At 59.6% G+C, this 101,858-nt stretch carries 73 protein-coding genes; 59 read left to right on the forward strand and 14 right to left on the reverse strand.

Annotation, left to right across the window (positions count from 1 at the left end):
- Positions 1 to 13: 13 nt before the first annotated feature.
- Entirely contained in the window at positions 14 to 895 is an 882-nt protein-coding gene (locus ACFFT4_RS35005) for an ABC transporter substrate-binding protein (protein ID WP_378054517.1), read from the reverse strand.
- 174 nt (positions 896 to 1,069) lie between these two features.
- Between ACFFT4_RS35005 and ACFFT4_RS35010 the strand changes: the two genes are divergently transcribed.
- From ACFFT4_RS35010 to ACFFT4_RS35035, 6 genes are all read left to right on the forward strand, one after another.
- A complete protein-coding gene (locus tag ACFFT4_RS35010) occupies positions 1,070 to 2,095 on the forward strand; it encodes a LacI family DNA-binding transcriptional regulator (protein WP_378054519.1) in 1,026 nt (341 codons plus the stop codon).
- Between the two features lie 250 nt (positions 2,096 to 2,345).
- A complete protein-coding gene (locus tag ACFFT4_RS35015) occupies positions 2,346 to 3,446 on the forward strand; it encodes a Gfo/Idh/MocA family protein (RefSeq protein ID WP_378054521.1) in 1,101 nt (366 codons plus the stop codon).
- A 23-nt stretch (positions 3,447 to 3,469) separates the two neighbouring features.
- Positions 3,470 to 4,363, forward strand: a complete 894-nt coding sequence (locus ACFFT4_RS35020) for a carbohydrate ABC transporter permease (RefSeq protein ID WP_378054523.1) — start codon at positions 3,470 to 3,472, stop codon at positions 4,361 to 4,363.
- A gap of 4 nt (positions 4,364 to 4,367) precedes the next feature.
- On the forward strand, positions 4,368 to 5,192 hold the full coding sequence (locus ACFFT4_RS35025; RefSeq protein ID WP_378054525.1) for a carbohydrate ABC transporter permease: 825 nt from the start codon (positions 4,368 to 4,370) through the stop codon (positions 5,190 to 5,192).
- Between the two features lie 89 nt (positions 5,193 to 5,281).
- Entirely contained in the window at positions 5,282 to 6,679 is a 1,398-nt protein-coding gene (locus ACFFT4_RS35030; protein WP_378054527.1) for an ABC transporter substrate-binding protein, read from the forward strand.
- A gap of 318 nt (positions 6,680 to 6,997) precedes the next feature.
- Positions 6,998 to 11,572, forward strand: coding sequence for a DUF4832 domain-containing protein (locus ACFFT4_RS35035; protein ID WP_378054529.1), 4,575 nt, complete (start codon positions 6,998 to 7,000; stop codon positions 11,570 to 11,572).
- A 143-nt stretch (positions 11,573 to 11,715) separates the two neighbouring features.
- On the opposite strand, the gene ACFFT4_RS35040 is transcribed toward ACFFT4_RS35035, so the two are convergent.
- Entirely contained in the window at positions 11,716 to 12,627 is a 912-nt protein-coding gene (locus tag ACFFT4_RS35040) for a helix-turn-helix transcriptional regulator (RefSeq protein ID WP_378054531.1), read from the reverse strand.
- A gap of 91 nt (positions 12,628 to 12,718) precedes the next feature.
- Here ACFFT4_RS35040 and ACFFT4_RS35045 point away from each other — a divergent pair, with 91 nt between their 5' ends.
- The 5 genes from ACFFT4_RS35045 (at position 12,719) to ACFFT4_RS35065 (ending at position 17,774) form a co-directional block, all read left to right on the forward strand.
- Positions 12,719 to 13,183 (forward strand): VOC family protein, encoded by a 465-nt coding sequence (locus tag ACFFT4_RS35045; protein WP_378054533.1) that lies wholly within the window; start codon positions 12,719 to 12,721, stop codon positions 13,181 to 13,183.
- Between the two features lie 673 nt (positions 13,184 to 13,856).
- Positions 13,857 to 14,426 (forward strand): YdeI/OmpD-associated family protein, encoded by a 570-nt coding sequence (locus ACFFT4_RS35050; RefSeq protein WP_378054535.1) that lies wholly within the window; start codon positions 13,857 to 13,859, stop codon positions 14,424 to 14,426.
- Between the two features lie 96 nt (positions 14,427 to 14,522).
- Positions 14,523 to 15,476, forward strand: a complete 954-nt coding sequence (corA, locus tag ACFFT4_RS35055; protein WP_378054537.1) for a magnesium/cobalt transporter CorA — start codon at positions 14,523 to 14,525, stop codon at positions 15,474 to 15,476.
- Between the two features lie 14 nt (positions 15,477 to 15,490).
- Positions 15,491 to 15,817 (forward strand): ArsR/SmtB family transcription factor, encoded by a 327-nt coding sequence (locus ACFFT4_RS35060; RefSeq protein ID WP_378054539.1) that lies wholly within the window; start codon positions 15,491 to 15,493, stop codon positions 15,815 to 15,817.
- A gap of 172 nt (positions 15,818 to 15,989) precedes the next feature.
- Positions 15,990 to 17,774 (forward strand): SulP family inorganic anion transporter, encoded by a 1,785-nt coding sequence (locus ACFFT4_RS35065; RefSeq protein WP_378054541.1) that lies wholly within the window; start codon positions 15,990 to 15,992, stop codon positions 17,772 to 17,774.
- A gap of 95 nt (positions 17,775 to 17,869) precedes the next feature.
- Here the strand turns inward: ACFFT4_RS35065 and ACFFT4_RS35070 are convergent, their stop codons facing one another.
- Positions 17,870 to 19,360: an IQM protein middle domain-containing protein gene (locus ACFFT4_RS35070; RefSeq protein WP_378054543.1), complete on the reverse strand. Its 1,491-nt coding sequence runs from the start codon at positions 19,358 to 19,360 to the stop codon at positions 17,870 to 17,872.
- A gap of 196 nt (positions 19,361 to 19,556) precedes the next feature.
- Between ACFFT4_RS35070 and rfbF the strand changes: the two genes are divergently transcribed.
- Entirely contained in the window at positions 19,557 to 20,336 is a 780-nt protein-coding gene (gene rfbF / locus ACFFT4_RS35075) for a glucose-1-phosphate cytidylyltransferase (RefSeq protein ID WP_378054545.1), read from the forward strand.
- Positions 20,333 to 22,120, forward strand: coding sequence for a thiamine pyrophosphate-binding protein (locus ACFFT4_RS35080; RefSeq protein ID WP_378054547.1), 1,788 nt, complete (start codon positions 20,333 to 20,335; stop codon positions 22,118 to 22,120). The genes rfbF and ACFFT4_RS35080 overlap by 4 nt, the downstream gene beginning before the upstream one ends.
- Before the next feature lie 13 nt (positions 22,121 to 22,133).
- Here ACFFT4_RS35080 and ACFFT4_RS35085 read toward each other — a convergent pair whose 3' ends face one another.
- Positions 22,134 to 22,322 (reverse strand): hypothetical protein, encoded by a 189-nt coding sequence (locus ACFFT4_RS35085; RefSeq protein WP_378054549.1) that lies wholly within the window; start codon positions 22,320 to 22,322, stop codon positions 22,134 to 22,136.
- 131 nt (positions 22,323 to 22,453) lie between these two features.
- Here ACFFT4_RS35085 and ACFFT4_RS35090 point away from each other — a divergent pair, with 131 nt between their 5' ends.
- The 6 genes from ACFFT4_RS35090 to ACFFT4_RS35115 all read left to right on the forward strand — a co-directional run bounded on the left by ACFFT4_RS35090 (position 22,454) and on the right by ACFFT4_RS35115 (position 29,703).
- Positions 22,454 to 23,542 carry a GntR family transcriptional regulator gene (locus ACFFT4_RS35090; RefSeq protein WP_378054551.1) on the forward strand — a complete coding sequence of 363 codons (1,089 nt, stop codon included), beginning with the start codon at positions 22,454 to 22,456 and terminating at the stop codon, positions 23,540 to 23,542.
- Positions 23,543 to 23,650: 108 nt separating this feature from the next.
- Positions 23,651 to 24,355 (forward strand): L-ribulose-5-phosphate 4-epimerase, encoded by a 705-nt coding sequence (araD, locus tag ACFFT4_RS35095; RefSeq protein ID WP_378054553.1) that lies wholly within the window; start codon positions 23,651 to 23,653, stop codon positions 24,353 to 24,355.
- 32 nt (positions 24,356 to 24,387) lie between these two features.
- Positions 24,388 to 26,061, forward strand: coding sequence for a ribulokinase (locus tag ACFFT4_RS35100; RefSeq protein WP_378054556.1), 1,674 nt, complete (start codon positions 24,388 to 24,390; stop codon positions 26,059 to 26,061).
- Between the two features lie 211 nt (positions 26,062 to 26,272).
- On the forward strand, positions 26,273 to 28,720 hold the full coding sequence (locus ACFFT4_RS35105) for a glycoside hydrolase family 38 N-terminal domain-containing protein (RefSeq protein WP_378054558.1): 2,448 nt from the start codon (positions 26,273 to 26,275) through the stop codon (positions 28,718 to 28,720).
- A 129-nt stretch (positions 28,721 to 28,849) separates the two neighbouring features.
- Entirely contained in the window at positions 28,850 to 29,356 is a 507-nt protein-coding gene (locus tag ACFFT4_RS35110) for a hypothetical protein (RefSeq protein ID WP_378054560.1), read from the forward strand.
- On the forward strand, positions 29,356 to 29,703 hold the full coding sequence (locus tag ACFFT4_RS35115) for an Ig-like domain-containing domain (protein ID WP_378054562.1): 348 nt from the start codon (positions 29,356 to 29,358) through the stop codon (positions 29,701 to 29,703). Before ACFFT4_RS35110 ends, ACFFT4_RS35115 begins: the two co-directional genes overlap by 1 nt.
- A gap of 58 nt (positions 29,704 to 29,761) precedes the next feature.
- Here ACFFT4_RS35115 and ACFFT4_RS35120 read toward each other — a convergent pair whose 3' ends face one another.
- Positions 29,762 to 30,556 carry a hypothetical protein gene (locus tag ACFFT4_RS35120; protein ID WP_378054564.1) on the reverse strand — a complete coding sequence of 265 codons (795 nt, stop codon included), beginning with the start codon at positions 30,554 to 30,556 and terminating at the stop codon, positions 29,762 to 29,764.
- Positions 30,549 to 31,124 carry an RNA polymerase sigma factor gene (locus ACFFT4_RS35125; RefSeq protein ID WP_378054566.1) on the reverse strand — a complete coding sequence of 192 codons (576 nt, stop codon included), beginning with the start codon at positions 31,122 to 31,124 and terminating at the stop codon, positions 30,549 to 30,551. Before ACFFT4_RS35125 ends, ACFFT4_RS35120 begins: the two co-directional genes overlap by 8 nt.
- A gap of 130 nt (positions 31,125 to 31,254) precedes the next feature.
- On the opposite strand from ACFFT4_RS35125, the gene ACFFT4_RS35130 reads away from it, so the two are divergent.
- Positions 31,255 to 31,944 carry a TVP38/TMEM64 family protein gene (locus tag ACFFT4_RS35130; RefSeq protein ID WP_378054568.1) on the forward strand — a complete coding sequence of 230 codons (690 nt, stop codon included), beginning with the start codon at positions 31,255 to 31,257 and terminating at the stop codon, positions 31,942 to 31,944.
- Here ACFFT4_RS35130 and ACFFT4_RS35135 read toward each other — a convergent pair.
- On the reverse strand, positions 31,908 to 32,891 hold the full coding sequence (locus ACFFT4_RS35135; protein ID WP_378054570.1) for a hypothetical protein: 984 nt from the start codon (positions 32,889 to 32,891) through the stop codon (positions 31,908 to 31,910). The genes ACFFT4_RS35130 and ACFFT4_RS35135 overlap by 37 nt on opposite strands.
- A 405-nt stretch (positions 32,892 to 33,296) precedes the next feature.
- Between ACFFT4_RS35135 and ACFFT4_RS35140 the strand changes: the two genes are divergently transcribed.
- The 9 genes from ACFFT4_RS35140 to ACFFT4_RS35180 all read left to right on the forward strand — a co-directional run bounded on the left by ACFFT4_RS35140 (position 33,297) and on the right by ACFFT4_RS35180 (position 45,892).
- A complete protein-coding gene (locus tag ACFFT4_RS35140) occupies positions 33,297 to 34,334 on the forward strand; it encodes a LacI family DNA-binding transcriptional regulator (RefSeq protein ID WP_378054572.1) in 1,038 nt (345 codons plus the stop codon).
- A gap of 143 nt (positions 34,335 to 34,477) precedes the next feature.
- Entirely contained in the window at positions 34,478 to 35,836 is a 1,359-nt protein-coding gene (locus ACFFT4_RS35145) for an ABC transporter substrate-binding protein (RefSeq protein ID WP_378054574.1), read from the forward strand.
- 113 nt (positions 35,837 to 35,949) lie between these two features.
- Positions 35,950 to 36,858 carry a carbohydrate ABC transporter permease gene (locus tag ACFFT4_RS35150; protein ID WP_378054576.1) on the forward strand — a complete coding sequence of 303 codons (909 nt, stop codon included), beginning with the start codon at positions 35,950 to 35,952 and terminating at the stop codon, positions 36,856 to 36,858.
- Positions 36,848 to 37,672 carry a carbohydrate ABC transporter permease gene (locus ACFFT4_RS35155; RefSeq protein ID WP_378054578.1) on the forward strand — a complete coding sequence of 275 codons (825 nt, stop codon included), beginning with the start codon at positions 36,848 to 36,850 and terminating at the stop codon, positions 37,670 to 37,672. Before ACFFT4_RS35150 ends, ACFFT4_RS35155 begins: the two co-directional genes overlap by 11 nt.
- Before the next feature lie 3 nt (positions 37,673 to 37,675).
- Positions 37,676 to 41,227: a glycoside hydrolase family 31 protein gene (locus ACFFT4_RS35160; RefSeq protein ID WP_378054580.1), complete on the forward strand. Its 3,552-nt coding sequence runs from the start codon at positions 37,676 to 37,678 to the stop codon at positions 41,225 to 41,227.
- A gap of 149 nt (positions 41,228 to 41,376) precedes the next feature.
- Complete coding sequence (locus ACFFT4_RS35165) at positions 41,377 to 41,934, forward strand: RNA polymerase sigma factor (RefSeq protein ID WP_378054583.1); 558 nt, start codon at positions 41,377 to 41,379, stop codon at positions 41,932 to 41,934.
- Positions 41,931 to 43,475, forward strand: a complete 1,545-nt coding sequence (locus ACFFT4_RS35170) for an ABC transporter substrate-binding protein (RefSeq protein WP_378054585.1) — start codon at positions 41,931 to 41,933, stop codon at positions 43,473 to 43,475. The genes ACFFT4_RS35165 and ACFFT4_RS35170 overlap by 4 nt, the downstream gene beginning before the upstream one ends.
- A complete protein-coding gene (locus ACFFT4_RS35175) occupies positions 43,472 to 44,848 on the forward strand; it encodes an ABC transporter substrate-binding protein (protein WP_378054587.1) in 1,377 nt (458 codons plus the stop codon). The genes ACFFT4_RS35170 and ACFFT4_RS35175 overlap by 4 nt, the downstream gene beginning before the upstream one ends.
- Positions 44,849 to 44,977: 129 nt before the next feature.
- Positions 44,978 to 45,892, forward strand: a complete 915-nt coding sequence (locus tag ACFFT4_RS35180) for an alpha/beta hydrolase (protein ID WP_378054589.1) — start codon at positions 44,978 to 44,980, stop codon at positions 45,890 to 45,892.
- 97 nt (positions 45,893 to 45,989) lie between these two features.
- Here the strand turns inward: ACFFT4_RS35180 and ACFFT4_RS35185 are convergent, their stop codons facing one another.
- The gene (locus ACFFT4_RS35185) at positions 45,990 to 46,679 is read right to left on the reverse strand and encodes a GntR family transcriptional regulator (protein WP_378054591.1); all 690 of its coding nucleotides are present in this window, start codon (positions 46,677 to 46,679) and stop codon (positions 45,990 to 45,992) included.
- 167 nt (positions 46,680 to 46,846) lie between these two features.
- On the opposite strand from ACFFT4_RS35185, the gene ACFFT4_RS35190 reads away from it, so the two are divergent.
- The 8 genes from ACFFT4_RS35190 to ACFFT4_RS35225 are packed head-to-tail and all read left to right on the forward strand — an operon-like array spanning position 46,847 to position 55,978.
- Positions 46,847 to 47,962, forward strand: a complete 1,116-nt coding sequence (locus tag ACFFT4_RS35190) for a mandelate racemase/muconate lactonizing enzyme family protein (protein ID WP_378054593.1) — start codon at positions 46,847 to 46,849, stop codon at positions 47,960 to 47,962.
- Positions 47,963 to 47,980: 18 nt separating this feature from the next.
- Complete coding sequence (locus ACFFT4_RS35195; protein WP_378054595.1) at positions 47,981 to 48,922, forward strand: carbohydrate ABC transporter permease; 942 nt, start codon at positions 47,981 to 47,983, stop codon at positions 48,920 to 48,922.
- Entirely contained in the window at positions 48,919 to 49,794 is an 876-nt protein-coding gene (locus ACFFT4_RS35200) for a carbohydrate ABC transporter permease (protein ID WP_378054597.1), read from the forward strand. Before ACFFT4_RS35195 ends, ACFFT4_RS35200 begins: the two co-directional genes overlap by 4 nt.
- A 27-nt stretch (positions 49,795 to 49,821) precedes the next feature.
- A complete protein-coding gene (locus tag ACFFT4_RS35205; protein WP_378054599.1) occupies positions 49,822 to 51,123 on the forward strand; it encodes an ABC transporter substrate-binding protein in 1,302 nt (433 codons plus the stop codon).
- 37 nt (positions 51,124 to 51,160) lie between these two features.
- The gene (locus tag ACFFT4_RS35210; RefSeq protein WP_378054601.1) at positions 51,161 to 53,140 is read left to right on the forward strand and encodes an alpha-galactosidase; all 1,980 of its coding nucleotides are present in this window, start codon (positions 51,161 to 51,163) and stop codon (positions 53,138 to 53,140) included.
- The gene (locus ACFFT4_RS35215; RefSeq protein ID WP_378054603.1) at positions 53,137 to 54,180 is read left to right on the forward strand and encodes a zinc-dependent alcohol dehydrogenase; all 1,044 of its coding nucleotides are present in this window, start codon (positions 53,137 to 53,139) and stop codon (positions 54,178 to 54,180) included. Before ACFFT4_RS35210 ends, ACFFT4_RS35215 begins: the two co-directional genes overlap by 4 nt.
- Positions 54,177 to 55,199 carry a DUF5107 domain-containing protein gene (locus tag ACFFT4_RS35220; protein WP_378054605.1) on the forward strand — a complete coding sequence of 341 codons (1,023 nt, stop codon included), beginning with the start codon at positions 54,177 to 54,179 and terminating at the stop codon, positions 55,197 to 55,199. The genes ACFFT4_RS35215 and ACFFT4_RS35220 overlap by 4 nt, the downstream gene beginning before the upstream one ends.
- Entirely contained in the window at positions 55,196 to 55,978 is a 783-nt protein-coding gene (locus ACFFT4_RS35225; protein ID WP_378054607.1) for an SDR family NAD(P)-dependent oxidoreductase, read from the forward strand. The genes ACFFT4_RS35220 and ACFFT4_RS35225 overlap by 4 nt, the downstream gene beginning before the upstream one ends.
- Here the strand turns inward: ACFFT4_RS35225 and ACFFT4_RS35230 are convergent.
- From ACFFT4_RS35230 to ACFFT4_RS35240, 3 genes are all read right to left on the reverse strand, one after another.
- Entirely contained in the window at positions 55,924 to 56,847 is a 924-nt protein-coding gene (locus ACFFT4_RS35230; protein ID WP_378054609.1) for a helix-turn-helix domain-containing protein, read from the reverse strand. The two genes, ACFFT4_RS35225 and ACFFT4_RS35230, sit on opposite strands and share 55 nt — an antisense overlap.
- The gene (locus ACFFT4_RS35235; RefSeq protein ID WP_378054611.1) at positions 56,844 to 57,644 is read right to left on the reverse strand and encodes a phytanoyl-CoA dioxygenase family protein; all 801 of its coding nucleotides are present in this window, start codon (positions 57,642 to 57,644) and stop codon (positions 56,844 to 56,846) included. The genes ACFFT4_RS35230 and ACFFT4_RS35235 overlap by 4 nt, the downstream gene beginning before the upstream one ends.
- Positions 57,645 to 57,967: 323 nt before the next feature.
- Positions 57,968 to 59,506 (reverse strand): sulfatase family protein, encoded by a 1,539-nt coding sequence (locus ACFFT4_RS35240; RefSeq protein ID WP_378054613.1) that lies wholly within the window; start codon positions 59,504 to 59,506, stop codon positions 57,968 to 57,970.
- Positions 59,507 to 59,629: 123 nt separating this feature from the next.
- Between ACFFT4_RS35240 and ACFFT4_RS35245 the strand changes: the two genes are divergently transcribed.
- The 9 genes from ACFFT4_RS35245 (at position 59,630) to ACFFT4_RS35285 (ending at position 73,754) form a co-directional block, all read left to right on the forward strand.
- Positions 59,630 to 60,481 carry an AraC family transcriptional regulator gene (locus ACFFT4_RS35245; protein WP_378054615.1) on the forward strand — a complete coding sequence of 284 codons (852 nt, stop codon included), beginning with the start codon at positions 59,630 to 59,632 and terminating at the stop codon, positions 60,479 to 60,481.
- Between the two features lie 49 nt (positions 60,482 to 60,530).
- Positions 60,531 to 62,330 carry a sensor histidine kinase gene (locus tag ACFFT4_RS35250; RefSeq protein WP_378054617.1) on the forward strand — a complete coding sequence of 600 codons (1,800 nt, stop codon included), beginning with the start codon at positions 60,531 to 60,533 and terminating at the stop codon, positions 62,328 to 62,330.
- 3 nt (positions 62,331 to 62,333) lie between these two features.
- A complete protein-coding gene (locus ACFFT4_RS35255; RefSeq protein ID WP_378054619.1) occupies positions 62,334 to 63,902 on the forward strand; it encodes a response regulator in 1,569 nt (522 codons plus the stop codon).
- 139 nt (positions 63,903 to 64,041) lie between these two features.
- Entirely contained in the window at positions 64,042 to 65,625 is a 1,584-nt protein-coding gene (locus ACFFT4_RS35260) for an extracellular solute-binding protein (RefSeq protein WP_378054621.1), read from the forward strand.
- Between the two features lie 138 nt (positions 65,626 to 65,763).
- On the forward strand, positions 65,764 to 66,726 hold the full coding sequence (locus tag ACFFT4_RS35265; RefSeq protein WP_378054665.1) for an ABC transporter permease: 963 nt from the start codon (positions 65,764 to 65,766) through the stop codon (positions 66,724 to 66,726).
- A gap of 16 nt (positions 66,727 to 66,742) precedes the next feature.
- Positions 66,743 to 67,636, forward strand: coding sequence for a carbohydrate ABC transporter permease (locus tag ACFFT4_RS35270; RefSeq protein WP_378054624.1), 894 nt, complete (start codon positions 66,743 to 66,745; stop codon positions 67,634 to 67,636).
- Between the two features lie 47 nt (positions 67,637 to 67,683).
- The gene (locus ACFFT4_RS35275; RefSeq protein ID WP_378054626.1) at positions 67,684 to 69,711 is read left to right on the forward strand and encodes an alpha-L-arabinofuranosidase family protein; all 2,028 of its coding nucleotides are present in this window, start codon (positions 67,684 to 67,686) and stop codon (positions 69,709 to 69,711) included.
- A gap of 1 nt (position 69,712) precedes the next feature.
- Positions 69,713 to 71,473, forward strand: coding sequence for a glycoside hydrolase family 2 protein (locus tag ACFFT4_RS35280; protein ID WP_378054628.1), 1,761 nt, complete (start codon positions 69,713 to 69,715; stop codon positions 71,471 to 71,473).
- 502 nt (positions 71,474 to 71,975) lie between these two features.
- The gene (locus tag ACFFT4_RS35285; protein WP_378054630.1) at positions 71,976 to 73,754 is read left to right on the forward strand and encodes a glycoside hydrolase family 2 protein; all 1,779 of its coding nucleotides are present in this window, start codon (positions 71,976 to 71,978) and stop codon (positions 73,752 to 73,754) included.
- Between the two features lie 118 nt (positions 73,755 to 73,872).
- On the opposite strand, the gene ACFFT4_RS35290 is transcribed toward ACFFT4_RS35285, so the two are convergent.
- On the reverse strand, positions 73,873 to 75,492 hold the full coding sequence (locus ACFFT4_RS35290) for a hypothetical protein (protein WP_378054632.1): 1,620 nt from the start codon (positions 75,490 to 75,492) through the stop codon (positions 73,873 to 73,875).
- A 435-nt stretch (positions 75,493 to 75,927) separates the two neighbouring features.
- On the opposite strand from ACFFT4_RS35290, the gene ACFFT4_RS35295 reads away from it, so the two are divergent.
- From ACFFT4_RS35295 to ACFFT4_RS35320, 6 genes are all read left to right on the forward strand, one after another.
- Positions 75,928 to 77,721 carry a cache domain-containing sensor histidine kinase gene (locus ACFFT4_RS35295; protein WP_378054634.1) on the forward strand — a complete coding sequence of 598 codons (1,794 nt, stop codon included), beginning with the start codon at positions 75,928 to 75,930 and terminating at the stop codon, positions 77,719 to 77,721.
- A 2-nt stretch (positions 77,722 to 77,723) separates the two neighbouring features.
- Positions 77,724 to 79,352, forward strand: a complete 1,629-nt coding sequence (locus ACFFT4_RS35300; RefSeq protein WP_378054636.1) for a response regulator — start codon at positions 77,724 to 77,726, stop codon at positions 79,350 to 79,352.
- 97 nt (positions 79,353 to 79,449) lie between these two features.
- The gene (locus ACFFT4_RS35305) at positions 79,450 to 80,796 is read left to right on the forward strand and encodes an ABC transporter substrate-binding protein (RefSeq protein WP_378054639.1); all 1,347 of its coding nucleotides are present in this window, start codon (positions 79,450 to 79,452) and stop codon (positions 80,794 to 80,796) included.
- A 174-nt stretch (positions 80,797 to 80,970) separates the two neighbouring features.
- Positions 80,971 to 81,864: a carbohydrate ABC transporter permease gene (locus tag ACFFT4_RS35310; protein ID WP_378054641.1), complete on the forward strand. Its 894-nt coding sequence runs from the start codon at positions 80,971 to 80,973 to the stop codon at positions 81,862 to 81,864.
- 33 nt (positions 81,865 to 81,897) lie between these two features.
- Positions 81,898 to 82,737, forward strand: a complete 840-nt coding sequence (locus tag ACFFT4_RS35315) for a carbohydrate ABC transporter permease (protein WP_378054643.1) — start codon at positions 81,898 to 81,900, stop codon at positions 82,735 to 82,737.
- Entirely contained in the window at positions 82,734 to 84,962 is a 2,229-nt protein-coding gene (locus tag ACFFT4_RS35320) for a hypothetical protein (RefSeq protein WP_378054645.1), read from the forward strand. Before ACFFT4_RS35315 ends, ACFFT4_RS35320 begins: the two co-directional genes overlap by 4 nt.
- 200 nt (positions 84,963 to 85,162) lie before the next feature.
- On the opposite strand, the gene ACFFT4_RS35325 is transcribed toward ACFFT4_RS35320, so the two are convergent.
- Positions 85,163 to 86,683 (reverse strand): GGDEF domain-containing protein, encoded by a 1,521-nt coding sequence (locus ACFFT4_RS35325; RefSeq protein ID WP_378054647.1) that lies wholly within the window; start codon positions 86,681 to 86,683, stop codon positions 85,163 to 85,165.
- A gap of 143 nt (positions 86,684 to 86,826) precedes the next feature.
- On the opposite strand from ACFFT4_RS35325, the gene ACFFT4_RS35330 reads away from it, so the two are divergent.
- Together ACFFT4_RS35330 and ACFFT4_RS35335 are read left to right on the forward strand one after the other, a co-directional pair.
- Positions 86,827 to 91,215 carry a histidine kinase gene (locus ACFFT4_RS35330; RefSeq protein WP_378054649.1) on the forward strand — a complete coding sequence of 1,463 codons (4,389 nt, stop codon included), beginning with the start codon at positions 86,827 to 86,829 and terminating at the stop codon, positions 91,213 to 91,215.
- Positions 91,216 to 91,265: 50 nt separating this feature from the next.
- On the forward strand, positions 91,266 to 91,964 hold the full coding sequence (locus ACFFT4_RS35335; RefSeq protein ID WP_378054651.1) for a response regulator: 699 nt from the start codon (positions 91,266 to 91,268) through the stop codon (positions 91,962 to 91,964).
- A 190-nt stretch (positions 91,965 to 92,154) separates the two neighbouring features.
- Here the strand turns inward: ACFFT4_RS35335 and ACFFT4_RS35340 are convergent, their stop codons facing one another.
- Positions 92,155 to 93,294, reverse strand: a complete 1,140-nt coding sequence (locus ACFFT4_RS35340; protein ID WP_378054653.1) for a virulence factor — start codon at positions 93,292 to 93,294, stop codon at positions 92,155 to 92,157.
- A gap of 283 nt (positions 93,295 to 93,577) precedes the next feature.
- Here ACFFT4_RS35340 and ACFFT4_RS35345 point away from each other — a divergent pair, with 283 nt between their 5' ends.
- From ACFFT4_RS35345 to ACFFT4_RS35365, 5 genes are all read left to right on the forward strand, one after another.
- Positions 93,578 to 95,908, forward strand: coding sequence for a PepSY domain-containing protein (locus ACFFT4_RS35345; protein ID WP_378054655.1), 2,331 nt, complete (start codon positions 93,578 to 93,580; stop codon positions 95,906 to 95,908).
- A gap of 135 nt (positions 95,909 to 96,043) precedes the next feature.
- Positions 96,044 to 96,991, forward strand: coding sequence for an MBL fold metallo-hydrolase (locus ACFFT4_RS35350; protein WP_378054657.1), 948 nt, complete (start codon positions 96,044 to 96,046; stop codon positions 96,989 to 96,991).
- 20 nt (positions 96,992 to 97,011) lie between these two features.
- Complete coding sequence (locus ACFFT4_RS35355; protein WP_378054659.1) at positions 97,012 to 98,643, forward strand: ABC-F family ATP-binding cassette domain-containing protein; 1,632 nt, start codon at positions 97,012 to 97,014, stop codon at positions 98,641 to 98,643.
- A gap of 175 nt (positions 98,644 to 98,818) precedes the next feature.
- Positions 98,819 to 99,694: a cation diffusion facilitator family transporter gene (locus tag ACFFT4_RS35360; protein WP_378054661.1), complete on the forward strand. Its 876-nt coding sequence runs from the start codon at positions 98,819 to 98,821 to the stop codon at positions 99,692 to 99,694.
- A 356-nt stretch (positions 99,695 to 100,050) separates the two neighbouring features.
- On the forward strand, positions 100,051 to 101,058 hold the full coding sequence (locus ACFFT4_RS35365; RefSeq protein ID WP_378054663.1) for a C40 family peptidase: 1,008 nt from the start codon (positions 100,051 to 100,053) through the stop codon (positions 101,056 to 101,058).
- Positions 101,059 to 101,858: the final 800 nt, after the last annotated feature.

A 101,858-nucleotide genomic window follows, 5' to 3' on the forward strand; every position in this document is an offset into this window, starting at 1 on the left:
GCTTTGGAGAGGCTTAAACGAGCTGCATACGGTACTCAAGCACCGTCGATATACCTCGTTTTAGCCCCTCCCATTTATTGGATTCACTGTGGGTCAAGCATAGCTGGTTGAGCTGGTTTCCGTTCGTGTATAAATAGCCGTCCTTGAGCGCTTTGTCGGCCATCTCCGCGGCTTTGACCCACGAGGCGGAATTGGCCGTCATCCGCATGCCGGATACGTTAAAATAGCTCAGTCCGAGCGATCCGCCGATCTGCCTGGCGAGATCGTTCAAATCACCCGCGTAGTCGGGCTTCAAGCCGTAGACGCGCTCGTCCGGCTGTCCGTCGGTCGGGAAGCGGGAGGCCAGCTGCAGAAGGCTTTCCCAGCTCATGCGGTCCTCGGGCAGCGGGACGCCGTATTCCTCGAACAGGTCCTTGTTGTAATATACGGCTCTGCTGTAGAAGGAAGGCGCCATTCCGTACAGTCTGCCGTCGCTTAACTCCTTTATGTAGGCCAGAATGCCCGGCACGATGCCGGACAAGTCGAACTTGTCCTTCGCCGCTCTCGTCTCCAGATCGAGCAGTCTGCCCTCGCCGGCCAGCTGCTTGTATTGACCTGCGCTTAACATCAGCACGTCCGGCTGCCGCTCCCGGATGAACCTGGTCGTCGCTTCGTTGATCGATTCTCCTTCCTCCCGCTTGAGACCGTTCGTCGAGACGACCTCCAGCTCGATGTCCGGGTACAAGGCGGAGAAGAGCATGCCGTATTGATAATAGAACCCGTCCTCGGAATAGTACATCACCTTTAACGTCGTTTTCTCCTGCGTCGCCGTTTGGGGCCCCGCGCTGCATCCGGCCAGCAGAGCGGCGGTCAGCAGCAGGCTCAGCATTGGCGCGGTCGCCGTTTTTTTGCTCATCGACTCATTCTCCCGTCATGGTTTCGTTTTTTCCGAGTGTAACGGGCAGAGCTAAAGGACATCTATGCATTTCCTTAAATTCTTCTTAACGTTTGTTGTGAACGGGCGGTCTTTTCGATATAATGTTAGCGAATTATCTTTTTGGCGCAAAATAAGGCAAAAGGAGCAATCGCATTGGGTACCCTTAAGGAAGTTGCGCAGCATGCGGGCGTATCGATATCCACGGTTTCCCGTGTCGTCAATAACGATACGAGCCGCTCGGTCAGCTCCGAGACGAGGCAGAGAATTTGGGAAGCCGTCACCGCGGTCGGTTATCAGCCCAACAGAGCCGGGAAGGAAACCGGCAGACGCGGTCCGTCCAAGCCGCCGACCGGCGTTCGGACGGGCTGCATTGTCGCCGTCAATCAGAATAAATACAATCACCCTTATTTTTCGCCGATATTGGAAGGCATCGAGCGCGGAATTCAGGAGCACGGGGGATCTCTGGCGTTCATTCATACGAGCGAGGATATCAAAACCCCCGAGCTGCTGCACAAGATCGTGCAGGACAGCGGCATCGAAGGCATGATCCTGCTGGAGAGCATCGACCCCGCGTCCTACGAGTACATCAAACGCCACGTTCCGTATATCGTCGGAATCGACATTTCGGACCCGGCCGTCTCCAGGGTGGGGTACGATCGGCTTATGGCGGCCAAGCTCGCGGTCAACCATCTGATTTCGCGCGGCCACCGGCAGATCGGCTTCATAGGCGGCTCCGGACGGTCCCAGAACATCATGAAGGAAAAGCGGTTCCGCGGCTATAAAGAAGCGATGGACGAGGCCGGGCTCGCGATCCGCAAGGAATGGATCGTGGATGCGGAATGGAACGTGGACAAAAGCTACAGCCTGGTGAAAAATATCGTGGAGAAGCCCGCAGAGATGCCTACGGCTTTTTTTGCCGCAAGCGATATGATGGCGATATCGGCCATGCGGGCCGCATTCGAGCAGCAGCTGCGCATCCCGCAGGATGTCGCCTTCGTGTCGATCGACGATATCGAGTTTGCCCAATACAGCTCGCCGCCGCTGAGCACGATTCATATTCCGAAATTCGAGATCGGCTGGGTCGCGGCCAAAACGTTGGTGGACACCGTCCGCAATCCCTATCCGCTGCCCGTGAAAATTACGCTACCTTTTGAATTGATGATCAGACAAACCTCATAACGTCCGGCGCTTTGTTAACGTTCCGCTTCCTGATTAGCGGAGCGTTTTTTTGCGTTCTCGCGATTATGCTTGTGAAAATTTCAATAAAATTTGGCGCAAAAACTATCCAAAAATGTGAAAACAGTATTGACAAAGATAAGGCCGATCTAATACTATTTATCCAGTGGTATCAGTAAGGAAAAGTTTGGCCCAAACAATTTGGGGAATAGCGCCGAAAATCAAAAGGCCGAAGTTTGGAGGATTGTCGACCATGAACAAAATTCGAGTGGCTTTGATAGGCGTGGGGGATATGGGGACGGGGCATGCGATGGGATTCGATCAAATTCCGCATTGCGAGATCGCGTGGATCGCCGATTCGAATCCGGCGAACGTCGAGCGGGCGCTGCGATACGTCCGGAATAACGAGCCTCGAATCGCGGCGGACTACCGGGAGCTGCTGGACCAAGCCGACACATTCGACGCGGCGGTCATTTCCGTGCCGAATTACATGCATCACGAGACGGCCGTGGCGTTCATCGGGCGCGGGAAGCACGTTTTCCTGGAAAAGCCGGTTGCCCCGACGCTCGCGGAATGCGACGACATCATTCGCCGGGCCCGCGAAGCCGGAGTGGTCCTGCAGATCGGGCTTACGTACCGGTATTCCGCGATTTACCGGCGCATGCATCAGGAGCTGCAGGCCGATCGGCTGGGGGCGGTCACGATGATGTGGTGCAAGGAGTTCCGCGATCCTTTTCCGCCGGTGGACTGGTTTTACGACGAGAAGAAGTCGGGGGGCGCGCTTGTCGAGAAGGATTGCCACCACTTCGATATTTTCAACTGGATGATCGGGGCGAAGCCGGTCAGAGTATTCGCCACGGGCGGGCAGCACGTCATCAAGGACGGCGAAGCGAACGTCATCACCAATTCGTACACCCACTACGACACGAAGGTGATTCGTTCCACCTCGATCGTCGACCATGCCTGGGTCATCGTGGAATACGAGAACGGCAGCAAGGCCAATCTGGGGCTGTGCATGTACTTGAAGCCGAGGAACAGAATGGAGGAGGGGCTCGAGATCGGGCTGCTCGGAAGCAACGGCGGGCAGATGATCGCCAAGCGGGACCGGACGATCGATATTTTCGCTCCGGAGGATCTGAGCAAGGACCGCATCGATTTCGAGCAGGCGACCGATTCCGTGAACGGCGGACACACCGGCAGCCAGCGCCAGCGCTACGAATTCCTTCATTCGGTGGAAAGCGGAGACCAGCCGTACGCGAGCGGGGAGGTCGGACGCCAATCGCTGCTGGTGGCGCTGGCCGCGGAGAGGTCGATGAAGGAAGGCCGGTACGTGTACGTGGATGAATGGCAATAAAGGACAGTGCGGGAGGTACGGTCATGGGTTCAAGATGGAAAGAGGAATTCAGGTTTTATATGTTTATCCTGCCATGGATCGTCGGGTTTCTCGTGTTTTTCGTCGGGCCTGCCGGGATGAGCCTGATTTACAGCTTTGCGGATTACAATTCGGTGACGCCGCCGAAGTGGATCGGGTTCGAAAATTACCGCAGCCTGTGGGAAGACCAGATTTATTTGAAAAGCTTCGCGAACACGCTGTTTTTCGTCTTCGTCGCGGTTCCCGTTACGGTGGTTTTTCAGATTTTGGTGTCCGTCGTGCTGAATATCGAAGTGAAAGGGATTCGCTTCTTCCGCACGCTGTACTATCTTCCCTATCTGGTTCCGCCGGTTGCAACCGTTATCATCTGGCTGCTGCTGTTCGGAACCGACGGCGGCTTCGTGAATCAGATTTTGGACGCGGTCGGCCTCCCGAAGGTGGACTGGTACGGAACCGAGTCGCTTAGCAAACCGCTGATCGTGACGATCGGGATCTGGAGCTCCGGAGGAACCGTGCTGATCTTCCTGGCGGCGTTAAAGGGCGTGCCGGCGCAATTGTACGAGGCGGCCAAAATCGACGGCGCGGGGAAGCTGCGGCAATTTTTCCAGATTACGTTCCCGATGATTTCGCCGACGATTCTGTTCTCCCTGGTGCTGCAGATGATCTATTACTTTCAGATGTTTACGGAATCCAAGCTTCTGAACAACGGCGGACCGAACTACTCCTCTACGACCTACATGCTCAACACCTACAACACGGCTTTTCGGGACCTGAAATTCGGATATGCCATGGCGCAGTCCTGGATTCTGTTCGTGATGATTCTCGTTCTGACCTGGGTTGTCATGAAAACCTCCAATCGCTGGGTCTATTATGAAGCGGAAAAAGGAAGCGGGGCATAAAGGAATGACACGTACTCCCGGAATAATCGCTCGGTATGCGTTTCTGATTGCGGGTTTGGCCGTATTCGCGGGGCCGCTGTTCTGGCTGCTGTCGACGATGTTGAAGTCGCAGGCGCAGACGTTCCAGTATCCGCCGAAGTTTCTCCCGGCTCCCGTTACGTTCGGCGCCTTTACCCGCCTGTTCGATTCGATGCCGCTGATGGGCCGCTGGATCGCCAATTCGTTCTCCATCTCCAGTCTGGTCGGATTGGGCACGATCGTGTTCTCATCGCTGATCGCGTTCGGATTCGCGAGAACGAAAGCCAGATCCCGCAAATATCTGTTCGGCATCGTGCTGGCTACGCTCATGATTCCGGCGCAGGTGACGTTGATTCCCTTGTATTTGCTGTACCGGGACATCGGTTGGTACAATACGTGGCTTCCGCTGACCGTGCCCCAGATGCTGGCCAATCCTTACTTTATCTTTTTGTTCCGGCAATTTTTCCTGACGATTCCGCACGAGCTGGACGAGGCGACCCATGTGGACGGCGGCGGATATTGGGTCATTTACCGCAAGGTGGTCATGCCGCTGTCCGGACCGATCGTCGCGACCGCCTTTATTTTCTCCTTCGTCTTCTCGTGGACGGATTTCTTTACGCCGCTTATTTTCATCCAGTCGGAGAAGCTGCAGACGCTAAGCGTCGGCCTGCAAATGATTCTCGGGCAAACCTCGCACGACTTTCCCGTGCTTGCCGCGGGATCGTTCCTGGCGCTGCTTCCCATCGGCTGCATCTATTTCTTCGCGCAGCGGTATTTCATCGAGGGGGTGGTCATGACCGGGATCAAGTAGCTTCGAGGCGGCACAGGGGGTTCGCCGGCAAGTGCGCATCCGAAATTCCAACGGGCTTTAACCATTCACAAGGAGGGTATCAGTCGAACATGAAAAATCGTTTATCGAGTGTGGCGGTTCTGCTGTTAATCGGCGCGTTGATGCTGTCTGCATGCGGCAATGGCAATAACAAGAGCAATTCGGAGGCTTCGCAATCGCCGTCTCCTTCGCCGTCCGCCTCCTCCGCGGAGCCGTCCGGTTCCCCGGAGCCGGAAGCGACGCCGGAGGAGATTTCCGGCAAGGTGACTTACGGGCAGTGGGGCACGAACGTGGAAACGGAACAGACGAAAGAGCTGCTGAAGGCTTTTAACGAGAAGTATCCGAAGATCGAAGTCGAAGTCATCAGCAAGGACTGGGGAACGTACTGGACCTCGCTGACGGCGCAGGCGGCTTCCAAGGACCTGCCGGACGTGTACAAGATGAGCTTCGCCTACGTGGATAAGTATGCGCAGCTTGGCGCAATGAAGGATTTGACCGACCTTATCTCTTCCACCTCCTTCGATCTGGGCAATTTCGAGCCGGGCGTATTGGCCGCCCACCAGGTCGACGGCAAGCAGGTATCGCTGCCGCGCGACGCCAATACGATCGTCATGTTCTACAACAAAGGGCTGTTCTCCGACAGCAAGACGAATCCGGCCGGAGCGGCGCTGCCCGGCGCCGAGATGACCTGGGACGAGGCGCTCGACATCGCCAAGAAAATGACGCTCGACAAGAACGGCAAAACCGCGGCCGACCCCGATTTCGATTCGAACAATATCGTGCAATGGGGATTAACGGTTGACGCCGCGGGTTCGGCAGATTCCGTGCTCGAGCCGCAAGTTCTCTCCAACGGGGGCAAGCTGGTAAACGACGACCGGTCGCTGGCGATGGATTCTCCGGAAACCAAGCAGGTGCTGGAATTCTACCGCGATCTCGTTGCGAAATACCATGTTACGCCAACCGTCACCCAGAGCCAGTCTCTGGCCCAGGAACCGTTCCTGACGCTGACGACCGGCAAGGTCGCGATGAGCTTCGCAGGCTCCTGGTCGGCCAGCGAGTTCAAGAACGCGAACATCGAATTCGATACGGTGCTGCCTCCTAAATTCAAGGAGACGAAAACCGTCGTGCAGGTGGCGGGCAACGCCATGAGCCCGTTCTCGAAGAACGAACCGGCGGCATGGGCGCTGCTCAGCTGGCTGGCCGGCCCGGACGGCCAGACCGCTCTGGCCCGGCAAGGCCAGTCGATTCCGGCCAACAAGGCCGCGGCCGAGACGTACCTGGCCATCGACGAAGGCTACAACAAGCAAACCTTCATCGATTCGCAGAAATACGCGATTCCGGTGCCGTTCTTCGACGGGAAGGATAAGCTGCTGTGGGAGATTCTGCCTCAGAAGCTGGCGCAGCCGCTGTCGGGCAAGGGCGACCTCGACAAGGCGATATCCGAAATCGGATCGCTGTACGGCAAGTAATTTCGCGGCACCAAGAACGTCTGCGGCTGAATCGCGGACATAAGGACAACGGGAGTCGATATTCTTTGACGCTGTCAAAGACGGTTAGGGCGTGTATGCATACTCCGAGGAAAGCAGATGTTGCCGAATTTTCGTTCCATGCAAGGAACTTTTGTGAAGGCGTACCGGGGGTACGTCAAGCAAAAGTGACGCAGCAGGGGGCGAAAAGGCGGTGAAAGATGCACCCCTGAGCGGGTTTGCATACACGCCCTAGCTCCCGTTGTCTTTTTTGCACCCTTTATAGCCTGTATCAAGCGGGGAAAAAGGAGGAGAAAGAACATGAGAGGAGTTTCAGCCTGCATAAGAAGAGTAACCGGATTGGCGCTGACGGTCTCCCTGGTCGCGGCGACGCTCGCGTCCGGAGCGGTCGGCGCCGCGTATGCGGAGGACGCGCCGACGCGATTTACCGGCGAGCCGTCCGAATGGGCGGCGGTTCCGCACAATTCGGCCTCCAGCGCGGGCGCGCTGCTAGAGCTGAAGGCCGTTCAGCGCGACGGCAAGCTGTATTTGCTGGTCCGGGGGACCCAGGTCAGCGCGGACGGCACGTTCTACATCGATGCGGACAACGACGGGACGACCGGCGACAGCGTTCCGTTCTGGAGCGATTCCGCGGGGATCGACTATCGGATCGTCGGCGGGCAATTGTATCAATATTCGGGGGAGACGTGGACGAGCGCCGGCACGGCGGACTACGGCAGCTCCGGAACGATCGCGGAGACGGCGGTGGACTTGACGGATCTTGGCCTGGACGGCACCACCCCGGTGAAGGTGTCTTACCGGCAGGCTGCGGGCAATTCGTTCCTGCCGGACCCGGGCCGGACGATGCTGAACGCGGAGGCGCAGACCGACGCTTACGGTCCGGACCCGGACCTCGCGATAGACGCCGATCCGTCGGACTGGTCGGGGCTGGAGCCGTTGGCGCAATCGGCCGACGGACTTACCCGACTGTACGCGGCGATGAACAATGAGACGTTGTCGATTCTGGTGACCGGCAAGACGGGGGAATGGAACGACATCTTCATCGATATCGACAACGATAAGGACACCGGCTTTAACGCGAACTGGCTGTGGGCGGATTCCGGGTTCGATTATTTGCTGGAAAACGGAGACTTCTTCGAAAATGTGGACGGCGCCTTCTCGTGGAACCCGTTAAGCTCTGACGGCATCCAATACGCGGAGAGCGGTCCGAGCGAGAACAGGGTACTTGAAATGTCGGTCCCGCTGTCGCGGCTGGGCTTGTCCTCGCCGACCGCCCTCCATTTGGGATTCGGCGCAGGAGACCAGTATGCGCCGGCCGCTTCGGCCGAGGCGGCCAAGGCGCTGCCGTCTCTCCCCAGGGTGACGGTGGACGGCAGCGACGCCGACTGGGCGGGCATCGCGCCTCTGGCGGAGGGCACGGGCGACCTGCAGGATTTGTCCGCCTTCGTCAAGGGAACGACGCTGTACGTGCTCGCTCGCGGAACCGACCTGTCGGGCGAGAAAAACCTGTTCGTCAACAGCGACAGCGATCCGGCTACCGGGCATCTCGGATGGCAGTACGAACGCACCGGAGCGGACTATTTGGTGCAGAACGGATTGGTATTCGAGAGTACCGGGCCGGGGTGGAGCTGGAACGAGATCGGCGTCGCCGAGACCGTCGTTTCTTCCGTATATGCGCCTGCCGGCGGAAGCATTCTGGAGATGGCGGTAGATATGGACGGTTGGGCCAACTTGTCGTCCACGATCCGGGTTGCGCTGGGCGTCGGCGAAGCTTATGCCCCACCTGTGCAGGCGGCGGAATATCCGGCGGCGCTGTCCGCGAACGGGGCCGCCATTGTCGTCGACGGCCAGGCCGAGGATTGGTCGGCCGTGGACAATAAAGCGGTGTCGAGCGGCGGCATGCTGACGCTTCGGGCGGTCAGGGACGAAGAGAAGCTGTTCCTGCTCGCGGAGGGGACGAATCTGAACGCGCAGAACGAGTTCTTTATCGACAGCGACGGGGATGCCGCAACCGGATGGCATGATTCCGGATGGGCGGACAGCGGAATCGATTATAAAATTTCGCGCAATTCCTTGTACCGGTATGACGGGGGAGACGTGTGGACCCGGGTCGGCTCCGTGTACAATCGGCCGAATGCCGATTCCGATCTCGTCTACTTGTATCTCAGTCAGATCGAAGCGACGTCCTCCGGTCCGATGAAGGCGGCGTACATGTCCAAAAACGCGATGGCGCTGCCGGCCGACGGCGCGGCCATGCTGACGGTCGACGCGAGCGTGCGGCAGCTTCGCGAACCCGGCGTTTATTATCCGCGGGAAAGCTTCGAGGTGCTGAACAATCCGTACATGGGCTGGGCCGCCTGGTCCAGGGACGTGCCCGACAAGCCGCTTGGCGAGCCTTACGCGCAGCCTCACAGCCTGGTATACGCAGGCATCGCATGGAGAGAGCTGGAGCCCGCGAAAGGCGAATTCGACTGGGCCGGAATCGAAAGCAAATACCAGTTCGACTACTGGGCAAGCCAGGGGAAGAAAATCAATCTTCGCGTCGTGCTGGATTTGCCGACGAGCGACCCGCTGCATAAGGACATTCCCGACTGGCTGTACGACGAGCTGGTCGACGCGGAAACAGCGAGCGGGGCGGGGAAATGGTACGAGACGACGGAGGTCGGCTCCGGGTTTGCGCCCAACTATAACAGTCCGACGCTCCTGGCGGAGCATGAACGCCTCATACGGGCTTTGGCGGAGCGATACGACGAAGATCCCCGGATCGCCTTCATCCAGATCGGTTCGCTCGGACATTGGGGCGAGTTTCACAACTATCCCGAAGGTCCGTCCGGCAAATTCCCGAATGTCCGCGTATCGGATCAATATGTGCAGCATTACCTGGACCATTTTCAACATAAGCTGATCGGAATGCGCAAGCCGTTCCCGATTGCCGCCGAACATCAACTGGGCTTGTTTAACGACGTATTCGGCGACAAAGGCTCGACCCAATCCTGGCTGACGTGGGCCCGCGACGGTTGGTCCGATATCGGCCTGTATCTCGATCCGGATCAGAACGCCGCGCAGATGCAGGCGGCCTCGCAAATGCCGGACTTCTGGAAAAGCAATTATTCCGGCGGGGAATTTACGAGCGGCAATCCGCTGCTGTCGCTTAACGATCATGCGTTCATGGAGTCGCTGTCGCAAGCGCGCGCGTCCCATACGTCGTGGCTCGGGCCCTCGTCGCCGGCGGATTATCGGGTAGGCGTGAACGGGGTAACCCGGGACGTGCAGGAAAATATGGATACGCTGCTGAAGACGATGGGCTACAGATTCGTGCTGGAATCGGCGAAGCATGTCGCGACCGCGACGAGAGGGACCGGCCTGTCCGTGACGACGCATTGGAACAACAAAGGCGTGGCGCCGTTCTATATGGATTGGCCGGTTGCCGTCGCGCTGGCGGATGCCGGAGGGCAACTGGTGCCGTCCACGATCTCCGTTTCGCCGGCTACGGATATTCGCGGCTGGCTGCCGGGCGGCAGCGACACGACGCTTCCGCTGCGGATTCCCGCGAATTTGGCTCCGGGCACCTACACGCTGCTGATCGCGATACTGGACCCGGACACCGACGAGCCCGGCATCCGGCTGGCGATCGAAGGCAAGAGACCGGACGGCTGGTACGCGCTGGACTCCATTCGCGTTGCCGCGTCTTCGTCGGGTTCGTCGTCTCCGTCGACGGGGCCGGGCAATGAAAGCCCGAACGGGGCTCCGGACGACGCTGTCCAGACGATCGAGAAGCTGCCCGCCGCGGACGCGGGAGAAGTCCAAGTCGAGCTGCAAGCCTCCGGGCAGGAGGTGCGGATGCCGGCGGACCAGCTCTTCGCAAGCGGGGGCTCGCTCGAATTGTCGCATGAGCGTTTCAGCGTAACTGTACCGGCGGGAACGCTGGAGCAGCTGGCGGCATTAACGCGGCAGAACGGGCTGGACGAAGCCGCCTTCTACATGAAATGGCAGGCGGTCGATCCGGCGAGGCTGGTTTCCTCGCTTCAAGCTGCGGCGCATGCGCCCAACAGCCGCTACGAATCGGCCGGACAGTCGCTGGTCTTTGAGATCGGCCTGCGAGGGAAAGACGGCGCAACGATCCCGCTGACCTCGTTTGGCGAGCCGTTGATCTTAAGGTTAAAGCTGGCTGCCGGTGCGGATAAGAAGCTCGCGGGCCTCTACTTCATCCCGGACGAGGGAGAACCGGTCTATATCGGCGGAGCGGCGGCGGATGACGTCATGACGGCGCGCGTGTCCCGCAGCGGCGATTATGCTGTGCTGACGCTCGACCGCCGGTTCGAGGATGTGGCGAGCGGTCATTGGGCAAGCCGCGAGATTCAGGTTCTGGCGGCCAAGCATGCGCTCGAAGACGCGAGGAACGATCGTTTCGAGCCGGGACGACGCGCCACGAGAGCGGAATTTGCCTTGATGCTGGCCAGAGTGATGGGCCTGGAGGAGAAGGGCGGCGAGCCGGCGTTCGCGGACGTTCCGTCCGACTCTGCTTACGCGTCGGCGATTCAAGCCGTGGCGGAGAAGGGGATTATCGCGGGCAAAGACAAGGAGCGGTTTGCGCCTCGCGATGTCGTCACCAGACAAGAGGCGGCCGCCATGCTGTTCCGCGCCTATCGCGCCGTCCGACCGGACGCGCGGACGGACAGCTCGGGCGATGCGCTGACGAAGTTCGAGGATCGCTCGTTGGCGGCAGGCTGGGCGATCGATCCGCTGCAATTTCTGGCCGAGCGCGGCATGCTGCAGGGCACGTCGCCGACGGTTCTGGACCCTCGCGGAGAGCCAACCCGGGCGCAGGCCGCCGCGCTTCTGTCCCGGTGGCTGGATTTGCCCGGCGGCTTCTGACGCCGACATAGATGCGCTCTTGCGAATCGCGTTCAGCGATCGCATGGCCCGATCCGAAGGATGCGGTCCTGGTACAAATCCGGGCCGCATCCTTTTGCGGAGCCGAGACCCGCCTCGCGGGCTTGCGCCAGGGCAGCAGCCTCTCACGAATAATTCTCCACCATTGCAAGTAAAAAATCCCGAAATTCCGCAGCATAAGCTTGAGGCTCTACAATCTTCAAGTTTGTGCCGAAGCCTGCCAGAAATTGAAAGCCAATAGGGTTCCAAGGTACGTAAATCGTGGCCAAGAAGTATTCGGAGCTGTAGCTTTCAATGCTCTTTCGGCCGTACCTTTCAATGAATTGATCCTTGATGCCGGGCGAGATCAACGCTTTTACGGCGACCAGCTCCGGTTGATAGCTTGTTTCATCTCCCTGCTTCAGTAAGTCATCTCTGGGGGAGAACGTTATTTCGTCGATGTTCAGATTGTCGATCCGGGATAGTTTAAATGTTCGGTATCTCTTGCGATGCAAACAGAATCCCTTCAAATACCAACTCGTCTCGCTAAAATGAAGCTGGCAAGGCTCGACCGACCGATTCGTACTCAAGCCGTTTTTATCCGTATAATCAAAGGAAATCAGCCTTCGCGCCAATATCGCTTCCTGACACTTCTTCAAGGTTTGGCGAATTTCGGACCGACCCTCCCAATCGTAAAAAGACATTCGGATCGAACCTTTAGGAGACAATGGGCTGACCATTGCTTCTATTTTTTTGATCGTCACCTCGATTTCTTCGCTAACGAGAATTTGTTCCAATCCGCCGAGCGCCGTCAAGATATTCTCCAAATCGGCGCTGCTCAAAAGACGTTTATCAACCTTAAACTCCTCCATAATCCCGTAGCCGCCATGCGCTCCGTTGACGGAATAGACGGGGATGTTGGATAAGCTCAGCGTCTCCATATCGCGAAGAATCGTTCTTTTGGCAACGTTAAACAATTGCGCGAATTCTTTGGCCGACACAACATCCTTTTTCAGCAGGATCATGATGATGGAGATTAGTCGCTCAACCTTTTCCATAGGTTCTCCTTCTTTATTTATGAATGATGACATGTAGCTGTCACCTATTGTTCATTATACTGTATTCATCACAAGAAGGAGGTTTTTCTTTATGCCGGCTATTGTCTATTTAAATTTTGACGGAGACGCGGAGCAAGCGATTGATTTTTATTCCGAGGCTTTGCATGCGAAAGAGGTTAAAAAAGTAAAATTCAAGGATTTCCCGCAAGATCCCAACTACCCGCTGCTGGAAAATGAGCTGAACATGATCATGGAGTCTTCGATAGAATTTGCCGGCGGGAAAATCATGATGTCGGACATACTGCCCTCGATGAAGAGCGTAACGGGCGAGTTTGTTAAAGGCAACAATATCCTGATCAGTATCGTGAACGAGGACAAACCAACATTGGAAAATTATTTTTCCAAATTGGCCGCAGGCGGTTATGTGATCATGCCGTTATCCTCTATGCCTTGGTCTTCGTGCTTCGGAATGCTGGTCGACAAGTTCGGAGTCACTTGGAAGTTGAATGGCGACGCGGACCGCTTTCTCGATCAAACCCTTTCCAACAAAGCGTAACTCATCCCCGAAAAATGGTCTTGCAACTGGAGGCCATTTTTTTACGTCCGGAACGTATATAAGCCGCGCGAAAAGCCTGTTGTCGGGGCGGGATGCGGGTCGAGATGTTCTAAGGAATCGGTTATCCTCGAGCGAAAAACCAGTTTTCGGGCCGGGATGTTCTAAAGAATCGGTTATCTCCGCGCGAAAAGCCAGTTTCCGGGCTGAGATGTTCTAAAGAATCGGTTATCCCCATGCGAAAAGCCCGTTGTCGGGCTGAGATGTTCTAAGGAATCGGTTATCTCCGCGCAAAAAGCCCGTTGTCAGGCTGGGATGTTCTAAAGAATCGGTTATCCCCGAGCGAAAAGCTCGTTTCCGGGCTGGGATGTTCTAAGAAATCGGTTATCTCCGTGCGAAAAGCCCGTTTCCGGGCCGGGATGTTCTAAAGAATCGGTTATCCCCGAGCGAAAAACCAGTTTTCGGGCCGGGATGTTCTAAAGAATCGGTTACGGAGGCACGCCCGGCTGATACGCGAAATGTCATACATTGGCTCGATGGGGTGGGGCTCGGGAAAAGAGTGAAGTTAGAAAATTGCGCGACGGCGCTCCAATGTGACATGATGGTTAACAGCGGAGATTCCTGAAGCCACGTACACCAAGTTCTCCAATAGCTCTTTTTAGAAAGGGAAATGGCGATGGGAATCGAAAATAAAATTCCGGTGAAAACGAGGGAAGAATTGAGGATTTGGCTGCAGGAAAACGGGAAGGTTGAAAGGTTCTGCTGGGTGTCGGTTAGCATGAAGCCCGCCTCCGGCAGGCTGCTGTATTTGGACGCAGTGGAGGAAGCGCTGTGCTTTGGATGGATTGACGGGGTCAAAAAGAAAGTATCCGCAACGGAGCTGGCTCAAAGGCTGTCCCCCAGAAGCAAAAAAAGCTCATGGACCGAATTAAACAAGGAAAGGGTGCGCCGTCTGGAAAAGCTGGGGTTAATGAGAGACGAGGGGAGGCAGGTTCTTCCCGATATGAACCCGGAATCTTTTCGCGTAGACAAGGCAATAGAGCAGAGGCTGAAAGAGGACAAGCAAATCTACGAGAATTTCATGGCCTTTCCCGAGCTGTATAGAAGAATTCGGATCGACACCATCCAAAGCTATAAAAATCAGCCGGAATTATTCGCGGGCAGATTAGACAAATTCCTGACAAACACGAGAGAAAACAAAATGTACGGCCAATGGAACGATAATGGGCGTCTGCTCGATTATTAAGATAAATGCGGCCGCGGAAGTTTAGGGCCGACCGGAACGGGCAAGTTGCCAATCTCCTCCTTCGCAAGGCATAATGGACGTTAAGAGGTGAGGCGAGTGCTGCGGATTATGGCCGCTACGGACGATGGGCAATGCCGGGAGGACGTCCCCCTGGAACGGCTGACGGATGACGACGTCAACTGGTTCTGGGTCGACTTCGATTGCCCGAAGCCGGGGGAGATCGACCTGTTGGACAGCTATTTTCAATTTCATCCGCTTGCGATCGAGGATTGCTTGCAGCGGCTGCAGCGGCCGAAGGTGGATCATTACGAGGAGACGCATTTTTTCGTGCTTCACGCGCTGCATCCGCAGACGCTCAAGGCGGAGGAAGTGAACGTCTTTCTCGGGCCGCGGGGAATCGTCACGTTCCATCTTGCGCCGACGCAGGAGATCGAGGAAGCCTGGAGGCGGATGCTCGATCCCGATTTTCGCCGCGGGAGGGACCACAATTACGTCGCCTATCTGCTGATGGACAAACTCGTCGACAACTATTTTCCGACGTTGTACAAAATAGAGGATCAGCTGAACGAAATCGAGGATCAGGGCGAAAACAGGGTCGACCTGCAGCGGATGACGGAGCAAATCTACGATATTCGCGGCGAGCTGCTGCGCATTCGCCGGACGGTGCTGCCGATGCGAGACCTGCTGTACCGGCTGCTCAATTCGGATAAAATTCCGGGCGTCAAGGAGCAGCACGCTTATTTTACCGATATCTACGACCACCTGCTGAAGCTGACGGAGATGATCGAATCGAACCGCGAGATGACGGCCGATCTCAGAGACAGCTACGATTCGCTGCGCTCGAACCGGATGAATTCGATTATGAAGACGCTCACGGTGATGACGACCATCTTCATGCCGCTCACTTTTATCGCCGGCGTATACGGGATGAATTTCGTGAACATGCCCGAGCTCGAGTGGCAGGCGGGGTATTACATCGTCCTCGGGGTTATGCTCGCGCTTGGTCTCGGCATGTACGTCTGGTTCAAGAACAAGGGCTGGTTCGATTGAAAGGGGGAAAGGCCGTGAGCCGCGAATTGCAGCAATTCAAGGCGGAGTTCTTCAAGGCGCTCGCGCATCCGCTCCGCATTCGGATTTTGGAGGTGCTGTGCGAGGGGGAGAAAAACGTCAACGAAATCCAGGCGGTGCTCGGGCTGGAAGGCTCGGCGGTATCGCAGCAGCTGGCCGTGCTCCGCGCCAAAAACGTCGTCAGCGGCGTGAAGGACGGGACAAACGTGATCTATTCGCTGCGCGACCCGTTGATCCGGGAGCTGCTGGAGGTCGCCAAACGTATTTTCGACAACCATCTTGTCGACGCCATATCGCTGCTGGAGACGATCCGGAGCGAGTAAAGAAGGGCAAACGAGGCTAATTCGCCGATCGGCGTACGTGGCCTCGTTTTTTATGCGCCGCATCGCGTTAAACCCGCAAATAACGGGGGAAATCCATTTTGACTTTCCCGACGCTTGCTCTTATATTCTATATATTCAAATAATCAAATATTCAAAAATAAGAAGGGGTAAAATGAAGCAGGGTTGGTTGGGGAGATTTGCAGATTACAATGTCGGTTCCTTGCGCCGCGACCTGGTATCGGGTTTGATCGTGGGCATCGTGGCCATTCCGCTCGGGATGGCTTTCGCGATCGCGTCGGGCGTGAGTCCCCAATATGGATTGTATACGACGATTGTGGCCGGTGTGCTGATCTCGCTGCTCGGGGGCTCGAGGTTCCAGATCGGAGGGCCGACGGGGGCGTTCGTGCCGGTGCTGCTCATGATCGTGCTGCAGTACGGATACGAGAATTTGCTGCTGGCCGGCATTATGGCCGGCGTCATGCTGCTGTTGATGGGATTGTTCCGGCTGGGCGCGCTGATTCGCTTTATTCCCCGGCCGGTAACGCTCGGATTTACGGCGGGCATTGCGGTTATTATTTTCACGGGACAAATTCCCGGGTTTCTCGGGATGGACGGGCTGGACAAACACGAGCGCTTTCTGGCCAACATGAAGGAGATCGCGGCGAATACGAAGCTGATCGACGGATACAGCGTCGCGACGGCGCTCGTCAGCTTGACGGTTATCGTGCTCGTGTCGCGTTATGCGCCGAAGCTGCCGGCGCTGCTCGTCGGATTGCTGGCGGCGACGCTGACCGCGAGTCTGCTGTTCGACGGCAGCGTGGCGACGATCGGCTCCGCCTACGGCGCGATCCCGAGCGAGCTGCCGGCGTTTCATCTGCCGGAAATCACGCTGGACCGCGTCGAACGGCTGCTGTATCCGGCCTTCGTCATCGCGATGCTGGGCAGCATCGAATCGCTGCTGTCGGCCGTCGTCGCCGACGAGATGACCGGAACGCGGCACGACAGCAACCGCGAGCTGATCGGACAGGGCGTCGCCAATATGGTTGCCCCGCTGTTCGGCGGCATTCCGGCGACGGGCGCGATCGCCCGAACGGCCACCAATATTAAGTCGGGAGCGGTCAGTCCCGTGTCGGGCATCGTTCACGGCGTCGTCGTGCTCGCCGTGCTGCTGCTCTTCGCTCCGCTCGCCTCCCGCATTCCGCTGGCCGGCATGGCTCCGGTGCTGATGGTTGTCGCGTGGAAGATGAGCGAGTATCGCAATTTCGCGAAGCTGCTGCGAACGAAGACGGGCGATTCGCTCGTGTTGGTCGCGACATTCCTGCTTACGGTGTTCATGGATTTGACGGCCGCCGTTACGGCCGGGCTGGTGCTGGCGGTCGTGCTGTTCGTGAAGCGGATGGGCGGGATGATCAAGGTGGATAAGGTGCTGCCCGATCCGCTGGCTCGCCATGGCAAGGTGGTGCCGGGGGCGGTGACGGAGAAGCGGGATTGTCCGCAAATCCGCATCGCGACGGTGGAGGGCGCGCTGTTCTTCGGCGCGGCGGAGCCGTTCGGCCGGGCGTTAAACGAAGTGGTCGGCCGGTCCCATCGCGTGCTGCTGATCCGGATGGCGAAGGTTCCGATGATCGATATGACGGGAGAAGCCAATCTGGCCTTGTTGGTGCGGGAATTTCTCGGCGCGGGCGGCGTTGTGCTCGTGTCCGGCATTCAGGGGCAGCCGCGCGAAGTGCTGGAACGGACGGGATTGGCGGAGGCGATCGGCCGGGACCGGTTTTTCGCCCATACGGGCGAGGCGATCGGCTACGCGCTGGGCTGCCTGGATAAGGCCCGGTGTGCCGGCTGCCGGCATTTCGCCTTCCGGGAATGCGCCGAGCTGTCGCAGGAACGAACGCTGTGCGCGGCAGGAGTTCCGGGGACGGCGGGTGCGACGGCAGGCGCTTCGGGAGCGGCTATCTAGGGCGAGCTTTCGTCGGCTTCTGCCCTCCTCTTCGCCACGCAAAATCGGCCGGAAATTTCTCCCGGCCGATCGATTGCGAAGCCGTCAGCCTCGCTCTATCTTCTTCTCCAGCGGCTTGGTTGAGGGTTGTCGGAGGGACGCACCTCGTCCTTTTTCTTGGATTTGCCCGCCAATCCGAGCAGCTCGGACAAAAAGCGGTTTTTCTTGGCGTGGTTCGCCCGCATCTCCGTCTCGGCGTTCTCGGGATTGCGATGGTTGGCGTAGCCCAGCAGCTCCAGTGCCGACGCCTGCATGTTGGTTTCCTTGATCGTATCTCCGCTCTCGTCCATACTCGCATAGCCGTCCGCGTCCAGAGCCGCATTTCCTTTGCCGATGAACTCGACGCCCATTCTCTCGACCGGCACCTTTTTCCGTTCCAGCTCCTGCACGGTTTGCAGCATCTGCTTGGAGCCCGGGCGATAGTGGCCGCTTGCGTCGGAGACGAGCTCGATCTGGCCGTCGCGCACCTGCATCTCCCCGGCTCCGGCAACGGCTTGTCCCGCCAGAAAGCTGGAGTGGTGGAACCGTTCCTGATAAGGTACCTGGGGACCGGTCTCTTCCTCTTCCTGCTCGACTTCCGACCCGTAATAGGTAGAAGCGTCGTCGTGCTCCTGCGCTTCGTAGTAATGGTCCGGGCTGTCGGGCGGGGAATCGAGATATTGCCCGTCGGAGCTTCGCGGCTCCTGCTCCCCCATGTATTGGGGAACGTAGCCGTCGGACTCGCTTTCCGCAGATTCGTCCTGGATCTCGATATAGTTGTTGTCGGGGGCAGACGGCGCTACCTGCGAGTAGCCGTAGCCGTCGGACTCGCTTTCCGCGGATTCGTCCTGGATCTCGATATAGTTGTTGTCGGAGGTCGACGGCGCCACCTGCGAGTAGCCGTAGCCACTCCCGCTCTCTTCCGACTCTTCCTGGATCTCGACGTAGTTGGGCTCCGGGCCGCCCCCCTCGCCTTCGTAATAGGAGGACACCGGCGCCGGAGCTTCCTGGCCGCCGGGCTCCGCCAGATTAAACCTCGCCTGGGCTTCCCTTCCGCGCTTGGTCGTCTCGTGAATGGCGTCGGCCGTATAGAAATTGCCGCCTCCGTCCATCGTAAAAATATGACGGTCGGGCTTGGAGCCTTGGACCGGGGCGCTCAATGCGCCAATCGTGCTCAAATGTTCTCCGTCCGATTGATTGGAGATCGTTCCGTCCTCGTTGAACTTGCGGGCGTAGGGCGCTCTCTTCTCCTCCGTATCCGCGTAAAACGTCTTGGAGGGCAGGACCGTATGCATTCTGGAGTGGGGCTGGGGGAACCACTCGTCGAACTTGTCCATGCCGTTGACCATCGGTTTCATCTCGAACGGCTCCTGCTGCATGCCCTGGAGCCTGTCCTGATTGCCGAGGGACGGCTGCTCCGGCTGCTCCTCCCGGCGCTGCCTGTGCGAGCCGATCAGCGGCGCGTTTCCCTGCCGTCTGTGCGACCCGATGGCGATCGAGCCGTTAGAGCCGCGGTTTCCGAGCACGGGCGGGCGGCCCGACACGGCGTTGCTGCGATTACGCGTCATGGAAATCGTCTCCAATATTTGATGTTGCCTTCATCGTACTTTTTTTCGCGATACTTCGCAATCCTTTTCATCGGGAAAGCTGCCGTAAATTCCGGTTATCCGCCCTCTTGTCCACACCCCTGCGAGCGCTCCGGCATAAGTAGTAGGAGATTGTCGTCGGAGCTTCGTCCGCAAGGACGGGAGAGGGGGAGGTCCCTTGAAGGTCGTCATTCTCGCCGGGGGCTACGGCACGAGAATCAGCGAAGAAACGGCCGTTCGGCCCAAGCCGCTGATCGAGATCGGGGACAAACCGATTTTATGGCACATCATGAAAATTTATTCGCATTACGGGTTTCACGAGTTCGTTATTCCGCTCGGCTATAAAGGCGTTCTGATCAAGGAATATTTCGCCCATTACGATCTGCACGAATCGGATGTGACGTACGACTTCTCGAACGGGGGGAGAAGGGCGATTCACCAGCGGCTGACCGATCCGTGGAAGGTGACGCTGGTCGACACCGGCAAAGATACGTCGACGGGAGGGCGGATCGCGCGGATCGGCGCCTATTTGGCCAACGGTCCGTTCATGCTGACCTACGGGGACGGGGTAAGCGACGTCGATCTGGCCGAGCTGGTCAAGTTCCATCGCGCCCACGGCAAGTGGGCGACCGTTACCGCCGTGCAGCCCGGGGGAAGGTTCGGCGCGCTTCAGCTCGGCGAAGAAGGCGGCGTGCGCGGCTTTCGGGAGAAGCCGAAGGGCGACGGAGGCTGGATGAACGGGGGCTTCTTCGTGTTCGAGCCGGAGGCGCTGGCTTACATGGGCGGAGACGGCACGATGCTGGAGAAGGAGCCGCTGGAGAGTCTGGCGCGCCTGAATCAACTGATGGCGTTCCGGCACGAGGGCTTCTGGCATCCGATGGACACCTTGCGGGACAAAATGTCGCTGGAGACGCTGTGGAAAACGGGCAGCGCTCCGTGGAAGGTATGGCGGTCATGAAGGCGGCTCGGTACGTGGCGGAATATTTGGTCCGGCAGGGGGTTACGCACGTCTTCGAGATGGCGGGCGGAGCGATCGCGCATCTGCTTGACGCGCTGGCCGAGCGCGAGGATATCGCGGCCGTATCGATGCATCACGAGCAGGCGGCGGCGTTCGCGGCGGAGGGCTACGCGCGGGCGAGCGGCAAGGTCGGCGTGGCGATGGCGACGAGCGGGCCGGGGGCGCTGAACCTGGTGACGGGGATCGGCAGCTGTTATTTCGATTCGGTCCCCTGCGTGTTCCTGACCGGCCAGGTGAACACCTACGAGTTCAAGTTCGACGATCCGGTGCGGCAGAACGGCTTTCAGGAGACCGATATCGTCAGCGTCGTCCGGCCGCTGACGAAATACGCGGCCATGGTCGCGGACGCGAGCCGGCTGCGCTTCGAGCTGGAGAAGGCGTGGGCGATCGCGCAATCGGGAAGGCCCGGTCCGGTGCTGCTCGATATTCCGATGAATGTGCAGCGCGCGGAGATCGATCCGGAGCGGATGGAAGGATTTTCGGAAGCGGAGGAAGCGGAGGCGGTTCTGCCGACGGTCCCGGAGGACGAGGTCGGGCGGGCGGCGGCGATGCTGCGAGAGGCAGCGCGGCCGATGGTGCTGGTCGGAGGAGGCGTGCGCCAGGCCGGGGCGACGGAGGAGCTGCGCGCTTGGCTGGCGCGGGCGGGCATACCGGCAGTCTGTTCGTTGATGGGACTGGACGCCGTCGAGACGGACTACGAATGGAATCTGGGATTGATCGGATCGTACGGCCATCGTTACGCGAATTTGGCGCTGGCCAATTGCGACTGCCTGCTTGTGCTCGGCTCCCGGCTCGATACGCGGCAGACGGGCACCCGTCCGGAGACGTTCGCGCGCGAGGCGAGCGTTATTCACGTGGATATCGACGAAGCGGAATTGGGCAGGAAGGTCCAAGCGGATATGGCGATTCGCGGGCATTTGAAGCCTTTTCTGAGCCGATTGGCCGCGGAATGGGAACGGCGTCCGCAGCTCGGCGGAGGGTCGGCATGGAAGAACTGGCTTGCGCTTTGTCGGCGGAAATATCCGACGGGAGCGGCAGCCGCAGTCGGAATACGAGGGGCGAAGGAAGAACAGGGCGAGATCGACCCGAACCGCCTGATGGAGCGGCTCGGAGAGGCGATCGGCGCGGATGCGATCGTCTGTCTGGACGTCGGACAGCATCAGATGTGGGCGAGCCAGTCGCTGCCCGTCCGGGGCGAAGCGCGGCTGCTGAACGCCGGGGGCATGGGGGCGATGGGATTCGGCCTTCCGGCTGCGATCGGCGCGGCGTTCGCCGTGCCCGGCAGGCGGATCGCACTCGTCGCGGGGGACGGCGGCATGCAGGTGAACATCCAGGAGCTGCAGACGATCGTCCATTGGCGGCTTCCGATCGCCGTCTTCGTGCTGAACAATCGTTCCCTGGGCATGGTGCGGCAGTTTCAGGATTTGTACTTCGGCGGCCGGCAGGCTTCCACGGTGTCCGGCTACAGCTGTCCCGACTTCGCGAAGGTCGCCGAAGCGTACGGCATCGCCGGGCTTCGGGCGGCATCCTGGAGCGAGCTGGAGGAGCTGCTGAAGTCGTTGTCCGCGGCCGAAGGTCCCGTCGTCGCGGAGATCGCCATCTCTGCCGGCGCAGCCGTGCATCCGAAGCTGGGCGTAGGGCGTCCGATCGAGGATATGGAACCGCTGCTGGACAGGGAGGAGCTGCGCCGGAGCATGATTGTGCCGCTTCTCGAGGAGCCCTGAACTTCTCCGCGCCTCACGACAAAGCCGATCCGGCCTCCTGCAGGGCGGCGATAATTCGCTCCAGCTCCTCCCGTTCTTCGATCACGATAGAAACGTAACGTTGACGGTAGCCGCTGCTCGACAGCTCGATTCGTACGAGCCGCTTGTCGCTGTCGGCGCTGATATCGATTTCTTCCGTCGAATAGATCATTCGGTTTGCCATGGAAACGACCTCCGGAGTCATAATACGAAATTCCAACCCGCTCCGCCTGAAAGGACAGGCGGAGAATAGGTACGTACAAGTGAAAACGTATGCTATAATGGCACTATGCTTAATGAGGAGGACCCGAGACCGTGCAATCTCCGAAATATATACGGCTTAAAGAAGAGGTGCTGTCCTGGATCGCGTCCGGACGTTACCGCCCGGGGGACAAGCTGCCGTCGGAAAACGAGCTGGCCGAGCAATTCGCGCTCAGCCGCCAGACGGTCCGGCAGTCGCTCGGGGAACTGGTCCGGGAAGGCTGGCTGGCCCGCGAGCAGGGCAAGGGGACGTTCGTCGGCAGACAATCCCCGGAACGCCGCGCCTCGTCGGGCAATCGGACGGTCGGTATCATTACGACTTCGATCTCGGACTACATTTTTCCTTCCATCGTTCGCGGGGTCGAGTCGGCGCTCAAGGATAAAGGCTACCGCCTGCTGCTGTCCAGCACCGATCACCGCAAGGACAGGGAGCGTGAATGTCTGGAAATGATGCTGGGCCACTCGGTGTGCGCGCTGATCGTGGAGCCGACCAAGAGCGCGGAAGGCAACCCGAATTTCGACAATTACCTGGCCGTCGAGGATCACGGCATTCCGATGCTGATGATCAACGAGCGGTATCCGGACATGGACTGCCCGAGCGTCAGAGTCGACGACGACGCGGGAGGTTATATGGCCGCGGACTACTTGCTTGAGCGCGGACATCGGAGAATCGCCGGATTTTTCAAGACGGACGACCTGCAGGGCGTGCGGCGGATGAAGGGATTTATCCGCGCCTGCCGCGACCGCAAGCTGCCGCCGGACGCGAGCACGATCGTCCGGTATTCGACGGAGGACCGGGAGGAGCGGCCGCAGCGTCTGCTGCGGGAGATGCTGTTGTCCGAACAGAGGCCGACGGCGATCGTCTGCTACAACGATCAATTGGCCGTATCGCTGCTCGATACGATAAGAGAGCTGGGCTTGCGGATTCCCGACGATCTGTCCATGATCGGCTACGACGATTCGTTCCTGGCGACGGCGACGGAAATCAAGCTGACGACGATCGAGCATCCGAAGTCCGCGCTGGGCGAGCGGGCGGCGAATCTGCTCGTCTCTTTGCTGGAAAACGGCGAGCGCCCGCCGGACAAAGACGTGCTGTACGCGCCCAAGCTGGTCGAGCGGCAATCCGTAGCGGAAAAACGTTAGCGGAGCATCTCGACATAGATGTACGTACAAGTGTATAATCGACCTAGCAGAGTAAAAGGGAGAGCTGCGCGCAGAGCTTTTTCTTACTGGGGAAGGAAGTGTTTTCACTTGTTAGATCAACTTAAGGAACAGGTGTGCCGGGCCAATGCGGAGCTGCCGAAGTACGGCCTGGTCACCTTCACATGGGGCAATGTAAGCGGATACGACAGAGCCTCGGATTTGATGGTGATCAAGCCGAGCGGGGTGCCCTACGAGGAGCTGAAGCCGGAGCACATGGTCGTCGTCGACGCGAACGGCCGCGTCGTCGAGGGCGATATGCGGCCATCCTCGGATACGCCGACGCATCTCGTGCTGTACCGCGCTTTTCCCAATGTGGGAGGCATCGTGCATACGCACTCTCCCTGGGCGACGATCTGGTCGCAGGCGGGGCAGGGAATACCGGCGCTCGGAACGACTCAGGCCGATTATTTCTATGGCACGATTCCTTGCACGCGGCAGATGACGGACGAGGAAATTCGCGGGGAATACGAGGCGGAGACGGGCAACGTAATCGTCGAGACGTTCCGCGGGATCGATCCGGACCGCGTTCCGGGCGTGCTCGTGAACAGCCACGCGCCGTTCGCTTGGGGCAAGGACGCCATGAGCGCCCTGCATAACGCCGTCGTTCTCGAGGAAGTGGCGAAGATGGCCTACCATACGAGACAGCTGAACGCGGGAGTCGGTCCGATGAACCAGGCGCTGCTCGACAAGCATTACCTTCGCAAACACGGAGCGAACGCCTATTACGGTCAACCCGAAGATTCGCGCCATTAAGCCATTATTCTATCGATAACAGGAGGTTACCCATGAGCCAGAAATACGCAATCGGCGTCGATTACGGCACGCAATCCGGCCGTGCCGTGCTTGTCGACTTGTCCAACGGCAATGAAATCGCGGACCACGTCACTCCATATCCTCACGGCGTGATCGACGAGAAGCTGCCGGTTTCCGGCCGCGAGCTGGAGCACGATTGGGCCTTGCAGCATCCGGACGACTATTTGGAGGTGCTTCGCCGCTCCGTTCCGGAGGTGCTTCGGCAGTCCGGCGTTTCGCCGGACGACATCATCGGGCTTGGCATCGATTTTACGGCCTGCACGATGCTGCCCGTCGACGAGCAAGGCGTGCCGCTGTGCCTGAAGCCGGAGTGGAAGGACCATCCCCACGGCTGGATAAAGCTGTGGAAGCACCACGCCGCGCAGGACGAGGCGGACCGTCTCAACGCGATCGCCGCCGAGCGCGGAGAGAAGTTTCTGCCCCGCTACGGAGGCAAAATCTCCTCCGAATGGATGATCGCGAAAATCTGGCAGATCGTCAACGAAGCGCCTGAAGTGTACGAGGCGACGGATCTGTTCACGGAAGCGACGGACTGGGTCGTCTCGCAGCTGACGGGACAATTCGTACGCAACAGCTGCACGGCCGGCTACAAGGCGATCTGGCACAAGCAGGACGGCTATCCGGGCAACGACTTCTTCAAGGCGCTCGATCCCCGTCTGGACAAGCTGACGGAGACGAAGCTTCGCGGCGAGATCAAGCCGCTGGGCTCGAAAGCGGGCGAGCTGACGGAGGAGATGGCGAGGCTGATCGGCCTGAACGCGGGCACGGCGATCGCCGTCGGCAACGTCGACGCGCACGCGGCTGTGCCGGCCGTCGGCGTCGTTACGCCGGGCAAGCTCGTCATGGCGATGGGAACGTCGATCTGCCATATGCTGCTCGGCACGGAGGAAGTTGCGGTAGAAGGCATGTGCGGCGTCGTCGAGGACGGAATCATTCCGGGCTACATGGGCTATGAGGCCGGGCAGTCCGCGGTCGGCGACATCTTCGAATGGTTCGTGGAGGAAGCCGTTCCGGCTTACGCGAAGGAAGCGGCGGGGAAGGAAGGCGTTGGCGTTCACCAGTGGCTGACGGAGCGGGCGTCCGCCTATAAGCCCGGGGAAACGGGCTTGCTCGCGCTCGATTGGTGGAACGGCAATCGCTCCGTGCTCGTGGATACGAACCTGACCGGCGTCATTGTCGGCTACAGTCTGCTGACGAAGCCGGAGGAAGTGTATCGCGCGCTGCTCGAAGCGACGGCATACGGCACGCGCAAAATTATCGACGCCTTCCACAGCAACGGAGTTCCGGTGGAAGAGGTGTACGCTTGCGGCGGGCTGCCGCAGCGCAACGCGCTGCTCATGCAGATCTACGCGGACGTGACCAACCGCGAGATTAAAGTCGCCGATTCCAAGCAGACGCCGGCGGTCGGCGCGGCCATGTTCGGCGCGGTCGCCGCCGGAAGCGCCAGAGGCGGCTACGACAGCGTCGTCGACGCGGCGAAGGCGATGGCGCGGGTGCGCGAGGAGTCGTTTAAGCCGATTCCGGAAAATGTGGCCGTCTACGAGAAGCTGTACCGGGAGTACAGCGAGCTGCACGACTATTTCGGACGCGGCGCCAACGACGTGATGAAGCGTTTGAAGGCGCTGAAGGACAAAGCTTCCAAGTAAGGACGAACAGCAGACAAGCCCTCGGGGCTGTCCCGCAAGCAAGAGCCGTTTGGCTGGCTTGCGGGACAGCCTTTTTTTGGCATGTGCGCCAGGCTCCGAAATTCCCGAATGTCCGCATCGCACAAAAACATGACGCTTCTTTACAAATACTCGGCCGGATTCGAGCGCTAAAATGGAGGTGGACGAAACAACAAAAGGAGAGATTAAGCTCATGAACTCCCTGAAGCGCAAGTGGAAAATCTATGCCATCCAGCATTCCCACACGGACATCGGCTATACGGAAAGACAAGAGAGGATCGAGCAATACCAGATAGATTTCATCAGACAAGCCGTGGCCATCAGCAACGCCTCCCATTCGGGCGCCCGTCCGGAATGGGAAGGGTTCAAATGGACCTGCGAAACGTTCTGGGCGGTCGAGAAATTTCTGGAGCAGGCAACCGCGGAAGAAAAAGAAAAGTTTGTCTCCGCCTTGCGGAGAGGCGATATCGAATTGTCCGGCAGCTATCTCAATATGACGGAATTGGTCAATTACGAGCTGCTGAGCGTCATGCTTGCGAAAGCCGGGAAGTTTGCGGAGCCTCTCGGACTGCAGGTGAGATCGGCGATGACCGCGGACATCAACGGCTACAGCTGGGGGTATGCGCAGGCGTTGGCGGATGCCGGCATTGAACATCTGCTGTCGTGCATTCATACGCATCACGGCATGTTCGCCCTCGGTCGCAAGCAGTATCCGTTTTACTGGGAGACGCCCAAGGGCAATCGGATTCTCGTCTGGAACGGCGAGCATTACATGGTGGGGAACGAGCTCGGCCTCAACCCCGACGCCACGCTGTCTTATACGATAAAGGACGAATGGTCCGTATGGGGCATAGCGGAAGATCATTGGACGCTGGCGGAAGCCCGAATCTCCCGTTATCTGGGGCAGCTTGAACAAGAGGCGTATCCGTACGATTTTACGCTCGTGAACGTAATGGGATTGCTAACGGACAATGCGGCGCCTAGCGGCAAGGTAATGAGCTTTATCAAGGAATGGAACCGGAAGCACGGGGACCGGGTCGAGATCGAGATGACGACGCTCGACCGCTATTTCGACTTGCTGAAGCAGCAGCCGGAGACGATTCCCGTCTATCGCGGAGATTGGCCGGACTGGTGGTCCGACGGCGTTGCCTCGACCGCGATGCACACGCAGATTTTCAGAAACGCGCAGCGGACTTTAAATATGGTCAACCGTCTGGACGCGGATCGCAGTGTGGTCGACCCGGACAGAATCGAGCAGGCGGAGCGGCAATTGATGATGTATGCCGAGCACACTTGGGGGTACCATTCCTCGATCTCCGAGCCGTGGCATATGATGGTGCAGGAGCTTGGCGTGAGGAAGGAAGCCTATGCGGGCAATGCAAGCAGATTGGTCCATACCGCTCTGGACGACATTCTGAAGCAGCGGGGAGACGCGTTGTTAAGGCCGGATCGGGCTTTCGCCTATAAAGCGATCAATTCGCACGATTTTCCCGTCGAGGATTTGGCGTTTTTCTATCTGGAAGGACAATGGGAAGCCGACTGCTTCAGAGAGGGATTCGAGGTTGTCGATGAACAGACGGGCGCGGTTGTCCCGCATCAGCAGGAGAGAGTCAGCAGAGGGTACCAAATTGCCGTTCAAGTCCGGCTTGCGGCCAAGGAAGAGAAGAGATTCTCGCTTCGCAGCGCCTCGAACGTGAAAAAGAGTACGACGAGCAGCACCCGGCTGAGCGGAGCCGACGGAATGTACGATATGGCCGACTTGATTTCCCTCGAGCAAAAGGAGCCTCTCCAACTGACCGTTGCGGAAAACCGCATTGAATCTCCGTTCGTGCGGATCGCGTGGAAGACGGGGGAGGGGATTGTGTCCTGGATCGACAAGCAAACGGGCAAGGAATGGATCGATCGCGCTCAAGCCTGCGGAGCGTTCACTCCCGTCTATGAGATCACCCGCGGGGCGAACGGCGATCAGATGAACGTTCGGAGAACGATGGGACGAAATCGCAAAGGGATCGATGTCGAACGTTCGATCGGGGTATTGTCCGGCGTTAAGCAAATTACGAACGGTCCGCTTTACGGCATTGTGGAATTGAAATATCGCGTTCAAGGAATGAGTCATTATTCCCTGTTTCTTAAAGTTTACAGAGAGCAGCCCCGCGTCGACGTATCGGTTCGCATTCATAAGGATAGCGTCTGGGACCCGGAGAACGTCTATGTGTCCCTGCCCTTCAACAAAGCGGACAACGGGGAGCTGTGGTTCGAAAAAGCGGGAGCTTATGTCAGGCCGGGCAAGGATCAGATCCCGGGGACGTGTACGGACTTTTACTGCATTCAGGAAGGACTGGCCTTGATCGCGCCCGACAACGGGCTGCTGATTGCGACTCCGGATACGCCGTTAATGCAGACCGGGCCGCTCGAATACGGACAACGGCTTGTTCACGGCCAGCAGCAGGAGGACCGCCAACGCTCCTTGTATGCCTGGGTGCTTACGAACTATTGGGAGACAAACTTCAAAGCGACCCTCGGAGGCTTTTACGAGTTCCGCTACATGCTGCAATGGGGAAGCTCGATCGATACGGCGGAGAGAGCGATTCAAATTTGTCATGGCCTAAACACGGGGACGGTCGCGTATCGGACAATATAAAACAGTCGTCGTCACCGGCAACTGCAAACGTGAAGAAAAAAATAAAAAAATGTCGAAACATGCTGCAACCTTTTTGTCTCGCGATTGTGTATATAGTGAACACCAATGAGACAAGAGAGGTTGATGACGATGAGAAAAAACAAAATGATGAAAGCAATGCAGGGGTTACTGGCGACGGCTCTCGTTGCCGTCATCGCATTCGGGTCGTCTGGAAATGCCGTTCGGGCCGCAGAGGTCCAAGCGTCGGAAGCAACGTCCGGAGCAGTCGCGCTGACGGCGGCGCCTCCTATCGAACTGTTCAGCGTGTTTAATCCGAACCATCTCTACTTGGAAAACGGAGTCAGCACGATTACGCCGACCAAAGGCAAAGTAACTGTCTCGGCTACGACTGTCGCCACCAGGACGGTCGACTCGATCGGGCTCATCTTCTACGTTCAGAAATGGACCGGAAGCTCTTGGGATACTGTCGGCGCGGGCTCTACGGTAGGCACGAACAACGATTCCGTCTATCACAATACATTCGAAAAAACGGTAGAAGCTGGTTATTACTATCGGGCCCGGACGATCCATTGGGTCATCCATAACGGTGTATACGAGGAAGGGGAAACGATTACCAGTTCAGTTCTGGGAGTATAATGGGCACTATCGAAGAATGGATCAAGGAAACTCACCCCCAGCCTAACGCGGTAGGAGTTCCGGAAGATACGCTGATCGCGATTTCTTTCCGGCAAGATATCAACCGAAATACGCTAAACACGAGAAATATTCTCGTGCTGGACGGCAATCATGGAGGTCGACTCATTTCCAGCCGTTTTTTGTACCGTTACGAGTCGGACAAGCGGAGGCTGTTGATTTACTTAAAGGAAGAGGCCGAGAGGCTCGGGGCGGGCAATACGATTGAGATTATTCTGACAGGAAGAATCGCGAATGTTCGCAACAGCAGGATGGAGATTCCGTATCATTTGCGTTTTACGACGAAGTGAGGGACGGCGCCGCATAGTCTGCGACAGACTTGCGGCATCGTCCCTTGTTCGTGTTAGATCACCACTTCAGGCCGTCATAAACCCGGATGAGCGTTTCGCCGGGGAATGGACCGCTGATGGAGAAGTGAATATCGTTCCGGATCGTTTCCAAGGTGCTGCTCTTATCGCTCGCCGTCAGGAGAATGGCGGGCCCTCCGCTAAGCTGCAAGCTTCGGGCGGACACCCCATCGAGAGAATTTTTGGCGCTTAATCCGACGTTAGGATCGACCCTCTGCATGACAATAGTAAGTTTTTCCGCCTGATCGGAGGCGAATCTGAAGATTGCGTAGTCCGATTTGTTCCTGTCGTCTTTAAAGTATAGAAGAGCATTGTTGAATGAGAGGTTGGCTGGAACGTAATCGAATGTCGGAGGCCGGAAGGAAAGCAAATTAACCGCTTGGGCTTCCGTTACGGTCGCCGCGAGCGTCGATTCGTTGATTTTCTGGACCTGCAGCCCCTCCAGATGAGCCGGGGGAGGCGAGGTTTTCGCCGTGGAGGAGTCCGTCTCGTCGGTTCGCCCGAAAATCAGATTCACAAGCCCCGAAGGATATTCCTTGATCGTCGCGTAGATCGGTTGGATCGCCTTGACGACACGGTCGTTGCCGAAGAGGAGCGCCCCCAAAGTAAGGGAAGCCGCGACGATCGCCAGCTTGGACAGCGCGGAGCGCATGCTCTTCCTGCGGCGCCGGGCGTTCAGGCGACGCTGCACCTGCTTCCAGGAAGCTTGGTGGTCAACGATGAGATGGTCTTCATCCGATTCGTGGGCCGCATCGAACGCGGCGTCGAACAGCCGTTCCAGCTGCGCGTTATTCATCCCGGCTCCCCCATTCCTTGGATAATTTGCGTTTAAGGTAGCTTCGGGCCCGGTGGAGCTTGTGCTTAACCGCAACTTCCGTATCCTGAACCTCCAACGCGATTTCCTTGTAGGATAACCCCTTTTTCCACTTCAACTCGATCAGAGTCCGCTGCTCGGGCTTCATTCCCATCAAATGGCGGGAGATTTGCTCTTCCAGCGATTTCGCTTCGACCTCTTGCTCGACCGACCCGGCCGCCGCATACGTGTACGGTCCTCCGTCCCAGGTCAGCTCGAGGCTGATATCGTTTTTCGATTTTTTTCTTTTGCGTATGTAATTAATCGTCAAGTTTTTGGCAACGACTTTAATCCAGCCCTTCATATGCTCCTCGTTCTCGGCCGCCGGACATTTGGCGAGCGTCGTCATAAACGCCTCCTGAATGATATCCTCGGCAGAAGAGTGATCGCTGATCATATACATGATAGGCTTATATAGAAAATGATAAAATTCCCGATAGATTTCTTCTTGCAGCGCTGCGCTCAGCGTGTGGAATCCCGGCCCGAGCAGGAGGAGCAAATTTCGTTGCATACGAAGCTTCACCCTATTCCAACGTCATATGAATATCGGCAAACTTTTCCTCTCTTAAGTGTAGTCGAAATAGCGGGGCTAGAGAAGCTAATTTATTAGGCAAATCGTCGCGGAAAAGGGGTTATGAGGAATGCGTGGGTCCATATGGTGGAAAATCGTCGGCATTGCCGCGATCGCGGGGGCGCTGCTCTGGTTCGATTTCAAGGTGCTCAAGGTCAGTCCGGAGATGATTCGGGAGTGGGTGCTCATCTTCGGATGGATTGCTCCCGTATTGTATATCGGTCTATACATAGCCCGTCCGTTCGTATTGTTCCCGGCTTCGGTCCTGTCCATGGCCGGCGGACTTGCATTCGGGACGTGGATGGGGATGCTGTATACGCTTGTCGGCGCGGTAACGGGGGCGGTCTTGTCCTTCCTGCTGGCAAGAAAAATCGGCAAAGGCTTCTTCAAGGGGAAGGACGATCCGAGGCTGGAGAAAATAGAGCGTTCGATGGAGAGAAAAGGGTTTATGATGGTGCTTCTTCTGAGAATTGCGCCGTTCGTGCCTTTTGATCTGGTCAGCTACTCGGCCGGGGCGGCCAGAGTCAGGCTGCGGGCGTTTCTGCCCGCAACCGTTATCGGTACGCTTCCCGGCACGTTCGCTTACAATTTTCTCGGCTCGAGTCTGACAAGCGGCGGCTGGCGGCATTTTCTGGTCGTAGGATGCGTCTTCGTCGCCGCATTGTCGGTCCCGTTCCTGTTCCGGCGCCGCGTCCAGCGCGAGCTGGAGAAGGGAAAGGACGATCAGAGCGGAATCGGAATGGCTCCCGTCGAGGAATAGCTGAGCTCCAGACCGACGACGCTTCCGGGGTCCGCAGGAGAGTCGAGCAGCGTCTGCGGCACGATCCGGCCATTGTAGCTAAGCCGCGCTTCAACCGTGTCGGCGACCGGGATGCCCGCGACGTTGCCAATAAATCCGTTGGGACCAAAGTCGACGAGTCCATTCGAAGCGAGCGCCTGGCGAATCGTGATTCCCGGATAGAACGCAACGTTGTTCGAATAATTGACTCTGGGCAAATCGGTCCCTCCGGTTATCTGCACCGTTATGAACGCCGGCTGCACAGGCTGCGGCCGGGGGCCCCAGATCGGAAACGGTCCGAGAAAAGGCGGGAAAGGTCCCGGACCCGGGCCGGGAAACGGCGGGAACGGCCCCGGCCATGGCCACGGTCCCGGTCCGCCGAAGCCCCCGGGTCCGCCAAAGCCACCCGGTCCGCCGAAACCACCGGGTCCACCGAAACCCCCAGGTCCGCCAAAGCCTCCCGGCCCGCCGATGCCACCCGGCCCTCCGAAACCTCCAGGTCCGCCAAAGCCACCCGGCCCGCCGAAGCCACCCGGCCCGCCGAAGCCACCGGGTCCACCAAAGCCACCCGGCCCGCCGAAGCCACCCGGTCCACCAATGCCTCCCGGCCCTCCAACACCTCCAGGCCCGCCGAAGCCGCCGGGTCCACCGATGCCTCCGGGTCCGCCGCCGATGCCTCCCGGTCCCAGCAGGCCCCGTTCTTGTTCCTGCGGAAATACCCACCACGGAATCGGCCGGGTTACGCGCGGTTCGGTTTCTTCGTTCTGATGCAGATGTACGACTTCGCCTTTGTCGGCTTCTTTTTTATTCGTTTTGTGCGCCGCGCTCTTGGGGGAGGGCGGCGCTTGGCGCGCGGATAGCTTAGCCTTCGGATCGGCGGACGGCTTGCGCAGAAGCGGCTTGGCATCCGTCGATCTTAATTTCGGCATGGTCGTTCCTCCTTCGCTCTGGGCGTATGTCATTAATGCAGGATATGCGCCCAGCAAGCCGGGGGTGCAGACGCCAAGCGACCGCAGCGGAACAATTGCATGGCCTTCTGAATCATAATCGGACGGACCTGTGCCCGGAAGCCGCGAGCGGATCGTAGCAGACTTCTCAACGATACAGAATTTATAAGTTTCACCCTTATCCTTGTCTGTATCGTCTCCGACAAAAACGCGTTCGCCGTCTTAAAGACGCCGCAGGCGTTTTTGCTTATGCCGTGCGGATCTATTGCTCGCTTGAGCCAACTTTCCGCTAAAACGCTTTCTTTTTCCTGTTGACAATGTGAAGAGTTCGCGTTTATAGTTTTATTAAACGTTTAACCCAAAGGGGGGTCCGAACAGAAGGAGACCATGAGGAAAATTACGATAAAAGACGTAGCCCGCAACGCCGGAGTATCTATCGCAGCCGTATCTTACGTCCTCAACGGCAAAGAAAACAAAGTGTCGCAGGACACGATTCTGAGAATCCACGAATCGATCAAGGAACTGAACTACATTCCGAGCATTACGGCAAGGGGACTGGTCAAGAACACCTCGGAGCTGATCGGCGTCATCATTCCGCAGACGGAGGAGCACAAGCAGCTCGTCTTCGAAAATCCGTTCTACAGCGAGATGATCAGCGCGATCGAAGCGGTCGTGCGGGAAGACGGCTATCACATCATCCTGGCGGGCGTGGACAAAGGCAAAACGTATCTCGACATTTCCACCTCCCGCAACCTCGACGGCGCAATCATCATGGGCATCTACTCCGAGCAGCTGTACGAAGAATGCAAGCAGGCAAATATTCCGATCGTGCTCATCGACAGCTACGTGAACGACAACGACTTTACGAACGTCGGCATCGACGACGAGCTGGGCGGTTATCTGGCCACGAAGCATCTGATCGACAACGGCCACCGCAATATCGGGCTGGTCACCGGCATGATCCGCAAGGACGGAGTCGTGGAGAAAAGATTTCTCGGCTACAAGCGCGCCTTGCAGGAGGCCGGTTTGTTTTACAATCCGGATTACGTGTTCGAAAATTCGGTCAGCTACGTGCACGGCCGCAGCTCGGGCGCCCTGATCGCGGAGAAATACCCGGAAATAACCGGCGTGTTCGCGACGGCGGACATGGTGGCGTTCGGCCTCATCCGCGGCATCAAGGAAGCCGGCAAGGAAGTGCCGGGCGACGTTTCGGTCGTCGGGTTCGACGACATCTCGATGGCGCATATGTTTTTGCCGCCGCTGACGACGGTCAGGCAGCAGATTTTCCTGAAGGGCGAAACTGCCGCGAAGCTGCTGATTGACCAAATCCGCAAGAAGCGCGGTGCGAGGGCGCAAGGCGAAAGAACGCACATCCCGCTGGAGATCGTGGAGCGGGAGACGGTCCGCAATTTGCGGCGGGACTGAAATCAGGCTCCGCCGACGATTCGCCGAAAGACTGTCGTCCGGTCGAATCGGCATTGAAGGTTAAACGCTTAAGTAAGCTTGTCCGCGCCAAACGCGCAAGACAGGAATAAAAGGATCAAATCACGTATAGGGGGATTTATTCGATGATTAAAACAGGATTATTGAAGGCGCTTTCTTTCGTGCTTGTGATTTCCCTGATCGCAGTTCTGGCCGCCTGCAGCGGCGGCAAATCCGGCAACGGCAATAGCGGCGGCAACGATAGCGGCAGCGGCGCAAGCCCGAGCCAAGCGTCGCCTGACGGCTCCTCGTCCGCCCCGGCTTCCAAGGACGAGATCGTGACGGTCAAATTCGGCAACTTCTCCGGCGCCGGGGACACCGCGAAATACCTGGACCAGATGAAGGCCGAGTTCGAGCAGGCCAACCCGACGATCAAGGTCGAGATCGAGACGATCGCTTACGGCGACTATTTTACGCAGATGCAGACCCGGGTGGCGGCCGGCCAGGCGCCCGACGCCTACGAGCTGAATTACGAGAACTTTGTGTCTTACGCCAAGAAGGGCGTGCTGCTCGATCTCAATCCGCTGTTCGACGCGACGCAGTTCGATAAATCCGTCCTGAACACGCAGGCGCTGGACGCCTTTTCCTCGGACGGGGTGCAGTACGGCATGCCGGGCAGCTTCTCCAACGTCCTGCTGATCTACAACAAGGAGCTGTTCGCGAAGGCGAACGCCGAGCTTCCGACCAGCGATTGGACGTGGAGGGAGTTCGACGACGCGGCCGCGAAGATCCGCGCCCTCGACAAAAATACGTTCGGCGTGTTCCAGCCGATTCAGTTCCACGAGTTTTACAAGCTGGTGCAGCAAAACAACGGCAGCCTGCTGAACGCCGACAAAACCGCGTTCACCGTGAACACGCCGGAAAACGTGGAAACGCTCCAGCGGCTCGTCGACCGGGTGCTTTCGACGAACGTAATGCCGACGCAGGCGCAGCTCAGCGGCGTCGGGGATTGGGACCTGTTCAAAGCGGGCCGCCTCGGCATGATCGTCACCGGCGTATGGGCGTTCTCCGACTTCATGCAGAGCGTCACCTTCGATTGGGACGTCGCCGTCGAACCGGGCAGCAAGAAGAAAGCGACGCACTTTTTCTCCAACGGCTTGGTCATCAACAAGGACAGCAAAGTCGCCAATGCGGCGTTCGAATGGATCAAGTTCCTCAGCTCCAGCAAGGAAGCGGCGAAAATCCGCGTCGACGCGGGCTGGGAGCTGCCGGCCGTCACCTATCCGGACGTCCTCGAAGCGTACCTGTCGATGACGCCTCCGGCCAACCGTCAGGCCGTGTTCGATTCGCTCGACTACCTCGTCACGCCGCCGGTTATCGAGCAGTTCGGAGAGATGTCGGACATTCTCGGCATTCATCTGACCGCCGCCTCCGAAGGCGCGAAAACCGCGCAGCAGGCGCTCGACGACGCGCAGAAGGAACTGACCGAGAAAATCAAGCTGTAAGACGCGTTCGATATTACGAGAGGGCGCGGCTGCCCCCGGTTCGTTCGGTCTGATCCAGGCCGACGGCCGCGGTCAGGCAGCCGCCGCTTCTTAACGCGAGGTGCTTCGACTTCATGCTCACTCAACGAAACCGGAGAAAATGGCTGACGATCGTCCTGTTCCTGCTGCCGTCTTCGATCGGGCTGCTCGTGTTCAGCGTTATCCCGATCGTCTACTCGCTCGTCATCAGCTTCACGGACTGGAACGGGCTTAATCCGTGGAACCTGGCGGCGGGGACGCCCGACTTCCTCGGCTTCGGCAACTTCAAAGCCATTCTGGCCGGCGAGGAGTTCTGGCGCGTGCTCAAAAACACGCTGTACTACATCGTGCTGTACATCCCGCTCATTCTCGCCGCTTCCGTACTGGCGGCCGTGCTGCTGAACAACGCGTACAAGGCGATCGGCCTGTACCGGGTCGTCTTCTTCATCCCGGTGCTCACCTCCTGGGTAGCCGCCGCGCTCATCTGGAAATGGCTGCTCAGCGACGACTACGGTCCGGTCAACGCCATTCTCGGCTTCGTCGGCATCGACGGCCCCGCCTGGCTGCAGGACCGGACGTGGGCGATGCCGGGCATCGTGTTCGCCAGCATCTGGAAGGACATGGGCTTCTTCGCGCTCATTATGCTCGGCGGCCTGCAGGGAATCAACCCGACGTATTACGAGGCGGCCAATATCGACGGCGCGAGCTTCTGGAGCCGCTTCACGAGAATTACGCTGCCGCTGCTGTCGCCGATGCTCTTTTTCGTCCTCGTCATCTGTATTATCAATTCGTTCCAGCTGTTCCCGCAGGTCATGATCATGACGCAGGACGCCGGGCCGTACGGCTCCACGCAGGTGATGGTCGAACGAATCTACAAGTACGCGTTCAAATATTACAAGATGGGGTACGCCTCGTCGTTCTCCTGGATTTTGTTCGTGATCATTTTCGTGTTTACGATCGTGCAGATGAAGCTGCAGAGGAAGTGGGTGCATTATGACTCGTAGCCGGTTCGTTCAGCCTCTGCTGTTCTATGTGTTCGCGTCGATACTGGCCGTGTTCGCGCTCATTCCGTTTTTCTGGATGGTCAGCACGTCGCTTAAGAGCAAGGGCGCCCTGATCAGCATTCCGATCCAATGGATTCCGGAGAAAATCTCGTTCGAGGGCTACAGCAAAATTTTCACCGTATTCCCGTTCGCCAAGGCGATCTTTAACAGCTTGTTCATCTCGGTGGCCAGCACCGGCATCGTGCTCGTATCCGCGCTGATGGCCGCTTACGTGTTCGCGAAGATCGAGTTCAAGGGCCGCGAAGCCGTGTTCGCGCTGTTCCTCGCAACGATGATGGTGCCCGGCCAGGTGACGATGATTCCGGTGTTCCTCGTGCTGAAGGAGTTCCAGCTGCTTAATTCGTTTACGGGCTTGCTGCTGCCCAGCGTGTTTAATCCGTTTGCCATCTTTATGCTCAGACAGTTCATCAAGACGATTCACAACGATTTTCTGGACGCGGCGTTTATCGACGGGGCCACACAGCCGAAAGTCTTCCTGCGCATTATCGTGCCGCTGTCGATGCCGATTATCGCGACGCTGGGCATCGTGACGTTCATGGGGGCGTGGAACGATTACTTCTGGCCGCTGATCGTGCTGTCGGACAGAGAATTGATGACTTTGCCGCTGGCGCTCAGCTCGCTGAACGGGCAATACGGCAGCGAGTACAACACGTTGATGGCGGGCAGCCTCATCTCCATGCTGCCGATTATCGTGCTCTATATGTTCGCGCAGGGCTTCTTCAAGGCCGGACTTCAGATGGGAGGAATCAAGTGACCGATGAACAAGACGAGACAGACGCTGCAAGACGCGCTCCGCGACGGGGCGCTCCTCCGGTTCGGCGCAATGAAGAAGGGGATCGCAAGCGAAGTCGGACCCTGGCTGGAAAAGGAGGCGGAGCGGCTGGCCGGCCTTGGGCCGGTTGTCCGTGCCCGAGCTTATTGGTTGTGGATTGCCGGAGAATACGTTAACAGAGTCGGGGGCGGAGGGTTGCTCGAACGGCATGCCGGGCTGATCGACGAGAGCGTCCGGGCGATCGCCGCAGGATGGAGCCGGCCCGATACGCACTGGTTGTGGGACGAGGAGCCGGACGTCTATCTGAGCAATCTGGCGCTCTATTACGCCGCTTTAAGATCGATAGGCAACGTTTATCGGTCGGACGAGGCGCAGAAGCTGTGCAAGAGCATCCGCGAGGCGACTTTCGCTTCGTTCATGCACGGCAAGCATTTCGTCAGCCGTCCTGGCTCGGATGAGGTGTGGCCGGACATCGTGGCCGCGGCGGTGCCGTTCGGTCTGCTCAGCGCGGGGGATCTCGCGATGCTGGAGGCGGTCGGGCGGCTTGATCCCGACCGGGTCGAAGAGGCCGAAGCGGCCGGGCTATTGTCCGGCTACTACGGCGAAGTCGGCGCGATCGCCCGCGCCCGCACGCAACGCGACCGGGCCGCAGCCCTGTCCGGCGGCGCAGGCAGCGCCTTCCTCGCTTGGGCGGAGGATCAGCTCGCAATCAAGTCGCCGGGCTTTGTTCCCGGGGAGAAGTCGGTCCATGGAGCCGCGGGCATCCGCTTTATCCATGCGCCGGTCGGCGGGGAAAGCCCGTACCATGAGGGCCGCAACGAACGCAGCCCGCGGCTCGTCTCCGTCGGACAGCCGGTTGCGATCCGGACGTTCTCCGCGCCTTTCCGGCCGGACGACGACATCGCGCTGGAGTTTATCGCGGGCGAGGAAACGCCCGGCTTCCAGGGGATGCGGGCCGTAGAGAACGAGGACGGAGAGCAGTATTGGGAAGCGAAGCTGCCGCCGTTCGCGGCGACGCAGCCGGTTCGCTATCGTTTCGTTCCTAATCCGGGCGGCGCGGGCGAAGCCTCGGAGTGGTATTCGTTCGAAGTGCTGCGCTGGACGAATTTGTCCCCGGCGACGGGGATTGCGCGTACGGAAGCGGGGGCGGCCGTCGTCTTCGAGCCGTTGACGGAAGGAGGAGCGGCGCCGCGCCTGGAGGTGCGGAGCAATCCGGGCGGCGCGGTGTCGCTGCGGCTGGAGCTGAGCGACGGGGATAGCGGCAAAGCGGGAGCGAAGAGTATCGGGCAGGTAAGTGGAAGCTGCCGCATCGGAAACGCGGAGCTGAGCGTGGAGGCCGGACGGTTCTCCTTGAGCCTGCTGGACGAGCGTGGCGGCCGGGCAGCGGCCGGGTACGATCGCGAAGACATGCCGCCCGTGCAAGCGCTGGTCGACCGAACCGGGACGGTATACAAGCTCAGGCTCAACTTCAAGCTTACGGACGAAGAGCGGCTGTACGGCATGGGCGAGCGATTCGCCCGGATGGAGTACCGGGGCTGCGAGCTGGACAATTACGTGTTTAACCAATACAAGGACCAGGGAATGCGCACGTACATTCCGGTGCCCGTCGTCTACAGCTCGGGCGGCTACGGCTTTTATCTGCAAAGCTCGCTTTATTCGGTATTCCGGTTCGGCACCGTTCGTTCCGATCTGATGCAGATCGAGGCGGACGTCGCGCGGGATCGGCAGGCGCTCGATTACTGGCTGTTCGCCGGGAGGCCGCTCGAGCTTGTCGGCACGTTCGCCCGGCTGACCGGCAAGCCGAAGCTGCCGCCGAAATGGGCGTTCGGCCCCTGGATGTCCAGCAACAACTGGGACAGCGAGCGGGAGGTGGACGAACAGCTGGCCCGCACGGCGGAGCACGCCATTCCTTCGACCGTTCTGGTGCTGGAGCAGTGGAGCGACGAGTCGTCCTTTTACATTTTCAACGATGCGGGGTATGAGACGAAGCCGGGCTCGGAACGATTCGCGTACGACGATTTCAGTTTTCCGGCATGGGGCAGGTGGCCGGACCCGCGCGGGATGGTCGAGAGAATTCACGGTCAGGGTATCCGCGTGCTGCTGTGGCAGGCTCCCGTGATGAAGTTTATGGACGGCATCGCCCACGCCCAGCGGGACGAGGACGAGCGGTACATGATCGGGCGGGGGTACGCGGTGCGGCATGCGGACGGCAGCCCTTACCGCATCCCGGATTACGAATGGTTCAGGGGCAGTCTCGTGCCGGACTTCACCAGCCCGGACGCCGCGGCCTGGTGGCTCGGCAAGCGGCAGTATTTGCTGGAGGATATCGGCATCGACGGCTTCAAGACGGACGGAGGAGAATGCATCTACGGCTCCCAGCTGAAGTTCGGCGACGGACGAAGCGGCGCGGAGATGCGCAACGAATATCCGAACAGCTATATCGCCGCGTTCCAGCAGTTCGCGGATCGTTACGTGCCGGGCGGGGCGATCACGTTCAGCCGCGCGGGCTATACGGGAGCGCAGGCGGCGCCGCTGCATTGGGCGGGCGACGAGCAATCGACGTTCGAGGCGTTCCGAGCGACGCTTGTCGCCGGACTGAGCTGCGGGATGTCGGGCATTCCGTTCTGGGGCTGGGACCTCGGCGGCTTCTCGGGCGATATTCCGACGGCGGAGCTGTACGTCCGCTCCGCGGCGATGGCCGCGTTCTGCCCGGTCATGCAGTACCACGCCGAGAGCAAAGGGCAGTTCAACATGGATCGCACGCCGTGGAATATCGCGGAGCGCACGGGGCGTCCGGAGGCGCTGTCCCTGTACAAGCGATTCGCGGACATTCGGATGAACCTGCTGCCGTATGTGTGGGAGCAGGCGCGCGTCAGCGCGGCCACGGGGTATCCGCTCATGCGGGCGATGCTGCTCGCCTATCCGGACGACGAGAGGTGCGCCGACTTGACGACGCAGTACCTGTTCGGAGACAGCCTGCTTGTCGCTCCGGTGATACACGAGGGCGCGCTGGAGACCGAGGTGTATTTTCCCGAAGGGCGCTGGCTGCCGCTGTTTGGCGGGGAGGTCGTCGACGGACCGCGGACGGCCGAGGTCGAGGCGGGCTGGTCCGACATTCCGGTCTACATGAGAGAGAACGCCGTTGTGCCGCTGAATCTCGGCGCGGCCAGGGAGCTCGCCGACGACGTGGGGAACGCGGTGGATCGCTGCAAGAATCTGTGTCTGACGATCTTCGCGACCGGGCGTCTGGACTACCAGTTCGAGGACGGTCCCGGCGCAAGCGTCTCGTTGTCCGTCGAAACGGACGGAAGCCGGATTCGCGCCCGCGTCGAAGTAGCCGGTATTCCGTCCGCAACGCTGCTGTTCCGGGGATTGACCGGCTCACCCATTGCGGTGACGTCGGAGGATCGCCGGTGGGAGCGCGCGGAGACCGGGGCGGAGCTTGCTCCGGGCCGCTGGCTGGAAAGACGGGGCGAAGCGCTCGTATGCGCGGGAGAAGGCGCGGCCGAGTTCGCGATCGAGCTGGACGGGAAATAGGCGAAGGATCGGTTTATCGAAGGAAGGAGCACGTGCATAGGACGCCGGCGTATCTTTGCGGATACGTCGGCGTTTTTGCATGCCGAAATATTTTCTTGCCGAGGGAACTTTCTCCGTTCTGGCTCGTCCTATTGTCGGGAGGGATTCTGTTGGCTTTCGATTACTTGAAGCATATGACCGGCGGAGTGGACAAGCACGCCCTGTTCGACGAGCTGATGATGACCTACGGCCGGGACGTCTGGAACTACGCTTACTTCATGACCAAGCGCAGGGAGCTTGCGGAGGATATCGCCCAGGACGTATTCGTGAAAGCCTACGAGCATCTGGATTCGTTCCGCGGCGGATCGAGCGTGAAGTCGTGGCTCCTGTCGATCGCCCGCAATACCGCCCTCGACTATCTGAAGACGGCCTGGATGCGCAAGGTGCAGCTGTTTCCGTCGCGATTTCTGCAGGCCTCCCAACGTTCCGCGGAGAGCGAATGGTTCGGCAGCGAGGAGAAGAACCGGATCTGGAGCCTGGTGCTGGAGCTGCCGCGCAAGCAGCGGGAAGTATTGATTTTGTTCGCCCACTACCGGATGTCCATGAAGGAAATCGCGGAAATGCTGGGGATTTCGGAAGGGACGGTCAAATCCCGTCTGCATCGGGCAAGGCAAGCGATCGGGGGAAGCTTGGCGGACAACGCCGAAGAGAGGAGCGAGCGGTCATGAGCCGGAACCTGGACGATTGGGAACGCGAGCTGTCCGAAGCTCCGCTCGGAATCGGAGGCTTTAACGAGCGAACGATGAGAAAAATCAAGGAGCGTGTTGCCGTGCCCGCCGCGCGCAAAAATAAAATTCAACCGGTCCTCGCCGGAGCGATGGTCGTTCTGCTGCTCGCTTCCGGCTGGTGGATGAGAGATTCGCTTTCGGGCTGGTTCGTCGGCAAGGAGAGCGGGGAGAACGTCCGGAACGACGCTTGGGAGCGGGAGGACGTCGTACTCAAAATCCAATATCCCGACCGGACAAGCTTCATGGACGAATTCGGCCTCCCGTTCGTCGTGCGGCATCCGAACGCGCAGATCGAAGTCCCTCCTTATCCGGAATCGACGGAGCCGGAGGATTACAAGAAGTGGCTTCTGCAATACGAGCCCGACCTGCTGCAGGTGCCTCTGTTCCTGGTCGACCCGCTCTCGAAGGAGGGGCTTATTCAGCCGCTGGACGCTTGGGCCAAGAGGGACGGCTTCGAGCTGGACGACTTTCACGCGCCGGTCATCCGCACGATACGGGAAGCCGGAGACGGCGACCTGTACGGGCTGACGCCCTATTTCGAAACCTATGCCCTCTACTATAACAAAAGCTTGTTCGGTCGCTTCGGCATTGCGCCTCCGCAAGACCGAATGACGTGGAACGAGGTGCTTGAGCTTGCCGCCCGATTCAACGGTCAGGAACAATCCGGGCAGCCGATCTACGGGCTGACGACCGGCTGGGGAATGACGCCCTTCGGGCTGATCCAGAGCGTCGGGAAAGCGGACAGGCTTCGTCTGACGGACGCCGGGCTGAATCCGACGGTCGACTCCGCTTCGTGGCGCAGCGTCTGGGACAAGGTGATTCGGGGCTACCGGGACGGCTGGATATTTGACGGAGTGTGGCCGTCCTCCGATCCAGACGGACACATCCTCGTGGACGATCTGTACAAAGCCGACCCGTTCCTGACGGGCCATGCCGCGATGACGTTCAGACAGAGCGGCTATCGGCAGGATGTGTTCTCCGCGGCCGAGCAGATCGGATTCCGGGACGAATGGGGGCTCGTCACTCAGCCGGTTTCCTCGGACCGTTCCGACGCTGCCTCCGAATTTTCGATTTCGACGGTATACGCGATCAACGCGAAGTCTCCGAACAAGGAGGCCGCATGGGCGCTGCTCCGCTTTATGACGGGGCCGGAGCAGGCGCAGAGCAATCGGAGCAAGTCATTCCGGGCTTTGTCTTCGCGGCCTCCCGCCTCGGAGGGGGACTCGGCCACGGGAGAAGGCGCGTTCTACAAATTGAACGTCGACAGCTCCGACGTGCTGCGAAACGAGGAATCGATGTACAAGCCGCCCAATCCGTCTTTCCTCCAGGCGGTGCTGGCCGCGGGCGGCGAAGAAGCGTACGGGGCGATCAAGGGGAGCACGTCGTTGGAGCAAGCGATGAGTCGATTGCAGAAGCGAGCGGAGGAGCTCGTCGCTTCAACGAAGGCGGCAGCGGAAGCGCGAGAGGAGAACAAGCCATGAACGAAACACGAAGCCGGTTCCGGCAAACGCCGCTCTGGGCGGCCGCGGCGATCGTGCCGGCCGTCCTGCTGTCCGGCTGCCAGCCCGAGGCCGAGCCGCCGGAAGCGCCGAAAGAGCTCGTGCTGGGCGTGATCGACGAAGGAACTTACAATTATCAATTTCGGGCGATATTCGAAGGACGTTTTCCCGACTGGAAGATTACCCTTGCGCCGCTCGGCGACGTCAAGCTGTATGAGATGAAGGGAGAAGAGGCCATCCGTGTATTTAACGAATACTTGGAGCGCGAGCAACCCGATCTGGTCATTATGAACAGCTTGATGTACCCGCCCATGGCCGACGCCGGCGCTTTAAGGGATTTGGGCGAGTGGACGTCGCGGGACAAGATGGATCTGAGCGTATTCGCTCCCGGCATGATCGAACGGATGAAGGACAACGAAGAGGGCAAGCTGTTCGGCTTGTCGCCGAGCATCCGAACCTCCGTCCTGTATTACAATAAATCGATGTTCAAAACCTACGGGATCGAAGAGCCGCGGGAGCGGATGAACTGGAACGAGGTGCTTGGTCTGTCCGATCGATTTACGCAGGATGCGTCCTTGGAGGAGGGAAGCTACGGCTTCTACGAGTCGAACATCAGATCTCCCTTTGACTTGGTTCAGGTCGTGGCGCAGACGGAAGGGCTGAATTTCGTCGATACCCGCAACGGTCGAATGACGATGCAGAGCGAGGAGTGGCAGCGGATGTGGCGCATGGTCGCCGATTCCTACCGCCGCGGCTCGCTCGGGTTAAACGGCCGGAAGCAGAAAGTCGTCGATGGCGTAACGTATGTCAGCCAGGAAGAGCAGGAGGCCGCCGATTTGTTCTACAAAGGCAAGGTCGCCATGACCTACGGACAAGTCGATCTGATGCAGAAGCTGAAGGCGAAGCCGCCGTCCTTCGAATGGGGCGTGCTCCCGGGACCGGTCAGCGAGAGAGATCCGGAACGCACCTGGTGGTTCGTTTCCGACTACATCTTTGTCATTCCGACCGCGGCAAGCCGTCCGGAATCGGCCTGGAACGCGATCCGCGAGCTTCAATCCGAGCCGGTCGGCAAGGTTTACGCTTCGGCGGGCACCGACCTGTCGTCCCGGATGGATTATCCCAAATGGAAAAACGATCCCGACTACGAGCCTTTTTATCAGCAGAAGGGATGGCCGAATTCGCCGAGCTATGTCACGAGCGTCATTCCGACGGAGTTTTATCAACCGTTCAACAAGCTTGTCGCCGAGCAGATGGACGCCACGATTTCGAACCGGATTACAGCGGAGCAGGCGCTTGAGACGCTGCAGCGGGAAGGGCAGAAATGGCTCGACCAGCTCGTTCCCGCGAACAAATAGGAGGATGCGCAAGTCGCGTGAGAGGTGTCGGGACGGAGTGCCCGGCACCGCTTTTTTATTGCGCGGCCTGTAAAAAAAGCGGGGCCAGGGTAGAATAGTGCATACTGAAATACGGGAAGGGGGAGCGGCATGTCGATTGTGGCCTGGATGGTCGGAAGCGCGGGCGCGTTTACGGGAAGCGCGGCGGCTCTGTACGGGCTTACGGTGAAGGCGCAACGGCCGCGGCTTGTGCCGAACGAGGCCCGCCCTCCCGTGCCGTACGAGGAAGCGGAATGGAAAAGCGGCGGAGCGACGGTGAAGGGCTGGTTCATGCCGCAAGGCTCGTTGTCCGGGCCTGGCGGCCCGGTCATCATCGTCGCGCACGGCTGGAGCTCCAACCGGTCGCGCGTGCTGAGGTATGCGCTTCCGCTGTACGGGCAGGGGTATTCCATTCTGATGTACGACGCCAGAAGCCATGGGGACAGCGATTACTACAAAACGCCGACAGGCCTGCAGTTCCGCGACGATCTGCTCGCGGCCATCGACTGGCTGCTTCGGCGGCCGGATATCGATCCTTCCCGCATCGGCGTAGTCGGCCACTCCCTTGGCGCGTACGGAGCGGTGCTCGCGCTGGATGCCGGAGCCCCGATCGCCGCGCTCGTCACCGATTCGATGCCCGTCCGGCTGTCCACGATGATCGGCGCCGAGCTGCGCCGCCGCAGGCTGCCGCGGTTTCCGCTCGCGCAGCTCATTCCGGGCTTTATGCTGTGGCGAAGCCGCATTCCGCGCGCGACGGCCCATAGAGCCGATCCCGTGCGCATTCTGCACGACAACGCCCGCGGCCGCCGCACGCCCGTGCTGCTGGTTCATTCCCGCAAGGACGGATTTATTCCTCCCGACGAGCTGCAGCTCATTCTGTCCCGCACGCCCGACCACCCTCACTTGTTCGTGGACGCGGAAGGGCACAGCGCCTCGGACCGCGATCCGGCGTTCTGGCCGGCGGTGACGGACTTTTTCCGAAATTCGCTGCATTGTCCCCAAGAGCATTCCCCGACGACGATCTAAAGCCGGCACTGCGATCGACCGCCTGTCCTCGGGAGCCGGCCGACTTATTATGTACCCGGTTTGCCAATAAGCCCTTCCGGCCCGTCCCGGCCAGGGCTTATTTTTCGCTTGTCGGAGCCGGGGGAACGGCAATCCCGAGCGACTCCAGATTGGTGTCGTAAATATGGCGCGACAGCTCGGCGACGGCCAGATCGACGTTGCCCGTCCGCATCACTTCGATCAGGGGGCGGTGCTGCTCCCAGACGGTGGTAACGTCCTCGAAATGCTGGTCCTGCATGTAGAAATGCATCCGAATCCGCGTGAAAATGCTTGACCAGATGTTCATCAGGTTCGGGACGTCCGACTTGACGACGATATATTCGTGGAAGGCCAGGTCGCTCTCGACGAGTCCGACGACGTCGCGGGCTTCGCCGTTCACGCGCATGCTGTCGAGGCATTGCTCGAGAAACGCGAAGTCGGCTTCGCCGAAGTGCGGGAGCGCTTTCCTGAGCGCGTACGTCTCCACCGTCAGGCGGATCGGAATCAGGACGTGGACGACTTCCTCGGTCGAGAATTCGGCGACGACCGTTTCCTTGAACGGCTGGGAGTGCAGCAGCCCCTCCTGCTCGAGGGAGCGCAGAGCTTCCCGGATCGGACCGCGGCTGACGCCCATCTGCTTGGACATCTCCACCTCCAGGAGCCGATCGCCCGGCTTCAGCTTTCCTTCGAGAATGGCGCGGCGGATGTCGTCGGCAATCCGGTGCCGCAGCGAGACCGCTTTTTGCTCGGGAAATTTAAAAGTCGACATCATTTGCCCTCCGTTTTGACCTTGAATGGTTAACCTAAGTGTATGCTTCTCCCGTGAAACCGTCAACAACATATTGTTGACAATCTACAATCAGCATTATATAGTGGAATCAGAAATTGGATGAAAGCGCTTCAAATCAAGCGGTACGCAGTTGGGAGGACAGCCTTTTGAAAATTACAGACGTGGAAGTCATCTATCTCCGGTTGCCGGACGTCGACGCCACGAAGTGCGACGGAACCCAGGATACGCTCATGGTGCGGGTGCATACGGACGAGGGCATCTCCGGAATCGGGGAGATCGATTCCGCTCCGGCGGTGGCCCGGGCGGTGATCGAGGCGCAAGCCTCCCATTCGATTGCGAACGGGCTCAAGGAGCTGCTGATCGGGGAAGATCCTTTCGAGGTGGAGCGGCTGTGGGACAAAATGTATCAGGGCTCGCTTTATTACGGAAGAAGCGGTCCGGCGCTGCATGCGATGAGCGGCATCGATATCGCGCTGTGGGACATCATCGGCCAGGCGACGGGACGCTCCGCTGCGCAGATGCTCGGAGGGGTTTACCGCGACAAGGTGAAGGCCTATGCGAGCCTGCTGATGCCGGATACGATCGCGGAAGCGGCATCGCTCGCGGAACGGTATGTGAAGCTGGGCTACAAAGCGGTCAAGTTCGGCTGGGGGCCGCTCGGCAAGGACGAGAAGTTCGACGTGGAGGCGGTGCGCACGCTGCGCAAGGCGATCGGCGACGATATCGATCTGATGGTGGACATCGGCCATGCGTGGGACGCCCAGCAGGCGATCCGGATGGCCAAACGCTTCGAGGAGCACAACGTGTACTGGATCGAGGAACCGCTGCCTCCCGACGACCATCCCGGATACGCGGCGCTCGCGGACGCGGCGGATATTTATATCGCCGCGGGCGAACAGGAGAGCGGGCGGAGAGCGTACGAACGTCTCGTGCGGGATGCGCATCTGGATATTTTGCAGCCGGATCTGGGCCGGTGCGGCGGATTGACGGAAGGGAAGAAAATCGCCTACATGGCCTACGACCATAATAAGAAGGTCGTGCCCCACGCCTTCAAGACCGGCATTCTTGTCGCGGCGAGCGTTCATTACGTGGCCAGCATGCCGCATGGCTTTCTTCTCGAGTACACGATGTCGGAATCGCCGCTGGCCCGTCATCTGGTCGCCGATCCGGTCCGCTTCGAGAACGGCTACGTGCATCTGCCCGACCGCCCCGGACTGGGCATCGGCATCGATCCCGCGGTTCAGGCGCGATATCAGGTTTGAAAGAGGTGACGGCCAACGATGGCATGGATCCGCGGTAAAAAGTTGACGAACGCGCAGAAGGAAGCGCTCGACTGTTACGTATTCATGAGTCCCGCGATTATCGGCTTACTCGTCTTCATGCTGGGACCGATTTTGTTTTCCGCCTACATTTCTTTTACGGATTACGATATTCTCGGCACGCCGGAATGGATCGGGCTGCAAAATTATGTCGAGCTGTTCCGCGACCCGTTCTTCTGGCACTCGATGAAAATCACGTTCATCTACGCAGGAATCAGCGTACCCCTCGGCCTCGTCGTCGCCCTGCTGCTCGCGATGCTGCTGAATCAGACGCTTAAGGGAATTTACCTGTTCCGCGTCGTCTTCTACTTGCCTGCGGTCATCTCCGGCGTCGCGGTCGCCCTGCTGTGGAAATGGGTGTTCAATCCGGAGTTCGGCTTGCTCAACTGGTTTCTCGGATGGTTCGGCATCGCGGGACCGGCCTGGATTTACAGCGAGCAGTGGTCGCTGCCCTCGCTTATTCTGATGAGCCTGTGGAGCGTCGGAGGGGGCATGCTCATCTATCTGGCGGGCTTGCAGGGCATTCCCAGCGAGCTGTACGAGGCGGCCGAGATCGACGGAGCGGGGCGCCTGCGCCGGTTCCGCAGCGTGACGATCCCGATGCTGTCGCCGGTCATTTTCTTTAATCTGGTCATGGGCATTATCGGCTCGATTCAAGTGTTTACGGAAGGCTACATCATGACCGCCGGCGGGCCGAACAACTCGACGCTGTTCGCCGTGCTGTACCTGTACCGGCAGGCGTTCAACTACTTCTCGATGGGTTACGCCTCGGCGATGGCCTGGGTGCTGTTCCTGCTGATTCTGCTGCTGACGCTGCTGGTGTTCCGTTCCTCCCCGATGTGGGTGTTCTACGAGGAGCGGAAAGTCGGCAAGAGATCGAAGAGAAGGAGGAGAACGGCATGACGACCGAGCGCAGCGTTACCCGCCCTGCAATGGGCATGCGAATGTCCGAGAGGCTTCGGGCCGCGGCCGCATACGTCCTGCTGTTGGCGGGCTCCGTTCTGATCCTTGCGCCGTTCGCGTGGATGATTTCCACGTCGCTCAAGCGCAAGATCGACGTCTACGTTTTTCCGCCGCAGTGGATACCGGACCCGATCATGTGGAGCAACTACGTCAAGGCGTTGACGGTGTTTCCTTTTCCGCGCTATACGCTGAATTCCTTCATTATCGTCGTTTTTGCGCTGATCGGCACGCTGCTGTCGTGCTCGTTCTCCTCCTACGGCTTCGCAAGGCTGCGCGCGCCGGGGAAGGACGCGATCTTCCTGGCTTTGCTGGCGACGCTTATGCTGCCGTCCGCGGTGACGATGGTGCCGCTCTATCTGATGTTCAACAAGTTCGGATGGATCGATACCTTTCTGCCGCTGATCGTCCCTTCTTTTTTCGGGAGCGCCTTCTTTATTTTCCTGATGCGGCAGTTCTACATGGGCGTGCCCCGGGAGCTGGAGGACGCGGCCCGCATCGACGGCTGCAATACGTATTCCGCCTGGCTGCGCATCATGGTGCCGATGACGAAGCCGGTGCTGGCGACGGCGGCGGTGTTCACGTTCATGTGGACGTGGAACGACTTTATCGGGCCGCTCATTTATTTGACGGACGAGAACAAGCGGACGATCGCGCTCGGGCTGTCGTACTTCCAGGGGTCCGCCCGTTCCGCGCCCGAGCTTCATCTGCTCATGGCGGCGACGATTTATTCCATCATTCCATGCGTTCTCCTGTTTTTCTTCAGTCAGAAGGTGTTCGTCAAGGGGATCGTGTTTACCGGAGTGAAAGGTTAACCACATTTCAGGGGAGGTCAACGGAAGATGAAGACACGGAAAGCGGTATGGCTGCTCGCGCTTGTCGCGGCGCTGCTGGCGTCGACGATGGCTGCTTGCTCGAAGGACTCGAACGGTTCGGGCGGCGCAAGCTCGAAGGGGAAGGTGACGCTGGAGTTCATTCGCTGGTCGAACGGCCCGGCGCTGGACGCGGAGGAGACGGACAAAATCAAACGCTTTAACGAAAGCCACCCGAACATCGAGGTGAAAATGACGCTGCTGCCCTGGGACGAGACGTTCCGGAAGATCGAGCTGTCGCTGGCCTCCAGCAAGCCGGTCGACCTGTTCTACTGGGACGTTCCGGCGTACGCCTGGTACAAGAAAGGGCTGTTCAAAAACCTGCAGCCGTATTTCGACAAGAGCCTGAACATGAGCGAGTTCGACGAGAAGCTGTTCGAGCCGCTCAAGTTCGACGGGGAGAACATGTATATCGCGCCGGAAAATTACCAGACGCTGCTCTTCTACTACAACAAGTCCGCGTTCGACACCGCCGGAATCGATTATCCGAACGGAGACTGGACGTGGGACGACGTGCTGGACGCGGCCCGCAAGCTGACCGTCTCCGAAGGCGGCAAGACGAGCCAATACGGCTTCGACGCCGCCTCGCTCGGAGTTTGGTGGTCCTGGATGGCGCTCAGTTGGGCGCAGGGCGGCAATATTATCGCGGACGTGCACGAGCCGGAGGCCGTCACGCTCGATACGCCGGAGAATGCCGCCGCGCTGCAATTTTTGCAGGATATGATTTATAAGGAGAAGGTGGCGCCGGACGTCGCGACGAAGGACGCCAACGGCATGAACTTCCAGACCGGCAAGCTGGCGATGTATGTCGGCGGAGACTGGGACCTCGGGACGCTGAAGGAAATTACCGATTTCGAATGGGGCGTCGCACCGATTCCGAAGTGGGGCGACGGCCGCGCAACGCCGTATTTCGTCGGCGGCTACGTCATGGCCGAGAACACGAAGCACCCGGACGAAGCGTGGGAATTCATCAAATGGGCGATGACCGACAACCAGGAGACGATCGCCAAGCAGCAGTCGTGGATTCCGGTGCACAATCCGTCCCGCGAGAAGATCGAAGCGCCGGAATGGGCGCCCGAAGGTTATCTGGAGGCCAGATTCGAATGGCTGAAGGACGGGCGGATCGGGGACATCTACCATCTGAAGTGGAGAGAAGCGAACGACAAATATATGACGCCGATGCAGGACGAGATTTTCATTAACGGCGGCGATGTGAAGCAGGCGCTCGCGAAGGCGGAGAAAGAGATCAACGCGCTGCTGCAGTCGGAATAGCCGAGGCGCGCAAATACGGGAGAGGAGTTGGGCGTTCATGGTCACGGCAATCGATATCGGCTTTGCGCTCCGCGTCGACGGGGTGCTTCGCGGGCCGGACGAAGCGGGCATGAAGCGGACCGGCTCGCGTCTGACGGAAGAGGGGGGCCGCGTCGTCGACGCGGCTTTCTTCGTCGACGGAGAGAGCGGGGTTCGGGTGGAGCGAACGACCGTCCGGTACGAAGGGACGAACCTGGCGGAGCAGTGGCTGAAGGTGAGCAACGAGGGAGCGGGCGACGTGCGGATCGAGGCGGTCGATTCGATCGCGCTCCCGCTGCCCGTCCGCGATTACGAGACGATGCATTACACGGGCGGCTGGGGGCTGGAATTCGAAGCGGTGCTGTCGGCGCTGCCGCCTCGCGGACAGCCGTTCCGGCTGGAGACGCGCAAGGGGAGGTCCTCCGCGGACGTCCATCCGTGGGTTGCGCTGTTCGACCGGGCGAGCGGGCGGATCGTATCCGCGTCCGTCATGTGGTCCGGCAACTGGGCGCTGGAGCTGACCCCGGACGGAGAGGACGGGATGAAGCTGACCGGCGGCCTGAACGCCTGGGAATTCCATAAGACGCTCCGCCCGGGGGAGACGATGGAAAGTCCGCATGTTGTCGTCGTCGAGACAGATACCGGCGATCTGAACGACATCTCGGCGCAGTATGCCCGCGTCGGGCGGAAGTTCTGGTATCCGCGCAACGAGCTGTCGGCCTCGCTGCCGGTCGAATGGAACCATTGGTGGAGCTACGAGGATAAGCGGATCAACGAAGAGACCTTCCTGGCGAACGCGGACCGAGCCGCGGAGATGGGCTTCGACGTCTGCACGCTCGACGCCGGCTGGTTCGGTCCGGCCGAGGAGGAAGCGCACTGGTACGACTTCAGGGGAGATTGGGACCGGGTCAACGAGCTGCGGTTTCCCCGCGGACTGCGCGTCTTGTCCGATGCCTGTCATCGGCGCGGGCTGAAGTTCGGACTTTGGTGCGAGATCGAGGCGCTCGGGCAGCGGGCCGAGCTGGGCCGGAGACGTCCGGATTTTCCCGCGCTCCGGGACGGAGAACCGCTGGGCTACGTCTGTCTGGCCAATCCGGAAGCGGAGCGGTGGGCGTACGAGACGCTGGATCGCCTCATTGCGGAGTATGGCTGCGATTGGATCAAGCTGGACTATAATCTCGATCCCGGAGCCGGCTGCAACCGGACCGACCACGGTCATGGAAGCGGCGACGGGCTGTTCGGGCATATCGAGGCGTATTACCGCGTGCTCGAGCGGATTCGCGCCAAGCACCCGCACGTGCTGCTGGAAAGCTGCTCTTCGGGAGGGCTGCGAATCGATCTCGGCCTGATGAAGCGGACGCATACGACGTTCCTCAGCGATCCGGATTGGCCGGAGCACGACCTGCAGCTGTTCTGGGGCGCCTCGACGATGCTGGCGCCGGACGTCTGCCTGCACTGGGGCTATTGCGAATGGCTGGGCGAGCATCGCTATCAGAAGTTCGACCCTCGCGATCCGGAGCTGACGCGGGAGAAGCTCGATTATTACACGCGCATCTCGATGCTGGGCGGGTTCGGGTTTTCGCAGAAGCTGCCCGAGCTGCCGGAAGCGGTGGCGGAGCGGTTCGCGCGGCATATCCGGACGTACCGGGAGCTCGTCTCCGGCTTCGTGCGCGAAGCGGATCTGTTCCGGCTGACGGACCAGCCGAAGCGATTCGGTCGCGGGGAGCGATGGGCGGCGTTCCAGTACGCCAAGCCGGACGGCAAGGAGCATCTGCTGTTCGTCTTCCGTCTGCACGGCATGCAGGGAGGGGCGTCGAGGTCGATCACGCTGCGCTCGCTCGATCCGGCGGCGCTCTATTCGTTGACGTCCGTCGACGAAGGTCGGGAGCTTGCCGTGCGCACCGGGGCCGAGCTGATGGAGGAGGGCTTGATGTTCAGGCTCGGCGAGGAGGAGAGCGAGCTTGTGCTTGTTCGGAAAAAGGAGGGAGAAACGGGATGATCGCGCTCGTATACGAAGGGCCGCAAGAGATGAAGCTGCGGGAGGTGGATGTTCCGACGATCGCGCCGGACGAGGTGCTTGTCGAGGTGGCCTATTCCGGCATCTGCGGCTCGGAGCTGAGCGGTTATCTCGGCCGGAACAGCCTGCGCCGGCCGCCCCTTGTCTTCGGCCATGAGTTCTCGGGCCGCATCGCCGCCGTCGGGGAGCGGGCGGCCGGGATCAAGCCCGGGCTGCGGCCGGGCGTCCGCGTGACGGCCAATCCGCTCGTCACCTGCGGGACGTGCCGCTATTGCGCCGCGGGGGCGGAGCAGCTGTGCCCGTCCCGGAAGCTGCTGAGCGCCGCGCTGCCGGGCAGCAACGCCGAGTACGTGGCGGTACCCGCGCGCAACGTCTACGCGCTGCCGGATGAGGTTGCGCTGGAGCAGGGCGCGCTGGCCGAGCCGATCGCCTGCGCGGCGCGGGCGACCGAGCTGGCGCAGCTCGGGCCGGACGACGACGCGCTTGTCGTGGGCATGGGACCGATCGGCATCTTCGCGCTGCAGGCGCTGCGCATTCGCGGGGCGCGGCGCATTCTCGTCGCCGACACGAATCCCGATCGGCTGGCGTTCGCCCGGGCGCTCGGCGCCGAGACGATCGATCCCCGCGCCGCGGAGACGGTCGAGGCGGTCCGGACGCTGACGGACGGCGCCGGAGTGGCCGCCGCAATCGACGCGGTCGGCTCCGTGGCGACGCGGGACGCCTGCATCCGGGCGGTCGCGCCGGGAGGCGCCGCTCTGTTCGTCGGCCTGCACGAGGCGGAATCCTCGCTTCCGGTCAACCATCTCGTGCGCAACGAGGTCCGCGTGTTTGGCTCGTTCGCTTACGCCGTGTCGCATTTCGAGACGGCGCTGGAATGGCTGGCGCAGGGGAAGGCCGGATTGGCCGACGGAATCGTGAAAGCCCCGCTGCGGGACGGCGCGGCTTGGTACGAACGGCTGATCCGGGACCCGGGCGCCGTGGCGAAGGTGCTGCTGACGGTGTCCGGGGAGGCGACGGAATGAACGGGCCGGGCGTTCAGGCGGCGAGGGTATCGACGGAATGGACGTACCGCGGCTTCCGGGCCGTCATTCTGGAGAACGGGCTGCTGCGGGTCGTTATTTTGCCGGAGCTCGGGGCGAAAATCTGGCAGATCACGCATAAGCCGACGGGGACGGACCTGCTCTGGCAGCATCCGCGAATCGCCCCGAGGCCGGTCGGCTTCGGCGCGTCGTACGACGATCATTTCTTCGGCGGCTGGGATGAGCTGTTCCCCAACGACGCGCCCGAGACGCTGGCCGGAGAGGCGCTGCCCGACCATGGCGAGCTGTGGACGCTGCCGTGGGCATACGAGACGGGCGGCGGCCAAGCGGAGGCTTGGGTAAAGCTGAGCGTGGGCACGCCGGTGTCGGCCTGCCGCGCGGAGAAGACGATTCGGCTGCGGGCGGGCGAGGCCAAGCTGCGCTTCTCGCATCGGCTTGCGAACCCGGGACGCGCGGAGCTGCCGTTCTTGTGGAAGCTGCACGCGGCGGTGAAGGCCGACGGGAACGGCCGGATCGACGTCGGGGCGGAGCAAGCGTATCTCGAGGAGTTCGGTCCGCCGCGCACCGGCCGAACGGGAGTCGCTTACCGTTGGCCTTACGCGCCGGGCGAGGACGGAACGATCCACGATATGCGCGTCGCGCTGCCGGCTTCGTCCGGGGTGAACGAATTTCAATATTTGACGGAGCTGACGGGCGGCTGGTGCGCGTATACGGATACTTCGACCGGAGTCGGCCTCGGCCTGGCGTTCGATCCGGCCGTGTTCCCGTCGTGCTGGCTGTTCGCGACCTACGGCGGCTGGCGCGGCTTGTCGACCGTCGTGCTGGAGCCGTGCACCGGCTATCCGCTGCTCGTCGAAGAAGGCGTCAAGGCCGACACGCACCGCACGCTCAAGGGAGGCGAGACGCTGACCGCGGAGGTGGTCGCCTCCGTCTATACGGGATTAAGAGCCGTGAACGGGATCGACCGCGACGGCAATGCAGAGGGGGAAGCGATGGAATGAGAAGATTCGAGGGAAAAGCCGTTCTCGTCACCGGCGGAGCGACCGGAATCGGCTTCGCGACCGCGCTGCGGTTTGCGCGGGAAGGCGCGTCGGTGGCGATCATGGGCCGCCGCGCAAGCGTCGGCGAGGAGGCGCTCGCGGAGCTGCGGCGGCACGCTCCGCAGGAGCGTACGCTCTTCGTTCGAGGGGACGTCTCCAGCGAGGCGGACGTCGAACGGTGCGTCGAAGAGACGGTTCAGGCCTTCGGCCGGATCGACGCGCTCGTCAACAACGCCGCCATGGCCTCGTCGGTCGAGCTTGTCCGCGCCGGGACGGAGGAATGGAAGCCGGTGTTCGACGTGATCGCCTTCGGCACCTATTTCTGCACGCGCGCGGTCGCGCGGCGGATGATCGAGCGCGGCGAGGGAGGGGCGATCGTGAACGTCTCGTCGATTAACGCTTATCGGGCTTTGCCGTTCTCGAGCCACTACAACGCGGCCAAGGGCGCGTCGGATCAGCTGATGCGCTGCGCCGCCGTCGAGCTGGCCGAGCACGGCATCCGCGTCAACGCCGTGCAGCCCGGCTTCATCGACACCCCGATGTCGTTCGTCGACGGGGAGAACGAGCTGGAGACGGACTGGTTCAAGGACATCTACGTACAACGCCGCAAAATCCCCCAGGCCAGAGCCGGGGGACCCGAGGAGGTCGCTTCCGTCGTCGCTTTCCTGGCGTCCGAAGACGCCTCTTACGTGTGCGGGGCGGCGATTCCCGTGGACGGCGGACTGTCCGTTACGTTCTGAGCCGCCTCGGCTTCGCCGGAACGCCGCCAGGCCTTCCGATAAATCGTCGGCGAGCAGCCTTCGTGCAGCAGGAACGTATGCAGGAAGGCGTTGTACGATCCGAAGCCGGCCGCCTCCGCCGCTTCCGCGACGGAAAGGGGCGTGTGCAGCAGCGCCTGCTTGACGTGGCCGAGGCGGATTTGCGTCAAATATTCCTTCGGCGACGCGCCGTACGCCCGCTTGAAGCGGCGTATGAAATGGGCGTAGCTGAGCCCCGCGCGCCGCGCCGCCGACCGAATGTCGACGTCGGTCCCGGCGTATCGTTCCTCGAGGAAACGTCTGGCGGCCTCCAGGTGCGGCTGGGGAAGCTCGCGCCGTTCTCCCGGCGACGAGCGGCGCGCGGCCAGCATTTCCATGAGCAGGCCGTAGAGCAGTCCGGATATGGAGGGCTCCCGCTCGAAGGAGCCGTCGGCCATCTGTGTCAGCACCTCCGTCAGCAGCTCCGCGTACTTCGGCTCTCCCGGCTCGCCGGACCCCCTGACCGCCACGCAAGGCGCATCGAACCATTCTCTCCAACGCGAATCCAGATCGGGCCCTTGGAAAACGACGTAGCGCATCTCGTACGGCTCCAGCGGGTCCGCGCGAAACGCGTGCGGAAGACGCATATCGTAGCAGACCCCGTCGCCCGGCTCGAGCAGATATTCCGTCTCTCCGTAACGAAAAGAGCCCTTGCCCCGGGTAATGTACAGCGCCTCGTAGGCCGGGTAATGCTCCCGCTGCAGCGCGAACGTTGGCGGCGTCCGTTCGAAACCGCCGATGAGCGCGTAATACAGCCGGGAGCGGGCGAATGCGCTGGGGGAGGAGATCGTCTGGAAGTTTCCCTCGCTCATTGCGTCGCGGACGCCGCCGGATCCGGTTCCGGGAACGCTTGCGGATCGGCGACCCACGGCGCGACGCCGAGCAGCATTTTCCGCAAATTCGTCTCCGCCTTGGCCTTGACGGCTTCGCTCGGCTCGTAGCCCGGCCAAGTCCGGACGAACGAAGCGCCGTAATTGTAGATCAGCGAGCGGCGCGTCTCGTCCGAGAAGTTGTTCAGGGCGGAATGATACGTATACCCGTCGAAAAGGACCGCCGTACCCTTCTTCACCGTCATTCGGGCGTGGCCCGGCATCGCTTCCTGCTTCTCGACTTTCGGAAGCCGGTCGTTCGGAAGCCGATGGCTGCCGGGCAGGAAGGCGAGACAGCCGCCGTCGTACGCGACGTCCGACAGGAAGTAGAACACTTTCACCATAAAGGGGACTTCCCTCTCGTTCACGATCAGCCTGCTGCCGGTATCCCGGTGCCAGTTCGTATGCGCCTCCCGCTTCGGCGGCTTCAGCATCGCGTCGTTGTCGATCATGACGAAGCGGTCGCCGAATACGTCGCGCATAACGGCCATCATTTTCGGATGCTCCATCAGCTCCAGAAACTCGTCCCCGTATTCGATAATGCCGCAAATCTGCTCGACGTGGCTCAGCTGCCCGTGTTCGGGATTGCCGCCGCCTTCCGCATGCCAGCGCGCGAACGCGTCGTCCGTGCTTCCGTTATAGCGTTCGACCTCCTCCTCCGTCAGAAAACCCTCCAACACCAGATACCCATCCCGATGCCACGCCAAATACTGCTCTTCCGTCAGTCCGTGAAGCTTCATTGTCACCGCCACCTCCGCTGCTTGATGTAACCTCAGTTTACTCGAAGGAAGCGGTTTCAAAAAGAGGGGGAAGTGCTCGATATCCCCCAAAAAATGCGCTTTTTAGCATCGCTTTCGGAATGAAAAGAGCTTCCTCGCTCATTCGGTTCAACCTTTACCTTGATAAAAAGTCGGACACAAAAAAAGTAGGCTAGCGGCAACGGGCCGCTAGCCTCAAGATATATATTATTGAAAAGGGGGGTCATGTTTGTATTATAGCCCGCTAACATGAAAATCAGATGAAAGCTATATTACGGTTCGGTTACAAAATCGGGCGAGCTCTGTTACGCATGATGGATGCGGGGCATCGGCATCGGTTCTTTGCCGAGCTCGGCCCAGATGTATTTCAGGAGCAGCTCCCCCTTTAATTTCCCGTGCTGTGGATCGTCCCACAGGTTGCGAAGCTCGCCGGGGTCTTCCTCCAGGTCGAACAATTCGCCATAGGTTTGATTGTAATAGACGGTAATCTTATAGCGTTCGTCGACGTAGGTTTTCTGGTGAATCGTCGTAGGCTCATGACGGAATTCGCAGATGGCGTGCTCCCTCGCCTTCTCCTTCTTGCCGAGCCACACTTCCTTCTGATCGAGACCCGTCATGGCCGGCGGGATCGGCAGGCCGCAGAAGGAGAGGAAGGTGGGCGCCAGATCGACGAGCGACTGGATCGCGTTCGAGGTCGCCCCGGACGGCACATGCCCCGGATATCGGACGATAAACGGCAGCTTGATCAGATCCTCGTAATGGAAGCCGCCCTTCGCCTGCAGGCCGTGCTGGCCGAAGAAGTGGCCGTGATCCGTCGTGAAGACCACCAACGTATTTTCCGCCAGTCCCAGCTCGTCCAGCTTGTCCAGGATGCGGCCGATATAGTTGTCCATCATGCTGATCATCCCGTAATAGACGGCGACCAGCTTTTTCTTGTCGGCATCGCTCAGCCGAAACTTCGTTCCGTATTCGTAATAATGGTGCGAGCGGTAGCCGTGGATTCCAAATCCGGTTTCCTGCAAATGCGAAAAGTCGGGGTCGTCCTCCTGGGTCAGGCCGAAATGCGGCGGATTCCGGTCGTGCTCTCCCGGCGTCGCGGACGGAATCGTCAGCTTGTCCGGATCGTACATCGTATCCCAGGGCTCGGGCGCCAAATACTCCGGATGCGGATCGAAGAAGCTCGACCACAGGAAGAAGGGAGCTTCGTCTTTTTTATAGCTTTCCAGCAAAGAGTTCGTTCGGTCCGCAATCCAGGCGTTGTAATGGTATTTTTCCGGAATGGGCCACTTGTACGTGGTCGCCGGGTCCATCGTGCCGGTCGGATGGAGAAAATAATCGCGCCAGTTGGCGCATCCCTGCTCCTCCATCCACAGCGCGTAATGCTGCCCGACATGCGCTTCGTTCGTGTGGTTGCGGGCCAGCTCGACATGATCGAAGCCGTAGAACGGTCCATTGAAGCGTCTCCAGTAGTCCAGATCCTGCAAAACCGGGTAAGCTTCGAGCGAGGGGTACGCCTCCGTCGATTTCAACGGTTGAAAATGCGCCTTGCCGACGAGCGCCGTCCGGTATCCGGCCTGCGAGAAATCTTCTCCCACCGTATGGCGATCCTCCAGCAGCTTCGTGCCCAGCGTCCAGGCGCCGTGCTGGCTCGGATACGTTCCGGTAATCATGGAAGCCCGGCTGGGCGTGCAGGTCGGATTCGGACAATAGGCCCGCTTAAAAACGGTGCCCTGACGGGCCAGACGGTCCAGGTTCGGCGTGGAGATTTCCGGATTCAAAGCGCCGAGGGTATTCCAATGCTGTTGGTCGCTTGTAATTAGCAAAATGTTAGGTCTACTGGACAATTGTAATCGCCTCCGACTATGATAATATGGGATATATAGCATTTGGTAAATGGCAGGGTGTTAGATGAGAGTTGTCATTTTGTTGTCTTTGATCGGAAAATGACAAGGAGGAGAGACCGTGCGATGCAGGAATACGACTACGAATTCGCGGATTTCATCTACTATACGCCGGGGAATCTGGACCGGGAGGGACGGCTGTGGCCGGTTCGGGCGGGACGCAGCCAGGCCAAGCCGAATTACAAGGTCGGGCCGAAGCGGATCGAATGCTACAGCCTTCACTTGATCCAGGACGGGATGCTTCGGCTCGAATACGGCGGCCGGCAGACGGATTTGCGGAAGGGAGATTTGTTCTGCCTCTTTCCGGGGCGGACGTACCATTACCGCATGCTCCCGGCGGATAAGCCGCTGCGCATGGTCTGGCTCGCGCTGGACGGGGAGCGGGCCAAGCCGCTGCTGGAGCTGGCGGGGCTAAGCCCGGACAAGCCGTATGGCCGGAATCTGGTCAACGCCGGCGTCGAGGCGTCGGCGGTCCGCACGATCCGCAGGCTGGAGGAGATCGAGCGGTGGAGCCCGCCCGCGGCGCTGGAGCTGCAAAGCCTCGTCTGCGGCTTGTTCGCCGAGCTGATTCCGGATACGGCCTCCCCGTATTCGTCGGATAACGCCGGCTGGATCGACGAATGCCTGGAATATATGGAGCTGCACGCCACGGAGGGCATTTCGGTCCAGCAGGTCGCCGCTTTCGCCGGGGTTCACCGCTCTTATTTCACCCAGGTCTTTACCGGCCAGATCGGCATGTCGCCGATGAAGTACATCCAGAAAATCCGCATGGAGAAGGCCCGGCGGCTGCTGGAGACGAACGCGACGATTACGGAGATCGCCCTGTCCCTGGGTTATCCCAATCTGTACACGTTCACGCGAGCGTTCAAAATGTACTTTCAAATGTCTCCCCAAGCCGTTCGGGCGAAGGGGAGCTGAGCCGTTCCGTTTTTGCAAACGCATACAAGAGAAGGGGGGCTTCCATACGATGCCGTCGCTGCTGCGCAGATGGTTTTCTCCGAGGCTCAATATTCAGGGCAAAATCTTTATTGCGTTCGGACTCGTGACGCTGCTGTCCATCGTCTCCGTCACCTCCATCATTTACGTCAACATGCGCGAGACGATCAAGAAGAACGCGGTCACGTCGGTATCGGACAGCATCCGGCAGGCGGACGAATCCTTGAATATTATGCTCCAGGAAATCGACCGGTTGAATACGGTCGTGGTGACCAGCAAGACGAGCGTGCTCGATACGCTGCTCAGTCCGCACGACCAGGTCAGCTACGAAGGATTTCAGGAGCAGAAACGGACGGAAGAGTTTCTGTCCGGCTTGATCGCCTACAAGCCCTACATTACGCGGATCGCCGTTGTCGGCTTGAACGGCAAGGTGATCTTCTCCGGCGGCCCCTGGCTGGATCGCAGGTTTCTGGAAACGGACATGATGGCTTACATGCTCAGCAACGGGGCGCGCCATGCGTATTTCAAGCCGCCGGGAGAGGCGGACGTCATTACCGTCGGAAGGGAGATCCGGTACAATCGCGAGACGATCGGCGTCGTGATGGTGGATATGAACTACGACTTCATCAAGAAGACGTTCGGCGTGAGGCCGACGAAGGACAGCCTGCTCTACGTGCTGGACGCCCAGAACGAGTTCGTCTACCGGACGGAAGCGGCCCCGGCCGCCTCTGCTCCTTCCGTGGAGACGATCAACGGCATGAATCGGAAATACGCCGGCCTGACGCATTCGGTTGAGCATGAGCTGGACGGCAAATGGTATATTGTCGTCCGTCATCAATCCGATTACACGGGGTGGACGACGCTGGCGCTCGTGCCGATGGATTCGCTGCTGAGCGAATCGACCCGAATCCGCAACTTGATGGTCGAGGTGTCGGTGATCGTCTTCCTGGTCATCCTGATGGGCTCCTTGCAAATGTCTTTCCGGACGACGGTGAATATCAGACGCCTGAAATCGATGATGATGCAGGTGAAGGAGGGCAATTTATCCTTTCCGCGCACGGAGATCAAATCCAAGGACGAAATCGGCGACTTGTACCGCGTGTTCGCCAGCATGGTGGAGGAATTGAAGCGACTGATGGCGGGAATCCGGGTCAGCGAGAGAAAGAAGCGGGAAGCGGAATTGACGGCGCTTCAGGCGCAGATCCGGCCGCATTTTCTGTACAATTCGCTGAATACGATCAAATATTTGGCCAAGCTGAACGGGGTGCCCAACATCGAGGAGGTGTCCGGCTCGTTGATTGAGCTGATGCGGGCGGTGCTGGGCAATTCCAACGAATTCCTTACGGTTCGCGAGGAGCTGGAGTACGTGTCCAGCTACGTTGCGGTCGTGAAATACAAGTATATGGAGCCGCTGCGGATAACGACCCGGGTCGAGGGCGACGCTTTGCTGGAATGCCGGGTGCCCAAGCTGATGCTGCAGCCGCTGGTGGAGAACGCCATTATTCACGGCATCGGGCGTTCCGAACGCGAAGGGGTCGTGTCCATTCGCGTATACGGGGAGCTTAACGATCTGATCGTCGAAGTGGAGGATAACGGCGAGGGGATGACGCGGGAGCAGGTTGCCGTGCTGCTGCAGCCGGCGGATCGCGAAGCCTCGTCCCGATTCAGCGGGATGGGCGTCCGCAACGTGCACGAACGAATCGTCCGCATGTACGGGGAGCCTTACGGCGTCCGGCTGCACAGCGAGCCGGGCAGGTATACGAAAGCGGTCGTGCGATTTCCCAAGCTGCTTGCGAACGGAAGCGAAAATGACGACAAAGAGGTGATCTAGACGATGCTTCAAGTGCTGCTGGTCGACGACGAGCCGTTGGCGCACCATCATCTGTGGACGCTGCTGGATTGGGAGAAGCACGGCTTTCAGCTGTGCGGCGAAGCTTATAACGCCGATGCGGCGCTGGAGATGATCGAACGCTCCCCGCCCCATATCGCCATCATCGACGTGGATATGCCGGGCACGAACGGCGTCGAGCTTAACCGGACGATTCGCGACCGCTATCCCGCCATCAAGACGTTAATGCTCAGCAGCTACGACGACTACGATTACGTGCGGGAATGCCTGAACAGCGGCGCGGTCGACTATCTGTTGAAGCATCGGCTGGACGATGCCGCCTTGATCTCCCTGCTGAACAAGGCGGCCCGGGAGCTGCAGCGGGACCATGCCGTACAAGAGCGGCCCCTCGCGCGCGGCGCCATGGATGCGCTCTCCCTTCGCGACATGATCGCCGATCTGGCGAGAGGCAGGCCGGAATCCGCCCGGGAGCTCGAAGCGCGCGCCGCCGAGTCCGGCTTGTATCCCCGGGCGGTCGGCTATGCGGCCGCGGTCGTGCAGATCATCCCGTTCCTGCTGCTGACGGAGTCGTACAGCGACGTCCAGACGAACCGGATGGTGCAGCAGGCCGTCGAACTGATCCAGCAGAGCCTGGGCGACATTCGCGAGCGGACGGCGGCCTATGTCGAGGACGGACGGCTCATCGTCGTATTCTCCTTCAAGGAACGCAGCGAGCATGCCGCCGCCAGCGAGGCCGGAAGGCTGATGAGCAAGCTGCAGCATTCGCTGGAGCTGTTCCTCAATTTGAAATGCATCTACGCGATCGGCCATGCCTGCGGCAGCTTGTCGCAGCTCGACGCCAGCTACCTTTCCGCCGTGCGCCAGCTCGACCGGACGGGAGCGGGGCTGCCCGACGAGCGCGCCTCGCTCTCGATCGAGGAGCAGAAGCAGCTTCTGCTGGCGCTCGACAGATTGGACGGCGAAGCGATTCAACGGCTGCTTGCCGCGATCTTTGCGGCGCATCGCGACCGCCCCGTGCATTCCCATGCCATGCAGACAATCGTCGGAGAGCTGCTGAAGCTGAGCGACAAGGTGATCGCCAAGGATAAAACGCAAGCCGCGCCGGAGGAGCTGCCTTCAAGAACCGAACTGGGCAAAATCGGCGAGATCGGCCAATTGGAGCAATGGATGCAGAGCTACTATGCCGAGCTGCTGATTCTGCTCAAGCGGCAGCGAGGGAGCGGGTCTTACTCCCGCCACGTGTCGCAGGCGATCGAATTCATCCTTGAGCGGTACCGCGAGGGCATCACCCTGGAGTCGGCGGCCAAGCGGATCGGCTTGAACCCTTCGTATTTAAGCCGGATTTTCAAGGAGGAGACGCATTCGACCTTCTCCGAATATTTGAACCGGGTCCGCATCGAAGCCGGGCGCAAGCTGCTGGAGAGCGGCCAATATTCGATCAAGCAGATCAGCGATCAAGTCGGCTTCGGCACGTACAACTATTTTTTCAAGGTGTTCAAGGAAACGACCGGAATGACGCCTCACGCCTACGCCAATCGCTCGGGACGTCATTAAAAACCGTAAAATATGTGGAGTAAATAGTCATATTATTATAATTTTGCCCTTCCTTCGCTGACTTATAATGAATCCACGTCAACGGAAACGCTTACACAGGGCGCTGGCGAATTACGATACAAGTGGAGGTCACAGCTTTATGCGCAAACATTGGAAGAGCTCCGCGGTCAGCATCGCGATCGCGACGAGTCTGACGCTGGCCGGGTGCAGCTCCGGCTCCGGCACGAACGACAAAGAGAACGTTTCCTCGGCCGCTCCTTCGTCCCAATCCTCGGGCGGGGTCAGCGAGAGCGGATTTCCGATCGTTCCGGAACCGATCAAGCTCAAGATGTTCACCCGCATCGCCCCGGTCAACGGGCCGTTCAAGGACATGCCCGTCTTCCAGGATTACGAGAAAATGACCAACATTCACGTAGACTTCATCGAAGCGCCGACGGACGGCTTCGCGGAGAAGAAAAACCTGCTGTTCGCCTCCAACGAGCTTCCCGACGCGATCTACCGCTCCGGCCTCTCGCCGCTCGAAGCGACCCGTTACGGCGCTTCCGGCCAGCTGATTCCGCTCGAGGATCTGATCGAGCAATATGCGCCCAACCTGAAGGCGTTGATGGAGCAGTATCCGGAGATTCGGGCGGGGATTACGACGCCGGAAGGCCATATCTACGCCATCCCGGGCATCGTCACGCTGGCGGCCGCGCGCACGGACAAGAAATGGATCAACAAAGCCTGGCTGGACAAGCTGAATCTGAAAGTACCGGAGACGACGGACGAGCTGTACGAGACGCTGGTCGCTTTCCGGGATCAGGACCCCAACGACAACGGACAGAAGGACGAGCTTCCGATGACCGCCCGGGCGGGATTGTCCGTCGTCACGATGATGAGCGGCTCGTTCGGCCTCGACCAGCAGTTGGGCTACAACATCAATATCGACAACGACCAGGTGCAGATCTGGATGGGCGACGAACGGAACAAGGAAATGCTCATGTACCTGAACAAGCTGTACAAGGAAAAGCTGCTCGATCCGGAACTGTTCTCGCACAAGGAGGCGGACTTCCTGGCCAAGCAGGGCTCGGGCAAAACCGGATTTTTCTTCGACCAGACGAACAACAACTTCTTGCCGATTCAAGATCAGTACGTCGGAATCGCGCCCCCGGCCGGTCCGCACGGCGATCGCTTGCAGGCCCAGACGGCGCCGATCGCGCGGGATTTCGGAGCCTTCGCCATCACCGACGTCAACAAGTATCCGGAGGCGACGATGCGCTGGATCGATTATTTCTACAGCGACGAAGGCTCGACGCTGCTGAGGTTCGGCAGGGAAGGCGAGCATTACGTGCTGAAGGACGGCATTCCGTATTACACGGACGAGTATTCGACGGCGGAAAACCAGCCGAAGATTACTCCGTACGCCGGCGGGGGAGCGCCGCACATCATCAGCGATCAGGTGGCCTCCTACATTAATCCGCCCCAGGTGCAGGAAGCGCAGAAGCAGTTGGACCCGTACATGCCGAAGGTCAAGTACGGCGCGCCGATGTTCGACGAGGAAACCGCGCAGCGCGTCAACGTCCTGCGCAACGATATGGACAAATATTACGAGGAGCAAAGCACGAAGTTTATCGCCGGGGCGCTCGGCTTCGACAAATGGGACGAATTCCAAAGCACGCTAAAGAAGATGGGGCTTGAGGAGTTGCAGCAAATTTACCAGGAAGCTTACGACAAGACGAAATAACAAGGTTGTGCGCGGTTGCGGTCGCGAACGGATTCCGCCTGTCGCCGGAGCGCCTGAATGCGGATGCTTCAAGGCGCTCCCGATACGGGCGGGATGCGATCGACCGAATTGCATCATCCGGATAAGGAGCAGATTTTCATGGAGAGCGCGCAAGCCGACGTAACCGCTGCGCTGCCTGGACGCCCGGGCGGAAGAGGCGGCCGCCTGCTCAGACAGATGGCCAAGCGGTACGACTTATACCTTATGCTGCTGCTGCCGATGGCCTGGTATTTGATTTTTCATTACGGACCTCTATACGGACTGCAGATCGCCTTCAAAAACTTCAATCCGGGCAAAGGCATTTTGGGCAGCCCTTGGGTCGGATTCGAGCATTTCGAACGTTTTTTCGATTCCTACTATTTCGGAAGACTGCTGTGGAATACGCTGACGATCAATCTTTTCTCCCTGCTGATCGCTTTTCCGGTTCCGATCTTCCTGGCGCTGATCGTTACGGAGATCCGCGGCAAAAGGTTCAGCAAGTGGCTGCAGAACATTACCTATGTCCCGCATTTTATTTCGGTCGTCGTCATCGTCGGCATTCTGACGGTGTTTCTCTCCCCTTCCACCGGCCCGGTCAACAAATTGATCGAGGCGTTCGGCGGAACCCCGGTCCGGTTCATGGAGTCGGCCGGCTGGTTCAAATCGATCTATATCGGCTCGAATATCTGGCAGAGCATGGGCTGGCAATCGATTATTTATATTGCCGCGCTGAGCGGGGTCAACCCGGACCTGTACGAGGCGGCGAAAATGGACGGGGCCTCGAGACTGCGCCGCATCTGGCACGTCTCCTTGCCGGGCATCATTCCCGTCATCGTCATCCTGCTCATCCTGGATGTCGGCCATTTTATGAATATCGGGTTCGAGAAAATCCTGCTGATGCAAAACAACCTGAATCTGGAGTCCAGCGATGTCATTTCCACGTTCGTCTATACGACCGGGATTTTGAAGGGCGAATACAGCTACACTTCGGCCATCGGATTATTCAATTCGCTCATCAATTTGACGCTGCTGCTTCTGGTGAACCGTTTTGCCCGCAAAACGTCGGAGACGAGCTTATGGTAAAGGAGGAGACGCCGCGATGCCCCAGCAAACAACCCTGAACCGTTCGTCGGACGACAAGGTGTTCGACGCGATCGTGTACGCGATCGCCGCCGTGATCATCCTCATCGTGCTGTATCCGCTGGTCTTTATCGTAAGCGCCTCGTTCAGCGATCCGGCGAAGGTGCTTTCCGGGGAAGTATGGCTGCTGCCCAAAGGACTGAACGCGGAAGCCTACTCCAACATTTTGCAGAACGACAAAATCTGGATCGGCTACCGCAACACGATTTTTTACACCGTGGTCGGAACGTCGATTAACCTGGTCATGACGATTCTGGCGGCTTACCCGCTGTCGAGGCCGGATCTTCCCGGACGGGGCCCGCTGATGCTGGTCATTACGCTCACGATGTTTTTCAGCGGCGGGCTGATCCCGACCTACATGCTGGTCAAGAACCTGGGCATGGTCGATACGATGTGGGCTCTGATCGTCCCGGGCGCCATTGCCACCTATAATCTCATCGTAATGAGGACGTATTTTCAATCCAGCATCCCCTGGGAGCTGCAAGAAGCCGCCCATATGGACGGCTGCACGAACTGGAGGCTGCTGCTCAACATTATTTTGCCGCTCTCCAAGCCGATTCTGGCAGTCATGGTCCTGTTCTACGCGGTCGGGCACTGGAACTCTTTTTTCGGCGCCTTGATCTATATCCGCAATGAAGCGCTGTATCCGCTTCAGCTGGTGCTGAGAGACATTCTGCTGATCAGTCAATCCGACGTGGCGGACAGCGGCATCGGCCTGGAGGACAAAATCCTGCTCGCCGAGAGCATCAAATACGCCGTGATCATCGTGTCCAGCCTGCCCGTATTGGTCATGTATCCGTTCGTTCAGCGGCATTTCGTCAAAGGAGTCATGATTGGCTCGATTAAAGGATAATCCCGGAGCGTTTTGGGCCGGGGTCGATATCGATTGGGAGGCTTAAAATGACTGCGAAAGCAACCGTTACCGTCGATTGCAGCCGCGCGAGCGCGCATACGGTCAACCCTTATTTGTTCGGACATTTCGTGGAGGATATCCGGGATCACATGGAAGCGATGCTGGCTTTTCCCTTGAAGGATATGGATTTCGAAAGCGAATCGCTTACGAAAGCCGAAATTTCCGGCAGCTGGACCGCTTATACGAGCGGGAGGAATACGCAATACGCCCTTGAGGCTCCGGCTCCGAGGCATTCGGGCCGCGCCCAGCGCATTCGGGTGATGAGCGACGACGAGGCGGACGCCGGCCTTGCGCAGAAGGCGGCTTTGAAGGGGCCGATGGATTACGCGGTCAAGGTGGTCGCGCGGGCTTCCGTCGAGCTTCGGTTCCTGTACGTCGAGGCGGCGGACCGGCGCACGGAGGAGGTGCTCGGCCGGACCCGCATCGAGCTTGCCGGCCATAACTGGCGGCAGTACGAGGCCCGGCTGTCCGTCTCCCGGGCTTGCGCCGACGCGGAGATTCGGATCTATGTTCCGGCCGATCATCCGCGATGGCCCGACCATGTGTCCACCGGCATGCTGTGGCTCGACCACGTGTCCTTGCTGCCCGAGGACAGCGCCGGCTTCGTGAAGCGCGAGGTGATCGAGATGACGCGTCCGCTGAACGCAGGCATGATGCGCATCTCGGGCAACTATATCAGCGCGTACCATTGGGAGCACGGCGTCGGTCCCGTTCTCGAGCGGCCGGTCATGTACAACGAAGCCTGGGGCGGATGGACGAGCAAGTATTTCGGCACGGACGAGTTTATCGCCTTTTGCCGCGAGCTGGGAGTGGAGCCGCTCGTCAGCGTGAACGACGGCTCCGGCACGCCGGAAGAGGCCGCGCTGTGGATCGAATATTGCAACGGCGGCGCCGATACGCCGATGGGCGCCAAGCGGGCCGCGAACGGACACCCGGAGCCGTACAACGTGCGGTACTGGGAGATCGGCAACGAGGTGTGGGGCCAGTGGCAGGTCGGGACGTGCACAGCCGAGCGGTTCGCGGAACGGTGCGTCGCCTTCGCGAAGGCGATGAAAGCGGCCGATCCCTCGATCGTCCTGCTCGCCTGCGGCCATTACGATCAGGAATGGAACAAGGCGGTGCTCGATATCGCGGGCGAGCATTTCGATTATTTGACGCTGCACCTGTATCACGGGCTCGGCCGATTCGGCATGGACCGGAATACTCCGCCGGAAGAACGCTACAAAGCGATGGCGGCTTTCTCCGAATGGACGCGGGAGGACATCCGGCGGACGACGGAGAACATTCGCAGAAATGCGAAGACAAGCCATGTGAAGCTGGCCGTTACCGAATACAACACGATGTATTACCCGAATACGATCCGCAGGGGACTGCCGAACGAGCATACGCTCGGAGCCGCGGTCGCCAACGCCGCCAATCTGAACGAGATGCTGCGCGGCAGCGACAGCGTCCACATCGGCAGCTTCTCCGATCTGGTGAACGGCTGGCTCGGCGGCTGCATTCGCGTGGGAGATTATTATGCCGACCAGTTCCGGGGCAAGCTGCCCGGCTGGAGCGGACGCCCGCTGACCGTATACGGGACGCCGACCTACGAGGTGCTCAAGCTGTATGCGGGCCGGGGGATCAAGCGAATGCTCCCCGTCGATACCGTATGCGGCACGTTCTCGGTTCGGTCGCTCAAGCCGGCGCCGATTGCGCTCGACGCGCTGCCGGACTTGGACGTGGCGGCCGGCACGAACGAAGACGGGAGCGTCGTTACTCTGTTTATCGTGAACCGCAGCCTGCAGGAGCGGAGGGTCCGGCTGAACCTGCAGCATTTCGAGGCTGCCGGGGAAACGATTCTGCATGAGATTACCGGAGAAGCCTACGACGATATCAACTCCGTATTCGAGCCGGAGCGTATCGTCTGCGCCTCCCGCACCGTCCCGGCGGCGGCTTGGCGGGACGGCTGCGCGCTGCGGCCGTTTTCGGTGTACGCGCTGGAGATTCGAGGGGGAGCGGGAGGCAGCGCTTAACATGACTACGAAATCTTACATCAAAGATTATCCCAGACCCCAATTCGTGCGCGACAATTGGCTGAATTTGAACGGCGAATGGAGCTTCCGCTTCGACGATCTGGACGCCGGAGAACGGGAACGCTGGCAAGAGAAGCTCGCGGGCACGCATACGATCAACGTCCCCTATTCCTATGAGACGCCGGCGAGCGGTATCGGAGCGGAAGAGTTCCATCCCCGGGTCTGGTACGAACGTTCGGTCGCCATTCCGCAAGAGGCGGAGGGGAAGCGGGTCATCCTGCATTTTCAAGCGGTCGATTATACGGCCAAAGTATGGGTGAACGGCGCGATGGCAGGCTCGCACCAAGGCGGCTATGCGGCGTTTTCCTTCGACATTACTCCGTATGCGGCGTTCGGAGCGGACAACCGGATTACGGTGAAGGCCGAGGACAGCGACAGCTGCACGCAGCCGCGGGGCAAGCAGCGCTGGCTTGCGGACAATTTCGAATGCTTTTACGCGCAGACGACGGGCATCTGGCAGACGGTGTGGCTGGAATACGTCGAGGAGCGGCGGCTGGATTCCGTCAAGATGACGCCGGACGTCGACCGCAATACGATTCGTTTCGATTACGAGGTGTGCGGAGCGGAAGCGGGCGGAGACTTGAGGCTGGAAGCGATGATAACGTTAAAAGGCAAGCCGGTGAAGCGGGTGAGTCTGGCGGCGGACCGTTCCTGCCTGTCGGTCGAGGTCGACTTGACGCACGAGGCGGGCGGTCCGTGGAAGAAAAGCCTTTGGTCGCCGCAGCACCCGAACCTGTACGATGCGGAATTCGTTCTGCACGCCGACGGCCGGGTCGTTGACCGGGTGTTCTCCTATTTCGGAATGAGGAAGGTGTCGATCGAGAACGGCCGGGTGCTGCTCAACAACGTGCCGATCTATCAGCGGCTGATTCTGGATCAGGGCTATTGGACGGACAGCCATTTGACGCCTCCGGGCGAAGAAGCGCTGATCGAGGACATCGACCTGATGCTGAAGATGGGCTACAACGGAGTGCGCAAGCATATGAAAATCGAGGACGCCCGCTTCCTCTATTGGTGCGACGTGAAAGGACTGCTGGTCTGGTCCGAGATGGCGGCGACGTTCGAGTTCCACGATCGGGCGATCGAAGCGTTCTCGAAGGAATGGGTCGAGATCGTGCGGCAGCAGTACAACCATCCCAGTATCGTCACATGGGTGCCGTTTAACGAGTCGTGGGGCATCCCCAACGTCCTTCGCGACAAGCGGCAGCAGAAATTCGCCGAGGGCATCTACCATCTGACCAAATCGCTCGATCCGTACCGTCCGGTCATTGCCAACGACGGCTGGGAGCATACCGTATCGGACATCGTCACCTTGCACAATTACGTCGAAACCGGCGAAGGCTTCGAGCGTCGCTATGCGAGCAAAGAAGCGATCGTGAGCAACGAAACCCTGTGCAATCAATGGAAATTCGCGTTTGCCGAAGGCTACGAGTACCGCGGACAACCGATCATGATTACCGAATTCGGCGGGATCGCCTACCAATCGGACGAGGGGTGGGGCTACGGACGCCAGGTGGCTACGGATGAACAATTCCTGGAGCGGTTCGAGGGACTGACCCGGGCGATCAAGAGCAAGGCGTACATTTGCGGTTACTGCTATACGCAGCTTGCCGACGTCCAGCAGGAAATCAACGGCCTTCTGACAGAGGACCGCAAGCCAAAGATTCCGCTCGAGAAAATCAGGGAAATCAATCTGGCTTAATCGCACGGGCTTAATCGCAGCTTACACTGAGGGGTGTCTCAACGGCCATAAGGGGCTGGCTGAGGGACTCCTTCTTTTTTGACGATACAGAATTTATAAGTTTCACCCTCATCCTTGTCTGTATCGTCTCCGACAAAAACGCGTTCGCCGTCCTGGGGCGTGTATGCAAACCCGCTCAGGGGCATCTATCACCGCCTTTTCGCCCCCTGCATCGTCACTTTTGCTTGACGTACCTCCGGTACGCCTTCACAAAAGTTCCTTGCATGGAACGAAAATTCGGCAATATCTGCTTTCCTCGGAGTATGCATACACGCCCTGGGGACGCCGCAGGCGTTTTTGCTTGGCATGGCGTATTATTCTCGTTTAGATAACTGTAAAGTTAATTAGTTAACTCATATTGACAAAATAAAAGGCTATAAGCATAATTAATCGCATGTAAGGGTTGTTTATTCGCTGACTGGTTAATTGGGAAGTTACATTATTGGAAAGGGAGTTATTATTCATGTCCAGCTCGCACAAATACGTAAAGGATTACCCGCGTCCGCAATGGGTGCGCGAGGATTGGCAATTGTTGAACGGGGAATGGGGCTTTCGATTCGACGATTCGTTCGAAGGAGAGCGCAGCAAGTGGTACGGCAAGCTCGACGGGGACCGGACGATTCAGGTTCCGTTCACCTATGAGACGAAGGCAAGCGGCATCGGCGAAGAAAAGTTTCATCCGTGCGTCTGGTATGAACGTCGCGTGTCCATCCCGTCGCAAACGGGAGACAAGCGCGTCGTGCTTCATTTCCAAGCGGTCGACTATTTGGCCAAAGTATGGGTGAACGGCATCTATGTCGGTTCGCATGAAGGCGGATACGCCGCGTTCTCGTTCGATATTACGGATGCGGCAGTCATCGGCGGCGATAATCGGATTACGGTCCGGGTCGAAGACGGCAACAGCACGATGCAGCCTCGCGGCAAGCAGCGCTGGATCGATCGCAACTACGGATGCTGGTATGTGCAGACGACGGGCATCTGGCAGTCCGTCTGGCTGGAATACGTAGACGCGCTCCACGTGAAGCGGGCGAAGATTACGCCGAGACTGGAAGACGCCGCGGTTACGTTCGATTACGAGCTGGGCGGCACGGTACGCTCCTTCGAGGGCTTGACCTTGCAGACGATTATTCGCTTTAACGGCGAACTGATTCGCTCGACGGAAACGAATGTAGACCGCGCGTTCCTGAAGGTCGAGCTAAGCGTAATGAACGACGTCGGCGAATGGAAGGTCCACGCCTGGCACCCGAACAGCCCGAATTTGTACGACGCGGAGGTCGTGCTGAAGAAAGACGGCCGGCCGGTCGACACGGTATACACCTATTTCGGAATGCGCCGCATTGCCATTAAGGGCAGCAACATTTTGCTTAACAATCATCCGATCTATCAACGTCTGCTGCTCGACCAAGGGTACTGGGAGGAGTCGCATCTGACGCCGCCTTCCGAAGAAGCGATTATCGAGGATATCGAGAAAACGCTGGCGCTTGGGTTCAACGGCGTGCGCAAGCACCAGAAGGTGGAGGACCCGAGATACTTGTACTGGGCGGATCGCAAAGGATTGCTCGTCTGGTCGGAAATCGCGGCAACGTATGAATTCGGGGACGACGCGGTGCAGAGGTTCACGAAAGAGTGGATGGAAGTGGTGCAGCAGCATTACAACCATCCGAGCATCGTGACCTGGGTCGCGTTCAACGAATCGTGGGGCATCGGGAATGTCTCCAGGGACCGGAAGACGCAAGCCTTCACGGAATCGATCTATCATTGGACCAAGTCGTTCGACCAGATGCGGCCGGTTCTCGTGAACGACGGCTGGGAGCATACGATTTCGGATATCGTTACGCTGCATGACTACGAGGAGCTCGGCTCCGCGCTGGAAGCCAGATATAAGGATAAGGACAAGCTGCTCGGCAATGACGTCGCGCACGACAGGCACCGCTTCCCGTTCGCCGAAGGGTACGGCTATAGAGGTCAGCCGGTCATGATCACTGAATACGGCGGCATCGCGTTCAAGAGCGAAGACGGTTGGGGCTACGGCAACCAGGTAAAGAACGAAGAAGAGTTCCTTAAGCGCTATGAAAGCATTACGCAGGCGATCAAGAGCCTGGATTATGTCTGCGGCTTCTGCTATACGCAGCTGACGGACGTTCAGCAGGAAGTGAACGGCTTGCTGACGATCAAGCGGGAACCGAAGCTCGACATGGAGAAAATCAAACGGATTACCGCGGACCGCGCCGGACGGAACTAAACGAAAAGCTCCCCTTAAGGCAAATGAGCACGCTCCATATTTGAGCGCTGTCTGCTTTAAGGGGAGCAATTCGCTGTCCGGCACGTGGGCGGACTACCGTCGTTTACCTCGCTAAGCGCTAATCCTCCTGACTCGATGCCGCGATAGGCGCGATCTTGACGGAATCGAGGCGTTCGTCGCTAAGGTCGAGCTTGTACATCATTTGGTTGTAGTCGTAGCGCGGCGTCGGTTTGCCGACATTGCCGAACATGGCGACGTACGTTCCCTCGAAATAGATTTCGCGTCCGTTATTCTTGTCGAAGTAGGAATGGCGCGCAACGTTGTAGAAGTCCGGGCCGTCATGGGTGACGATTTTTTTGGCCAGCGTCCAGGGACCCGTAGGAGACGGCGCTTCCGCGTACCAGATTTCTCCCATGAACGAAGTGCCTTCCCTCTGTTCAATGACGTTATTCCAAACCTGCCGATATTCGTTCCACTTGACCGAGCCCGTATGGTTGATCACGTCTTCTCCCGTATCCACGCCTTTTAATTGGAAGCGGGCCTCGTTCGCGGTCATCTTGCCCAAGTCGATCAGCTCGGCTTCCTGCTGCTGGGTAATGGCCGGCGTATCGGTTCTCCACTGCCATACGAGATTTCCGCTGCCGTCCCGGTTCAACTGCGTGCTCGCGCCGGCGTATTGCGTACCCGGCTGTAACGGCGTGAAGGATTCGTAGCTGTTCATGTTCGTGATCGATGCGAAGGTGTTGCGCACCCTCTTGACCGGCCAAGGCTCGTTGAACAGCCAATATTCCAGGCCATTGTCCGTATACAAGGTGGACTGGCCATCGGGATGCTTCCACCGCTGATTCATATCGAATTCGACCCGCTGGCTGAACTGCTCGTCCTGATCGTTCCAGATCAGAATGCCCGAGGCCGCCTCGTCGCCGAGACCGTGGAGCGCGGAATAAGTAATTAACAGTCTTTCCGCTCCGGACGCATCGCGCGTTGTCATCGGGCCGCTAACCCAGAACAGGTTCGGATCTCCGGCTAACTGGGGCACCATTTTCTTCGTGTTTCCTTCCGCGTCTACGAAATAGCTGAGATTAACCCCCACATCCGGGTCCAGGCCGCCGTTGGCCGGAAGCTCCGAGGTGGCTCCCGTCGTTCTGAAGTTGCCCAGCGCATGGCTCGGTTTATTCGTATCCCCCCAGAACCAATAGAGCTTTCCTTTGTACTCGACGGTTTGCACGGTGTCCTGTCCCATCACCTTCCCGGCGCCCAGGAGAGGCTGAGCGATCGGAACGGACAATCCGAGCATCACGCTGTCCCGATAGATGCCTTGGCCCGTAATTCGATAGAGGCGTTCGGCGATATTGACCCGATGCATTTCCAGCGTCGCTTCGCCCCCGGGCGTCACGGAGAGCGTGCGTCCCTTGGCGCCAAACGATTCATAGTTATGCGTGTACCCGTGGCTCTCAATCGAGAACCAGACATCCTCATTCATCAGGCCGGGTTCGAAAAAGGCGACGTACCCCGCGCTGTCCGTGACGTAAGGAATACTGTTGGTGGTCTTAAGCTCGACGAGCGGGATGCCTCTGCCCGTATCGGCGTCTATCACTTTGATTTTGAACGGATTGTAGGCGATGGCTCCCGCATTCACGGAAGCGGGGCTGCTTCCGGCCAATACGAAAGCGGTTACAACGAATAGTAAAAATAGCGTGCGGAACATCGTGCGCTTGCTCGTTTTTCCTGTCGACAAGGGAATCACCTTTCTTTTCATAGAGTTTGTTGGAGCCGTACGCGTGCGACAAAACCGCCTTTCTGATCAGCTTCTCGGGTGATTTACACCGAACTTTTACTCACCCCCCTTCCAGATCAACTCGATTAACACGAGGATATTGGAGAAACTTGTCGAAACTCCACAGCCAACTTAGCATACTAAGTTATTTTAAAAATACATACTATATGGAATATTTTATCTGTATAATATGATATTAAATTACCAAAAGTCAACATACTATATTTCGCAAATCCGAATATTTTGGATGCTCCGACCCGATAAAAAAGCATTCCCTCTGCAGACCATTGCTGATAAAGTGGAAGTGAACGCGCCGCAAGCGCTGTCAGGCCGCACTTCAGCGCCCCCTTCGGGCTACGCCGGGAGGGGGCTTCTTTTATACGGAAGGGGAGCTCTATGTTCTACTCGCTCAGAACCCGTCTATCCGCCACCTTTATCCTCGTATTCCTCGTTCCTTTCATTACGATGGTCGCCGTTTTCGCGCAAGTGTCCAATACCGTCATCGGCACGTCCATCGAGGAGTCGACCTCCCAGACGATGGACCAGTACGCCTCGTTCGTCAACACGCTGACGACGCAGGTCGAGGACGTCGCCAACCAGGTGCTCAGCAACGAAGTGACGCAGATGTGGATTACGGCCCAGCTCGACAAGAGCCTCCCCCAGGAGAAGCGGATCACGGCCGACGCCGAGCTGCGCAAATTTCTTTCTTCCATCGCCTTGAACCATTCCTCGATTTCCTCGATTACTCTTTTTAACGAGAACGGAACGGCCGTCGGTATTCGCGACAAAGCCTTTAACGACGATCCGTCGTTCCTGAACGGCGATTGGTATACGACCTTCAAGCGGGACGGCGTCCGCTGGGTTCCCGCCCATCTCGACCCGTACCAGCCCAACTATCTGGAGAAGGTCAGCATGAACAGCCTGCTCTACAACCTCGTGCAGCTCAGCTCGTTCCGCGACATCGGGGCGCTTAAGCTGAACGTGGAGACGACCAAGATCCAGACGCCGCTGGACAAAATCAAATTCGGCGAGACGGGACGCGTCTACCTCGTCGACATGGACGGGCATCCGGTGCTGGAGCAGCGCATCGACGAAGGGATGTCGGGATTCCTGCAGGAGATGGCGGGAATCGCCAGGGACAAGCATTCCGGGGGCAAGCTGACGGTCAAGCAGAACGGGGAAAGCCATCTGGTGCTGTACCGCAAAATCAAAAGCGCCAACTGGGCGCTCGTCGGAGAGGTCAAGGAATCGGAGCTGTTCGAGAAAATGAAGCGGGTGCAGCAGACGATGCTGGTCGTCGGAGCGCTGCTGCTGCTCTTGACGATCGTCGCCGCGTTCTGGCTGTCGTCGGGCATCGCCCGGCCGCTTACGCGGCTGGCCAGCTCGATGCGGCTCGTGGAGCGGGGCGACTTCGGCCGGGCGGAGGACGAGCCGCTCGCGCGCATGCCGATTCCGCGCAACGAGGTCGGGTACGTCGTGAAGGTGTTCCGCAACATGGTCCAGCGGCTGAGGTTTCTGATCGAGACGGAGTTCCAGGCCGACATGCGGCGCAAGGACGCGGAGTACAAGGCGCTGCTCATGCAGATCAATCCGCATTTCCTCTACAACACGCTGGAGGCGATCGGCAGCCTGTCCGCGCAGAAACGGAGCGAGGAGGTCATCGACGTGACGGAATGGCTGGGGCAGATGCTGCGCTATTCCTTGCGGGCGGACAGCGACGTCGTGAAGCTGAAGGACGAGATGCAGTACATCCGGGATTACGTGTCGATCATGAAGGTGCGCTTCGGCGACCGCATTCGCGTCGAGATCGGCGACTGTCCGGAGCTGGGGAATACGCCGATCGTCAAGTTTATTTTGCAGCCGCTCGTCGAGAACGCGATCAAGTTCAGCCAGGAAAATCCGGACGGAGCCTTCGTCAAAGTCGGGACGAGAAGGGACGGGGACGCGATCGAGATCGAAGTGTCCGACAACGGAACGGGCATGCCCGAGGAGCTGATCGAGGAGCTGCGCGAGGAGATGGCCCGCGGACGGATGACGGACGTGCTGAGCGCGGGAGGAAGGCGGATCGGGCTGCGCAACGTGCTGGCCAGATGCTGCCTGCATTACGGAGAGGGCTTCTCCGCGAATATCGAATCCTCGCCCCGCGCGGGGACGCGGATTGCGTTGAGACTGCCGGTTAAGGGGGAATAACGATGTATCGCGTATTGCTGGTCGACGACGAGCTGGAAATTCGCACCGGGCTGAAGCTGAAGATCGATTGGCCGGGGCTTGGCTATACGATAGCGGGGGAAGCGCAGGACGGGCGCGAGGCGCTGGCGCTGCTGGAAGCGGAAGCGCGCTGCGACTTGATTCTGACCGACATTCGCATGCCCGTTATGAGCGGCCTGGAGCTGCTGAAGCAGTGCGCGGAAAACTATCCGCGGACGAAGGTGGTCGTGCTGTCGGGGTACGACGATTTTCATTTCGTCAAGGCGGCGCTCCAATGCGGGGCGAAGGATTATTTGCTGAAGCCCGTCGTGCGAAGCGAGCTGACGGCGCTGCTCGTCAAGCTGCGCGAGGAGCTGGAGATCGAGCGGGCGGCGCTCGCTTCCGGGGACTCGGCCCGGCTCGCGCTGTCCGAAAGCCGTTCGGTGCTGCGCGAGCAGCTGCTGCTGGAGTGGATCGGCGGCGACGACGAGAGCCGCGTTCCCGCGCTGCAGAACGAGGCGAAGCGGCTCGCGATGGACGGCTGGCTGAACGACGGGGCCGTCCTGCAGATCGTCGGCGCGGAATATCGGCTGCCCGCGGGCCGGCTCGGGGAGCGGGCCGAAGGAAGCGGCCTGTTCCGCTCCGCCTTCCGCATGCTCTGCCGGGAGACGCTGGAGACGTTCGCCTGGTCCGATTCGGCGTTCGTATTCTGTCATCGCGGCTATCCCGGGATGGCGCACGCGATCGTCTCCTCCCCCAACGAGGAGGAGGCCGGCCGCCGGATGGAGGCGCTGGGCAAGCGGCTGCAGGCCAACGTGAACCGGTACCTGAAGGTCGAAGCCGTCATCGGAGTGGGCGAGCCGTTCCGGGGAACGGCCGGGCTGCGCCAAGGGTTTCTGTCGGCGCTGCTGGCCTGGAGCGAGAGCCGTCCCGGAGCCGTCTCCCAGATTGTAACCGCCGGAGAAGGACGGGAGGAGCTCGGAGATTGGCTTCCCGAAGCGGAGAAAAGGCTCGCCTCGGCGCTGGACAACGCCGATGCCGCGGCGTTCGCGGCCACGGTCGAAGCGGCAATCGCGGCGGACGGCCGTCCGATGCGGGACGTCGCGTTCTTCGTGCTGCGCGTCGTGCTGCTCGCCGATCAGGTCGCCCGGCGCCACCGTCTCGTGATCCCAGAGGCCCGGGAATGGCTGCTTGCGGACGCGGCGTGGCGGCACGGAGCCGGCGCGGAGGCGATCCCCTATCTGAACGGAATCGCCGCCCGCGTCATCGAGGGCATCCGCGCCTCCCGCACGACCGGCGGCGCGTCGGCGGTCGAAGCCGCGCGCGATTATATCGATCGCTCGTACATGAACGAGATCGGCCTGACGCAGCTGGCCGACCGGTTTCATCTGAACCCGACCTACTTGTCGGAGCTGTTCAAGAAAACGACCGGCTCGACGTTCAGCGATTACGTGACGCAGGTGCGCCTCGGCAAGGCGGCCGAGCTGCTCGGCGACCCGCAGATGCGTCTGGCCGACATCGCCGAGCTGGTCGGGTTCGCCAACGCGAGCTACCTGAGCAGCGTATTCAAGAAGCATTACGGCGTCAGCCCGAACGAATACCGCCAGCATATCGCCTCTCCCGCCGACCGATGATTTTATACGCCAACATCCGAAGCGGACGAATTCCGCCATTGCCACGCCGGATGCTAGCCTGTAGATGCAGCACAATCAACCGAAGGGTGAGGGTCCAATGAGAAAGAGTACGCTCCTGCTTTTATCCGTCATGCTGGCATTCGGTCTGGCCGCCTGTTCCTCGAATTCGAATTCGGGTTCCTCGGGTTCTCCGAGCGCTCCCGCGGGCTCGGGCACGGCATCGCAAGCTCCGGAAGAGGAGAAGGTTACGCTGACGTTCTGGCGGCACGACTACGCTCCGGAAGCGGCCGCGTTCGACAAGCTGATCGCTTCGTTCGAGGAGGCGCATCCGAACATCAAGGTCGACTTCCAGATGATCCCGAACGACCAGTACGAGACGAAGATCCGCACGGCTTTGGCCGGCGGCAACCCGCCGGACATTATGGCGCTCGACGCGCCGACGCTGGCCTCCTACGCCAATTCGGGCGCGATTATCCCGCTCGAGGATTATTTCGCCAAGGAGGGAGACAAGGACGACCTGCTGAAGCCGGTCATCGAAGGGCTGACCTTCGACGGCAAAATGTACGCGGCGCCGAACAACGAAGGCACGATCGTCATGTTCTACAACAAGAAGATGTTCGAGGAGAAAGGCATTCCCCTTCCTTCCAAAAACGTCGACGAGGCGTGGACGTGGGACCAGGTGCTGGACGCCGCCCGCAAGCTGAACGATCCGGCGAAGGGCGTCTACGGCTGGAACCCGACGCCGTGGGGCTTCGTGGGCCACGAGGGCGCTCCGTATTCCGAGATGGCGTTCCTCTGGCAGGCCGGCGCGGAAATCTTGAGTCCCGACGGCTCGACATCGAAGGGTTATCTGGATTCTCCCGAGGCGAAGAAAGCGATGACGTTCTGGAAATCGCTGTTCAACGAGGAGAAGGTAGCGCCGAAGGAGCTGCCGCAGGACGCCTTCTGGACCGGCAAGGTCGCGATCCATGTCGACGGTCCGTTCGCCTTCTCCTATCAGGAGCAAAATTTCCCGGACTTCAAGCTGGGCGAGGACTACGACGTCGCTCCGCTGTGGAAGGACCAGCGCATGATCGGCACGACGGGAAGCTGGGGCATGGCGATCACGTCCAAGTCCGAGCATCCGGACGAGGCGTGGGCGTTCGTGAACTGGGCGACGGGAGTCGAAGGGGCCAAGGTGTGGTACCAGGAGACGAAAAACCTGCCGGCACGTCAATCGACGTTCGACGCGTTCGCCGAGCTGAAGGAGTATCCGATGAACATCTACGCCGAGCAGCTGTCCAAATACGGCCATCCGCGCCCGGTCACTCCGGCTTACCCGGCGATCAGCGAGGCGATCCGCCTGCTGTTCGAGGACGTCGGCCTCGGCAACGGAGACGTCGACGAATCGCTGGCCAAGGCGGTCAAGAAAGTCGAGGACGGCTTGGCGATGCATAGGCAATAGGCAATAGGCAATGGGGAACAGGCTCGGCGAGAAAGCCGAGGCCTGAAAAGCGCTCCGGTGCGGCTCCAATTCCATAACGAAGACGGCAGGGGGAGCAGGGTTGCCAACATCCTTACTCCCCTTTGTCGTTCCGGCAAACGGCCGGAAACGCAACCGAAGAAGGAGGGACCGAAGTTGAGAAAGTCGGCCTACGCCGCGTTCGACAAGCAGGAATCCCGCGCCGCGCTGCTCTTTGTCGCGCCCGCGTTCATTCTGCTGGCCGTATTTATTTTCTACCCGATGCTCCGCGCGCTGCTGATCAGCTTCCAGAACTTTAACCTGATTTCCGCGCAGGCGTCGTTCGCGGGCTTTGCCAATTACGGCAAGCTGCTGCAGGACGAAACGTTCGGCGCGAGCCTGTGGCATTCGTTTTATTTCACTTTGGTCGTGCTGCCGGTGCAGACGGCGATCTCGCTGGGACTCGCGCTGCTCGTGCAGAAGAAATTCCGGGGAGTCGGCTTTTTCCGCACCATTTATTTTCTGCCCGTCGTCGTCTCCTTCGCGATCGCATCCACGGTGTTTCGCCTCATCTACAACAAGGATTACGGCATGCTGAACGTCATCCTGAAAGGGATCGGCCTGCCGACGCTCGACTTTCTGTCCAATCCGGACATCTCGATGCTGGGCATCATCGCGCTCTGCATCTGGCGGGCGATGGGCTTCGTCATGGTTATTTTCCTGGCGGGGCTGAACAATATTCCCGAGTCGCTGTACGAGGCGGCGCATGTGGACGGGGCGGGCGCGGCGCAACGATTTTTCCTCATTACGCTGCCGCTTCTCAAGCGAACGATGGCGTTCGTGGTCATCATCACGACAATGGACGCGCTGAAAATTTTCATCCCGATCTACATTACGACAAGCGGAGGTCCGGCGGGCTCGACGAGCACGGTCGTGCATTTTATCTACGAGACGGCGTTTAAGCAGATGAACATGGGCTACGCCGCCGCGGCCGCGTTCCTGTTCTTCTTTCTCGTCCTGATCATCTCCATCGTGCAGCTGCGGCTGTTCCGCACGGACGTCGAGTATTGACGCCGCATTCGATTCGCAAGGAGGGTTACCCGTATGAAAAATACCGCGTTCGTCTTCCTGAGGCTGACGGCGATGGCCGCGATCGCGCTTGTCTCGCTGTTTCCGATCTATTGGATGGTCATGAGCTCCTTCCGCACCCACGAGGAAATTTTCAAGTACGCGACGCTGAGCCCCGAGCTGTTCCTCCCGGTCAAATGGACGCTGCAAAATTACTGCGACATTTTCCTGGACCCTGGCAAGCCGTTCGGACGGTACATGCTGAATACGCTGCTGGTCGCCGCCGTCGTCACGACGCTAGGACTGATCGTGAACGCTTTGTCGGCTTTCGCCTTCGCGAAGCTGAGATTTCCGTTCAAGAGGCTGCTGCTGACGATTTTCCTGTCCTCGCTCGTCATTCCGTACGAGGTCATTATGGTTCCGCAATATTTGCTGATGCGCGATTTCGGCTGGATCAATTCGTACGCGGCGCTCATCGTGCCCCAGATCGTGTGGGTGTTCGGCATCTTCATGCTGATCCAGTTTTTCTCGGACGTTCCCCGGGACATTCTCGAGGCGGCCCGAATCGACGGCTCCGGGTGGACCCGGATTTTCGCCAAAATCGTACTGCCGACGGCCGTTCCGGCGCTTATTACGCTGGGGCTCATGACATTCCTGAACCAATGGGATTCGTTCCTCTGGCCGCTGGTCGTCATTAACGAAGAGAAGAAGCAGGTGATCCAGGTCGCGATCTCCTCGTTCCAGTCGCTGCGCAACATCTCGTGGGGCAAAATTTTGGCGGCGACGTCGATCAGCTCCGTGCCGATCTTGATCGTGTTTCTGTTCCTGCAAAAATATTACGTGCAAGGCATTACGATGTCCGGAGTGAAGGGGTGAAGGCGATGCTGCCGTTAGGGTTGGGCGAGAAAATCGGACTCCTCTGGCACGAGGGCGGGCGGTGGCGAGAGATTGCGCCGAGCGTCGCGCGGTACGAGGAGAACGGCGCGTTCTGGGCCGCGGACGCCGGCGTCGCGGAGCTCGAAGTTGAATGGGCATGGGAAAATGGGGAGGGAGCGGATTCTGTCGGACGGAGAACAGCCGCGGTGCAGGTGACGATCAAGCCGCCCGCAGGCGGAGACGGGACGCTGAAGTTTTCCGGAGCGCAGGTGTATTTCGTCAACGAATCCGGCCTGGCGTGCGTCTGGAAGCCGCATCTGTCGCCGCTCGAGGGCATGGTCGTCGGGGACAAGGCGTTCCGCTCCCCGGCGATCGTGTTCGAGGACGAGCGGACGATGGCGGCGCTTGTTCCCGATCTGGCGTCGATCGCGGGCGGGCGGGACGTGCCGCATGTGATGGACTATACCGTGCAGGATCGCCGGTTGACGTACGGGCTGTGCGAATACGAGGAGACGGGACACGTCTATCACGAGCTGAAGCCGCGTGAAGTCGAGCGGTCCGAACCCCTCCGTTTCCGATTTTACTTGGTGGAATGGGAGAAAACGGCCGGACAGCGGAAGCGGGACTTGCGCGCGGTCGAACGGTTTCTGTGGCAGAGGTTCGGATGCGGGAACATGCCGGTAGCTGCGGCGTCGAATGCCGTTCACCCGCCTGTCGGCGCGGTGAGCGGATTTGCGGTCGACGGGCCGGTGGTCGCAGAAGGCCAAAGCGGATCGGAGAGCGTGAAGGGCGGAGGTGAGCCGGCAGGTACAGGTGGCGCCGAGAGTGCGGGAGTTCGGCAAGGCAGCCCCGTCTTGGCAGAGTTCCCGGATGCGAGCCTGCTGCGTTCCCTGGAGCCCTATGCCGATTACGCTTACGGCTGGGCGTTGGACCGATGGAAGGACGTCGCTTGGCAGCAGTTCCGAATGCCGGACGGCACCGAGGTCGGAGGCGTCGTCTTTATCGTTTGCGCCCGGCAGAAGCCCGGCCTCGGCCGGGAAGAGGAATGGCGCGAGCCGAAAAGCCTATGGAACCAGGCCTGGTTTTGCAGCCTGCGATCGGCATACGGCTACGCGCTCCGGGGCAAGGAGCGGGGGCGCGCGGACTGGACGGAGAAGGCCGGGCTCGCGCTTAACTTCGCGCTGTCGGCCCCCCAGACGGACGGCTTGTTTCCCGGCTACTACCAGGCGGGAGAGGACGGGTGCTGGGAATCCGGCCGCTGGTACATGTCGGGGCCGCGCCGTCCCGCCGGGCACGAGGAGCACGTTCATCTGCTCGACGCCTCGTGGACGTGCTGGTGGCTGCTCAAGTGGTACCGGGACATTCGTGCGGACGAGCGGATTCTCCCGTTCGTGATGCGTTACGCGGAACGGCTTCTGAAGCTGCAAAGGGACGACGGGGGCTTTCCCGCCTGGGTTCGCGCGGACGGCTCGGGCACGTCTCCATTTCTGGCAGAAAGCCCGGAGACTTCCGCGCATGTCATGCTGCTCGGATTGCTGAACCGGCTGCGGCCGGACAAGAGATACGCCGCCTCCGCTCTCCGCGCGGCCCGCTTCGTCGCGGAGAACGTGATGCCGGAGGGGCGCTGGGAGGATTTCGAGACGTACTGGTCCTGCTCGAAGCAGTGGGAGGGCAAGCAGTTCGGCGAGAAGGACGCGCGGAGCGGCTTGTACAATCAGTGCAATTTCGGCATCTATTGGACGGCCGAAGCGATGAAGGAAGCTTATGCCTTGAGCGGGGACGCCGAATGGCTCGACCTCGGCGAACAGGCGCTGGCGGAGGCTTCGCTGTACCAGCAAATTTGGCAGGCTCCGTTTTTCCCCGTGCCGACGGTCGGAGGCTTCGGTGTCATGACCAGCGACGACGAATGGAACGACGCGCGGCAAAGCCTGTTTGCGCTGACGTATCTGGACTATTACCGGATGACCGGCGACGAGAGCTACCGGGCCCGCGCCGAGTGGGCGCTCCGGGCGTCGTTTTATATGATGTACTGCCCCGAGAACGCCGCAGCGAAAGCGATCTACGAGCGGGTCCATCCGCATTTCGACGAACGGGACTACGGTTTTCATATGGAGAACTTCAACCACCACGACGGCACGCCTGTCGACGGACTCGGGGAATTTACGATTTTCGACTGGGGCTGCGGGGCCGCGGCGGCTTCCCTGGCGGAGTTCAAGCGCGGATAAAAAAAGGAGGCTAGCGGCAACGGGCCGCTAGCCTCAAGTTTTATATATTTCAAAGGGGGGTCATGTATTTATAATAACCGCCGAACATGAAGGGAAGATGAAAGAAACATTACGTTCTCGTTACAAAGTGTTAGGCGAAGATTTCGGCGCGCACGGATAACGGAATCGAAATCTCCGCTCCGCCGGGCCGCGAAACCGAATTAGGTCACGGAGGCATGGCGTCGTTTCATCTCGAACATGGCATGGTCGGCCAAGTTGATCAGAGCCTGTCCGTCCTTGCCGTCCTCGGGGAAGAAGGCGGTCCCGACGCTCATGCCTACCGGAATCGTCCCGTATTTGGAAATATAACCGGCAAATCGGGCTTGCAGCTCCGCAATCCAATGCTGCAGCTCTTCCTTGGAGGGGGAGCGGCGAATAAACACGATGAATTCGTCCCCGCCCATACGCGCGGCCACGCCCCGATCCCCGACCGTTTCCTTCAAAATTTGCGCCGCCGCCTGCAGCGCCTCGTCGCCGGCCAGATGCCCGTAGTTGTCGTTCAACAGCTTCAGCTTGTCCAGATCGGCGAGCAGCAAGGCGACGGACTCCCCCCGGTCGGCCGCTTCCCGCAAAGCCTGATCCAATTGCTCGTGAAAATAGCGGCGGTTCGGCAGTCGGGTCAACGGGTCGTGATAGGCGAGAAACCGCACTTCTTCCTCGGACTCCTTTTGCGTCGTCATGTCGCGGAAGACAAGCAGCACGTGCTGCTCGTTGTCGACGAGCACGTAATCGACGCTGGCGAGCAGGACGAGACGCTTGCCGCGATGCCGGATTTCCGTCTCGTAGCGCTCGACCGTCCCGCCGGTCCGAATTCGCTCGACGAGGGTGCTGTCCAGCAAACCGTAAAACGTCGCGAACTCGAGCTGCAGGAAATCGAACAACCCTTTGGCCCCCGGATTGGCGTGCTTGATTTCCCGGTCCCGGCTCATCAGCAAAATCGCGTCCGGGTGCATATTGAACAGCTTCTCGAAGCGCTTGTCGTACAGGCTCAGAAAATCGTGTTTTCTCATCGTGCTGCGCAGGAAGTAACACCAGACGATGCCGCTGTACAAGTACGGATAGGGCGGCAAGCCGTCGCCGTAATTCACGTAGCCGAACAAGACATGCCATACGATCGCGATGACGACGCCTGCGAACAGCTGGTTGTAAATCGTTCGCTGCTCGGGGTGATTCGTCTTCGACTTGGCGATCGCCAGCACGAGCAAATACAAGAGATTGTTGGCGATGCTGACAGTCATGGCGATGTAGTAGCCCGAATTGTAGACGGGCAAGTTCCACAGCTCCGACGAGACGAATTGCTGCGCGGAAATCCATTTCCCGCCCGTCGCGACGTTCGCGACGACGAACGGAACCGGCAAATAAAAGACGTAAGGATACAGCCAGCGCGGCATGCGGGCGTCGAGCCGGGTCAGCTTGACCAGGAAATGCAGCCCGATGCCGGGAATCAGAATGCCCGCGCTGCTGAGCCAGATCGACGACAACAGCGGGCTGTACTCTACCGAAACCTGGTTGCGGACGTATTCTTCCGCGAACATCAGCAAATAGCAGGTCGAAATCAGGCTGAGCAAAACGTGCTCGACCCTCCTGCGGTTGCGAAGCCACACGTCGGCGGCCATATAAACGAAGAAAACGATGGGAACGCCGTGCGTGCCCAGCAAAATAAGAGCTTCTCTCAGGCTCATCCGATCACCGTGAGCTTTCTGTGCGCGGCTGCGCAGATTGTCTTTATTTTACCCTATTGTTGTCGGATTGTGTTCAATAATATCGTATAATCAGGTTCAACGGGTGTTCATCGAAAACGAATGCGAAGCAAGCGGGTGAAGGCATGTTCGAATTGTCTGGGTATCGGGTGACGGAAGCGATCGAAAGCGGCGGCGAGTTCGCGCTGTTTCGCGTGGAGCGGGCGGAGGACGGACGGCGGCTGCTGGCTAAAACCATTAACGGCTCCGAAGCGGAATCGGACGGCGCCGCGACGCTGTACAAGGAATACGAACGGCTGCTTCGTCTGAAAGGCAGAGGGGTCGTCGAGCCGGAAGGCGTCGAGTTCCAAGGAACCCGGCCGGTTCTGCTGCTGCCGGACAACGGGGAGACGACGCTGGAGCGGGAGCTGCGAACGGGGCGCGGCGCGAGGAAGCTGGAGGAGCTGCTGGAGAGGGCCGTCGCCATGGCGGACTGCCTTCGTCAGCTTCATCAAGCGGGGATGATGCTGCACGTTCTGGCTCCGTCTTCTTTTCTGCTCGGGGCATCGGGCGTTCGACTGCTCGATCTTCGGTACGCGTCGCCGATTCATGAGCCGGACGCGGCGGCGTCCTGGGCGGCAGGGAGAACGGATTGGGCGCTGCCCTATCTGTCTCCGGAGCAGACGGGGCGAACGGGACGGGCGCCCGATCTTCGCTCCGACCTGTACTCGCTTGGTGTTATTTTGTACGAATGGTTTACCGGCACGTATCCTTATCCTTCGGGCAGCGCGCTGGACCTTCTGTACCATCATCTGGCGGCGAATCCGGAGCCCGTATGGCAGAGAAACGCCTCGATTCCGAGAATGGTATCCGCCGTCGTCCAGAAGTGCATGGAGAAAATGCCGGAAGCCCGTTATGCCGGGGCATCCGGCATTCGGGCGGATCTGGAGGAATGCCTGCTGCAGCTGCGCGTGTCGGGCAAGGTCCAGCCGTTTCCGCTGGGCAAGCGCGACTATCCGCTGAGATGGTCGTCGGAAAACCTGGCAGCCGGACAGCCCTCGGTCGAGCCGTACGATCGCGAAGGGTTGAAGCGGACGTTAAGTCTCGTTCTCCAAGGGCGGACGGACGGCATCGACGAGCTTGCGGGCATTTTGCATTACAAAACGGGAGGAAATCCCGAGCGCCTGCGCGCGCTTCTGCAGGAAATCCTGAACCGCAAATGGATTGTCTACGAGGAGACGAGCCGAATGTGGACCTGGGACCGTCGGCAAATCGCGGATCTGGACGACGGCGAGCCGGCGGCCGATTCCGTCCGGGACGATGTGTCCCTCTTGCCGGAGCAGTCCCGAGGGATTCTTGCACGGGCGGCCATGCTGGGCAATCCATTCGGGCTGGACGAGCTGTATTCCGTCGCCGGTCTGCCGATGGACCGGTTGACGGACAGCCTGGACGACGCCGTCCGGCGAATGCTGATCCAGCCGCTTGGCGACGGACGGGACAAGTATCTCTTCCGGAACGATTCCGTTCGGACCGCTTTGCGCGAGGGCATCCCGGAATCGGAGCGTCCGGAGCTGCATAGGGAGATCGGCTGGATGCTGGCCCGGCGGACCGAGGCGGGGGCGGATTCCCGGCTGTTCGAGGCTCTGGATCATCTCAATCGGGCGGCGGACCGGATCGTGCGTTCGGACCGGAAGACGGAATGGATCGAATTGAACGTGCAAGCGGGCGAAGAGGCCGAACGGCAAAAATCGCGGGATTCCTCGCTCGCCTATTTGCGCCGGGCGACCGATTCTCTGGACGAGGAGGACTGGCGGAGAAACTTCCCGTTATGCTTCAGAGCGTTCCGGCTGCGCGCGGAAGCGGAGTTTCTGAGCTCCCGTTACGACAGGGCGGCTGAAACGGCCCAATTGCTGTTCGATAGAGCGGAATCGGACGCGGCCCGCGCGCAAGCGGGCTTGATGCTGATCCGCTGCGAATGGGCGTTGAACCGGACAAGCCGCGCGATGGCTTTCGTCGAGACGACGCTGCGTTTGCTGGACGTTCCTTTTCGCTTGCGGCCGGGGAGGCTCGAGTGGAAAAGGCTGGAGCTGCGGGTCGAGAGGAAGCTGAAGACGGCCGGCGCGGCCGCGCTCCAAGCTCTTCCCGCGATGACGGATTCGCGGCTGCGTTCCGCGATGTCCGCGCTCGCCTGCGCGGTCGAAGCCGGCGACGCCATCGCGCCGCGGGCCTGGCATTTCTCCGTTCTGACGATGATGGAGATGACGCTGGATCACGGTTGGACGCCCGCGGCCTGCATCGGCCTTGCCGGATACGCGCTGAGGCTCGAGGGCCAAGCGCGGCAGGAGGTCTTCCTGGAGGCGTGGGGAAGACGGATGCTCTCGCTGGCGGACGAAGAGCCGGGGCTGTTCGCGCGCGCCTCCGCTTTGTTGGCGCGCTCCGCCGCAGGAGGAAGCACATTCGCGCTCGGGGAACGGAGCGCGATGGCGGGCAAAGCCGTTCACGCGGCGCTGTCGGACGGACAAATGGGCTTGGCCAACCGGTGCCTGCTGATTTTTTGCCGGCTGCTGCTGCAAGCCGGGCATCCGCTGCGGGATGTGTACGCGAGACTGCTTCTTCACGCCGACCATTTTCGGCAAGAAAATTCGCGGAAGCATTGGCGGCAGGCGGCGGCGCTGGCCGGGCTCGCCTCCGGGCTTATCGGATACCGGGCCGCCTCCGATCCCTATGCGGACGCAGGGCCGAACGCCGGCGGGGAGGCTGCGGGAGCGGGCCGGGACGGCGACCGGGCATCGGAAGCTTACGCGTTTATGACCGATTACTTGACGGGGAACTATTCGCAGGCGCAAGCCGCGCTGGAGCAAGCGATCCGGTCAGAGCCTGCGGAATTGCCGGAGCTTTTCGATCCCGATTTCTACGGCGTTCTGCTGTGGAAAGAAACCTGCGGCCGGGGGAGCCGGAAGGAGAAAGCGGAAGCGGCTCGACAGATGCGGGCAAGCCTGGGGAGATTAAGAGAGAAGGCAAAGCGGCGGAGAGCGCCTCATCTGCATCGCTATTTGCTGGCGAAGGCGGAGCTCGCCAGCCTGAAGCCGGATCGCCGACGGGCGGATTACGGGTACGAACGGGCGATCGAGAAGGCGCGCGACGCCGGGTATGCGCTCGAGGCGGGCATCGCGGCGGAATGCTACGCCCGGTACGGAATTCTCACGGGCAGAGCCTCTTTGGCCAAAGTTTATTTGCTTGAAGCCTACGAGCGGTTTCAAGGCTGGGGCGCGGCGGCGAAAACGGGCGATATGGAGGAGAAGTACGGAAAATGGCTGCCCGTCAGGAAAGACGCCGGCCTGGAACGGGTCGACCATCTGTCGGTCATTTTATCCGCCCAGGCGTTGTCGAGCGAGATGGAAATGGGACGGCTGCTCCAGGTGCTGATGCATATCATGCTGCAAAACGCAGGAGCGGAGTCGGGCGCGCTGATCATCGATCGGGACGGACATTGGATCGTCGAAGCGCACGGCGCGATGGACGACGTTCGCATCGAACCGATTCCGTTGGAGGAAGCCGGAGAGGCGTATCCGTCCGACCTGATTCTCTACTCGGCCAGGACGCAGGAGGAAATCGTCGTTCAGGACGCGGCGGCGAGCGACTTGTTCGAACGGAGCGGCGATACGGTCCGACGGGGAATCCGCTCCGCGCTCTGCCTGCCCGTGCTGTACCGGAACAAGCTGATCGGACTTCTTTATTTGGAAAACAATCTGTCCACCGGCGTATTTACCGAAGAACGGCTCGACGTACTGAGGCTGCTGGCCTCGCAGTGCGCGATCGCTCTGACGAACGCCAGGCTGTTTTCCGGAATCCAGCATCTGACCAACCATCTGGAGGAACAGGTCGAGGAGCGGACGCGCCGCCTGGAGCAGTCGATGCTGGCGACCTCGGAGGCGCAGGCGGAAATGAAAATCTACGCCGAACGCAACCGGATCGCCCAGGAGATTCACGATATCGTCGGACATACGCTGACCTCCACCGTGCTCCAGATCGAAGCGGGCAAACGTCTGCTGCGGCGCGATTTGGATCGTTCGCTTGAACGTTTGAACGAAGCGCAGGGGCTTGTCAGGCACAGCTTAAACGAAATTCGCAATTCCGTTCATATGCTCAAGGAAGACAAATACTACGATCTGCAAGAAGCTCTGCAGAGATTGATTCAGGAGACGGAACGCAATGCCGGCGTAACGATCCGCGCTTCGATCGATCCGGCGCCGAGCGTATCCGCGCTGCATAAGAAAGTGATCTACCATGCGCTGCAGGAAGGGCTGACGAACGGCATCCGCCACGGCAAATGCGGAGAGTTTCGTTTTCTGCTGCGGGATCGCGGCTCCTGGCTGGAGTTCGAGCTGCAGGACGACGGGACGGGAACCGACGGGGTGGAAAAAGGATTCGGGTTGAATACGATGCACGAGCGCGTGCGTCAATTAAAGGGCGCGTTGTCGATCGACTCCGAGCCGAGCAAGGGCTGCTTGCTGCGGATTCAATTGCCTTATTGAAGCTATCGGCGAGTCGAGGAACGGCATTCATGCGAACGGAGGGGCAGAAAATGGACAAAATCAGCGTTGTCATTGCCGACGATCAGATGCTGACGAGGGAAGGCTTGCGGACGATTCTGGAGCTGGAGGAGGACATCGAGGTCGTCGGGCTCGCCATCAACGGCGAGGAAGCCTGCGAGCTGGCGGAGCGGCTGCAGCCGACGCTCGTGCTGCTCGATATTCAGATGCCGGTCATGGACGGTTTGACCGCGCTCAAGAGAATAAAGGAAAGCAGCCCGAATACGCGCATTCTGATTCTGACGACATTCGTCGAAGCGGATTATATCGTCGAAGGGATTGCGGGGGGCGCGAGCGGGTATATGCTCAAGGATATGGACGCCGACAAGATGATCGCTTCCATTCGGGACACGGTAGACGGACAGTTCGTGCTTCAAGCCTCCGTCGCCAATAAGCTGGCCGCGCGGATGAACCAGCTGTCCGGAGAGTACGGGCGGCGGCAGGGAGCCGAGGCGAGAAACGTCAAGCTGACGGAACGGGAAGAGGAGATCGCCGGTCTGATGGTCAGAGGGTTGAACAACCGCGAGATCGCGGAAGCGCTCGGCATCGCCGAAGGCACCGTTCGCAATTACATCAGCGCGATGTACGGCAAGATCGAGGCGATGGACCGGGCGCAAGCGATCATGAAGCTTAAAGAGCTGCTCGCTTCCGCCGGGCAGAGACCGATCGTTATCCGCCCGATGAGCGAATAGGAGCTCGGCGGCGCCGGCGGAACGGCAGGAGTCGGCGACGGTCGTGAAGAGGGCGCGAGGGCGGCGGGCAATAAGCAATCGGCATTCTCTGCGGCTGTACTGATGGAGGGACGAAGGGCGGCGCAAGCAAAAGCACGCAAGGCGGCTTGGCCCTGCGTGCTTTTTGCTTGCGTATGGTCGAGCCGCGGGGTTACTCGCGCTCCTGTTCGCGCATGCGCGTCATCTGCTGCCAGACGGAGCCGGCGGCTTCCTCGCCGCGTTCGATGCGCGCGACGGCCATCTCGGCCTGCAGGCGCACCTCGAACTCCGTCTCGCTGCCCGTTGTGCGCCGAAGCGCCTCCAGGGCCGTTTCGTCGCCGGCCTCGTACAGGAACCGCGCCGCGCGCCAGCGGACGAGCTTGTTGGCGTCCTCCAACGCGTCGATCATCGGCGCGATCGCGATCGGGTCGCCGATGTCGGACAGCGTGTCGCCCGCGGTCCGGCGAACGGAGCCGGAGGAGTCCCTAAGCGCTTCGAACAACAGCGGGAACGATTCGGGCGTACGCAGGTCGCCGAGGTAGACGACGGCAAGCCGCCGCACCGACATCTGGCTGTCCTTCAAGGCGCGGGCCACCACCGGCAAATCCTCCGGCTCCGGCTTAAGCCGCTCCAGCGCCGCGTACCGTTCGCGCCAGTCCTGGGAATCGAGCGCCTTCATCACCTCTTCGCCGCTGAGCGGAGCGGGCGGCTTCGGCGGGGGCGCCTCCGGTCCCGCCGCCTTGGCCTGCTCGATCAAGTCGCGCAGCCGGGCGTCGGGGTATGCCGCGTCCAGCTCCCGGCTCACCTCGTCCAGCACTTCCTGCGGCTCGCCGTAGCGTATGCCCAGATCCTCGAGCATCCGCTCGCGGATCATCGTCGCGCCGGCGGCTTCCGTCACGGCCGCCGAGAACCGCTCCGGCATCGCCGCGCGGAATTCCTGGCCGCCGCTGCGCACGCGGATCTGAATCGGAATGCCGCGGTACATCTGCACGCGGACATGCGCTTCGCCGAAGCCGGCCGCATCGGCGGCGCCGGACAGCGCGCCTTCGGCCGCCACGCCGAAGGCGGCCTTCACGCCCTCGAGAATCGCGGCCCAATCCGCATTGGCTCCCTTGCGGTCGATCGCCAGGAAATCCGTCGTCTGGAACACGCTTTTCACGCCGGGAATGTCCAGCAGCTTGGCGATCAGCGGCGGCGGGACCGGCTTCGAATCCTTGTTATAGTTCAATTGAACGCCGGGGTCGAGCCGAACATCCACGTTAAGCTTCATCGTATTCGGACTCGGGGTCGGCTCGATGGACAACAGTTTCATGACACTCGCCTCGCTTTCCTTTCCTACCTCCACAATACCGCAAAACTTCTCCGAATGCCAAAAAAACGGAAAGCCATAGCCGCTCATACGAGCCGGATCAATCAAACAATCCAGGCGAAGCTCACCCACATGGGGCAAATCACACAATCCAGGCAAAGCTCGCAAAAACCGGACAAATAACGCGCATGCACGTGCAATCTTTGGCGAATAAAGAGGAATATTTCCGTTTGGCGTAGAATTTTTCCCAACATAAACCATTCCGTTGTATGAAGGAGAGAAAGCATTGACCATCGCTCCGAACGTTCATCGCTCGGTTCGCACGCTAACGGCATTGTTAATCGCATCTGCTTTATTGACGGGGCTGCCGGAATCCGGGCGCGGCTCATCGGTTCCCCAGTACGAAGAGGCGCCGGGAAGCGATTACGGGGAGGTCGGGCCCGATCCTGCCGCCGTCCCTATTTCCAAGGAAGCCGCCATTCGTTTGGCGAAGGAGGCGCTGCCCCCTGTCGGCAACAGAAATCCGGACGACATCGGGCTGCTGTACCGAAGAACGGAGAAGGCTTTCCCGTCGATTCCGGTCTGGAAAGGCGCATGGGACATGCTGGACAAGGGGACGGTCGCGCTGGCGGAGATCGACGCAGTGACGGGCGATCTGCTTTCCTATGAAACCCGGTATCTCATGAACCCGATGAACGAGCCGAACTCCAGGTTCCCTGCGCGCATTACGAGGGACCGGGCGAAGGAGGCAGCGGAGGCTTTCGTCCGCAAAGCCGTTCCGTCCGTGCGCGATTTCGGATTAAAGGAGCTCGCCTTCACCCCGGACGAAGCTTTCGATTACGTTTATCCGCTGTTCGGCCCGGCACGCTATTCCTTCCGGTTCGGCTTAACGGTCAACGGATACGAAACGATCAATGTTCCGATTGCGGTCGTTCTGGACGCGGGCGGAAGCGTCAAAGCTTTTTCTTTTGCGGGCCATCCCGGACAGCCCGTCGCCAAGCGAGCCGCCGTGAAAGCGGAGGAGGCGAAGCGGATATGGGCGAACGGCTTTCGGATGCTGCCGCTGTACCGCAACGTCGCCGGCAGCTTCGGCGATTCCCCCGATTGGAAACTTACCTATGTCATGAATCGGACCTTTCTGAGCATCGACGCAATGAGCGGAGCTCCTGCCTGGTCGGATTCGTACGGCGATTCAAATATTGCCGCGCAGCGCTACGAAAGCCTTTTGCCGACGGATGCCTCGTTTGTTCCCCGAAGCGTCGATCTCAAACAAGCCGTACAATCGACAGCGGCGCTGGCGAATTTTCCGAGCGGCACGGAGTGGACGTCCGATAGCGAGACGAATGGCGGTCAACGGCGAACGTGGGAATTGAAGGGCGTCGATCCCGATGACAGAGAAGGCGGATATTATTCGTTGACGGTGGACGCGAAAACCGGACAAACGCTTGACTACGCCGATTACCGGTACTCCGGTAGCGATGCCGACGAGCGGTCCTCCGAGCCTCCGACGATTCAAGCCGCCGACGCCCGGAAGCTGGCGGAGCTGTGGCTGACTGAGCATATTCCCGATTTCTCGTCGCGATACAAGCTTGCCGTGCCGTTCGAAGCTGCCGCGTCCGGGCTTACGCTGGAATATCGGATGTTTCATCGCGGAATTCCGGTAGCAGGCCAAGATCTGTTCATCACGTTGAACGGCAGCGGCAAAATGACCAGATTAATACTCCCGCAGCGGCCGCCCGAAGCCAAGGCGTTGGACGCCCTGAAACCGACGTTGGACGCGGAGCAGGCAAAAAAGCGAATCGTCCGGCAAACGAAGCTTCTACCCTATTACGTACCGGACGAGAAAGAGCCGTCGACTTCCGGCACGACCGGTCCCGGCGAACGCCGGCTTGAGCTCCTTTACTTGGCGGCTCCGGCGAATCCCTATGAGCTCTACGTTTCGGATACGGTGGACGCCGTATCGGGGATCGTCGCGCCGTCGTACGCGGGCAAAGCCTTTACAGTCGGCGGCCCTCTGCCCGCGGACGCTCTTGCCCACCCGTCGAAAAAAGCTCTGCAAACGCTGTTCGATCACAGCGTGCTGCTGGCGGATTCGAAAGGCCAGCTGCTGCCGGACGCCGGGTTATCGCGGGGAGAATTTTTGAGAATGGTGCATAAAGGAATGACTTTTTCAAACATTCCCTATACCGGCGGGGGAGAGCGTTTTTTCTCCGATGTAGACGCGAAGCATCCGTACTACTTCGACGTCGATTATTTTATAGGTCGCAAATGGTTGACTCCCGACCGGAAAACCGCCCTTAAGCCCGACGATCCGCTGACCCGCGAGCAGATGGCCGTATGGTTGACCCGCGTAATGGGGAACGAGAAAATGGCGCTTGCGCTCGCCGAAGACCCGACGGTAACCCGCTTGCGGGATGCCGGAAAAATAAAGGACAAGGGAGCGGCGGCGGTCGCGCTGAAGTTCGGTTTGCTGAAGCCGACGGCAGGCGCCTTCAAGCCCGCCGAACGCGCGACGAGGGCGGAAGCCGCCGAAGCGCTGCTCAAGCTGGCCGAAATGCAAGAGAAGCTGGACAAGCCATTATGGTCATGGGGATACACGGGAGACGAATATCGCTGACGCCCGTCCGTTGAAGATCATGTCATGCAAGCGGTTCTCGGAGAGCCGGATTACGGGCGCCAATTTCGCCCTAACCTTGGTACATTTCGAAGTTTCCTGCTATAGTATACATGAGCACATCATCGGAGGGATTTCATGCTTAGAAGACGCTTCGGCAACTTGGACTCTGTCGGTGCGGGCAAAGCATCGCTGGATCAATTCGACCGTTGGCGTGAAAATCGGATTCGCAAACTGCGCGAAAGCAGAGGGTACGACAAATGCGTTCCCAGCGTGGAACCGGACCTGAGCTTTCTACAGCATAACCGCCGCGAGCCGTCCGTGACCTGGATCGGCCATTCGACCTTCCTCATTCAGATGTCGGGGTTGAACATCGTTACCGATCCCGTATGGGCGCGCAGAATGGCTTTTCGTAAACGGCTTTCCCCGCCCGGGATCGAATTGTCGGACATGCCGTCCGTGGACGTGGTGCTGATCTCCCACGCCCACTACGATCACCTTCACGTTTCCTCGCTCAGGAGACTGAGAGGACCGAAAAAAATGATCGTGCCGGCAGGTCTGCGCAAGAAGCTGCTGCTGAAGGGCTTCCTGCAAGCCCAGGAGCTGCACTGGTGGGAGGACACGTCCTTGCAGGGCGTGAGAATTACGTTCGTCCCGGCCCAACATTGGACTCGCCGCAATCCATGGGACATGAACACTTCCCATTGGGGCGGGTGGGTGCTGGAGATCGATCACGGGCCGACGGTTTATTTCGCCGGAGACAGCGGGTATTTCCGCGGCTTCAGCGAGATCGGGCGCAAGTTCGACATCGACGTGGCGCTGCTGCCGATCGGGGCGTACGATCCCGAATGGTTCATGTCGTCCCAGCATGTCAGTCCGGAAGAGGCGCTGCAGGCGTTCCTGGATTTGAAGGCGAAGTATTTCGTGCCGATGCATTACGGCGCTTTTAAGCTTTCGGACGATACTCCCGAAGACGCCTTGCAGCGGCTGGAGGCGGGAAGAGCCGAGCTGGGCATTCCGGAGGAGAAACTGCTCCTGCTGCATCACGGCGAGACGCTGCGTTTTGAAAGCATAAAACCAGAATAAGAAAAGGATGGATCAGACTCATGATTACCGTATCCGGCGTTAGTCTGCGTTTTGGCAAACGCCCCCTGTTTGAAGATGTCAACATCAAGTTTACGCCCGGCAACTGCTACGGCTTGATCGGCGCGAACGGAGCGGGCAAGTCCACGTTCCTGAAAATCCTGTCCGGAGACGTCGAGGCTTCCTCCGGCGAGGTGCACATTACCCCGGGAGAGCGTCTGGCGGTCCTGAAGCAGAACCATTTCGAGTACGACGAGTTCAACGTGCTGGAGACGGTCATCATGGGCCACGAGCGTCTATACAAGGTAATGAAAGAGAAAGACGCAATCTATATGAAGGAAGATTTCTCGGACGAAGACGGCATGCGCGCCGGAGAGCTGGAAGCGGAATTCGCCGAGATGAACGGCTGGGAGGCCGAGAGCGAAGCGGCAGGCATGCTGAACGGCCTGGGGATTACGAGCGAGCTGCACGACAAGAAAATGGCGGAGCTGAGCGGCAACGAGAAGGTGCGCGTCCTGCTGGCGCAGGCGCTGTTCGGCAACCCGAACATTTTGCTGCTCGACGAGCCTACCAACCACTTGGACCTGGAATCGATCAACTGGCTGGAAGAGTTTCTGTCGCGTTATGAAGGCACCGTTATCGTCGTCTCTCACGACCGTCACTTCCTGAACCAGGTTTGTACGCATATCGCGGACATCGACTTCGGCAAAATCCAGATGTACGTCGGCAACTACGACTTCTGGTACGAGTCCAGCCAGCTGGCTCTGAGGCTCGTTCGCGACCAGAACAAGAAGAAGGAAGACAAGATCAAGGAATTGCAAGAGTTCATCCAGCGCTTCTCGGCGAACAAGTCCAAGGCGAAGCAGGCGACGAGCCGCCGCAAGCTGCTCGACAAAATCTCGCTGGACGACATCCGTCCTTCGAACCGCAAATACCCGTTCATCAACTTCAAGCCGGAGCGCGAGGTCGGCAAGCAGGTCGTCACGGTCGAGAACGTCACGGCGTCCCTGGACGGGGAGAAGGTGCTGAACAACGTCAATATCGTCGTCAACAAGGGCGACAAAATCGCGCTCGTCGGCCCTTACGGCCATGCGAAAACGCTGCTGTTCCAAATTCTCGTCGGCGAGAAGGAGCCGGAAGAAGGCACGGTTACTTGGGGCGTTACGGCGACGAAAGCGTACTTCCCCAAGGAGAACTCCGATTACTTCGAAGGCGTGGACATGAATCTCGTCGAATGGCTGCGCCAGTACACGAAGGACCCGGACGAATCGTTCATCCGCGGCTTCCTCGGGCGGATGCTGTTCTCGGGAGACGAGGCGCTTAAAAAAGCTTCGGTATTGTCCGGGGGCGAGAAGGTGCGCTGCATGCTGTCCCGGATGATGCTGACGAACGGCAACGTGCTGCTGCTCGACGAGCCGACGAACCACTTGGACCTCGAGTCGATTACGGCGCTGAACAACGGGCTGATTGACTTCGACGGACCGATCATCTTTACGTCGCATGACCATCAGTTCATGCAGACGATCGCCAACCGGATCATCGAGATTACGCCGAACGGCATCATCGACCGCTTGATGACGTTCGACGAATATCTCGAGCATCCGGAAGTGCAGGAGCTTCGCGCGAAGCTGATTCCGCCCGAGGACAGAAAATAATTGGCAAGGGGCTGTCTCCCAAGTAGCTTGGGAGATAGCTCCTTTTTGCAAGAGGAGCGGCTCTGGTCCGTTGTCGGACGCGAAGTCGGGTTTTAACCCGCGGACCGAAGGGAACACTGGGGCGATGAACCCGGAGTGAAGCGCCTCGCGCCAACGCCGCAAGGAGGGAACGGAAGTGGACGTATACGGCGATATTCGCAAGGGAGAAAAGGGCGCCTGGATCAGCATAGCGGCTTACCTCGTGCTGTCGTCCTTAAAGCTGGCGGCGGGGTGGCTGTTTCATTCCGAGGCGCTGACCGCGGACGGCTTTAATAACGCCACCGACATCGTCGCTTCCGTCGCCGTGCTCGTCGGCCTGCGCATCTCCCGCCGCCCGCCGGACGCCAATCACCCTTACGGGCACCTGAGAGCGGAGACGATCGCCGCCCTGATCGCCTCGTTCATTATGGCGACCGTCGGCCTGCAGGTCGGTCAGGCGGCGGTGCTCAAGCTGTGGCGCGGCGAGTTTGGCGTCCCCGATCTGAACGCGGGATGGATCGCCCTGGCCGCGGCTGCCGCCATGCTGGCGGTATACGGCTATAATGCCCGATTGGCCAAGAGCATTCGAAGTCAGGCGCTGATGGCGGCGGCCAAGGACAATCTCTCGGACGCTTTCGTCAGCGTGGGAGCCGCCGCGGGCATTTTCGGAGCGGCGCTCGGGGTCGCCTGGCTGGACGCCGTGGCCGCGATCGTCGTGGCGCTGCTCATTTTGAAGACCGCCTGGGAAATTTTCTGGTCGGCGACGCGCGACCTGACCGACGGCTTCGACGCGAAGCAGCTAAGGACGCTGAGAGGCATCGTCGAGCGGACCGAGGGCGTGCGCGGGATTAAGGATATTCGCGCCCGGATTCACGGCAGCACGGTTCTCGTCGACGTCATCGTCACCGTGGATCCGACGCTGTCGGTCGTCGACAGCCACCGGATCAGCGATACGGTCGAACAGCGTCTGCGGCGCAAGCACGATATTTTGAACGTGCATGTGCACGTCGAGCCGGAAGAGAGTCTGCTGTGACCCTGTTTTCCTGCACAAAACCGGGACGATTTCCTGAATGTTCCTGGGACTATTGAAGCTGCATTCTCCTTTTTATTCCTCCCGAAGCCGCATTTTTTGCCGGAACGCCGCCATTTGGCGGCTTTTTTATTGTTGGCAGGTCCTAATAAATTGGTAAGTTCGGGGAAATTGTCGTGCCCGGCCCCGCGCCGCTGGCGCTCTTGCGGTCCCCGGTCCCACGGAAGTCTGCACCCGTCTGCCCAGTCGGGGCCCGGCCGCTGGGCGTAAGGGCCGATGGAAGGCATTGGGCGCACCTCTATAATGAAGCAAGTGAGGGCATTTTGTCCTTAATGCCGAAATTGGAGGAGGACTGCATCATGAAGTTTAAACGAACGTTGACGGGTCTCTTGGCGGCAGTTACGGTATGGAGCTCTTATCCCTATTCCGAGACGGGAGCGGCGGCGATAACGACGGGCACCATCCAGTACGGAGTGAACTTCCGGACGGCTCCGAGCACTTCGTCGCAGGTGGTCCGCATGATTGGGAAAGGCGAGGAAGTGGTCGTTCTCGGCCAGCACAGCAGCGCATGGTATCAAGTTCAGGACGTGTTCGGCACGATCGGCTACATATCGACGGACAGCAAGTATTTGAAGATCAACGCCTCGGCGCCGGTCTCGCCCGGAGGAAACGAAGCGGCCGGGGGAGAGAACGCCAGCATTGTGGCCAGCGTTTCCTTCCGCACCGGTCCTTCGACCGGAGCTTCCCGGATCAGGTACCTGTCCAAGGGCGAGCAGGTAACAGTGACGGGAAAATATAACTCTTACTGGTACGAGGTAAAGGATGCCAAAGGCCAGACCGGCTACGTGAGCACCGATGCCAAGTATATCCGCGTAACGGGAGCGATCGGCGGACCGTCCCAGCCGAATCCGCCGGCGAACGGATCGGCCGGAGAGATCGAATCGGTGATCGCGGCCGGGATGAAGTATTTGGGCACGCCGTACGAATACGGCTCCAGCAGAAGCAATACGAGCACGTTCGACTGCTCGGATCTCATTCGCCAGATGTTCAAGGATGCGCTCGGCATCGTCCTTCCGGCGGATTCCCGCGGGCAGGGGGCTTACGTCCTCGACAAGGGCTCCGTAACGACGGATTGGCGGCAGCTGAAGCGCGGCGATCTGATGTTTTTCATGGATTACAAAGGGACAAGCGCTTCGCTCTATACGGGGAAAAAGCCGTTCTCGAGCAAGATCAGCCACGCGGCGATTTATCTGGGAGACGGCAAAGTGCTGCACACCTATTCCAAGGAGTCGGGCGGCGTCCGTACTGACAGCATCGCGGGCAAGCATTGGGAGTACCGTTTCCTCTACGGAGGCAGCGCGCTGTAAGAGCGGACGCGGGGCGTCTCCATTGCGAAAGGGAAGGCTTTGTCGGCTTCGATAGCCGGCAGGGCTTTTCTTTTTTTTCTATAGACTGACCAATTCGCATACACGTAACGGTCAGGGAGACCGCTACGCAGGCCAATTCGGTCAACTGCCCGCTTTTAACGGTCTGACAGACCGTTACGCAAGCCCATTCGAGCAACTGCCCGCTTTAGCGGTCTGACAGGCCGTTACGCAGGCAAATTCGATCAACTGCCCGCTTTTAACGGTCTGACAGACCGTTACGCAAGCCCATTCGAGCAACTGCCCGCATTTAGTGGTCTGACAGACCGCTACGCAGGCCAATTCGGGCATCTGCCCGCTTTTAACGGTCTGACAGGCACTAGCCATGCAAAAAAGCTAACATCCAACACCCACCACAAAGCCGGATTTATAATTTTAATCATTTGTTCAATATTTTTACAATGGGTGTTTGATGACATGAACCAAAAGGAGAGCCGCCTCTTAAACGTGGCATCGTTTTCCTTTTTGTGGAATTTTCTATTTTAGTTTCGTTATCGGCTCATCCACTTTTTCAACACAGGCATGGGCTCTCGAGGCTTTTGCAGTCGTTGCCTACCTTTCGACTTTCGCGTCGGCAACCTCTGCATCGCCCTCACCATCTCCTTCCATGGGTGAGTCGCATACATCCGAATCAGCTGAAGTATGTCCCACGTCGTTTTGTTCGTCTTCGCTTGCAGTCGAACCCATGTGCACAGGGCAAACGCAATAAGCGCGAGATAGAGCTGATTCCAAATACCTTGCGG

Source organism: Cohnella cellulosilytica (genome assembly GCF_042431195.1).
Lineage (GTDB): Bacteria > Bacillota > Bacilli > Paenibacillales > Paenibacillaceae > Cohnella > Cohnella cellulosilytica.

What these genes read in the sequence shown, in the direction of transcription:
- ACFFT4_RS35120 (WP_378054564.1), bottom strand. Translation starts at nt 30,556, where the DNA reads ATGAATAACGCGCAGCTGGAACGGCTGTTCGACGCCGCGTTCGATGCG.
- ACFFT4_RS35050 (WP_378054535.1), top strand. Translation starts at nt 13,857, where the DNA reads ATGGGAATCGAAAATAAAATTCCGGTGAAAACGAGGGAAGAATTGAGG.
- ACFFT4_RS35180 (WP_378054589.1), top strand. Translation starts at nt 44,978, where the DNA reads ATGTCGATTGTGGCCTGGATGGTCGGAAGCGCGGGCGCGTTTACGGGA.
- ACFFT4_RS35235 (WP_378054611.1), bottom strand. Translation starts at nt 57,644, where the DNA reads ATGAAGCTTCACGGACTGACGGAAGAGCAGTATTTGGCGTGGCATCGG.
- ACFFT4_RS35295 (WP_378054634.1), top strand. Translation starts at nt 75,928, where the DNA reads ATGTTCTACTCGCTCAGAACCCGTCTATCCGCCACCTTTATCCTCGTA.
- ACFFT4_RS35205 (WP_378054599.1), top strand. Translation starts at nt 49,822, where the DNA reads ATGAAGACACGGAAAGCGGTATGGCTGCTCGCGCTTGTCGCGGCGCTG.
- ACFFT4_RS35275 (WP_378054626.1), top strand. Translation starts at nt 67,684, where the DNA reads ATGACTGCGAAAGCAACCGTTACCGTCGATTGCAGCCGCGCGAGCGCG.
- ACFFT4_RS35135 (WP_378054570.1), bottom strand. Translation starts at nt 32,891, where the DNA reads ATGCCGAAATTAAGATCGACGGATGCCAAGCCGCTTCTGCGCAAGCCG.
- ACFFT4_RS35170 (WP_378054585.1), top strand. Translation starts at nt 41,931, where the DNA reads ATGAGCCGGAACCTGGACGATTGGGAACGCGAGCTGTCCGAAGCTCCG.
- ACFFT4_RS35280 (WP_378054628.1), top strand. Translation starts at nt 69,713, where the DNA reads ATGACTACGAAATCTTACATCAAAGATTATCCCAGACCCCAATTCGTG.
- ACFFT4_RS35210 (WP_378054601.1), top strand. Translation starts at nt 51,161, where the DNA reads ATGGTCACGGCAATCGATATCGGCTTTGCGCTCCGCGTCGACGGGGTG.
- ACFFT4_RS35315 (WP_378054643.1), top strand. Translation starts at nt 81,898, where the DNA reads ATGAAAAATACCGCGTTCGTCTTCCTGAGGCTGACGGCGATGGCCGCG.
- ACFFT4_RS35025 (WP_378054525.1), top strand. Translation starts at nt 4,368, where the DNA reads ATGACACGTACTCCCGGAATAATCGCTCGGTATGCGTTTCTGATTGCG.
- ACFFT4_RS35070 (WP_378054543.1), bottom strand. Translation starts at nt 19,360, where the DNA reads ATGACGCGTAATCGCAGCAACGCCGTGTCGGGCCGCCCGCCCGTGCTC.
- ACFFT4_RS35080 (WP_378054547.1), top strand. Translation starts at nt 20,333, where the DNA reads ATGAAGGCGGCTCGGTACGTGGCGGAATATTTGGTCCGGCAGGGGGTT.
- ACFFT4_RS35330 (WP_378054649.1), top strand. Translation starts at nt 86,827, where the DNA reads ATGTTCGAATTGTCTGGGTATCGGGTGACGGAAGCGATCGAAAGCGGC.
- ACFFT4_RS35015 (WP_378054521.1), top strand. Translation starts at nt 2,346, where the DNA reads ATGAACAAAATTCGAGTGGCTTTGATAGGCGTGGGGGATATGGGGACG.
- ACFFT4_RS35200 (WP_378054597.1), top strand. Translation starts at nt 48,919, where the DNA reads ATGACGACCGAGCGCAGCGTTACCCGCCCTGCAATGGGCATGCGAATG.
- ACFFT4_RS35145 (WP_378054574.1), top strand. Translation starts at nt 34,478, where the DNA reads ATGATTAAAACAGGATTATTGAAGGCGCTTTCTTTCGTGCTTGTGATT.
- ACFFT4_RS35285 (WP_378054630.1), top strand. Translation starts at nt 71,976, where the DNA reads ATGTCCAGCTCGCACAAATACGTAAAGGATTACCCGCGTCCGCAATGG.
- ACFFT4_RS35020 (WP_378054523.1), top strand. Translation starts at nt 3,470, where the DNA reads ATGGGTTCAAGATGGAAAGAGGAATTCAGGTTTTATATGTTTATCCTG.
- ACFFT4_RS35305 (WP_378054639.1), top strand. Translation starts at nt 79,450, where the DNA reads ATGAGAAAGAGTACGCTCCTGCTTTTATCCGTCATGCTGGCATTCGGT.
- ACFFT4_RS35045 (WP_378054533.1), top strand. Translation starts at nt 12,719, where the DNA reads ATGCCGGCTATTGTCTATTTAAATTTTGACGGAGACGCGGAGCAAGCG.
- ACFFT4_RS35110 (WP_378054560.1), top strand. Translation starts at nt 28,850, where the DNA reads ATGAGAAAAAACAAAATGATGAAAGCAATGCAGGGGTTACTGGCGACG.
- ACFFT4_RS35355 (WP_378054659.1), top strand. Translation starts at nt 97,012, where the DNA reads ATGATTACCGTATCCGGCGTTAGTCTGCGTTTTGGCAAACGCCCCCTG.
- ACFFT4_RS35245 (WP_378054615.1), top strand. Translation starts at nt 59,630, where the DNA reads ATGCAGGAATACGACTACGAATTCGCGGATTTCATCTACTATACGCCG.
- ACFFT4_RS35150 (WP_378054576.1), top strand. Translation starts at nt 35,950, where the DNA reads ATGCTCACTCAACGAAACCGGAGAAAATGGCTGACGATCGTCCTGTTC.
- ACFFT4_RS35300 (WP_378054636.1), top strand. Translation starts at nt 77,724, where the DNA reads ATGTATCGCGTATTGCTGGTCGACGACGAGCTGGAAATTCGCACCGGG.
- ACFFT4_RS35065 (WP_378054541.1), top strand. Translation starts at nt 15,990, where the DNA reads ATGAAGCAGGGTTGGTTGGGGAGATTTGCAGATTACAATGTCGGTTCC.
- ACFFT4_RS35350 (WP_378054657.1), top strand. Translation starts at nt 96,044, where the DNA reads ATGCTTAGAAGACGCTTCGGCAACTTGGACTCTGTCGGTGCGGGCAAA.
- ACFFT4_RS35005 (WP_378054517.1), bottom strand. Translation starts at nt 895, where the DNA reads ATGAGCAAAAAAACGGCGACCGCGCCAATGCTGAGCCTGCTGCTGACC.
- ACFFT4_RS35250 (WP_378054617.1), top strand. Translation starts at nt 60,531, where the DNA reads ATGCCGTCGCTGCTGCGCAGATGGTTTTCTCCGAGGCTCAATATTCAG.
- ACFFT4_RS35335 (WP_378054651.1), top strand. Translation starts at nt 91,266, where the DNA reads ATGGACAAAATCAGCGTTGTCATTGCCGACGATCAGATGCTGACGAGG.
- ACFFT4_RS35175 (WP_378054587.1), top strand. Translation starts at nt 43,472, where the DNA reads ATGAACGAAACACGAAGCCGGTTCCGGCAAACGCCGCTCTGGGCGGCC.
- ACFFT4_RS35085 (WP_378054549.1), bottom strand. Translation starts at nt 22,322, where the DNA reads ATGGCAAACCGAATGATCTATTCGACGGAAGAAATCGATATCAGCGCC.
- ACFFT4_RS35140 (WP_378054572.1), top strand. Translation starts at nt 33,297, where the DNA reads ATGAGGAAAATTACGATAAAAGACGTAGCCCGCAACGCCGGAGTATCT.
- ACFFT4_RS35125 (WP_378054566.1), bottom strand. Translation starts at nt 31,124, where the DNA reads ATGCAACGAAATTTGCTCCTCCTGCTCGGGCCGGGATTCCACACGCTG.
- ACFFT4_RS35215 (WP_378054603.1), top strand. Translation starts at nt 53,137, where the DNA reads ATGATCGCGCTCGTATACGAAGGGCCGCAAGAGATGAAGCTGCGGGAG.
- ACFFT4_RS35260 (WP_378054621.1), top strand. Translation starts at nt 64,042, where the DNA reads ATGCGCAAACATTGGAAGAGCTCCGCGGTCAGCATCGCGATCGCGACG.
- ACFFT4_RS35255 (WP_378054619.1), top strand. Translation starts at nt 62,334, where the DNA reads ATGCTTCAAGTGCTGCTGGTCGACGACGAGCCGTTGGCGCACCATCAT.
- ACFFT4_RS35155 (WP_378054578.1), top strand. Translation starts at nt 36,848, where the DNA reads ATGACTCGTAGCCGGTTCGTTCAGCCTCTGCTGTTCTATGTGTTCGCG.
- ACFFT4_RS35185 (WP_378054591.1), bottom strand. Translation starts at nt 46,679, where the DNA reads ATGTCGACTTTTAAATTTCCCGAGCAAAAAGCGGTCTCGCTGCGGCAC.
- ACFFT4_RS35035 (WP_378054529.1), top strand. Translation starts at nt 6,998, where the DNA reads ATGAGAGGAGTTTCAGCCTGCATAAGAAGAGTAACCGGATTGGCGCTG.
- ACFFT4_RS35230 (WP_378054609.1), bottom strand. Translation starts at nt 56,847, where the DNA reads ATGAGCGAGGGAAACTTCCAGACGATCTCCTCCCCCAGCGCATTCGCC.
- ACFFT4_RS35030 (WP_378054527.1), top strand. Translation starts at nt 5,282, where the DNA reads ATGAAAAATCGTTTATCGAGTGTGGCGGTTCTGCTGTTAATCGGCGCG.
- ACFFT4_RS35100 (WP_378054556.1), top strand. Translation starts at nt 24,388, where the DNA reads ATGAGCCAGAAATACGCAATCGGCGTCGATTACGGCACGCAATCCGGC.
- ACFFT4_RS35220 (WP_378054605.1), top strand. Translation starts at nt 54,177, where the DNA reads ATGAACGGGCCGGGCGTTCAGGCGGCGAGGGTATCGACGGAATGGACG.
- ACFFT4_RS35115 (WP_378054562.1), top strand. Translation starts at nt 29,356, where the DNA reads ATGGGCACTATCGAAGAATGGATCAAGGAAACTCACCCCCAGCCTAAC.
- ACFFT4_RS35040 (WP_378054531.1), bottom strand. Translation starts at nt 12,627, where the DNA reads ATGGAAAAGGTTGAGCGACTAATCTCCATCATCATGATCCTGCTGAAA.
- ACFFT4_RS35225 (WP_378054607.1), top strand. Translation starts at nt 55,196, where the DNA reads ATGAGAAGATTCGAGGGAAAAGCCGTTCTCGTCACCGGCGGAGCGACC.
- ACFFT4_RS35130 (WP_378054568.1), top strand. Translation starts at nt 31,255, where the DNA reads ATGCGTGGGTCCATATGGTGGAAAATCGTCGGCATTGCCGCGATCGCG.
- ACFFT4_RS35195 (WP_378054595.1), top strand. Translation starts at nt 47,981, where the DNA reads ATGGCATGGATCCGCGGTAAAAAGTTGACGAACGCGCAGAAGGAAGCG.
- ACFFT4_RS35265 (WP_378054665.1), top strand. Translation starts at nt 65,764, where the DNA reads ATGGAGAGCGCGCAAGCCGACGTAACCGCTGCGCTGCCTGGACGCCCG.
- ACFFT4_RS35325 (WP_378054647.1), bottom strand. Translation starts at nt 86,683, where the DNA reads ATGAGCCTGAGAGAAGCTCTTATTTTGCTGGGCACGCACGGCGTTCCC.
- ACFFT4_RS35105 (WP_378054558.1), top strand. Translation starts at nt 26,273, where the DNA reads ATGAACTCCCTGAAGCGCAAGTGGAAAATCTATGCCATCCAGCATTCC.
- ACFFT4_RS35340 (WP_378054653.1), bottom strand. Translation starts at nt 93,294, where the DNA reads ATGAAACTGTTGTCCATCGAGCCGACCCCGAGTCCGAATACGATGAAG.
- ACFFT4_RS35160 (WP_378054580.1), top strand. Translation starts at nt 37,676, where the DNA reads ATGAACAAGACGAGACAGACGCTGCAAGACGCGCTCCGCGACGGGGCG.
- ACFFT4_RS35365 (WP_378054663.1), top strand. Translation starts at nt 100,051, where the DNA reads ATGAAGTTTAAACGAACGTTGACGGGTCTCTTGGCGGCAGTTACGGTA.
- ACFFT4_RS35270 (WP_378054624.1), top strand. Translation starts at nt 66,743, where the DNA reads ATGCCCCAGCAAACAACCCTGAACCGTTCGTCGGACGACAAGGTGTTC.